The sequence below is a fragment of the Pseudomonas sp. B6001 genome (assembly GCF_013386015.1).
Classification (GTDB): Bacteria; Pseudomonadota; Gammaproteobacteria; order Pseudomonadales; family Pseudomonadaceae; genus Aquipseudomonas.
Genome location: NZ_JACAOX010000005.1, coordinates 1 through 112,129, shown reverse-complemented (window position 1 = coordinate 112,129; position 112,129 = coordinate 1). Strand labels below are relative to the sequence as shown.

The 112,129-nt window shown below is 61.7% G+C and carries 114 protein-coding genes (1 of these 114 cut by a window edge); 60 read left to right on the top strand and 54 right to left on the bottom strand.

All coding sequences use genetic code 11. The annotated features are described in order from the left end of the window. On the top strand, positions 1-936 hold the 3' portion of the coding sequence (locus HX821_RS08615; RefSeq protein WP_177035608.1) for a carbohydrate kinase. The gene continues 3 nt to the left of window position 1, outside the view; 936 of the gene's 939 nt are visible here — the last part of the coding sequence; its start codon lies beyond the left edge, outside the window; its stop codon occupies positions 934-936. Between the two features lie 158 nt (positions 937-1,094). Further along, positions 1,095-3,761 (top strand): autotransporter outer membrane beta-barrel domain-containing protein, encoded by a 2,667-nt coding sequence (locus tag HX821_RS08610; RefSeq protein ID WP_177035607.1) that lies wholly within the window; start codon positions 1,095-1,097, stop codon positions 3,759-3,761. Positions 3,762-3,763: 2 nt separating this feature from the next. Here HX821_RS08610 and aqpZ read toward each other — a convergent pair whose 3' ends face one another. Next, entirely contained in the window at positions 3,764-4,456 is a 693-nt protein-coding gene (aqpZ, locus tag HX821_RS08605; protein WP_177035606.1) for an aquaporin Z, read from the bottom strand. Positions 4,457-4,734: 278 nt separating this feature from the next. Between aqpZ and HX821_RS08600 the strand changes: the two genes are divergently transcribed. Then, complete coding sequence (locus tag HX821_RS08600) at positions 4,735-4,995, top strand: DUF2790 domain-containing protein (RefSeq protein ID WP_177035605.1); 261 nt, start codon at positions 4,735-4,737, stop codon at positions 4,993-4,995. A 162-nt stretch (positions 4,996-5,157) separates the two neighbouring features. Here HX821_RS08600 and HX821_RS08595 read toward each other — a convergent pair whose 3' ends face one another. Together HX821_RS08595 and ilvA are read right to left on the bottom strand one after the other, a co-directional pair. Next, a complete protein-coding gene (locus HX821_RS08595) occupies positions 5,158-5,433 on the bottom strand; it encodes a DUF1652 domain-containing protein (protein WP_003215295.1) in 276 nt (91 codons plus the stop codon). 505 nt (positions 5,434-5,938) lie between these two features. Beyond that, positions 5,939-6,958 (bottom strand): threonine ammonia-lyase, biosynthetic, encoded by a 1,020-nt coding sequence (gene ilvA / locus HX821_RS08590; protein WP_177035604.1) that lies wholly within the window; start codon positions 6,956-6,958, stop codon positions 5,939-5,941. Positions 6,959-7,216: 258 nt separating this feature from the next. On the opposite strand from ilvA, the gene HX821_RS08585 reads away from it, so the two are divergent. Further along, positions 7,217-7,420, top strand: coding sequence for a ParD-like family protein (locus HX821_RS08585; protein WP_003215288.1), 204 nt, complete (start codon positions 7,217-7,219; stop codon positions 7,418-7,420). Continuing rightward, a complete protein-coding gene (map, locus tag HX821_RS08580) occupies positions 7,417-8,172 on the top strand; it encodes a type I methionyl aminopeptidase (RefSeq protein ID WP_177035603.1) in 756 nt (251 codons plus the stop codon). The genes HX821_RS08585 and map overlap by 4 nt, the downstream gene beginning before the upstream one ends. Before the next feature lie 135 nt (positions 8,173-8,307). Here the strand turns inward: map and HX821_RS08575 are convergent, their stop codons facing one another. Both HX821_RS08575 and HX821_RS08570 read right to left on the bottom strand, forming a co-directional pair. Continuing rightward, positions 8,308-9,249: a magnesium transporter CorA family protein gene (locus HX821_RS08575; protein WP_177035602.1), complete on the bottom strand. Its 942-nt coding sequence runs from the start codon at positions 9,247-9,249 to the stop codon at positions 8,308-8,310. 6 nt (positions 9,250-9,255) lie between these two features. Continuing rightward, positions 9,256-10,842, bottom strand: coding sequence for a RimK family protein (locus HX821_RS08570; protein ID WP_218168033.1), 1,587 nt, complete (start codon positions 10,840-10,842; stop codon positions 9,256-9,258). A gap of 94 nt (positions 10,843-10,936) precedes the next feature. Between HX821_RS08570 and HX821_RS08565 the strand changes: the two genes are divergently transcribed. Continuing rightward, a complete protein-coding gene (locus HX821_RS08565) occupies positions 10,937-12,037 on the top strand; it encodes a GNAT family N-acetyltransferase/peptidase C39 family protein (RefSeq protein WP_003215276.1) in 1,101 nt (366 codons plus the stop codon). Here HX821_RS08565 and sfnG read toward each other — a convergent pair. Beyond that, a complete protein-coding gene (gene sfnG, locus HX821_RS08560; protein ID WP_087692696.1) occupies positions 12,021-13,112 on the bottom strand; it encodes a dimethylsulfone monooxygenase SfnG in 1,092 nt (363 codons plus the stop codon). The two genes, HX821_RS08565 and sfnG, sit on opposite strands and share 17 nt — an antisense overlap. A 263-nt stretch (positions 13,113-13,375) precedes the next feature. Here sfnG and HX821_RS08555 point away from each other — a divergent pair, with 263 nt between their 5' ends. Then, complete coding sequence (locus tag HX821_RS08555; RefSeq protein WP_177035601.1) at positions 13,376-14,611, top strand: acyl-CoA dehydrogenase family protein; 1,236 nt, start codon at positions 13,376-13,378, stop codon at positions 14,609-14,611. On the opposite strand, the gene HX821_RS08550 is transcribed toward HX821_RS08555, so the two are convergent. After that, entirely contained in the window at positions 14,608-15,393 is a 786-nt protein-coding gene (locus tag HX821_RS08550) for a sulfite exporter TauE/SafE family protein (RefSeq protein ID WP_008430805.1), read from the bottom strand. The two genes, HX821_RS08555 and HX821_RS08550, sit on opposite strands and share 4 nt — an antisense overlap. Positions 15,394-15,475: 82 nt before the next feature. Further along, complete coding sequence (locus HX821_RS08545) at positions 15,476-16,255, bottom strand: class I SAM-dependent methyltransferase (RefSeq protein ID WP_087692698.1); 780 nt, start codon at positions 16,253-16,255, stop codon at positions 15,476-15,478. Positions 16,256-16,392: 137 nt separating this feature from the next. Here HX821_RS08545 and HX821_RS08540 point away from each other — a divergent pair, with 137 nt between their 5' ends. From HX821_RS08540 to HX821_RS08520, 5 genes are all read left to right on the top strand, one after another. After that, positions 16,393-16,914, top strand: a complete 522-nt coding sequence (locus HX821_RS08540; RefSeq protein WP_177035600.1) for a DUF3455 domain-containing protein — start codon at positions 16,393-16,395, stop codon at positions 16,912-16,914. Between the two features lie 70 nt (positions 16,915-16,984). After that, complete coding sequence (locus HX821_RS08535) at positions 16,985-17,512, top strand: sigma-70 family RNA polymerase sigma factor (protein ID WP_008430807.1); 528 nt, start codon at positions 16,985-16,987, stop codon at positions 17,510-17,512. Next, entirely contained in the window at positions 17,509-18,192 is a 684-nt protein-coding gene (locus tag HX821_RS08530) for an anti-sigma factor domain-containing protein (protein ID WP_177035599.1), read from the top strand. The genes HX821_RS08535 and HX821_RS08530 overlap by 4 nt, the downstream gene beginning before the upstream one ends. Positions 18,193-18,306: 114 nt before the next feature. After that, complete coding sequence (locus HX821_RS08525; protein WP_003215260.1) at positions 18,307-19,560, top strand: chloride channel protein; 1,254 nt, start codon at positions 18,307-18,309, stop codon at positions 19,558-19,560. 87 nt (positions 19,561-19,647) lie between these two features. Further along, a complete protein-coding gene (locus tag HX821_RS08520; RefSeq protein WP_134326713.1) occupies positions 19,648-20,202 on the top strand; it encodes a UPF0149 family protein in 555 nt (184 codons plus the stop codon). 69 nt (positions 20,203-20,271) lie between these two features. Here HX821_RS08520 and HX821_RS08515 read toward each other — a convergent pair whose 3' ends face one another. Both HX821_RS08515 and HX821_RS08510 read right to left on the bottom strand, forming a co-directional pair. Continuing rightward, entirely contained in the window at positions 20,272-20,901 is a 630-nt protein-coding gene (locus tag HX821_RS08515) for a lytic polysaccharide monooxygenase auxiliary activity family 9 protein (protein WP_177035598.1), read from the bottom strand. Between the two features lie 212 nt (positions 20,902-21,113). Then, positions 21,114-21,467 (bottom strand): DUF1428 domain-containing protein, encoded by a 354-nt coding sequence (locus HX821_RS08510; RefSeq protein ID WP_177035597.1) that lies wholly within the window; start codon positions 21,465-21,467, stop codon positions 21,114-21,116. A 174-nt stretch (positions 21,468-21,641) separates the two neighbouring features. Between HX821_RS08510 and HX821_RS08505 the strand changes: the two genes are divergently transcribed. The 3 genes from HX821_RS08505 to HX821_RS08495 all read left to right on the top strand — a co-directional run bounded on the left by HX821_RS08505 (position 21,642) and on the right by HX821_RS08495 (position 24,221). Then, a complete protein-coding gene (locus HX821_RS08505) occupies positions 21,642-22,442 on the top strand; it encodes an isocitrate lyase/phosphoenolpyruvate mutase family protein (RefSeq protein WP_177035596.1) in 801 nt (266 codons plus the stop codon). Positions 22,443-22,542: 100 nt separating this feature from the next. Further along, positions 22,543-23,799, top strand: coding sequence for a 3-phosphoshikimate 1-carboxyvinyltransferase (gene aroA, locus HX821_RS08500; protein ID WP_177035595.1), 1,257 nt, complete (start codon positions 22,543-22,545; stop codon positions 23,797-23,799). Between the two features lie 32 nt (positions 23,800-23,831). Next, complete coding sequence (locus HX821_RS08495) at positions 23,832-24,221, top strand: hypothetical protein (protein ID WP_177035594.1); 390 nt, start codon at positions 23,832-23,834, stop codon at positions 24,219-24,221. Between the two features lie 528 nt (positions 24,222-24,749). Here HX821_RS08495 and HX821_RS08490 read toward each other — a convergent pair. From HX821_RS08490 to HX821_RS08480, 3 genes are all read right to left on the bottom strand, one after another. Next, positions 24,750-24,968, bottom strand: coding sequence for a hypothetical protein (locus tag HX821_RS08490; protein WP_102605864.1), 219 nt, complete (start codon positions 24,966-24,968; stop codon positions 24,750-24,752). 153 nt (positions 24,969-25,121) lie between these two features. Then, positions 25,122-25,496: a tautomerase family protein gene (locus HX821_RS08485; RefSeq protein ID WP_008436392.1), complete on the bottom strand. Its 375-nt coding sequence runs from the start codon at positions 25,494-25,496 to the stop codon at positions 25,122-25,124. A gap of 4 nt (positions 25,497-25,500) precedes the next feature. Continuing rightward, on the bottom strand, positions 25,501-25,779 hold the full coding sequence (locus HX821_RS08480) for a carboxymuconolactone decarboxylase family protein (protein WP_087692706.1): 279 nt from the start codon (positions 25,777-25,779) through the stop codon (positions 25,501-25,503). 107 nt (positions 25,780-25,886) lie between these two features. On the opposite strand from HX821_RS08480, the gene HX821_RS08475 reads away from it, so the two are divergent. Further along, entirely contained in the window at positions 25,887-26,744 is an 858-nt protein-coding gene (locus tag HX821_RS08475) for a LysR substrate-binding domain-containing protein (protein WP_177009435.1), read from the top strand. Here the strand turns inward: HX821_RS08475 and HX821_RS08470 are convergent. Further along, the gene (locus HX821_RS08470; protein WP_177035593.1) at positions 26,741-27,346 is read right to left on the bottom strand and encodes an NAD(P)H-dependent oxidoreductase; all 606 of its coding nucleotides are present in this window, start codon (positions 27,344-27,346) and stop codon (positions 26,741-26,743) included. The genes HX821_RS08475 and HX821_RS08470 overlap by 4 nt on opposite strands. Before the next feature lie 92 nt (positions 27,347-27,438). On the opposite strand from HX821_RS08470, the gene HX821_RS08465 reads away from it, so the two are divergent. Further along, positions 27,439-28,041 (top strand): TetR/AcrR family transcriptional regulator, encoded by a 603-nt coding sequence (locus HX821_RS08465; protein WP_032899501.1) that lies wholly within the window; start codon positions 27,439-27,441, stop codon positions 28,039-28,041. Here HX821_RS08465 and HX821_RS08460 read toward each other — a convergent pair. After that, complete coding sequence (locus HX821_RS08460) at positions 28,038-28,712, bottom strand: GNAT family N-acetyltransferase (protein WP_177019813.1); 675 nt, start codon at positions 28,710-28,712, stop codon at positions 28,038-28,040. The two genes, HX821_RS08465 and HX821_RS08460, sit on opposite strands and share 4 nt — an antisense overlap. A 100-nt stretch (positions 28,713-28,812) precedes the next feature. After that, positions 28,813-29,703, bottom strand: coding sequence for a LysR family transcriptional regulator (locus tag HX821_RS08455; RefSeq protein ID WP_003215222.1), 891 nt, complete (start codon positions 29,701-29,703; stop codon positions 28,813-28,815). 111 nt (positions 29,704-29,814) lie between these two features. Between HX821_RS08455 and HX821_RS08450 the strand changes: the two genes are divergently transcribed. The 7 genes from HX821_RS08450 (at position 29,815) to HX821_RS08420 (ending at position 37,797) form a co-directional block, all read left to right on the top strand. Next, positions 29,815-31,041 (top strand): MFS transporter, encoded by a 1,227-nt coding sequence (locus tag HX821_RS08450; RefSeq protein ID WP_177035592.1) that lies wholly within the window; start codon positions 29,815-29,817, stop codon positions 31,039-31,041. Between the two features lie 46 nt (positions 31,042-31,087). Beyond that, entirely contained in the window at positions 31,088-31,798 is a 711-nt protein-coding gene (locus HX821_RS08445; RefSeq protein WP_008436372.1) for a FadR/GntR family transcriptional regulator, read from the top strand. Positions 31,799-31,904: 106 nt separating this feature from the next. Next, positions 31,905-33,098 (top strand): L-2-hydroxyglutarate oxidase, encoded by a 1,194-nt coding sequence (lhgO, locus tag HX821_RS08440; protein ID WP_177035591.1) that lies wholly within the window; start codon positions 31,905-31,907, stop codon positions 33,096-33,098. A gap of 58 nt (positions 33,099-33,156) precedes the next feature. Further along, positions 33,157-34,482 (top strand): MFS transporter, encoded by a 1,326-nt coding sequence (locus tag HX821_RS08435; protein ID WP_087695066.1) that lies wholly within the window; start codon positions 33,157-33,159, stop codon positions 34,480-34,482. An 81-nt stretch (positions 34,483-34,563) separates the two neighbouring features. Further along, positions 34,564-35,421 carry a CAP domain-containing protein gene (locus HX821_RS08430; protein ID WP_177035590.1) on the top strand — a complete coding sequence of 286 codons (858 nt, stop codon included), beginning with the start codon at positions 34,564-34,566 and terminating at the stop codon, positions 35,419-35,421. Between the two features lie 139 nt (positions 35,422-35,560). After that, a complete protein-coding gene (locus tag HX821_RS08425; protein ID WP_177029155.1) occupies positions 35,561-35,980 on the top strand; it encodes an organic hydroperoxide resistance protein in 420 nt (139 codons plus the stop codon). 140 nt (positions 35,981-36,120) lie between these two features. Further along, positions 36,121-37,797: an ATP-binding protein gene (locus HX821_RS08420; RefSeq protein ID WP_177009438.1), complete on the top strand. Its 1,677-nt coding sequence runs from the start codon at positions 36,121-36,123 to the stop codon at positions 37,795-37,797. 3 nt (positions 37,798-37,800) lie between these two features. Here HX821_RS08420 and HX821_RS08415 read toward each other — a convergent pair whose 3' ends face one another. After that, positions 37,801-38,928 carry a sensor domain-containing diguanylate cyclase gene (locus HX821_RS08415; RefSeq protein ID WP_177035589.1) on the bottom strand — a complete coding sequence of 376 codons (1,128 nt, stop codon included), beginning with the start codon at positions 38,926-38,928 and terminating at the stop codon, positions 37,801-37,803. 150 nt (positions 38,929-39,078) lie between these two features. On the opposite strand from HX821_RS08415, the gene HX821_RS08410 reads away from it, so the two are divergent. The 3 genes from HX821_RS08410 (at position 39,079) to HX821_RS08400 (ending at position 41,289) form a co-directional block, all read left to right on the top strand. Further along, positions 39,079-39,606: a GNAT family N-acetyltransferase gene (locus HX821_RS08410; RefSeq protein ID WP_177035588.1), complete on the top strand. Its 528-nt coding sequence runs from the start codon at positions 39,079-39,081 to the stop codon at positions 39,604-39,606. Between the two features lie 133 nt (positions 39,607-39,739). Beyond that, a complete protein-coding gene (locus HX821_RS08405; protein WP_003215199.1) occupies positions 39,740-40,780 on the top strand; it encodes an alpha/beta fold hydrolase in 1,041 nt (346 codons plus the stop codon). Further along, complete coding sequence (locus tag HX821_RS08400; RefSeq protein ID WP_177035587.1) at positions 40,780-41,289, top strand: cytochrome P460 family protein; 510 nt, start codon at positions 40,780-40,782, stop codon at positions 41,287-41,289. The genes HX821_RS08405 and HX821_RS08400 overlap by 1 nt, the downstream gene beginning before the upstream one ends. Here HX821_RS08400 and HX821_RS08395 read toward each other — a convergent pair. The 4 genes from HX821_RS08395 to HX821_RS08380 form a co-directional block, all read right to left on the bottom strand. Then, positions 41,270-41,503 carry a molybdopterin-binding protein gene (locus tag HX821_RS08395; RefSeq protein ID WP_008436351.1) on the bottom strand — a complete coding sequence of 78 codons (234 nt, stop codon included), beginning with the start codon at positions 41,501-41,503 and terminating at the stop codon, positions 41,270-41,272. The genes HX821_RS08400 and HX821_RS08395 overlap by 20 nt on opposite strands. Positions 41,504-41,667: 164 nt before the next feature. Further along, the gene (locus HX821_RS08390) at positions 41,668-43,077 is read right to left on the bottom strand and encodes an OprD family outer membrane porin (RefSeq protein WP_023658889.1); all 1,410 of its coding nucleotides are present in this window, start codon (positions 43,075-43,077) and stop codon (positions 41,668-41,670) included. 204 nt (positions 43,078-43,281) lie between these two features. Beyond that, entirely contained in the window at positions 43,282-44,691 is a 1,410-nt protein-coding gene (locus HX821_RS08385) for an amino acid permease (protein WP_177035586.1), read from the bottom strand. Between the two features lie 77 nt (positions 44,692-44,768). Next, positions 44,769-45,803, bottom strand: coding sequence for a histone deacetylase family protein (locus HX821_RS08380; protein WP_102369196.1), 1,035 nt, complete (start codon positions 45,801-45,803; stop codon positions 44,769-44,771). A gap of 118 nt (positions 45,804-45,921) precedes the next feature. Here HX821_RS08380 and HX821_RS08375 point away from each other — a divergent pair, with 118 nt between their 5' ends. Beyond that, positions 45,922-46,422 (top strand): Lrp/AsnC family transcriptional regulator, encoded by a 501-nt coding sequence (locus HX821_RS08375; protein ID WP_008436349.1) that lies wholly within the window; start codon positions 45,922-45,924, stop codon positions 46,420-46,422. A gap of 140 nt (positions 46,423-46,562) precedes the next feature. On the opposite strand, the gene HX821_RS08370 is transcribed toward HX821_RS08375, so the two are convergent. Further along, complete coding sequence (locus HX821_RS08370; RefSeq protein ID WP_177035585.1) at positions 46,563-47,600, bottom strand: alpha/beta fold hydrolase; 1,038 nt, start codon at positions 47,598-47,600, stop codon at positions 46,563-46,565. Positions 47,601-47,753: 153 nt separating this feature from the next. Here HX821_RS08370 and HX821_RS08365 point away from each other — a divergent pair, with 153 nt between their 5' ends. Then, a complete protein-coding gene (locus HX821_RS08365) occupies positions 47,754-49,385 on the top strand; it encodes a sensor domain-containing diguanylate cyclase (protein WP_177022587.1) in 1,632 nt (543 codons plus the stop codon). Between the two features lie 119 nt (positions 49,386-49,504). Here HX821_RS08365 and HX821_RS08360 read toward each other — a convergent pair whose 3' ends face one another. Beyond that, complete coding sequence (locus HX821_RS08360; RefSeq protein ID WP_158213553.1) at positions 49,505-49,702, bottom strand: hypothetical protein; 198 nt, start codon at positions 49,700-49,702, stop codon at positions 49,505-49,507. Here HX821_RS08360 and HX821_RS08355 point away from each other — a divergent pair. Next, positions 49,701-50,321: a LysE family translocator gene (locus HX821_RS08355; RefSeq protein ID WP_008436344.1), complete on the top strand. Its 621-nt coding sequence runs from the start codon at positions 49,701-49,703 to the stop codon at positions 50,319-50,321. The genes HX821_RS08360 and HX821_RS08355 overlap by 2 nt on opposite strands. A gap of 2 nt (positions 50,322-50,323) precedes the next feature. Here HX821_RS08355 and HX821_RS08350 read toward each other — a convergent pair whose 3' ends face one another. Next, positions 50,324-51,028, bottom strand: coding sequence for a CerR family C-terminal domain-containing protein (locus tag HX821_RS08350; protein ID WP_003215166.1), 705 nt, complete (start codon positions 51,026-51,028; stop codon positions 50,324-50,326). A gap of 99 nt (positions 51,029-51,127) precedes the next feature. On the opposite strand from HX821_RS08350, the gene HX821_RS08345 reads away from it, so the two are divergent. The 3 genes from HX821_RS08345 to HX821_RS08335 are packed head-to-tail and all read left to right on the top strand — an operon-like array spanning position 51,128 to position 55,231. Next, the gene (locus HX821_RS08345) at positions 51,128-52,240 is read left to right on the top strand and encodes an HlyD family secretion protein (protein WP_177035584.1); all 1,113 of its coding nucleotides are present in this window, start codon (positions 51,128-51,130) and stop codon (positions 52,238-52,240) included. After that, a complete protein-coding gene (locus HX821_RS08340; protein ID WP_177035583.1) occupies positions 52,233-53,813 on the top strand; it encodes a DHA2 family efflux MFS transporter permease subunit in 1,581 nt (526 codons plus the stop codon). Before HX821_RS08345 ends, HX821_RS08340 begins: the two co-directional genes overlap by 8 nt. Next, positions 53,810-55,231, top strand: coding sequence for an efflux transporter outer membrane subunit (locus HX821_RS08335; RefSeq protein WP_008436338.1), 1,422 nt, complete (start codon positions 53,810-53,812; stop codon positions 55,229-55,231). Before HX821_RS08340 ends, HX821_RS08335 begins: the two co-directional genes overlap by 4 nt. Positions 55,232-55,386: 155 nt before the next feature. Here the strand turns inward: HX821_RS08335 and HX821_RS08330 are convergent, their stop codons facing one another. Further along, a complete protein-coding gene (locus HX821_RS08330) occupies positions 55,387-57,582 on the bottom strand; it encodes an OsmC domain/YcaO domain-containing protein (RefSeq protein WP_087695051.1) in 2,196 nt (731 codons plus the stop codon). 101 nt (positions 57,583-57,683) lie between these two features. Next, positions 57,684-58,490, bottom strand: coding sequence for an alpha/beta fold hydrolase (locus HX821_RS08325; RefSeq protein ID WP_177035582.1), 807 nt, complete (start codon positions 58,488-58,490; stop codon positions 57,684-57,686). Positions 58,491-58,675: 185 nt separating this feature from the next. Between HX821_RS08325 and HX821_RS08320 the strand changes: the two genes are divergently transcribed. Beyond that, entirely contained in the window at positions 58,676-59,311 is a 636-nt protein-coding gene (locus HX821_RS08320) for an HAD family phosphatase (RefSeq protein ID WP_177035581.1), read from the top strand. Positions 59,312-59,372: 61 nt separating this feature from the next. On the opposite strand, the gene HX821_RS08315 is transcribed toward HX821_RS08320, so the two are convergent. Beyond that, positions 59,373-60,257 (bottom strand): LysR family transcriptional regulator, encoded by an 885-nt coding sequence (locus HX821_RS08315; RefSeq protein ID WP_087695047.1) that lies wholly within the window; start codon positions 60,255-60,257, stop codon positions 59,373-59,375. 112 nt (positions 60,258-60,369) lie between these two features. On the opposite strand from HX821_RS08315, the gene argC reads away from it, so the two are divergent. Beyond that, positions 60,370-61,302 carry an N-acetyl-gamma-glutamyl-phosphate reductase gene (gene argC / locus HX821_RS08310; protein WP_177035580.1) on the top strand — a complete coding sequence of 311 codons (933 nt, stop codon included), beginning with the start codon at positions 60,370-60,372 and terminating at the stop codon, positions 61,300-61,302. Here argC and HX821_RS08305 read toward each other — a convergent pair. Continuing rightward, positions 61,286-62,416, bottom strand: a complete 1,131-nt coding sequence (locus tag HX821_RS08305) for an epoxide hydrolase family protein (protein ID WP_177035579.1) — start codon at positions 62,414-62,416, stop codon at positions 61,286-61,288. The two genes, argC and HX821_RS08305, sit on opposite strands and share 17 nt — an antisense overlap. A gap of 122 nt (positions 62,417-62,538) precedes the next feature. Here HX821_RS08305 and HX821_RS08300 point away from each other — a divergent pair, with 122 nt between their 5' ends. Further along, the gene (locus HX821_RS08300) at positions 62,539-63,420 is read left to right on the top strand and encodes a LysR family transcriptional regulator (protein WP_003215146.1); all 882 of its coding nucleotides are present in this window, start codon (positions 62,539-62,541) and stop codon (positions 63,418-63,420) included. Positions 63,421-63,436: 16 nt separating this feature from the next. Here HX821_RS08300 and HX821_RS08295 read toward each other — a convergent pair whose 3' ends face one another. Next, positions 63,437-63,805 carry a hypothetical protein gene (locus HX821_RS08295; protein ID WP_008436319.1) on the bottom strand — a complete coding sequence of 123 codons (369 nt, stop codon included), beginning with the start codon at positions 63,803-63,805 and terminating at the stop codon, positions 63,437-63,439. A 121-nt stretch (positions 63,806-63,926) separates the two neighbouring features. On the opposite strand from HX821_RS08295, the gene HX821_RS08290 reads away from it, so the two are divergent. After that, the gene (locus HX821_RS08290; protein ID WP_003215142.1) at positions 63,927-64,463 is read left to right on the top strand and encodes an ATPase AAA; all 537 of its coding nucleotides are present in this window, start codon (positions 63,927-63,929) and stop codon (positions 64,461-64,463) included. Positions 64,464-64,622: 159 nt separating this feature from the next. On the opposite strand, the gene HX821_RS08285 is transcribed toward HX821_RS08290, so the two are convergent. Next, positions 64,623-65,186, bottom strand: a complete 564-nt coding sequence (locus tag HX821_RS08285; protein WP_177019791.1) for a recombinase family protein — start codon at positions 65,184-65,186, stop codon at positions 64,623-64,625. Between the two features lie 315 nt (positions 65,187-65,501). Between HX821_RS08285 and HX821_RS08280 the strand changes: the two genes are divergently transcribed. Together HX821_RS08280 and HX821_RS08275 are read left to right on the top strand one after the other, a co-directional pair. Next, positions 65,502-66,569, top strand: coding sequence for a fatty acid desaturase (locus HX821_RS08280; protein ID WP_177035578.1), 1,068 nt, complete (start codon positions 65,502-65,504; stop codon positions 66,567-66,569). Positions 66,570-66,640: 71 nt separating this feature from the next. Further along, positions 66,641-67,786, top strand: coding sequence for a serine hydrolase domain-containing protein (locus HX821_RS08275; protein WP_177035577.1), 1,146 nt, complete (start codon positions 66,641-66,643; stop codon positions 67,784-67,786). A 175-nt stretch (positions 67,787-67,961) separates the two neighbouring features. Here the strand turns inward: HX821_RS08275 and HX821_RS08270 are convergent, their stop codons facing one another. Continuing rightward, the gene (locus tag HX821_RS08270) at positions 67,962-68,528 is read right to left on the bottom strand and encodes a hypothetical protein (protein WP_177035576.1); all 567 of its coding nucleotides are present in this window, start codon (positions 68,526-68,528) and stop codon (positions 67,962-67,964) included. Between the two features lie 240 nt (positions 68,529-68,768). On the opposite strand from HX821_RS08270, the gene HX821_RS08265 reads away from it, so the two are divergent. Then, entirely contained in the window at positions 68,769-69,389 is a 621-nt protein-coding gene (locus HX821_RS08265; protein WP_177009454.1) for a LysE family translocator, read from the top strand. Positions 69,390-69,459: 70 nt separating this feature from the next. Next, positions 69,460-70,623 carry a GGDEF domain-containing protein gene (locus HX821_RS08260; RefSeq protein ID WP_008436297.1) on the top strand — a complete coding sequence of 388 codons (1,164 nt, stop codon included), beginning with the start codon at positions 69,460-69,462 and terminating at the stop codon, positions 70,621-70,623. A gap of 13 nt (positions 70,624-70,636) precedes the next feature. On the opposite strand, the gene HX821_RS08255 is transcribed toward HX821_RS08260, so the two are convergent. After that, positions 70,637-71,116 (bottom strand): VOC family protein, encoded by a 480-nt coding sequence (locus HX821_RS08255; protein ID WP_087695027.1) that lies wholly within the window; start codon positions 71,114-71,116, stop codon positions 70,637-70,639. Between the two features lie 96 nt (positions 71,117-71,212). Here HX821_RS08255 and HX821_RS08250 point away from each other — a divergent pair, with 96 nt between their 5' ends. Then, on the top strand, positions 71,213-72,181 hold the full coding sequence (locus tag HX821_RS08250) for an alpha/beta hydrolase (protein WP_177035575.1): 969 nt from the start codon (positions 71,213-71,215) through the stop codon (positions 72,179-72,181). A 292-nt stretch (positions 72,182-72,473) separates the two neighbouring features. Beyond that, positions 72,474-73,337 (top strand): 4-hydroxy-tetrahydrodipicolinate synthase, encoded by an 864-nt coding sequence (gene dapA, locus HX821_RS08245; RefSeq protein ID WP_177022605.1) that lies wholly within the window; start codon positions 72,474-72,476, stop codon positions 73,335-73,337. Positions 73,338-73,502: 165 nt separating this feature from the next. Here the strand turns inward: dapA and HX821_RS08240 are convergent, their stop codons facing one another. Together HX821_RS08240 and atzF are read right to left on the bottom strand one after the other, a co-directional pair. After that, complete coding sequence (locus tag HX821_RS08240) at positions 73,503-74,189, bottom strand: GntR family transcriptional regulator (protein WP_087695021.1); 687 nt, start codon at positions 74,187-74,189, stop codon at positions 73,503-73,505. 2 nt (positions 74,190-74,191) lie between these two features. After that, on the bottom strand, positions 74,192-75,991 hold the full coding sequence (atzF, locus tag HX821_RS08235; RefSeq protein ID WP_177035574.1) for an allophanate hydrolase: 1,800 nt from the start codon (positions 75,989-75,991) through the stop codon (positions 74,192-74,194). 265 nt (positions 75,992-76,256) lie between these two features. Between atzF and HX821_RS08230 the strand changes: the two genes are divergently transcribed. Both HX821_RS08230 and HX821_RS08225 read left to right on the top strand, forming a co-directional pair. Further along, complete coding sequence (locus HX821_RS08230) at positions 76,257-77,633, top strand: cystathionine beta-synthase (protein WP_003215116.1); 1,377 nt, start codon at positions 76,257-76,259, stop codon at positions 77,631-77,633. Continuing rightward, positions 77,630-78,796: a cystathionine gamma-synthase gene (locus HX821_RS08225; protein ID WP_008436288.1), complete on the top strand. Its 1,167-nt coding sequence runs from the start codon at positions 77,630-77,632 to the stop codon at positions 78,794-78,796. Before HX821_RS08230 ends, HX821_RS08225 begins: the two co-directional genes overlap by 4 nt. A 42-nt stretch (positions 78,797-78,838) precedes the next feature. On the opposite strand, the gene iolG is transcribed toward HX821_RS08225, so the two are convergent. Then, positions 78,839-79,843 carry an inositol 2-dehydrogenase gene (gene iolG / locus HX821_RS08220; protein ID WP_177035573.1) on the bottom strand — a complete coding sequence of 335 codons (1,005 nt, stop codon included), beginning with the start codon at positions 79,841-79,843 and terminating at the stop codon, positions 78,839-78,841. Between the two features lie 36 nt (positions 79,844-79,879). Further along, a complete protein-coding gene (locus HX821_RS08215) occupies positions 79,880-80,905 on the bottom strand; it encodes a LacI family DNA-binding transcriptional regulator (protein WP_003215111.1) in 1,026 nt (341 codons plus the stop codon). Positions 80,906-81,028: 123 nt separating this feature from the next. Here HX821_RS08215 and HX821_RS08210 point away from each other — a divergent pair, with 123 nt between their 5' ends. Genes HX821_RS08210 through HX821_RS08200 form a run of 3 tightly spaced genes read left to right on the top strand, consistent with a single transcriptional unit; the run spans position 81,029 to position 83,988 of the window. Then, the gene (locus HX821_RS08210; RefSeq protein ID WP_063029668.1) at positions 81,029-81,874 is read left to right on the top strand and encodes an SDR family oxidoreductase; all 846 of its coding nucleotides are present in this window, start codon (positions 81,029-81,031) and stop codon (positions 81,872-81,874) included. Beyond that, entirely contained in the window at positions 81,874-83,016 is a 1,143-nt protein-coding gene (locus HX821_RS08205; protein WP_003215107.1) for a phytanoyl-CoA dioxygenase family protein, read from the top strand. Before HX821_RS08210 ends, HX821_RS08205 begins: the two co-directional genes overlap by 1 nt. A 48-nt stretch (positions 83,017-83,064) precedes the next feature. Beyond that, positions 83,065-83,988 (top strand): sugar ABC transporter substrate-binding protein, encoded by a 924-nt coding sequence (locus HX821_RS08200; protein ID WP_008436286.1) that lies wholly within the window; start codon positions 83,065-83,067, stop codon positions 83,986-83,988. On the opposite strand, the gene HX821_RS08195 is transcribed toward HX821_RS08200, so the two are convergent. Both HX821_RS08195 and HX821_RS08190 read right to left on the bottom strand, forming a co-directional pair. After that, positions 83,978-84,400, bottom strand: coding sequence for an MAPEG family protein (locus HX821_RS08195; protein WP_102369213.1), 423 nt, complete (start codon positions 84,398-84,400; stop codon positions 83,978-83,980). The two genes, HX821_RS08200 and HX821_RS08195, sit on opposite strands and share 11 nt — an antisense overlap. Continuing rightward, the gene (locus HX821_RS08190; RefSeq protein ID WP_003215101.1) at positions 84,400-84,717 is read right to left on the bottom strand and encodes a DUF2834 domain-containing protein; all 318 of its coding nucleotides are present in this window, start codon (positions 84,715-84,717) and stop codon (positions 84,400-84,402) included. Before HX821_RS08190 ends, HX821_RS08195 begins: the two co-directional genes overlap by 1 nt. Before the next feature lie 116 nt (positions 84,718-84,833). On the opposite strand from HX821_RS08190, the gene HX821_RS08185 reads away from it, so the two are divergent. Next, entirely contained in the window at positions 84,834-85,643 is an 810-nt protein-coding gene (locus tag HX821_RS08185; RefSeq protein WP_174717786.1) for a helix-turn-helix domain-containing protein, read from the top strand. An 18-nt stretch (positions 85,644-85,661) separates the two neighbouring features. On the opposite strand, the gene HX821_RS08180 is transcribed toward HX821_RS08185, so the two are convergent. Next, positions 85,662-86,078: a hypothetical protein gene (locus HX821_RS08180; RefSeq protein ID WP_008436284.1), complete on the bottom strand. Its 417-nt coding sequence runs from the start codon at positions 86,076-86,078 to the stop codon at positions 85,662-85,664. 288 nt (positions 86,079-86,366) lie between these two features. Here HX821_RS08180 and HX821_RS08175 point away from each other — a divergent pair, with 288 nt between their 5' ends. After that, complete coding sequence (locus tag HX821_RS08175) at positions 86,367-86,732, top strand: hypothetical protein (protein WP_003215095.1); 366 nt, start codon at positions 86,367-86,369, stop codon at positions 86,730-86,732. Positions 86,733-86,738: 6 nt separating this feature from the next. On the opposite strand, the gene HX821_RS08170 is transcribed toward HX821_RS08175, so the two are convergent. Together HX821_RS08170 and HX821_RS08165 are read right to left on the bottom strand one after the other, a co-directional pair. Beyond that, positions 86,739-87,473, bottom strand: a complete 735-nt coding sequence (locus HX821_RS08170; protein ID WP_177035572.1) for a CPBP family intramembrane glutamic endopeptidase — start codon at positions 87,471-87,473, stop codon at positions 86,739-86,741. A 6-nt stretch (positions 87,474-87,479) separates the two neighbouring features. Beyond that, entirely contained in the window at positions 87,480-87,950 is a 471-nt protein-coding gene (locus tag HX821_RS08165) for a RidA family protein (RefSeq protein ID WP_003215091.1), read from the bottom strand. A 255-nt stretch (positions 87,951-88,205) separates the two neighbouring features. Between HX821_RS08165 and HX821_RS08160 the strand changes: the two genes are divergently transcribed. Further along, on the top strand, positions 88,206-88,637 hold the full coding sequence (locus HX821_RS08160) for a nuclear transport factor 2 family protein (RefSeq protein WP_003215089.1): 432 nt from the start codon (positions 88,206-88,208) through the stop codon (positions 88,635-88,637). Positions 88,638-88,769: 132 nt separating this feature from the next. Here HX821_RS08160 and HX821_RS08155 read toward each other — a convergent pair whose 3' ends face one another. Then, on the bottom strand, positions 88,770-90,098 hold the full coding sequence (locus HX821_RS08155; RefSeq protein ID WP_177035633.1) for a PLP-dependent aminotransferase family protein: 1,329 nt from the start codon (positions 90,096-90,098) through the stop codon (positions 88,770-88,772). A gap of 91 nt (positions 90,099-90,189) precedes the next feature. On the opposite strand from HX821_RS08155, the gene HX821_RS08150 reads away from it, so the two are divergent. After that, on the top strand, positions 90,190-91,080 hold the full coding sequence (locus HX821_RS08150; RefSeq protein ID WP_177035571.1) for a DMT family transporter: 891 nt from the start codon (positions 90,190-90,192) through the stop codon (positions 91,078-91,080). Between the two features lie 3 nt (positions 91,081-91,083). Here the strand turns inward: HX821_RS08150 and HX821_RS08145 are convergent, their stop codons facing one another. Beyond that, positions 91,084-91,638, bottom strand: a complete 555-nt coding sequence (locus HX821_RS08145) for a YceI family protein (RefSeq protein WP_102369216.1) — start codon at positions 91,636-91,638, stop codon at positions 91,084-91,086. Positions 91,639-91,756: 118 nt separating this feature from the next. Between HX821_RS08145 and HX821_RS08140 the strand changes: the two genes are divergently transcribed. Then, the gene (locus tag HX821_RS08140) at positions 91,757-92,251 is read left to right on the top strand and encodes a PaaI family thioesterase (protein ID WP_102604954.1); all 495 of its coding nucleotides are present in this window, start codon (positions 91,757-91,759) and stop codon (positions 92,249-92,251) included. A gap of 44 nt (positions 92,252-92,295) precedes the next feature. After that, on the top strand, positions 92,296-93,183 hold the full coding sequence (gene yghX, locus HX821_RS08135; protein ID WP_063029644.1) for a YghX family hydrolase: 888 nt from the start codon (positions 92,296-92,298) through the stop codon (positions 93,181-93,183). A gap of 140 nt (positions 93,184-93,323) precedes the next feature. Here the strand turns inward: yghX and HX821_RS08130 are convergent, their stop codons facing one another. Further along, positions 93,324-94,508: a DUF2252 family protein gene (locus tag HX821_RS08130; protein ID WP_102369218.1), complete on the bottom strand. Its 1,185-nt coding sequence runs from the start codon at positions 94,506-94,508 to the stop codon at positions 93,324-93,326. 224 nt (positions 94,509-94,732) lie between these two features. Here HX821_RS08130 and HX821_RS08125 point away from each other — a divergent pair, with 224 nt between their 5' ends. The 3 genes from HX821_RS08125 (at position 94,733) to HX821_RS08115 (ending at position 98,142) form a co-directional block, all read left to right on the top strand. Further along, positions 94,733-95,995, top strand: a complete 1,263-nt coding sequence (locus HX821_RS08125) for an aspartate aminotransferase family protein (RefSeq protein WP_177035570.1) — start codon at positions 94,733-94,735, stop codon at positions 95,993-95,995. Next, on the top strand, positions 95,992-97,494 hold the full coding sequence (locus HX821_RS08120) for an APC family permease (protein ID WP_177035569.1): 1,503 nt from the start codon (positions 95,992-95,994) through the stop codon (positions 97,492-97,494). Before HX821_RS08125 ends, HX821_RS08120 begins: the two co-directional genes overlap by 4 nt. A gap of 72 nt (positions 97,495-97,566) precedes the next feature. Continuing rightward, entirely contained in the window at positions 97,567-98,142 is a 576-nt protein-coding gene (locus HX821_RS08115; protein WP_102369219.1) for a DUF1349 domain-containing protein, read from the top strand. Here HX821_RS08115 and HX821_RS08110 read toward each other — a convergent pair whose 3' ends face one another. Further along, a complete protein-coding gene (locus HX821_RS08110) occupies positions 98,143-99,036 on the bottom strand; it encodes a LysR family transcriptional regulator (RefSeq protein ID WP_177035568.1) in 894 nt (297 codons plus the stop codon). A 191-nt stretch (positions 99,037-99,227) separates the two neighbouring features. After that, positions 99,228-100,103 carry a LysR family transcriptional regulator gene (locus HX821_RS08105; RefSeq protein ID WP_177009468.1) on the bottom strand — a complete coding sequence of 292 codons (876 nt, stop codon included), beginning with the start codon at positions 100,101-100,103 and terminating at the stop codon, positions 99,228-99,230. 133 nt (positions 100,104-100,236) lie between these two features. Between HX821_RS08105 and ampC the strand changes: the two genes are divergently transcribed. Then, complete coding sequence (gene ampC / locus HX821_RS08100) at positions 100,237-101,391, top strand: class C beta-lactamase (RefSeq protein WP_177035567.1); 1,155 nt, start codon at positions 100,237-100,239, stop codon at positions 101,389-101,391. Between the two features lie 136 nt (positions 101,392-101,527). On the opposite strand, the gene dctM is transcribed toward ampC, so the two are convergent. The 8 genes from dctM to HX821_RS08060 form a co-directional block, all read right to left on the bottom strand. Next, positions 101,528-102,808, bottom strand: coding sequence for a C4-dicarboxylate TRAP transporter large permease protein DctM (dctM, locus tag HX821_RS08095; RefSeq protein ID WP_003215062.1), 1,281 nt, complete (start codon positions 102,806-102,808; stop codon positions 101,528-101,530). Next, complete coding sequence (locus tag HX821_RS08090) at positions 102,808-103,440, bottom strand: TRAP transporter small permease (RefSeq protein WP_003215060.1); 633 nt, start codon at positions 103,438-103,440, stop codon at positions 102,808-102,810. Before HX821_RS08090 ends, dctM begins: the two co-directional genes overlap by 1 nt. A gap of 175 nt (positions 103,441-103,615) precedes the next feature. Continuing rightward, positions 103,616-104,599: a C4-dicarboxylate TRAP substrate-binding protein DctP gene (gene dctP / locus HX821_RS08085; protein ID WP_177035566.1), complete on the bottom strand. Its 984-nt coding sequence runs from the start codon at positions 104,597-104,599 to the stop codon at positions 103,616-103,618. 222 nt (positions 104,600-104,821) lie between these two features. Then, positions 104,822-105,637 (bottom strand): CoA ester lyase, encoded by an 816-nt coding sequence (locus HX821_RS08080; RefSeq protein ID WP_003215055.1) that lies wholly within the window; start codon positions 105,635-105,637, stop codon positions 104,822-104,824. Positions 105,638-105,651: 14 nt separating this feature from the next. After that, complete coding sequence (locus HX821_RS08075) at positions 105,652-106,848, bottom strand: CaiB/BaiF CoA-transferase family protein (RefSeq protein ID WP_177035565.1); 1,197 nt, start codon at positions 106,846-106,848, stop codon at positions 105,652-105,654. Positions 106,849-106,857: 9 nt separating this feature from the next. Beyond that, positions 106,858-108,207, bottom strand: coding sequence for an MmgE/PrpD family protein (locus HX821_RS08070; protein ID WP_177035564.1), 1,350 nt, complete (start codon positions 108,205-108,207; stop codon positions 106,858-106,860). A gap of 10 nt (positions 108,208-108,217) precedes the next feature. Then, the gene (locus HX821_RS08065) at positions 108,218-109,381 is read right to left on the bottom strand and encodes an acyl-CoA dehydrogenase family protein (RefSeq protein ID WP_003215048.1); all 1,164 of its coding nucleotides are present in this window, start codon (positions 109,379-109,381) and stop codon (positions 108,218-108,220) included. Positions 109,382-109,412: 31 nt separating this feature from the next. Further along, positions 109,413-110,231 carry a MaoC family dehydratase N-terminal domain-containing protein gene (locus HX821_RS08060; RefSeq protein ID WP_134326763.1) on the bottom strand — a complete coding sequence of 273 codons (819 nt, stop codon included), beginning with the start codon at positions 110,229-110,231 and terminating at the stop codon, positions 109,413-109,415. A 263-nt stretch (positions 110,232-110,494) separates the two neighbouring features. On the opposite strand from HX821_RS08060, the gene HX821_RS08055 reads away from it, so the two are divergent. Next, entirely contained in the window at positions 110,495-111,406 is a 912-nt protein-coding gene (locus HX821_RS08055; protein ID WP_177029124.1) for a LysR family transcriptional regulator, read from the top strand. Between the two features lie 34 nt (positions 111,407-111,440). Further along, positions 111,441-111,926, top strand: a complete 486-nt coding sequence (locus HX821_RS08050) for a GFA family protein (protein ID WP_177035563.1) — start codon at positions 111,441-111,443, stop codon at positions 111,924-111,926. The last annotated feature ends 203 nt before the right edge of the window (positions 111,927-112,129 follow it).

Here is a 112,129-nt window from a genome sequence, read left to right as displayed (position 1 = left end):
TATTTGGTATGTGGCGAAGCGCTGTTTGATTTTTTCAGCGAGGACGATGCCAGCGGCAAGGCATCCAGGGTCAATTACAAGGCGATTGCCGGCGGCTCGCCGTTCAACGTCGCGGTAGGCTTGCGTCGACTGGGAATCGACGCGGGCTTTTTCGCCGGGATCTCCGACGACTACCTGGGCCGACGCCTGTTGCAGGTGCTCAAGGACGAAGGCGTGGGCGAGGATTACCTCGTGGAATTCTCAGCGCCCACCACCCTGGCAATGGTCGCCGTGGGCGCCAATGGCTCACCGCAATACAGCTTTCGCGGTGAAGGTTGCGCCGACCGCCAGTTGCAACTTGAGCATCTACCGGCGTTGGGCGACGAAGTGCGTGGCGTACACATCGGCTCGTTCTCACTGGTGGTGCAGCCGATTGCCGACACGTTGCTGGCCCTGGTACGCCGGGAAAGCGGCAAGCGCCTGATCAGCCTCGACCCCAACGTACGCCTGAACCCGGAGCCGAACATCGAGCTGTGGCGCGCCCGCGTGGCCGAGCTGGTCAAGCATGCCGACCTGATCAAGGTCAGTGACGAAGACCTGCACCTGCTCTACCCCGGCCAAACACCGGAAAGCGTCCTGCAGGGCTGGTTGCAGCACCGTTGCCAACTGGTGTTCCTGACCCGCGGCGGCGACGGCGCGACGGTGTTCAGCCGCCAGCACGGTAGCTGGTCGGCCCCGGCGGTCAAGGTGGTCATGGCGGACACGGTTGGGGCTGGCGATACCTTCCAGGCCGCGTTGATTGCCTGGCTGACCGAGCAGCAACTGGACTCGATGGAGGGCCTGCAACAGCTGACCCGGGAGCAGATCAGCAGCATGCTCACCTTCGCTATCCGCGCCGCGGCACTCACCTGCAGCAAGACCGGTCCGGACCTGCCCTATCGTCGTCAGTTGGACTGACAAATACGTGGCAAAAAAATCAATATGCCACTATGTAAGCCACGTATCACGTGGCTTACAGCCCTGCGGTTATCTGTCCGAAAATCCTGCATTGTGTAAAAAACTGTACTAGACCCAAGAAACATGTGCAGTTTTTATAACAAAAACAGGGCAGATCCATGCGCAATAAACGGACTTTTCAGCCTCGCGCTGTGTTGGCTGTCGGCATCCTCTCACTGCATTACCTGGCCCCCCAACAAGCCCTGGCGGCTTGCGTGCTCACCCCGGGTCCTGGCAACGATGCCTACACCTGCGACAGCGGGAGCAGTCCGACTGGGCTTACGGACCTTGCCGGCAATAACACCCTGACCCTGCCCGCAGGCGGCACGGGCACCATCAACGGCAATATCACTTTCGGCGCCGGCACTGATTTTGTCGACATCAATTCCGGGCGCATTGTCGGGAGTATCACCCAGGGCGACGGTGCCGATCGCTTCCAGATCAGCGCCGGCACCGTGACCGGTGCGGTTTCCCAGGGCAACGGCATCGATGATTTCGTGATGAGCGGCGGGCAGATCCAGTCCCTGGCCCAGGGCGATGGCCGCGACACGTTCCTGATGACCGGCGGCACCATCGTCGGCGCCTTCGAGGATGGCGACGTGGCCCGGCAAACCGCAGGCACCATCGGCCGGGTCGACATGAAGCTCGACAACAACATCTACGACATGTCCGGCGGGTCGATCCTCGGCAACCTGGTGACCGGTTTCGGCACGGATACCATCATCGTCTCCGGCGGCAGCATCGGCGGCAATATCAGCACCAGTGGCGGCAACGACAGCATTACCGTCAGTGGCGGCGTGATCAACGGCGAGATCCGCGCCAGTGTCGGCAACGACACACTCAACTGGCTCAATGGCGGCCAGATCAGGTCCGCGGTGCTGATGGGCGATGGCGACGACACCGCACTGCTCAGCGGCCTCGACGAAAACCTGCTCGGCACGACGCCTTCGATTGACGGCGGCCTGGGCAACGACCAACTGACCTTCGACAACACCACTTCCAGCACAGCCGCCCGCTATATCGGCTGGGAAACGGTCAACCTCAACAACAACTCGCGTTTCGACCTGGCCGGCGACTTTTTCCTCGGCGACAGTGCCAGCAATACCGGCACCTTCAACATCGATGGCAGCAGCACCCTGGGCGTGACGCAAGGCAGTATCCGCCCCTACACCGCAGGCGCACTGGCCACCCTGAATAATGCCGGCACCATCGACATGACCAGCCGCAGCAACAGCGCCACCGATACGTTGACGGTGTACGGCAACTACGTCGGCAACAATGGGCAGCTTTGGTTGCAAACCGTGCTGGGCGACGAGAACTCGGCCACCGACAAACTGGTAGTGTCTGACGGGACCATCAGCGGGCACACACAAATGACCGTGAGCAATCTCGGCGGCCTGGGCGGTCTCACGCAAAACAGCGGGATCGAAGTGGTGCAAGCCCTCAACGGCGCCACCAGCAGCACCGATGCGTTTGCCCTGAAAGGCTCGGTATCCGCCGGAGCTTATGAGTATCTGCTGTTCAAAGGGGGTGTCACCGCCGGCACGGAAAATAACTGGTACTTGCGTTCGTCGGTGGTCGCCGTGCAGCCACCGGTGGTGCCACCTGTCCCGCCGACGCCACCGGTGGCGGTTCCCGTGCCGCCGATCCCGCCGGTGCCCCCCGTGGTCGCGCCGGATGAACCACCCGTGGAGCCACCGACCTCGCAACCCGTCGCCCCGGTCGAGCCCCCTGCTCCACCGCCCAGCCAGGTCGCGGCTGCCACCTCGCCGGAGTCGGCAGCGAGCAACCCGGTGTTGCCTGCCGCCATCGCCGGGGCCGAGCCGATTCCGTTGTATCGCCTGGAGGTGCCGGTGTACTCAGTGGTCGTCCCGGCCGCGCAGTTGATGACCCTGCAAGCCCTGGGCACCTTCCACGACCGCCAGGGCGAACAAAGCCTGCTCAGCGAGACCGGACCGGTTCCGGCGGGCTGGGGCCGTGCCTATGGCAGTGACTTCAACAAGAGCTGGTCGGGTACGGTATCGCCGAGCTTCGACGGTTCCATCAAGGGCTATCAAGTGGGCCATGACCTCTACGCCTCCGAGACCAGCGGCGGACAGCTCCAGCGTTTCGGCCTGTTCATCGGCCAAAGCCGCCTGCAAGGTGACATCAAGGGCTTTTCAATGGGCTTCCAGGACAACCGCTCCGGGCGGGTCAAGCTGGATGGCGATAACTTCGGCGCCTACTGGACCCTCACCGATCCCAAGGGCTGGTACGTTGACCTGGTGGCCATGGGCACGCGCTTCGACGGTGACAGCAAGTCCGACCGTGACGTGAAGATCGACAACAAGGGCCACGCCCTGGCCCTCTCGGCGGAAGCCGGCTACCCGATTACCGTCTCCGAACACTGGGTGGTGGAACCCCAGGTGCAGGTGATCAACCAGCAGATTGACATGGACCACCAGAATGACGGCATCTCCAAGGTTTCATTCGACTCCCAGGACTACTGGACCGGCCGCCTCGGCGCACGCCTGAAGGGGCGTTACCTGGTGCAGAACACCCCGATCGAACCGTATGTGCGAGCCAACGCCTGGCGCACCTTCGGTGGCAGTGACACGGTGACCTACGACGACGTGGACCGGATTAAAACCGATCACAAGTCATCCACTGCCGACCTCGGTGTGGGCGTTGTCGCCAAGTTGTCGTCCACCGTCAGCGTGTACCTGGCGGCGGACTACAACACCCAACTGGACAGCAACACGCTGGAGGGTTTCAGCGGTAACGCCGGGGTACGCATGAGCTGGTAGGCTTACGCCTCCCGGGGGCAGGTAACCGCGCGGGCAACGATGGCGCCCACCACCGCACCCGCTATCGGTGCCGCCCAGAATAGCCACAACTGCATCAGGTATTCCCCGCCGGCAAACAATGCCGGCCCGGTGCTGCGCGCCGGGTTGACCGAGGTGTTGGTGACGGGGATGGCCACCAGGTGGATCAGCGTCAGGGTCAGGCCAATGGCAATCGGCGCAAACCCGACCGCCGCACCCGGGCCGGTGACACGCATGATGATGAACACAAAAAAGAACGTCGCCACCGCCTCTACCACCAACGCGGCCAGCAGGCTGTACTGCCCGGGGCTCAACTGGCCATAGCCGTTGGCGGCGAAAGCACCCACTTCAAACCCCGGGCGGCCACTGGCGATCAGCGCCAACACGGCGGCGGCGACAATCGCACCAGCCACCTGGGCAATGATGTACGGCACCACGTCCCCCCCCGGCATCCGGCGTCCCACCCACAAGCCGATAGTCACCGCCGGGTTGAAGTGCGCACCGGAAATACCGCCCACCGCGTACGCCATAGTCAGCACCGTCAAGCCAAAGGCCAGGGCGACACCGGCAAAGCCGATCCCAAGCTCCGGAAACGCCGCGGCCAGTATCGCGCTGCCGCACCCGCCGAAGGTCAACCAGAACGTCCCAAGAAATTCTGCTGCGATTTTCTTTTGCAAACCAACTCCACCCAATGCCAACGCCATCCGATTGATGGACCCGGCGGCGACGGTAGCAAGCGGGGTTAACCGGCTCGTATCAGACTTTTCCGGTTAAAGCGCGCGAGATATCGACGGTGCTGAAGATGAAGCTTTTGTCAGTAAAGCCTCACTTAATCGATGGTTAATCCCACGGGACGACAGTTGAATCGACCGCACTCGCACGGCTCCAGCCGTTGCCCAGGGCGGCCGCGGCTCATCACGTTGTTGAGCCTGCGAACGACTTGCGGAGAAACACCATGAAACTGCGTACGTTAATGCTCGGCGCTGCACTGGCCCTGACGACTGTAACGGGGATGGCGCAGGCTGACACCGCACCCGTCATCACGCCTTACCACTACGGCGAGAAGATGGATGTGCAGAAGGTACTTGCCATGCACGAACCCGACACCAATGTCTGCAAAGTGATCAATGCCGATATCAAGTTCGTGGACAGCCAAGGGAAAGTCCAGGACGTGGGTTATCGCAAAATGTCCGAGGCGTGTGATTTCCAGAACTGATGTGATTGCAGCGCCGTTGCAGGGGTGAGCGAGCTCGCTCCTGCGGTCGCCAGGCGTTCCCCTTGCCGGCCGCTTCACGGCCAAAAGGATCACGGAAACGGCGTTGGGCCTGGCATTTATCCAGGCCCGCAAGTCTTCACTGACTGAAGCTCAACCGTCCGTTTAATAGAAAGGACGCGCGCCGGCTCGTTTGAGGGCCGGGGCCTGGGTGTGGGTATGCTTGAGGTCTTCACGCAACTCGGTAATCAAGTTGCAGATCGCCCGACTGCTGTCGAGCTTGTTGGCGCAAATGCCGGTGACCACCAGGTCGACCCGGTCATGATCGATCTCGTGATAGACCTTGACCGTCAGCGAGGCGTCCGACGCCTTGGTGACTTCACAGCGCTTGGGCAGAAAACTTCCTTCAATGATGCCGCGTAGTTCCAGATCCGAAAGCATGGCCGACCTCTCCTTTTATGAGATTGCCAATCGATTGTTATCAATATTCTTATTGCTGGCGACCGTGATGAGACGTTCACCTTTTTGCGCCTTGCCAGCCCTGGCAGACGGCTTCACGTACCCAGCCTACTAGGCCGTTCAGAGTTGCGTTGGATCCTTTCCTCATAAGCGACAACGTTACTTATATAAGTTACGTGGCAGACCGCCATTAACCCGTTCGTTTGGGGGATCAGCAGCGGTATTTGTTGCTCATTCAGAGTTGTAACAGGATCTTATGAAGCATTAAACATGCCGTCGGGCATGGCCTGCCAAGGCCCAGGAAAATCGGCATATTCGAACGAAATACCGGCCACCGACTCATGCATCCTGCAATAAGCACCGGTTGGCGTCATGCAAATTGAAAGACTGTAAAAACAAGCGCCTTCCCGAAACTATTTACAGCGAAAATAAACACCCTCCAAACGGGTGGTTGCGACTAACATTAAATTTTCATTAGATTAAACGTTTAATCTGCTTGAGCCGCCACTCGTTCGGCAACATGTCGCAAACTATCAAAGTTAATATTGGCCCCCGAGTTGATCGCCACCCATGTTTGTCCCTGGATCCCGGTCTTCGCGACATGCTTGCGGATACCCGCCACCGCCAGCGCCCCCGAAGGTTCGGTAATTGATCGCGTATCGTCGTAGATCAGCTTGATGGCGCTGCACAGTTCGTCATTGCTGACGGTGATCACCTCATCCACGTGGTGTCGGCAGATTTCAAAACCATGGGCGCCTATCTGGGCCACGGCAGTCCCGTCGGCAAAGCTGTCGACACTTGGCAGCACCACCCGGCTCCCTGCGCGCAAGGCTGCCAGCAGGCAACTGGAGCCTTCGGGCTCGACGCCGACGATGCGCACTTCGGGGCGCAGGTATTTGACGTAGGCCGCGATACCGGCGATCAATCCGCCGCCGCCCACGGGGACAAAGATCGCGTCCAGCGGGCCCTGCTGTTGGCGCAGCACTTCCATGCCCACGGTGCCCTGCCCGGCAATCACGTCCGGGTCGTCGAATGGCGAGACAAAGGTGCTGCCGGTAGCCTCGGCCAGTTGCAACGCGTGGGCCAGGGCAAACGGAAAGCTGGCCCCATGCAACACCGCCTCGCCGCCTCGGGAGCGCACGCCCAACACCTTTAGCTCCGGGGTGCTGCACGGCATGACAATCGTCGCCTTGATCCCCAACTCCCGCGCCGCCAATGCCACGCCCTGGGCATGATTACCCGCAGAAGCAGTGATCACGCCCCGCGCCTTTTGCTCGGCACTGAGCTGCATCAGTTTGTTGTAGGCGCCTCGAATCTTGAAGGAAAAGGTCGGTTGCAGGTCTTCGCGCTTGAGCAGGATCTGATTGCCCAGCAATGCCGACAGCGCCGGCGCCACCTGCAACGGCGTACGCACCGCCAGGTCGTAGACCGGGGCGGCCAGGATCTTCTTCACGTAGTGCTCAAGCAATCCCGAATCCTGGGGCTGGCTCGCGGGGCGGGTACTCATGGATGTCTCCTGGGTGTTTGCAGGGCCCTGGAGACGGAAAAACAAAACCCGCCTCTAGGGCGGGTTTGGGTACAGCCGAGCGCTATCCCGCCAAATGAGGAATGGCGGTAATAATGCTTGGCTGGCAACGAAAGGTTTGAAATGTCATGAATCAAAATTAACCGGCGCCACCGGGCAAGTCAATGGCGAAACGCCAGGCTTTACGTAGAGCATACGAAACGTATACGATTTGTATATCAACTCTGCACAGTGAAGCTCATGGGCATCGTCAAGATCACCGACCAATTGCACGAACAACTCCGTCTGGCCAGCGCCACCATGGACCGTTCCATCAACGCCCAGGCCGAGTTCTGGATCAAGATCGGCCTGCTCGCCGAACTCAATCCCCACCTGGCCTATAACGATCTGATCAACAAACTGTTGCTGGACAAGCCCGACCTGATCCGGGGGCGCAGCGAATGATCAAGACCACCGAACAACTTGCCGTGATGCGCGAATCCGGCCGTCTGTTGGCCCAGGTGTTTACCATGCTCGACGGTTTTGTCGCCGCCGGCCAGTCGACCCTGGAGATCGACAGCGCGGTGGAAGCCTTCATCCGCAATGACCTGCAATCACGACCGGCGAGCCTGGGCCAGTACGACTACCCCTTCTGCATCAATACCTCGATCAACGAGGTGGTGTGCCATGGCATGCCAAGCGCCAAGGCCGTGCTCAAGGACGGCGACATCGTCAACATCGACATCACCCTGGAGAAAGGCGGCTATATCGCCGACTCCAGCAAGATGTACATGATCGGCAATGTCTCGCCCAAGGCCCGGCGCCTGGTGGAAATGACCTTTGAAGCGATGTGGGCCGGCATCCGCCAGGTCAAGCCCGGCGCACGCCTGGGGGATATCGGCTACGCCATCCAGAACCATGCCCAGAGCAACGGCTACAGCGTGGTGCGTGAATATTGCGGGCATGGCATTGGCAGCGAGATGCACGAGGACCCGCAGGTCCTGCACTTCGGCCGCCCCGGTACCGGGCTCGAACTGCGTGAAGGCATGGTGTTTACCATTGAGCCGATGCTCAACCAGGGCAGCGCCAAGGTGCGCAGCTTGAAGGATGGCTGGACGGTGGTGACGCGGGACAACAGCTTGTCGGCGCAGTGGGAACATACGGTGGCGGTGACGCGGGATGGGTTTGAGGTGCTGACGTTGCAGCCGGACGTCTGAATGGCGCACATCCCCTGTGGGAGCGGGCTTGCTCGCGAAAGCGGTGTGACAGTCGCCATCTACAGTGACTGATCCACCGCTTTCGCGAGCAAGCCCGCTCCCACATTTAGACCTCAGTGATATTCAGGATTTTAGTCATACTGCCTTGTCACCACTCCCCGCAATCCGCTTCAACCCCAGCACCATCAACCCCGCCCCGAGTCCCATCGCGGCCATGAACAACGGGTACGAAATCCACCACGGCGTGCCCGCCGTCATCATGCTGAACTCCGACATCCCGCCCACGCTGGCGATCAGGTTCAACGGCAGGAACACCACGTTGATCAGCGTCAGCTTGCGCAGCAGGTTGTTCATGCTGTTGTTCATCAGGTTGCCCCGGGCGTCGATCAGCCCGGAGAACACGTTGGAGTAAATCTCCGCCTGCTTGTAGCACTGGTTGTTCTCGATAATCAGGTCATCGATCAGGCCCAGTGTTTCAGCGCTGAAATGTTCCTTTTCCCCATGGTTGCGCAGGCGCGTCAGCACCGCGCCGTTGCTGTGCAGGGCGTTGATGTAATAGATCAGGCTTTCGCTGAGGTTGAACATCTGCATCAGGTGGCGATTGCTCATCGATGCATTGAACTGCTGCTGCAGTTCCCGGGCGACCATCTTGATCACCTTGAGGTGGCCCAGGTAGTGATGGATGTTGTTGAGCAACAAGTCCAGCAACACATCCAGCGGCGTGCGCAATGGCCGGCGCGCACCCAGCCCGGAGAGCTGGCTGTCGTCGGTGGCGATCACCAGGAGTTGTTCCCCGGAAAACAGCAGGCCGCAGGACGATACTTCAAACACCAGGTTGCCGCCGCCCGAATAGTTCTCCGGGCGCTTCCAGATCAGGAACAGGTTATCGGGGTGGAACTCGATGCGCGACACTTCGTCCGGGTCCAGCGCCGAAGCCAGGGCATGTTCATCGAGCTTGTAGCAGTCGCGCAGGTACTTGCGCTCGTGGGGGTCAGGATTGCTGAACAGCAAGACATCCCCGCCGTCCCCCAGGCTGTTGTACAACTTGCCATCGGTTAATTCAAAGCGCTGGATCATCGCGCGTCACCACACCTGGCCTTGACGCTTCAACTCCAGGCGTCGCACGAACTCTTCCAGTACCAGGGAATACAAGTCGTCTTGCAGGTAGGCATCTTCGATGCCGGCGTCCATGTTGGGGTTGTCGTTGACCTCGATCACCACCACCTTGTCGCCGGACTGCTTGAGGTCGACGCCGTACAGGCCGTCGCCGATCAGGTTGGCGGTTTTTACCGCCAGTTCCACCACCGCCTTGGGGGCTTCGTGAACCGCCAGGGTGCGGCACTCGCCGTTGATGTCCTGGCCGATGGCCTTGTGGTTGTAGATCTGCCAATGCCCCTTGGACATGAAGTACTGGCAGGCAAAGATCGGTTTGCGGTTGAGGACGCCGATGCGCCAGTCGTACTCGGTGTAGAAAAATTCCTGGGCCAGCAGCAACACGGAATGCTCGAACAGTTCGGCGGTGGCGGTCAGCAGCGCTTGCTGGCTTTCGACCTTGATCACGCCGCGGGAGAAACACCCGTCGGGGATCTTCAGCACCAGCGGGAAGCCGAGGCGCTCACCCACCCTTTCGAAATCTTCGGGTCGCTCCTTGTAGAGAATTTCGGTGGCGGGCATGCCCAGCTGATGGCTTTTCAGCAGGTCCGTGAGGTAGACCTTGTTGGTACAGCGCAGGATCGAGGCCGGGTCGTCCATCACCACCAACCCTTCGCTTTCGGCCTTTTTCGCGAAGCGGTAGGTGTGGTTGTCGACACTGGTGGTCTCGCGGATCAGCAGGGCGTCGTATTCGGCCAGGCGCGCGTAGTCCTTGCGTTCGATCAGTTCCACGTCGATGCCGAGCCCCTTGCCGACCCGGACGAAATTTTCCAGGGCGCGGGCGTTGGACGGCGGCAGTTGTTCCTGCGGGTCGTGCAGGATCGCCAGGTCATAGCGGGCCAGACGGCGGGAGCGCGGTTGACGCCAGATCTTGCGGCTGAAGTTGTCCAGGGCATTCGCGAATTGGTCTTCCTGGTCATCACGCAACTTGTGCAATACGCCAGACTTGATGCCTTCGATGTGCCAGCCGTTATTCTTGCGAAACTCAACTAACAGGATCGGGCAGGGAAACGCTTCAAACAATTGGCGGGCCAGATCCTGCAAGGGTTCAATATTGGTCCGGCCAAAGTAAAGTGTCAGGGTAAAGCCTTCGGTGTTGCTGTAGAGATGATGAGTCAAGGCTTTATCGAGGGTTTTATCGAGGTCATCCAGGGCCAGGCCGTACAGCGACTTTTTCGTCAGTTCGCTGATGGTGCGCACCGACGGAATCACCTTGTGCCCCCGCGCCTCGGCCAGCAGCGAGCAGTAATAGCCGTGCCCCAGGTACTTGTAGCTGCGGCACAGGTTGATCACCTGCACGCGCTTGCCCGTCTCGTTTTCCCGGGTTTGCTCAAGGTATTCCTGGGCGGTGACGATGTCTTCGCTGGGGAAGTACGAGGCCCAGTCTTCCTTGCGCTCGACAATGATCACGACTTGACTTGCACTCTTGGGAGGGCTGGAAAAATAACCGTTGGAAGTTATTGTCGCCGCCACTGTTTGCTCGGATACTTCACGCCAATGACCTTGTACCGCTGACATATTGATTGATCCGCTTTAGAGAACTAGACCTTTTCTATTAAGCACGATCTTTTAGAGAAGTCCCGTTTCGTTACGCAACTTTTACGGCGGTCACATGGCTCTTTCCTTTCGCGTTGCAACACCCGATGACGTGCCTGCATTGGTGGCATTGGAACAGCACTGTTTCACCACGGACCGGCTCTCCACCCGCAGCTTCCAGTGGATGGTCAGTCGCGCCCACGGGCAACTGCTGGTGGCAGAAAAACACGGCGAATTGCTGGGCTACGCCCTGGTGTTGTTCCACCGTGGCACCTCGCTGGCGCGCCTGTACTCCATCGCCATCGCCGAGTCTTCCCGGGGCCTGGGCCTGGGCAAACAACTGCTGACGCGCATCGAAGCCTGTGCGGTGGAGCATGACTGCGCCTACCTGCGCCTGGAAGTGCGTACCGACAACCCCGGCGCCATCGCCCTGTATGAGCGCAACGGCTACCGGCGCTTTGCCCTGGTCAACGACTACTACGAAGACCACGCCCCGGCCCTGCGCCTGGAGAAACGCATCCTCCAGCACCAGGACGCGCGCGCCTTGAGCGTGCCCTACTACCAGCAAACCACCGACTTCACCTGCGGCGCCGCCAGCCTGCTGATGGCCATGGGTGCCCTGGAACCTGCGCGGGTGGCCCAGCGCCGGGAAGAACTGCAGATCTGGCGCGAGGCAACCACCGTGTTCATGACCGCCGGCCATGGCGGCTGCAGCCCCCAGGGTTTGGCGCTGGCCGCCTGGCGCCGGGGCTTTCGGGTGCGCATGCAGGTCAATGTCAGCGGGCCGTTGTTTCTCGACGGGGTACGTGATCAGCATAAAAAAGACGTCATGCGTTTGGTGCATGACGCCTTCGAGGAAGAGTTGGCCTTGAGCGACGTTGAGCAAGTGCTCGGCGGCCCGCTGGATTTACCCCAGGTGCTGCGCGAAGGCGGCCAGCCGCTGGTGTTGATCAGCAGCTACCGCCTGACCCGCTCCAAGTCGCCCCACTGGGTAATCGTCACCGACTGCGACGAAGACTTCGTGTACCTGCACGACCCGGACGTGGATCACAGCCAGCACCGCCAGCCCATGGACTGCCAGCATCTGCCGGTCAGCCATGGGGAGTTCGAGCGAATGTGCCGGTTCGGCAATAACAAATTGCGGGCAGCGGTGGTGGTGTTCAGGCGACTTGCTTGATCCCGGCCTTGGCTTCCAGTTCGCGCACCAGCGGTAATACACGCTTGCCGAAGTATTCCACTTCTTCCTGAAAGTGCAGGAAGCCGGCCAGTACCAGGTCCACGCCGACCGCCTTCAAGGCGACGATGCGCTCGGCAATCTGCTGCGGGGTGCCGATCAGGTTGGTCTTGAAGCCGTCGTTGTATTGCACCAGATCCTCGAAGGTCGACTTGGCCCAGTTGCCCTCACCTTCCGGTGACGCCTTGCCCGCCTGTTTCGCCGCATCGCCAAACGCGTTGACGGCTTCCGGGTCGGCCTGTTCGATGATTTGCGCGAGCACCGCGCGGGCTTCTTCCTCGGTGTCGCGAGCGATCACAAACGCATTCACACCGACTTTCACCGAATGGTTATTGGCCGCCGCCTTGGCGCGAATGTCATCGACCTGGGCCTTGATGCCTTCCGGGGTATTGCCGTTGGTGAAGTACCAGTCCGATACCCGTGCCGCCATGTCCCGCGCGGCCCGCGAACTGCCACCCTGGAAGATTTCCGGGTGGGGCTCGCCCAGTGGCTTGGGCTTGAGGCTGTAGTTGTCGAAGCGGTAGAAATCACCCCGGAAGGTGAAGTTGTCCTGGGTCCAGATGCCTTTCAGGGCGCGAATGAATTCCTCGGAACGGCGATAACGCTCGTCATGCTCCAGCCAGTGTTCGCCGATGGCCTGGAACTCGCCCTTGAACCAGCCGCTGACGATATTGACGGCAACGCGGCCGTTGGTGAGTTGGTCGATGGTTGCCAGTTGCTTGGCCGCCAGCGCAGGTTGCCAGGGGCCTGGCAGGATTGCCGCGATCACCTTGAGCTTGGTGGTGGCCGCCAGCAACGCGTGGCTGAACGCGACCGACTCATGCTGGTATTCGGCGCCATAACCGGCGGTGAAACGAATCTGTGTCAGGGCGTATTCAAAGCCGGCTTCTTCAGCCAACTGCGCCAGCTTGCGGTTGTAGTCGATGCCCCAGTGGGTGCGCTGTTCGATCTTGCTGACCACCAGCCCCCCGCTGACGTTGGGCACCCAGTAGGCAAATTTGACGGCTTGCTGACTCATTGGACTGTACCTCGCGGATTGGCATGTACGAGGTGTGGAGCAGCAACTGTGCCAGTGGGCGTGAGAAGCCCGCACTACCGGCCTTCGAGCGCGGAAACAGGCGAAAAGCAGCCTGTTCCGAGATGTCATGGATTGCAGCGGTTTGTCGTTTTGCTGTTGCAGGAACAACAGTTGAATCGTCACCCGTCCCGTAAATACGTGCCTTCGCGCCCGGCATGGACCGTGCAATAGCTCACCTATCTCACTGCCCAGGAACCGTCCCCATGACCGAACATCACGTGATCAATCCACTGTCCACCGGCGTCGATTATCACGCCCTGGCCGAACGCTTCCGGCCGATTTTCCAGCGCATCGCCGAGGGTGCCGTAGAGCGCGAACAAACCCGCGCCCTGCCCTACGAGCCGATCCAATGGCTCAAGCAAGCCGGCTTTGGCGCCGTGCGCGTCCCGGTGGAATACGGCGGTGGCGGCGCCTCCCTGCCCCAGCTATTCGAACTGCTGATCGAACTGGCCGAAGCCGACTCCAACGTGCCCCAGGCCCTGCGCGGGCACTTCGCGTTTGCCGAAGACCGCCTGAATGCCGCCCCCGGCGCGGCGCGAGACCTCTGGTTCAAACGCTTTGTCGACGGTGACATCGTGGGCTGCGCCTGGACCGAAATCGGCAGCGTGGCCATCGGCAATGTCGTCACTAAAGTCAGCCCCGACGGCGACAAATGGAAACTCAACGGTGAAAAGTTCTACAGCACCGGCAGCCTGTTTTCCGACTGGATCGACGTCTACGCCCAACGCAGCGACACCGGCGGCGATGTGATTGCCGCCACCCGCACCCGCCAGCCCGGCGTGGTGCAAAGCGATGACTGGGACGGCTTTGGCCAACGCACCACCGGCAGCGGCACCTCGCGTTTTACCGATGCGGTGGTGGAGGCGGAAAACGTCATCGACTTTGCCACGCGCTTCAAATATCAGACTGCGTTCTATCAGTTGGTGCTGCTCGCCACCCTCGCCGGCATCGGCCGCGCGGCCCTCAAGGATGTGGCGCATCAGGTGCGCAGCCGCAAACGGATCTACAGCCATGGCAATGCCGCCCATGTGAGCCAGGACTCGCAGATTCAGCAGGTGGTGGGTGAAGTTGCAGCACTGGTATACGCCGCCGAAGCCAGCGCATTGAAAGCCGCAGTTCCAGCGCAGCGGGCTTATGTGGCGCGGTTCGGTGGGGACGATGCCGTGGAGCACGAAGCCAATGTGGCCGCCGAAATCGAATCAGCCACGGCGCAGGTGGTGGTCTCGGAACTGATCCAGCGCGCCACCACTGAACTGTTCAACGCACTGGGGGCTTCGGATGTGCGCCAGGGCAAAGCCCTCGACCGGCACTGGCGCAACGCCCGCACCGTGTCGTCCCACAACCCGGTGATCTACAAGGCGCGGATTGTCGGCGACTGGGTGATCAACCGCACCGAGCCGCCGTTCGTGTGGCAGATCGGCAATGGGCCGGCGCGTTAAAACGCCAGCTTGAAGCCGATCATCACCAGCATGAACGCCAGGCAAGGACGCAATATCCCGTCCGGGACCTTGCCGGCCATGTGGCTGCCGACATAAATCCCCGGCAGCGAGCCCAGCAACAGGAAGCCCAGCAGGGTCCAGTCCATGTTGCCCATGCTGGCGTGGCCGAGGCCGGCGACCAGGGTCAGCGGCACGGCGTGGGCGATTTCGGTACCCACCAGGCGCTTGGTGGCCAGGAACGGGTACAGGATAAACAGCGCCACCGTGCCCAGGGCACCGGCGCCGATGGAGGTCAGGGCCACCATGGTGCCGAGGACAGCGCCGGTGATGATGGTCAGCGCATTGAGGTTGCGCGGCGCCATCTTGTAGTCGTCGCCGGCATGCCGCTGGGCAAAGGCCAACAGCTTGTTCTTGAACAGGATCGCCGTGGCCGTCAGCAGCAAGACCACGCCCAGAGACTGCTTGATCACCGCGTTCAAGGCGGCGGGGTCGGTGTCCAGGCTCTTGAGAAACCACAAGGTCAGCAACACGGCGGGCACGCTGCCCAGGGTCAGCCAGCCGGTGATGGTCCAGTCGATGTTGCGATTCTTGCTGTGGACCAGCACCCCGCCGGACTTGGTGATGGCGGCGTACAACAGGTCGGTGCCCACGGCGGTGGCCGGGTTGATGCCGAACCAGAGCAGGATCGGCGTCATCAACGAGCCCCCGCCTACACCGGTCATTCCCACGATAAATCCAACAATCAGGCCAGCAATCGAGAAACCAAAATTACCTACATCCATTACCACTACCTGCGGCCTTATAAAATTCTGGCCGCAGCATAGCGATTTTTCTTATAACTACTTATATCAAAACGATCTGACTTTATGCCTTTCTGGTCAGCCGCTGGCTGCGATAAGCCTGGGTCTGGTACGGAAACGCAACCGTCTCACGGCCGCGCAAGGCCGGATGCGTGTTGATCAGCGACTGCAACTGCTCAGTGACCTGCGCCTTTTCTGCCGGTGGCAATGCGGCGATAAAGCTCACGGAAAGGAAGCGGTCCATGATCACTTCCTGGGGGCTGCCGACATGGCTGTAGGGGAAGCAGGTCATTTCGGGGGCGGAAAAATACTCGCCGGTAAAGGCCTCGCGCCAACGTCCGGTATGAAAGCGCGGTGTGTCGCCCTCGTAGGGCGTGATGATTTCGGTGATGGCCGCGACCCAGTCCACCGACTCATCCCGCACATTCCAGATCAACCCAAGGCGACCGTCCGGCTTGAGCACCCGGTGAATTTCCGCCAGGGCCGCTTCCGTGGAAAACCAATGGAACGCCTGGGCACACACCAGGGCATCAGCGGTGGCCGCCTCCAGGGGGATGGCTTCAGCGGTGCCCGACAGCAGGCGCACCTGGGGCAGCAGTTTGTGCAACTGCGCCCCCATTGCCTCCACCGGCTCCACTGCGATCAACGTCGGCGCCACGGTGCTGAGCAAGCGGGTGAACTTGCCGGTGCCGGCGCCCAGGTCGATGACCGTGGAGTGGGGATTGATCTGCAGGGCGTCGGTGAGCCAACCCGTGAGTTGCCGTGGATAGTCCGGCCGGCCTTGGGCGTAAGTGACGGCCTGAGTAGAGAAACCCTGTTGAGCAGACTTGTGAACACCGGTCATCGTCAATCTCTCCTCTGGTAGTGCGGGGGCCCACAGTGTGCGCCCTTGAAGATTTATTTTCTAATCGCTGCATCCGTTTGCGCGTGCCGTGGGTAGTACAGGTAGCAGCGCCTTGCTGCCCTTATGGAGAGACACCGATGAACGCCAAAGCCCTGTTCTGCGTGACCTGCCTGTTCGCCGCTGCACCGACTGCCTTTGCCCAGACCGGTTTACCCGACAGCATCAAGGTGCCGGACGGCCACAAGGTGACCATGGAAACCACCGGAGTCGGCGAAATCACCTACGAATGCCGGGACAAGGCCAATGCTGCCGGCCAGACCGAATGGTTTTTCGTCGGGCCCAAGGCGGTGCTCAATGACCGCAGCGGCCAGCAGGTCGGTATCTACTTCGGCCCGCCGGCCACCTGGCAGGCCAAGGATGGTTCGAAAGTCACCGGCACCCAGTTGGCCGTGGCGCCGTCCAGCCCTGGCAACCTGCCTTATCAACTGGTCAAGGCCAACCCCGCCGAAGGCAAGGGCGCGATGAGTGGCGTCGCGTATATCCAGCGGGTGGCCCTCAAGGGCGGCGTGGCGCCAGGCACGGAATGCACGGCGGCCAACAAGGGCAAGCAGGAAGTGGTCAAATACCAGGCCGACTACATCTTCTGGGCGGCCAACTGACCAGATTCGTCTACGCTGCTGCGAAAGCGCCCCGGGCTCACCGCCGGGGCCTCCACCTGGAAACCTGTCTTTGCCTGAAGCCGATTTTGACTATCAAGCCTGCCTGCTGGCCTGCGCCCGTGGCGAACAACCGGCCTTGCGCCGGCTGTATCAACAGGAAAGCAGCCGGCTGCTGGGGGTCGCGTTGCGCATCGTGCGTGACAAGGCGGTGGCCGAAGATATCGTGCATGACGCCTTCATCAAGATCTGGAACGGCGCGGCCAGTTTTGACCCGCACAGAGGCTCGGCCCGCGGCTGGGTATACAGCGTGACCCGGCACCTGGCGCTAAATGCCGTGCGCAGCAATGGACGCGAAGTGCCCCTCAGCGAAGAGCATGAAAGCGCAGAGCGCGCTGATACCTTCGACTATCAGGCGCACTCGGGGCGGATCTACAGCTGCCTCGAACAACTCGACCCGGCCCGCCGCAACTGCATCCTGCATGCGTATGTAGACGGTTATTCCCACAGCGAAATCGCGCACAAACTCGGCACCCCGCTGGGTACCGTGAAAGCGTGGATCAAACGCAGCCTCGCGGCATTGCGTGAGTGCATGGCATGAACAGCATCGACGAACTGGCCAGCGAATATGTGCTGGGCACCTTGCCCACCGAGCAACGCACCGAGGTGGAACAGCGCCTGGCCACCGATGCCGACTTGCGTGCGGCAGTGGACGCCTGGGAACAGCGCCTGCTGCCACTGACTGGACAGGCCGCCCCGGCAACGCCTTCGGTGTATTTATGGCGACGCATCGAGCGCAGCCTGGGGCATTCAGCCACCCGGGACTCGCCGGTCTCATGGTGGAACAGGCTGGCGTTGTGGCGCGGACTGGCCGGCGCCGGCATCGCGGCGAGCCTGGTATTGGCGACACTGCTGTTGACCCGTACGGCCGCCATCAACCCGACCGAGTATGTGGTGGTGCTGGTAGCCCCGCAAAACCAGGCGCCGGGCTGGGTGATCCAGGCGAGCAATACCCAGGAAATCCAGCTGATTCCCCTGGGCATCATGGAAGTACCGGCAGACAAGACGCTGCAGTTCTGGACCAAGGGCGAAGACTGGCAAGGCCCGGTGTCACTGGGCTTGGTCAAGCCTGGACAGACGTTATCTGTGCCCCTGGACAAACTCCCGCCACTGGCGCCGAACCAGCTGTTTGAACTGACCCTGGAAAATCCCGGCGGGTCGAAAACCGGCAAGCCGACAGGTCCGATTCAGGCAATTGGCCGGGCCGTTAAAGTAATCTGAACGTAATGCAATGTTGTGGAAGGCCAGTTCGCGCATGTGCATTACATCTCGGGGCTATGGCGTCACCATTGCTCTATAGAATCGGGCTCGGAAACCCGGCTCCCTGGACCCTTCATGCCCTCAAAAACCCGTTCGCTGCTGATTCTCGCACTTGTCGTCATCTTCACCGGCATCGGCGCCGGCCTGGGCGGCATGCTCCTCGCCTTGCTGCTGCACGGCATCCAGCATCTGGCCTACGGCTACAGCCTCGACAGCCTGATCAGCCATGAAACCTTTTTGCTCGGCGTCACCGCCGCCGCGCCCGAACGCCGGGTGCTGGTGCTGATCACCTGTGGCCTGGTGGCCGGTGTGGGTTGGTGGTTGATCTACCGCTATGGCCGCCCGTTGGTGAGCATCAAGCAAGCGGTCTCCGCCCAGGCACCGATCATGCCGCCCAAGACCACCCTCGCCCACGCCGTGCTGCAAATCATCACTGTGGCCCTCGGCTCGCCATTGGGCCGTGAAGTGGCGCCACGGGAAGTCGGCGCGCTGGCCGCCACCTGGTTGTCACAACGGGCGCGACTGGCGCCGGACATGCACCGGCTGATCGTCGCCTGCGGTGCGGGCGCCGGGCTGGCGGCGGTGTACAACGTGCCGTTGGGCGGCGCGGTGTTTGTGCTCGAAGTGTTGGTGGGTGTGTTCAGTTGGCCGGCGGCAGTGATTGCGTTGGCCACCTCGGCCATCGGCGCGTCGGTGGCCTGGATTGGCTTGGGCGCAGAGGCGCAATACGTGGTGCCGCACTTTGTGCTCAGCCCTGGCTTGATCGCCTGGGCGCTGGCCTGCGGGCCGGTGTTTGGCCTGGCCGCCTACGGATTCACCCGGCTGACCGGCGCGGCCCGCAGCAACGCCGCCCGTGGCTGGCGGTTGCCGGTACTGTCGTTGATCAACTTCACGATCATCGGGGGCCTGGCGATTTTCCTGCCGCAGATCCTCGGCAACGGCAAGGGCCCGGCGCAACTGGGCTTTGACAATGAGCTGACCATCGGCCTCGCCGCGGTGCTGCTGGTGGTCAAGGTACTGATCACTGCGAGCAGCCTGCGCGCCGGTGCCGAAGGCGGTTTGCTGACCCCGGCGCTGGCCAACGGCGCCCTGCTCGCGATCATCCTCGGCGGCGCCTGGAGCCTGCTGTGGCCCGGCGTGCCGCTGGGGGCTTTCGCGATCATCGGTGCGGCGGCGTTCCTGGCATCGAGCATGAGCATGCCGTTGACGGCAATCGTGCTGGTGGCGGAATTCACCCGCATCGACCATGACTTCCTGGTGCCGATCATTCTCGCGGTTGCAGGTTCGATGTGCATGAGCAAGCTGTGCGTCCTGTGGGAAAAGCGTTGAAGAAGCTGGATTAAAACCCCGACACGCGCCATCCTCCGCGCTTTAAGCCGCCCCATCAGCGGCGTTCCACGCACAAAGGATATGCCCATGCACGACCACCCCCTCGCCCCCGCCGATTTCGAGTTCATCGACGACACCCTGCTCAAGTACGGCGACGACCATTCGGTGCTGAACCTGGCCGAGCTCGACGGTTACTTCACCGCCCTGGTTTCAAGCCCCGCGCAGGTGGAGGTTGCCGAATGGTTCCCCGGTATCTTTGGTGGGCAGAACCCGGATTGGGAAAGCCCGGAAGAAGCTGGCCAGTTCCTTGAACTGTGCGTGCGCCATATGAACGCCATTGCCACGCAACTGGCGACCGACGCCCAGGGTTTCAAGGCACGTTTCGAGGAAACCGAGCATCAGGACCAGCCACTGACCCTGGCGGAAGAATGGTGCTTTGGTTATATCCGTGGCGCCGCTATCGGCAACTGGCCAGAGCTGCCTGCCGAACAGGCCGGGCAACTGGAAAAGATTTCCTGGTGCGCCGAGCAGGACAACTTTGAACTGCCGGCAGACCTGGATGTAAATGCCCATCAGCAACGGGTAGCCGCTATCGAACCGGCCGCCCGTGCGTTGCACGACTACTGGTTGGCCCAGCGCTGAACGCAACACCTGTGGCGAGGGAGCTTGCTCCCTCGCCACATTTTGTTTTGCCTCCGGGTTCAGTTGCCGCTAGTTGAAATCGACGTCAAACGCCTGATAGAACGCATTGCCGGTGTTGGCCACGATCCACATCAACACCAGCACATGCCGGCCCTTCTTGCCCTTGGGCAATGTCACCTGATGTTCAACCTTGGCCTTCAGTTCAGCCGAGTGCTGGTAATACGGCACCTGGGTATAGAAGTCCTCGAAGAACGGTTTGGGCTCCAGTTGAGCGCGGCTGATGCGCTGCCTGGGGTCCCAACCGTCCTTGGTGATCAACCAGCGATAGCCACGGGTCACGTGCGCGGCGGTGTAAGCCCACTGCACCTTGAATACCTGGCCGGCTTCAACATTCAACAACGGCCAGTTAAACGGAGTGTTGAGCTTTTTAGCCATTTCTTCGTCGGTGAAGTTCACACAGTCGCGGGCATCGGTCTTGCCGCCGCTGAGGATGTGCCCGTCGGCGGGCGGGGTGACGCTTTGATCGTCGGTTTCATAAGGCGCCGGAAACGGCCCGGCGTTGAGGGCCGGGAAGTTCTTGCCGCCTTCCATTTCGTTGACTTGCCAGTTTTCCAGCAGGCCACGCTCTACCGCCACCGAGCCACGACTGGCGGGTGTCACGACGCGACCATGCCTGAGTTGAGTCTGGGGTTTGTTCATTTCAGTCACTCCTTGATTGAAGACTTCCCCTCATGGGAAGCGCCTTGAACTTATCCCACCTCGCCGGGTTGTCTACCCGACGTTTCTGTCAGACAAATCGCGTCAAGTCCTTGTTTTGCAGAATTTTCGCACTGGTCTTGCACCAGAGTTATCGTCGGTCCTACCCTGCGACAGGCGATCGGACTACAGCCGCCGTCCATGAACGCCTGGCCTCAGGTGTTGAGGATCATCTCAAATCCGCCATAGATCATCCGTTGCCCATCAAACGGCATCGGATTGACGTCTGCCTTCAGGCGCGGGTCTTCCATCACCTTGCTCATCCCGGCGTCACGCACCTGCCGCGACGGCCAGACGATCCAGGAAAACACCACGGTTTCATCCTCCTTGAGCTTGACCGCCATGGGAAACGAGGTCACCTGCCCCTGGGGCACGTCATCGCCCCAGCACTCGATGATATTCAGCGCACCATGTTCCTTGAACACCACGGCGGCGGCCTTGGCATGCCGGGTGAATTGTTCGCGGTTTGCGGTGGGCACTGCGATCACACAGCCATCTACGTAAGACATGATCACTCTCCTGATTCGACGGGTTGTTCTGCCTGTAGTCGATCAATCAGGCGCTCAATCGACATCAACGTGGGAAATGTCGACCAGTGGTGTGTTATCGATTGCGATGCCGGGCCGATTCTTGATATGACAGGCGCCTTCAACAACAAAGCCCACTCAAAGGATTGACCCGCCATGACCGCCCACGCCACCGCCTTCCACGCCCTGCACCACGCCCAATTGCTGATCCTGCCCAACGTTGCCGATGCCGGCGGTGCGCGCCTGGTGGCACAACTGGGCAGCCAGGCCGTCGCCACCAGCAGCGCCGCAGTCGCCTGGACCCATGGCTACAAGGACGGCAATCAACTGCCTCTGCCGTTGCTGGTGAGCACCGTGCAGTCCATCGCCCGCGTCATCGATGTGCCGCTGAGCGTGGACATCGAGGCCGGTTATTCCGACGACCCAGAGCACGTGGGCCGGGTGATCAAGGCGGTGATCGACGCCGGTGCCGTCGGGATTAACATCGAGGACGGTGCCGGCACGCCTGAACTGCTGGCCCGCAAGATCGAAGTCGCCCGTCGTGTGGCGGACAACTGTGGCGTGAAGCTGTTTATCAATGCCCGCAGCGACGTGTATTTGAAAGGATTGGCCCCGGAGCCACAGCGCCTTGAAGAACTCCTCAAGCGCGCCGCGTTGTACCAGGGCGCAGGCGCCAACGGGCTGTTTGCCGCCGGCATCCATCTGGAACACGAAATCCGTCAGCTCTGCCAGGCGACCAACTTGCCGGTCAACGTGCTGGCCTGGGCCGGCCTGCCTGCGCCCGAGACACTGCAAGCCTTGGGCGTACGCCGCCTCACGGCCGGCTCGAGCATCGCCGAATTCCTGTATGGCGCCATGCACAGCCTGGCCGAAGGTTTCCTGCGTAGCGGGCAACTGGATACGCACGCGCTCAAGGCGTTCACCTATGGCGACATGAATGGCCGCATGGCGCCATAACCCGCGACTCTCAACGATCCCCGCTCGACAACGGTAGCGTGTTTGGCCGATTATTCGTGTCCGCCAAACGCCACCCGCCTTGAAGCAGGAGCCTTGTACCTTGAGTTCGCAGAAAACCGTGACCGTTACACCGCCCAACTTTCCATTGAACGGCAAGGTAGCGCCCCCCGGCTCCAAATCCATTACCAACCGTGCCTTGCTGCTGGCGGCCCTGGCCAAGGGCACCAGTCGCTTGAGCGGCGCGCTGAAAAGCGATGACACTCGCCACATGTCGGTGGCCCTGCGGCAGATGGGCGTGGTGATCGATGAACCGGACGACACCACGTTCGTCGTCACCAGCCTGGGCAAGCTGCAATTGCCGGCGCAGCCGTTGTTTCTCGGCAACGCCGGCACGGCGATGCGCTTCCTCACCGCTGCCGTGGCCACTGTACAAGGCACCGTGGTGCTGGACGGCGACGCCTACATGCAAAAACGCCCGATCGGCCCGCTGCTGGCGACCCTCGGCCAGAATGGCATCCAGGTCGACAGCCCTACCGGTTGCCCCCCCGTGACCGTCCATGGCACTGGCCGCGTGCAAGCCAAGCGTTTCGAGATCGACGGCGGCCTGTCGAGCCAGTACGTGTCGGCGCTGCTGATGCTGGCGGCGTGCGGCGAAGCGCCGATTGAAGTAGCGCTGACCGGCAAGGACATCGGCGCCCGTGGCTATGTCGACCTGACCCTGGACTGCATGCGCGCCTTCGGTGCCCAGGTGGACATCGTCGATGAAAGCACCTGGCGCGTGGCCCCGACCGGCTACACCGCACACGACTACCTGATCGAGCCTGACGCTTCCGCCGCCACCTATCTGTGGGCTGCCGAAGTGCTGACCGGTGGCCGCATCGACCTCGGTGTCGCCCCACAGGATTTCACCCAGCCCGACGCCAAGGCCCAGGCAGTGATCGCGCAATTTCCGCAGATGCAGCCGGTGGTCATTGGCTCGCAGATGCAGGATGCCATTCCAACCCTCGCCGTACTGGCCGCGTTCAACAACACGCCGGTACGCTTCACCGAACTGGCCAACCTGCGGGTCAAGGAATGTGACCGGGTGCAGGCCCTGCATGACGGTCTGAATGAAATCCGCCCAGGCCTGGCGACCATTGAAGGTGATGATTTGCTGGTGGCCAGCGATCCGGCCCTGGCGGGCACCACGTGCAACGCGCTGATCGACACCCACGCCGACCACCGCATCGCGATGTGCTTTGCCTTGGCGGGCTTGAAGGTCTCGGGGATCAGGATTCAGGACCCGGACTGCGTCGCCAAGACCTATCCCGAGTACTGGAAAGAGCTGGAAAGCCTTGGGGTCCATCTGACCTGGTAAGCCGCCGGCGCCGGTAACGGGAGGGAGACTGCATGACGATTCGCCAACCCTGCCCACCCGGCGTCTGCGACTGCAATCGTGAGCAACTGCTCGACCTTCCCGGCGCCGATGCACGCATCCTGCACCTGACGCGCCAGGAAGAAAAACGCCTGCTCGAACGCCTCGAAAACCTGCAAAGCCTGCCCGACCTTGAGCGCATGCAACAGCTGATGTACCAGCAACTGGGCATTCGCGTGCATATCGCGCCGGGTCATACGGAAGTGAAGACGATGCGCGGGATTCAGATCGTTATCGATGACTTGCCGGGGTTGTGTCGCAAGACCCGGCAGTCGATTCCGGCGGCGATTCGCAAGGGCATGGAGAAGCGGCCGGAGATTGCGTATCGGTTGCTGGATGCTCATGACTTGTTTCGCGAGGGCTGAGGGCCGCCTTCCATTTGCGGCGATTTTCTCGCTTGAGCCTGCGGGCCGTTTTGTATTCGAGGCGAGCCTGGGCCATCTCCTGAGTACGCGGGGGCCGAAAGCCGGCTTTGTAGCGCTTGCGTTCATGACGAAGCAGGACGAGTTCTGCGCGCATTTGGCGGTGGCGGTGGGTATTGAGCAGGTAGAGGCTTAGCAGCGGGAACAGCAGCCCCGTTGTGTAGATAAAAGGATGGGGCTGATAGCTGTAGGTGAACAGCACAATGAAAAAGCTCATCACACAACTGCCTGCCAGTATCCAGACGCCCCAGTCGCGACCTCGGAGGATAAGAAAGTTGCCCGCTGACAAGATAATGGAAGCGATGCCCACATCCAGCCCCGTGTAACTACGATAAGCAGGCACGCCTCGCATGTAGGTACTACCCATCGACGACCCCGCTACCGCAAGAGCAAAAAGCGCAAACATAAAAGCACAGACGAAAACCGGAAAATAGTGAGCCATAAAAGCTCTAGGGGAATTTCTCAGTTCCATTATTCAAACTCTTCATATAGGCCGATGGCCAGTGTCCGGATATTCCCGGAGACGCCGCTGCCTATGACACTCATGGTTGCACCCACTCCTGCCCCCGCAATCGCCGAGTCAGCATCGATCGCGGCAAACAACCGGCCGAGGTCGATACTGCCTTCGATCCGTTCGCGGGTGGTGCGATAGGCAGCTGGAAAACCGTCCTTCAAGACGCTGGAAGTCATTCCTTTACTCCTGGATTCCACGAGAGCGCAAAGAGTAAGACTGAGCCGCCTGAAAGGTTGTCAGAAAGGTCCTCCTTTCCAGACTGACATTTCCCGATCACCTCTCCATACCTTGTGGGCAATCATTCCAATTGGAAAAGTACGCCCGTGCTACTAATTCCCTCTTCCCCCCGCAAACGACCACTCATCCGCCGCCGTCGTCGTAATCACTACCATCACATCCTCAGGGCTCAGCCCAATCGCAGCCTCCAGCCGCTCCACCAACACCTGGTAAAACCGCCGTTTGGTCTCGGTATCACGAGGTTTACCGCCCGTGATCGCGATAAGTACATAGTCGTGGCTGCGCGGGCCGCCCAAATAGTTGGGGTCGATGATCATCTCGCCAATTTCGTGCTGGTGGATCACGTGGAAGCGATCCGCGTCAGGAATCTTGAAGCTCTCAACCAGGGCGTCATGCAATCCCTGTGAAAGCGCTTGCAGATATTCAGGGGATTTCCCGCGGTGCAGGGAGATTCGAGCGTAAGGCATGGGGTTACTCCGCAAGACGGATGGCTGCCAACAGGTTCAGCGCCGACGCCGCTGTCGGCCAGCCGGAGTAAAACGCCAGGTGAGTGATGACTTCACCCAGTTCCTCGACGCTCAAGCCATTGCCAACCGCCCGCTGCAAGTGAAACGGTAATTGCTCCAGACGGTACATCGCCACCAGTGCCGCCACGGTGATCAGGCTGCGCTCCCTGGGCGACAGGCCCTCGCGCTCCCAGATATCGGCGAACAGCACGTCGCGGGTCAGCTCGGTAAATTTGTTGCTCATGGACGCTCGCTCCGACAATTCAGTTGACGGGCAAAAACTAGCAAGCCAGGATCATTCCGAATATCAGATTTAATAGCATCCACCATCCCGTTTTAATGGACCATTCAATGCGCCGCCCCACCTTCGACCTTGATGTACTGCGCACCTTCGTCACCGGCGTCGAGCTGAACAGCTTTGCCAAGGCGGCGGATCGCCTGGGCCGTTCGACTTCAGCCGTCAGCGCGCAATTAAAGAAACTCGAAGAACAGGTCGGCACGCCGGTGCTGAGCAAATCCGGGCGCGGGCTGGTGCTGACGCCGGTGGGTGAAGCGCTGCTCGGCCACGCCAGGCGGTTGCTGGACCTCAATGACACTGTCTTCAGCAGCCTTAACGAAACCCAAACCGCAGGCACTTTGCGCCTCGGTTTACAGGAGGATTTCGGCGAGCATGTGCTCAGTGACATCCTGCGGCGCTTCGCCAGGCTTTATCCGATGATCAGCCTTGAAGTGCGGATAGGCCGCAATGCCGAGCTGTTGACCCTGATCGACAGCGCGAGCCTGGACCTGGCGCTGACCTGGGAAACCGGTCAGACATCGTCCTGCCGCACCCGCCTGGGGCAAACCCCCATGCACTGGATCGGGCCCCGGGACAAACCCCAACTACCGCGCGCCGAGGACGCACCGCTGCCGCTGGTGATGTTCGAGGCACCCTGCGTATTGCGCAGCGCCGCGACCGAAGCCCTGGACCGCGCCGGCATTGCCTGGCGCATTGCCTTGACCAGCCCCAGCGTGGGTGGGATCTGGGCGGCGGTCGATGCCGGGTTGGGTGTGACCTTGCGCACCCGTATCGGTTTGCCTGCGCACCTGCGTGTACTCGACGGTCTGCCGCCGGTGCCGTCCCTTGGCTATGAATTGCATTGCAGCCATCCAGCGCCAGGCGCTGCGGTCGCACAGCTGGCAGCGCTCATACAGAGCAGCCTGGTTTAGGCGGTTTCGCAGGGTTGCAGGGTGACGAACAGTTGTCGCCCCAACTTCGCCGCCGTCTCCAGATGCTGTTCGGCAGCGCCGCTTTCCGAGTCCAGCAGCAGCTCGGATGTCAGCACTTTCGCACCGCAGTAATCAAAGATCCCATGGTCGATTTGCGTGCGCATGGCGTCAGCATAGCCGTGGCGTTCAAACACCCCTTCGTCCGCCCCGCCAACGCCCAGTAAGTGCACCTGCAAGTGGCCGAGTTTTTTCACCACCTTCGTCTCAAGGCTGTAGTCGATCGCCCACCCGTTGACGAATACCCGGTCGATCCAGCCCTTGAGCAAGGCCGGCATCGACCACCAGAAGATCGGGAACACCAGCACCAAGGCATCGGCGCGGTCGAGTCGGGCCTGTTCGGCCAGTACGTCGGCCGGCGGCGTGGCGCGGGTGCGGTGCACTTTATGGTCGGCGGCGTTGTAGCGTGGGTCGAAACCTTCGGCGGCGAGGTCGGCGATCTCGAAGGTGTGCCCTGCGTCTGTGATGCCGGCAGCGGCCTGTTTGGCGAGGCTGTGGGTGAGGGATTGTGGGTCGTGATGGGCAGCGACGATCAGCGCGTGCATGGCAATGACTCCTTCGGGGGGTGGCGATGAGCAGGCAAATTGAGTAGGCTTGAGCTAAGTTACCGTTGGTAAGTTACTTTTGGTATATAAGCATGTCAAGCGATCAATCCCCTGCCCCTCGCCGTCGCCTGTCCCGGGATGACCGGTTGCGCCAGTTGCTCGACGTGGCCTGGCAACTGGTGCGCGAAGAAGGCACCGACGCGCTGACCCTCGGGCATCTGGCCGAGTTGGCCGGCGTTACAAAGCCGGTTGTGTATGATCATTTCGGCGATCGCGCGGGGCTGCTGGCCGCGCTGTATGAAGATTTCGACGCGCGGCAGAACCAGGTATTTGCCGCTGCAATCGAGGCCAGCGAACCCACCCTGGATGATCGCGCCCGGGTGATTGCCTCGTGCTATGTCGACTGTGTGTTGTTGCAGGGGCGGGAAATTCCGGGAGTGATTGCGGCCCTGGCCGGCAGCCCGGAACTGGAAACCATCAAACGCGAGTACGACGTGATTTTCCTTGGCAAGTGTCGCGATGCCCTCGCCCCCTTTGCCGTGGACGGTGTGATTGGCCAGCCCGGTTTACGCGCAATGCTGGGCGCGGCGGACGCCTTGTCCCATGCTGCGGCCAGCGGGGAGATCAGCCCGCTGGAGGCGCAAGAGGAGCTGTTTGCGAGCATCAAGTCGATGGTGAGTCGAGGAGCGCGTTAGCCCAGCCTTGCATGCACGAACATCCGAGCCTTGTGGGTCATCTGGTCGAAGTGACGATCACGCTGTTTTTCGGCATCGACCATCGCCCGCTTGCCGTGCTTTTGCAGGAGGTAGGTGTGGATCTGCCGCACCTCCAGCGAGCTGTAGATCGACGCCACATCCAGCAACCCCATCAAGCCGTCAGTGCTGTAGTCGCGGGTGTTCATCAACACCTGGGTACCGCGCACACCGCGCAGTTGAAAGCCCATGGACTCGAACGCCGGGACCTTCTCCACTGCGCAGGTCAGTTCGGCATGGGGGTAGCGGGCCAGCATGTCCTGCATCATCGCCCGCGCCACGCCTTTGCGCCGATGGCTGGCGTGCACCGCCATGTAAGCCACGCCGCACGCCTCGGGATCGTCCTTCACCGGCAGGTACAGCAGGAAGCCGATCACCTGCTCCTGCGCGTCCAGCGCGACGATCAATTCCACCGCAATGCCCTTGGACCCGTCCAGCGCTTCCAGGTACAGGTGCACCTCGTAGCCGATGGCGTACTGGTAGACGTTGTACAGCAGGTTGCTTGGCGGGATGGCGACCATGCTGATGTCCGTCAGGTAGTCGACCACCATCTGCAGGATCTGCGCGTTGATCGGCTCGGGGCATGGGGTTTCGTAATGGGTAAGGCTGAACATTTGAATTCCTGGTGTTTCATTTCAAGGCCCGGCGGATTGTACCTGCTGAAGGGCCGCCGTGGACCCGCAAGAACCCATTGTGGCGAGGGAGCTGCTCGGCTCATTGCGCACATACCTCCCGCAGGCAACCGCGCAGCCAGCGATGGGCCAGGTCGGCGTCCAGGCGCGGGTGCCAGAGCATCGATACGGTGAAGTCCGGGAACACGAACGGCAGCGCAAAGCGGTAGAGGTCGCTGTGCAGGTTGGCGGTATGCCGCTCCGGCACGCTGGCGATCAGGTCGGTGCTGCGGGCCAGGGCCAGGGCGGTCGAGAAGCCGGCGACGATGGTCACCACGTCCCGGGTCAGCCCGAGCGCTTCAAGGGCTTGATGGATCTGGCCTTGATCACGGCCACGCCGGGACACGTAGATGTGCTGGCCTTCGGCGAAGCGCTGCGGCGTGACTTCGCCCTGGCTGAGCGGATGGCCCTTGCGCACCACGCCGATAAACCGGTCGCGGAACAGCGCCTGGGTCAGCACCTCGGGGCTGGCGCTGCTGTCGACCACGCCGGTTTCCAGGTCGACACTGCCATCGCGCAGCGGCGTGCTGCCTTTGTCCGGCTTGTGCACGAAGCGCAACCGCACGCCAGGCGCTTCCCGGGCGATCCGCGTCAACAGCGCCGGGCCGAAGTTTTCAACAAATCCGTCGCTGGTGCGCAAGGTGAAGGTGCGTACCAGTTGGCTCACATCCAGCGTCGCAGCGGGTCGCAACACCGCTTCGGCGTCCTGCACCAACTGGCTGACCTGTTCGCGCAACGCCAGAGCGCGCGGCGTGGGTACCAGGCCGCGGCCGGCACGGACCAATAACGGATCGCCGGTGGTTTCCCGCAGTCGCGCCAGCGCCCGGCTCATCGCCGACGGGCTCAGGCGCAAGCGTTGAGCGGCACGGGCGACGCTGCCTTCGGCGAGCAACACATCCAGGGTGACCAGCAGATTGAAATCAGGTGTCGACACGGCAAACCTCATAGGGCGTTTGGCGCACGTATAAAATGCAAATGCTGCGCCTTCCGCCATGTTAGGTGACGGCGTAGATTTCTGACAGCGGTCAAACCCAGGAGCCTCTTGATGAAATCACCTGCACCCCGTGGCGCTCTCGTCGCCCTGTCACTGTCCATGTTGCTGGCGTCCTTGGGCACCAGCATCGCCAACGTCGGCCTGCCGAGCCTGGTGCAGGCGTTTGATGCATCGTTCCAGGCGGCGCAGTGGGTGGTGCTCGCCTACTTGCTGGCGATTACTGCGGTGATCGTCAGCGTCGGGCGACTGGGCGACCTGATGGGCCGCAGCCGCCTGCTCTTGGCCGGGTTATTGCTCTTCACCGTTGCCTCGGCCCTGTGCGGCATGGCTCCGTCCCTCGGGCTGTTGATTGCGGCCCGCGCCCTGCAAGGCCTGGGCGCGGCGATCATGATGGCGATGACCATGGCGCTGGTGGGCGGCACCGTGACCAAGGAACGCACCGGCCGCGCCATGGGGTTGCTGGGCACGATGTCGGCCATGGGTACCGCGCTGGGGCCAAGCCTTGGCGGGGTGTTGATCGCGGGGTTTGGCTGGCGCGCGCTGTTTTTCATCACCGTGCCGCTGGGTTTGCTGACATTTGCCCTCGCCCGGCGCTATCTGCGCGTCGACCGCCATGGGCTACAGCCCGCGCAATCCGGGTTCAGTTTCTTGTCGACTTTACGGGATTCAACGCTAAGCGCTGGCCTGGCCATGAGCGCGCTGGTATCGGCGGTGATGATGGCGACCTTGGTGGTCGGGCCCTTCTACCTGACCCACGGTGCAGGCCTCGACCCTGCCTGGATGGGCCTGACAATGGCAGTCGGGCCCTGCGTTTCGGCATTGACGGGCATCCCTGCGGGACGCTTGACCGACCGTTTCGGCTGCGGCCCGATGACCATCGCCGGGCTGATGGCGATGCTGGCGGGCTGCCTGCTGCTCTCCCTGGCGCCGCTGAACCTTGGGGTTGCCGGGTACATCGCCCCGCTGATCATCCTCACCCTCGGCTACGCCCAGTTTCAGGCCGCCAACAACACCGCCGTGATGAGCGACGTACTGGCAGACCGCCGTGGCGTGATCGCCGGCTTGCTTAATCTGTCGCGCAATCTGGGCCTGATCGCCGGGGCTTCGGCCTTGGGCGCAGTGTTTTCGCAGGTTTCAGGTGACCTCGCCACAGCCACTCCCGCCGACGTGGGAAGTGGGATGCAAGCCACGTTCGGCGTGGCATTGGCACTGATTGGTGCAGGTCTTTTCCTGGCCCTGCGCACCCGCCTCGGCACCACACCTGTCTTGACAAGATAAAATCGTAACGACTATTGTCTGACAACCTGATTACCAAGGTTTTCCCATGCTTGAGCTCCAGCGCCCTGATTCGCTCGTTATGCGCGTTGTCAGCGCCATTCGTGCAGAAATCGATTCCGGCCAACTGGCGCCCGAAGCGCGCCTGCCCACCGAACAGCAACTGGCTGAACAACTCAATGTCAGCCGTTCGGTGGTGCGCGAAGCGATTGCCCAGCTCAAGGCCGACGGCGTACTGACTGCGCGGCGTGGCCTGGGCTCATTTATCTCGCAAACCCCGGCCGGCACCGTGTTCCGCTTCCCGGAAAAAAACGGTCGCCGCCCGGACCTGGCGCAAATGTTCGAAGTACGCCTGTGGATCGAAACCCAGGCCGCCTCGATTGCTGCCCAACGCCGCGACGCCGCGGACCTGCAGCGCATGAAGACCGCCCTGCAGGAAATGCACGACAAACGCGCCGACTTCGACGCCGCCGCCCTGGCCGATGTGGAATTCCACCGCGCCATCGCCGAGGCCAGCAAGAACGACTATTTCGTGGCCTTCCATGACTTCCTCAGAAGCCAACTGGCCAGCGCCCGCAAGACCGCCTGGGAAAACTCCGCCACCCGCTTTGTCAGCGGCTCGGCCGATGCCACCCAGGAACACACCGCGCTCTACCAGGCCATCGTCGACGGTGATGCCCAAGGTGCTGCCGCCTGTGCCGAGGCTCACTTGCGCGCCGCAGCAAGGCGCCTGCATCTGGAACTGCCCGCTATCAATTGACCGATCCGAACCCGTTTAAAGCGTGCCGATGGCGCGCTGTTTTTTTAACAAAACCATTAGTCTGACAACCTGATAAGCAGACTGAAATGCGTAGGTACCCAAAACAATGATTTACGACTTTTGCATCATCGGCGGCGGCATCGTCGGTTTGGCCACCGCGATGGAGTTGCTCAAGCGCCAGCCCACCGCCTCGCTGGTGATCCTGGAGAAGGAAAGCCTGCTGGCCAAGCACCAGACCGGCCATAACAGCGGCGTGATCCATGCCGGCATCTACTACGCGCCGGGCAGCCTCAAGGCCGACTTGTGCAAACGCGGCGCCGAAGCCACGAAGCAGTTCTGCACCGAGCACGGGATCAAGTTCGAGGTGTGCGGCAAGTTGCTGGTGGCCTCGACTGATCTGGAAGTACAACGGATGGAAGCGCTGTACGCCCGCTCGCAGCTCAACGGCATGAAAGTCGAACGCCTGGACGCCGACCAGTTGCGCCAGCGCGAACCGAACATCGTCGGGCTGGGCGGGCTGTTTCTCGACGCCACCGGCATTGTCGATTACCGCGAAGTCTGCGAAACCATGGCCCGGGTGATTCGTCGCGCCGGCGGGGAAATCTGCCTGGAACGCACCGTCACTGCGATCGTCGAGGACACCGACAAAGTCACCGTCAGCACCCGGGGCGAAAGCTGGCAGGCCAGGCATCTGGTGGTGTGTGCAGGTTTGCAATCGGACCGCCTGGCCGTGATGGCCGGCGTCAAGATCGACCACCAGATCATCCCGTTCCGTGGCGAATACTTCCGCTTGCCGGAATCGAAGAACACCATCGTCAACCACCTGATCTACCCGATTCCCGACCCGGAGCTGCCCTTCCTCGGCGTGCACCTGACCCGCATGATCGACGGCAGCGTCACCGTTGGCCCGAATGCAGTACTCGGCCTGGGTCGCGAGAACTACCGCAAATTCTCGGTGAACTGGCGCGACGTGGCGCAGTACGCGAGCTTCCCGGGCTTCTGGAAAACCATCTGGCAGAACCTCGGTTCGGGCAGCGTCGAGATGAAGAACTCGCTGTTCAAGTCCGGCTACCTGGAGCAGTGCCGCAAGTACTGCCCATCGCTCAACATCGAAGACCTGCTGCCTTATGAAGCCGGCATCCGCGCCCAGGCCGTGATGCGCGACGGCACCCTGGTGCACGACTTCCTGTTCGCCCAGACCCCGCGAATGCTCCACGTGTGCAATGCGCCCTCACCCGCTGCCACCTCCGCGATTCCTATCGGCGCAATGATCGCCGACCGCATGTTCAAGCCCCACTGACGCACCGCACCACGCCTCACTTTGACAATAAATATAATGACTCATAAGGAAGTACAGAATGACGGCTACAGCCCGCACCCCGGACGTTGAAACCCCCGAGCAAACCAGGAAACGCCTGCGCAAAGTCGCGGCCGCGACGATCTTCGGTTCGATGCTGGAGTGGTATGATTTTTACCTGTACGCCACCATGGCGGCGATTGTGTTCTCGAAGATTTTCTTCGATAACAGCGACCCGAAAGCCGCTACGCTGATGGCGTTTTCCACCTTTGCCATCGGCTTCATCGCGCGCCCGTTCGGCGGCATTCTGTTTGGCTACCTGGGCGACAAGTTCGGGCGTAAACAAGTGCTGGTGCTGACCTTCTGCATGATGGGCGTGTGCACCACGTTGATCGGGCTGATCCCCAGCTACGCCTCCATCGGCATCTGGGCGCCGATCGTGCTGGTGTTTATCCGCATTATCCAGGGCCTGGGGGCCGGTGCCGAATTGTCCGGCGCGGCGGTCACCTCCTACGAGCACGCCTCGCAAGGCAAGCGCGGCAGCCAGGGTGCATGGCCGGCGCTCGGGCTGAACCTGGGCTTGCTGCTGTCTTCGCTGACCGTGTACCTGCTGACCATCAACGGCAATGAATTCCTGCTGGCCGGCGGCTGGCGAATTCCGTTCATTTGCAGCATCGCGCTGGTGGGTGTGGGCCTGTGGGTGCGCAACAGCATCCCGGAAACCCCGGAATTCAAGGAACTGAGCAAGGAAACCGCAAAGGCCAAGGCGTCGCCGCTCAAGGCGCTGTTCAAGAACGACCTCAAGGGCCTGGCCGTGGTGTTCTTCGTGGCGATTGGCTACAACGCGTTGAGCTACATCTTCAAGACCTTTTCCCTGGCTTACCTCACCCAGTTCAAGGGTGTCGATGTGCACGTCACGTCGCTGTCGGTGACCATTGCCAGCCTGATCGCCATCGTCGCCGTGCCATGCTTCGGCTGGTTGTGCGACAAGTGGAGCAGCAAGACCGTGCTGATGCTCGGCGGCCTGCTGTCGCTGCTGTTTGCCTACCCGTTCCTTGCGCTGCTCAATACCGGTGAAAGCCTGATGATCTACGTCGCCATTGGCGTGGGCACCGGCATCCTCGCGCCGATGATGTTTGCGCCGCAGGGTTCGTTCCTGAGCCGCCAGTTCCCGACCCAGACCCGCTCCTCGGGCTTTGGCACCGGGCGGGAAATCGGCACCGCGATCGCAGGTGGCCTGGCGCCATTAGGGGCGTTGTCGATGGTGGCGGCGTCGGCCACTCACTCCACTGATGGCGTTGTGATAATCCTCGCGATCTCGTCCCTGCTGGTGGTGGTGTTCGCCTTGTGCGATCAGGGCCGTAAACACTCGGCATTCAAGAACTGAGGCAAAAAGTTCGGACCAACGGGTGCATGGATGCCCCTTCATCGCGCATCATGGGCACTTTCAAGCTCAAGGGAAACGTCCATGCGCGTTCTGTCATTGATGATGGGTCTTACGACGCTGGCCGCCAGTCTGGTGTTTACCGCCCAGGCGCAGGCGGGTGAAGAAAGCCTGTTGGTCGACTCGATCAATCAATACCGCAGCCAGGTCCAGCGCTGCGGCAACCAGGGTTCCCAGGAATTGCCACCGCTGGCCAGCGACACGCGGCTGGTGTTGCCGGTCAACAGTGTCGGCGACTTGCAGCAGGCGCTGGCGCGGGCGGCGTACCCGATGGTCAACGTCCAGGCCATCAGCCTGTCCGGGCCCAGGAACGCCGAAGCCGCGATGAAAGCCGTGCGCGAAAGTTTTTGCCGGGTGGTGCTCGACCCGCAGTTCATTGATATCGGCGTGAGCAACCGCGGCCAGGACTGGCGCATCGTGCTGGCCCGCCCGCTGCTGACCAGCGGCCTGGGCGAGACCCAGACCGAAGGCAAGAAGGTGCTCGACCTGATCAACACCGCCCGCCAGCAACCACGCCAATGTGGCGGCCAGGCCTTTGCCGCCACCACACCCCTGAGCTGGAACGAAGCACTCGCCAACGCCGCCGCCGGCCACGCGCGCAACATGGCCAACGGCAACTTCTTCGATCACCTGGACCACGATGGCCGCACCCCGGGTGACCGGGCTGAACTGGCAGGCTACATCGGCCAGCAGATCGGCGAGAACATCGCCGCCGGCATGGACACCCCACGCAAGGTGGTCGACGGCTGGCTGGCCAGCCCCGGGCACTGTGCCAACCTGATGAACCCGCAGTTCCGCGAAATGGGCGCCGCCTACGCCATGGACCCGAAAAGTGATGCCGGCATCTACTGGACCGGTTTGTTTGGCGTGCAGCAGCAATAACGGTTTGTATCCCAACGTATCTTCCCGGCGAGGCGACACACTGCGAGGTGCAGGGCCCCGGCGATGACACATTGCGGATACGCCGGCGCGGTTTCCTGTGCACACCGGCCCACCCCGGGCCACTTGCGAGGAAACCGTCATGTCCCAGAACAGCACCGTGCTCTACACCGGCAGAACCCACACCACCGGCGGGCGTGAAGGCGCGTCCCACAGCGATGACCTGCACCTGGACATCAAGCTGTCGCCGCCCGGCTCCAAGGCGCCCGGCACCAACCCCGAGCAACTGTTTGGTGCCGGCTGGTCCGCCTGCTTTATCGGCGCAATGGGCAAAGCCGCACAAACCCTTCACATCCGCCTGCCCGCCGACACGGCAGTGAGTGCCGAAGTGGACCTGGTGAACAGCCCGGAAGAAGGCTATTACCTGCAAGCGCGCCTGCGGGTCAGCCTGCCGGGTATCGAACACTCGGCGGCGCAGGCACTGGTGGACCGTGCCCACCAGACGTGCCCGTATTCCAAGGCCACCCGCGGCAATATCGCGGTAACGATTACGGTGGCCTGAAGGGAGCTCAGCGAAGCATTATCCGGCCGAGACACTAAAGTGCCATCTAGTGGATAATCCCGCTGAACTGGCTGAGTCCCGGGATGTCTGTAGCTTGGCATCCCTACCTCAGCGAACCGTGGCAAGAAGGCGTTCACCGAATGACAAACTGGCTGCAAGGCGGCGGCGAAATGGCCGAACGGGTCCGGCATCACAACTGGGCCAATACGCCATTGGGGCCTTTGGAACACTGGCCGGACGTACTGAAGACCACCGTCGCCCTGTGCCTTGCCTCCAGTTTCCCCCAGGCGATCGTCTGGGGGCCTGCGCTGATCACGCTTTACAACGACGGGTTTATCCCGATTCTCGGCGACAAGCCTGATGCCCTCGGGCGGCCATTCAACGAGATCTGGCAGGAAGCCTGGCCCCAGATCAGTCCGATCGCGGATGCCGCCTTCGCAGGTGAAGCCACCTTTATCGAAAACTTCCCGCTGACGATCGAACGCGGCGGCGCGCCGGAGCAGGCGTACTTCACCTTCTGCTACAGCCCGATCCGCGACGTACAGGGCAAGGTGGTCGGCATGCTCGACACCGTGACCGAAACCACCGCCACCGTGGTTTTGTCCCAGCGCCTGGCCGAGCTGAATGCAAGTCTGGAGCAGCGCGTCACCGAAAGGACCACCCTGCTGACCCAGACCGAAGCCGCCTTGCGTCAATCGCAAAAGCTCGAAGCCATCGGCCAGTTGACCGGTGGCGTGGCCCACGACTTCAACAACCTGCTGACCATCATTCGCTCATCCGTCGACTTCCTGCGGATGCCGAGCCTGTCCGAAGAGCGTCGCCAGCGCTACATGAGCGCGGTCACCGACACCGTGGACCGGGCCGGCAAATTGACCAGCCAGTTGCTCGCATTTGCCCGGCGCCAGCCGCTGAACCCGGAAGTGTTCGATGCAGGCCTGCGGGTGAAAAACATCGGCGAGATGCTTGAGACGGTGACTGGCGCGCGGATTCATGTGCACGTCGAACTGCCCGGGCAGCCGTGCTACATCCGCGCCGACTCCAGCCAGTTTGAAACCGCCCTGATCAACATCGCCCTCAACGCCCGGGACGCGATGAACGGCCAGGGCAGCTTGACCCTGCGATTGGACGCCGATCAAGCACTGCCGAGCATCCGTGGTGACGCCGGTTCACGCCAGGCGTTCATCGCCATTTCACTCACCGACACCGGCAGCGGGATTCCCGGGGAGACGTTCGAGCGCATCTTCGAACCCTTCTTCACCACCAAGGAAGTCGGCAAGGGCACCGGCCTGGGACTGTCCCAGGTGTTCGGCTTCGCCAAGCAATCGGGCGGCAACGTCGATGTGGCCAGCCAGGTCGGCCAGGGCACGGTGTTTACCCTGTACTTGCCGCAAGTGGTACCTGAAGAGAGCTTCCAACGTGACACCCCGGACACCTGCGGGCTGATCACCGAATGCGCCCAGCGCCATATCCTGGTGGTGGAAGACAACCTGGAAGTGGGCCGCTTTGCCAATCAGATCCTCCAGGACCTCGGCTACCAGACCACCTGGGCAACCAATGCCGAACAGGCGCTGGAACTGGCCGGCGCAGACGCGTTGGGGTTCGATGCGGTGTTTTCCGATGTGGTGATGCCCGGCATCACCGGGGTGGCCCTGGCCAGGGAACTGCGACGGCGCCGGCCCGGCCTGCCGGTGGTACTGACCTCGGGCTACAGCGAGGAGCTGGCGGAAAGCGGCTATGAAGGCCTGGTGTTCCTGCCCAAGCCCTACTCGGCCGACCAGGTGTCACAGGTGCTGGCCAAGGCGCTGCTCAAGGGCTGAGGCCTATTCCGCGACGGCCACCTGGTTACGCCCGAGGGCCTTGGCGCGGTACAGCGCCTTGTCTGCGGTGTTCATCAGGCCGTGCAGGTCCTGGTCCACCGCGCGGGCCCAGGCCACGCCGAGGCTGGCGGTCAACCCCTTGACCGGCTCGCTGGTCAGCCCGGCAATGGCCTTGATCAACTGCTCGGCGATGTCCCGCCCGGTCTCCAGCGACGTATCCGGCAGCAACACCGCAAACTCCTCGCCCCCCAGCCGCCCGTACACATCGGCCTGGCGAAACGACGCGCTGATCACCCCGCCGATCTGGCGCAGCACCTGGTCCCCGGCCTGGTGCCCGTAGGTGTCATTGATGTCCTTGAAGTGGTCCATGTCCATCATCAGCGCGCACAACGGCTGCTGGTTATGCCGGCACTGTTCGTAGAGCAACTGTGCATGCTCGAAAAACGCCCGGCGGTTCATCAGGCCGGTGAGTTCGTCGGTTTGCGCGGCGCGGGCGGAGATGTTGTGGGCTCGTTCCATTTGCCGGGTCAGGCGAAAGGCTTTTTCCAGGGCATCCGACAGCTTGCGCGTGGCGCCACCGACAAACGAAGAGAACACCAGCACCGCCAGGGCCATGCCGACTTGCATCGACGACGGTTGAAACAGCAGCCACAGGGTGCACGGCAGCAGTACCAGGCCCATGGAGACCAGGGTCATGTAGCGATAGGCCGAATAACACGAGACTGCGCTGACCGACATGCCCACGGTGAACAACATCACCAGGGCCTGGGACAGGCGGTCGTCGGTGGGCATCAGGACGAATGCGCCGATGCCCCAGACCCCGGCCGACAACATCAACGTTACCCAATAGCGCCGCTCCCAGCGCGCGGGGGTGCGTTCACTGTTGGGGCAGCGAAACCAGTCCATGAACATCCACACCCGCAGCAACGACGTCCCCGCCAATACCACCAGCCAGACCAGCATTACCCGGTGATCAAAACGTTCCCAGCACAGCCAGCACAGCATGGCGGCCGCCATATAACTGCCGAACACTGCAGAGAATGACTGGCGAAACAGCTGGTGCAATCGATCTGTTCGTACCTGCTCCTCGATGAAGCAATCCTGATCCTGCCCACGCCCAAGGCCATTCATTTGGTCCGCCTGATCTTACTGCCGCGACAAAGTGCCATTGTGGCATCCTGCCAGTAGCCCTAACAACTGAATCAAGCGTGCTAGAGCGCCGAAAGCAGGATAAATATAGGTGAACACCTTCTCGCTCGCTCCAAGGATCAGAGTCCACCCATGAATACCCACCCGATAACCACCGAACGCCTGATTCTCAGGCCCGCAGCGGCCGACGATGTGGCCAGTGTATTTGCCATTTATGGCGATCCCGAGACCAACCGCTACAACCCGGCAGGCCCCTTTACCGATCTGGGCCAAGCCGAGGCCGCCCTGGCTCGCTGGCTGCTGCACTGGACAGAACATGGTTTTGGCCAATGGGCGATTGCCACACAAGAGGCGCCGGACTGCGTGATCGGCTTTGGTGGCATCACCTTGTACCCCTACAACGACGTTGAGCGGATCAACCTGGGCTACCGCTTTGCGGTCAGCGCCTGGGGCCAGGGCTTTGCAACCGAGATTGCCAGGGCGGCGTTGCAGTTTGCCTTTGTCGAGCTGGACCAGCCGCAGGTGTACGGCGTGGTGCGTCCGGCGCATACAGCATCGATCAAGGTGCTGGAGAAAATCGGCATGCAGTACATCGATGAGCTGGACGATGTACCCGGTCAGGCGCCGAGCCTGGTGTATGTGGCCCGGCGGGCCCTCTGACCTTTGTATCGCAGTGTGTCCAAACACCGCTGCGATACAAAACCTTTAACCCAACCGCTTTCTCGAAACAGACGGGATACACAACTACGTTCAACTGTGAGCCAGGCACACCACCCGCCGCCGGAGACTCACCATGCACACACAGTTGAACACCCCACCCCGCCGCCTGATGGGCGCGTCGCTGCTGGCCTTTGCGCTGTTGCAGTTCGGTGCCCTCGGCGTCGCCAGTGCACAGGACGCGCAAGCACCGGCGGCTGCCAGCGCAACTGCCCACAGCGCGCTCGGCCCGTTGAAGCATGTGAAAGCCGGCTTGCTGGATGTGGCCTACGCCGAAGTCGGCCCGGCCGATGGCCCGGTGGTGATCCTGCTGCATGGCTGGCCCTACGACATTGACAGCTACTCCGAGGTAGCGCCGCTGCTGGCTGCCCAGGGCTACCGGGTGCTGGTGCCTTACGCCCGCGGCTATGGCGATACCCATTTCCTGTCGGCAAAGACCCTGCGCAACGGCCAGCCGGCCGCCCTCGCCGTCGACCTGATCGACTTCATGGACGCGCTGAAGATCAAGCAGGCCGTGCTCGGCGGCTATGACTGGGGGGCGCGCACCGCCGACATCGTCTCGGCGTTGTGGCCTGAGCGGGTCAAGGCGCTGGTATCGGTCAGCGGCTACCTGATCGGCAACCAGGCCGCGGGCAAGAACCCATTGCCGCCCAAGGCCGAGTTGCAATGGTGGTACCAGTTCTACTTCGCCACCGATCGCGGCGCCGCCGGCTATGCGAAAAACACCCACGACTTCGCCAAGTTGATCTGGCAGATCGCCTCGCCAAAATGGGCATTCGACGACGCCACCTTCGACCGCAGCGCCAAAGGCCTGGACAACCCCGACCACGTCGCCGTATCGATCTTCAACTATCGCTGGCGCCTGGGGCTGGTGCAGGGAGAGAAAAAATACGCTGCGCTGGAGCAGAAACTCGCCACCGCCCCGTCCATCAACGTGCCCACCATCACCATGGAAGGCGACGCCAACGGCGCGCCGCACCCGGCCGCAGAGGACTATGCCAAACGCTTTACCGGCAAGTACGAATACCGGCTGATCAGCGGCGGCATCGGCCACAACCTGCCGCAAGAAGCACCGCAAGCCTTTGCCAAGGCTGTGATCGATGCGGACCACCTGTGATGAAGCGCCTGCATCTTGCTGCACTCGCCGCTGCAACAGCTGCCGTGGTGGCCACCGCTACCGGGTTCGCCTTTGGCGGCCCGGCTACCAGCGAGCCTTCGCCGATCTACGGCGTGACCATTCCCGACGGCTACCGCCAATGGGAGCTGATCGCGCCGGCACAGGAAGCCGACCCGCTGAATGAACTGCGGGTGGTGCTGGGCAATAAAGTGGCGCTCAAGGCGTACCGCGAAGGCACGCTGCCCTTCCCCGACGGCACTGTGCTGGCGAAACTGGCCTGGAAGCACGTGCAATCGCCCGAGTTCAAGACCGCGTCGATTCCCGGCGCGGCGACCACAGTGCAGTTCATGGTCAAGGACTCGAAGAAATACGCAGCGACCGGAGGCTGGGGCTTTGGACGGTTCATCAATGGCAAGCCGGTGGACCAGGCGCAGCATGAGACGTGCTTTGCCTGCCATCAGGCGCTGGTGAAGAACCACGATTATGTGTTCACCCGGCTGGCGCCTTAGCGCAATAGCCCTTTTCAACAACAAACGCCGTGGCGCTCACGCCCGGCTTCAGGCCCAACTCGGCCACCGCGTCGCGGGTCACGATGGAAAACACCTTCGAACCGCCCGCCAACTGCTCGCCGCCGGGCAGGGTCAACACCACTTCGGCATTGACCGCGCCGTGCTGGACCTGGCTGACCTGGCCTTTGAATACGTTGCGTGCACTGACTTTCATGGAAACGGTTCTTGTCTTGACCTGTAGGTTGGGAATTGCCGCGCATGGTTAAACGTTGCGTTGTGTAAAAACAACTGTAGCGCCCTGCTCTGGCTGGAACCCCACGCCAATAAAGAAGGCCGCCCAATGGGCGGCCTTCATCTGGAGCAGTTACCGACGACTGATTAAAACAGCGCGTAGGTGTAGTTGAAGATCAGGCGAGTCTGATCCTGGTCGGCGGTGCCGGTGTTATGGCCGTGGTAGCTGCCGGTACGGAACGTAGTACCGAAGCCTTTCAGCGGGCCTTCCTGCACGACGTAATCAAGACGGAAATCGGTTTCGCGTTCCGACTGATCGCTGCCACCGGCAACCTTGGCCTTGATGTCGCTGCCGTTGAGGTAGGCAATCGAGGCTTTCAGGCCCGGCACCAGGGTTCTGAAGTCATACAGGTACTGACCGAAATTGACCTGCTCGCCCGCACGGGAGAACTGGCCAACCACCGCGTCGGTGAACAGGTAGAAGTCGGAGCCGGCCGCGCCTTGGGCGGTTGGATCGGCGATGCTGCCCTGGTTGACCCAGACGAAGCCACCGTCATCACTCACGCCGATATGGCCGAGCATCAACTGGCTGCCGCCCAACTGATAGGTGAAGGCAGCACTGTAGGTTTTGTTGTCGACTTCACCGGCGTGCTTGGCATAGCCGCCGTTGTTGTTGAACGCATAGCCGGCCGAACCGTTTTTGCCGTCGCTGGTGCTGTCGAAATAACGCAGGTCGGTCTTGAACGACTGGTCATTGCCCAACGGCAATACGTGGACCAGGCCGAAATAGTTCTGTTTGTAGAAGTCTTCCAGGTTGGCGTAGTAGTACTGCAACGTCAGGTTTTTAGCGATGACGTTGTCAGAAGAACCAAACGGCTGGTAGTCGACACCACCGAAACGGAAGCTGTCGCTGTCGCGAGTGGCACCGGCCACGCTCAAGCCCGTGGAGTTGCTCGATGCACGACCTTCAGCCTTGTTCAGCTCGCCGCCGGTGAAGGTGACGTTGGGAATGTCCTTGGAGGTCAGGATGCCGCCGTCAAAGGTCTGCGGCGCGGCACGGCTGTCGTTGGACACCAGGATCGGCAGGATCGGCGCCAAACCACCGCCCACGTGCAATTCAGTCTGGGAAATACGGAATTTAACGTTGCCGGCTGCGCGACCGAAGCTGTCAGCAGGCTCGGTGCCGTTGTTCTTCACCGGGAAGAAGCTGTTGCCGTTACCCGACAGGCCATTGCCCGCTGCGTGGCCATCGCCACCGTCCAGGCGCAACGCGCCGAAAGCCATCACGTCGAAACCTACGCCGACGGTGCCCTGGGTGTAACCGGATTTATAGTCGAAACGCAGTACTTGAGCCGCTTCCCGCAGGTCGTTCGCCGTGCCGGAGTGAACGTCGGCGTTGTAGTACATGGTGCGCGAACTGATCGAAGAATGACTGTCTTCGAGGAAGCCGCTATGGCCGTCACCCGTGCCAAGTGAGCCAAGACCAAAGCCGTCTGCGCTGGCGTGTTGTGCAAGGACAGCCGCCGTGATGGCCAACGCTAATGTAGAGAGTTTCATTTACTGCGCCCCTGTGAACATTATTTTTTTACTGTCCTTCGAGCGAATACCGTTGCGGCCCTGCAAACGCTGCGGATTGTGGCATGGGGCCGATGGCGCAGAATGTGAAATTTTTGTCATGTACCGATGAAAAAACCGTCATGAAAAGGCCGTACAAGCCGGCCTTTTTCGAGGGTTGAATGGCCTGCGGTTGTACGACAACCGCTACTGCACCGTGCGCTGATCAGGCAGGAGTCGGTGGCGAAAATGCGAGAAATGGTAGGCAACCGCCAGCCACATAAACCATGCAGGCATCACGCAAAGGGCCAGGCGGGTATCTGGGCGAAGTGCCAGCAGGCAAAGTACGAACGCCAGGAAGCCAAGTGAAACCCACGCCAACGGCACGCCACCGGGCATTTTGTAGAGGGATTTTTCATGTAGCTCAGGGCACTTTTTCCGATAGGCGATGTAGGACGCCAGGATGGTCGACCAGGTAAAGATCACCAGGATCGCCGAAACAGTGGAGACGATGGTAAAGGCCGTCATCACTTCCGGGACTATAAACAGCAGCAACAAGCCCAGCAGCATCAGGAAGGTGGTAAACGCCAGGCTGATAAACGGCACGCTGTTTTTCGACAGTCGTCGGAATATCCCGGGTGCGTCTCCCAGGTCCGCCAGGCCGAACAACATGCGACTCGCCGAAAACACCCCGCTGTTGGCCGAAGAAGCCGCTGAGGTCAGTACCACGAAATTCACAATCCCGGCGGCGGCGGGAAAGCCGGCTACCAGGAACAGCTCGACAAAGGGGCTCTTGCTGGGGGACACCTGCTCCCAGGATGTCACCGCAATGATGCAGGCCAAGGCCAGCACGTAGAACAGGATGATCCGCAGCGGAATCGAGTTGATTGCCTTGGGCAGTGTCTTCTCCGGCGAACGGGTTTCGGCCGCCGCCGTGCCGATCAACTCGGTACCGGCAAACGAGAAGATCGCCATCTGGAACCCGGCAAAGAAGCCGAACACGCCATTGGGAAACGCCGCCTGTTTATCCAGCAAATGATTCAGGGAAGCCGTGACGCCGGTGGGCGACACAAACGAGCTGGCAATCAACACCACGCTCACACTGATCAGGGTCACCACGGCGATGATCTTGATGATCGCAAACCAGAACTCCACCTCGCCGAACAGCCGCACCGTCAGCACATTCAAGGCAAACAGGGTCAGCAGCATTGCAATCGCCGGTATCCAAGCCGGCACGTGCGGGAACCAGTACTGGAAAAAGCCCCCGACCACCACCGCATCCCCCACCACCGCCACGCTCCAGCTCAGCCAGTACGACCAGCCAAGAAAAAACGCCGCACGCGGCCCCAGGTAGGCACCGGCAAAGTCGGCGAAGCTCTTGAAGTTCAGGTTGGACAGCAGCAGCTCACCCATGGCGCGCATCACGAAATACACAAACAGCCCGATGATCATGTAGATCAGGATGATCGAGGTGCCGGACAGCGCGATGATCTTGCCCGACCCCATGAACAGGCCGGTGCCGATCGCACCGCCCATGGCCATCAGTTGGATATGGCGGTTGTTGAGGGTGCGTTGCAAAGCGGGCTTTTCAATCAGCCCGGGCACGGTTGTTTTCATCACAAAACCTCTTGTTATGTTTTTGAGTTTTGGCAGAAAAAAGTCAGGCGTTGTTTATTGTTGGAATGGCATCGGGGTCAGGCGTGTTTGTTCTCGAAACCGTGCAGCACGTTGACCGCGTTGATGCCGATTTCATCGACCATGTAGCCGCCTTCCATCACAAACAGCGTGGGCACGCCGACGCTGGCGATGATCTCGCCGATGCCGAGGAAGTCGCGGCTTTCCAGCAGGAAATGACTGATGGGATCGTCCTTGAAGGTGTCGACGCCGAGGGAAATCACCAGCACTTGCGGCGAGAACGTTCTGAGTTGATTGCAGGCGTCGAGCAACGCTTCTTTGTAGGTGCTCCACCCAGTGTTTTTCGCCAGCGGGTAGTTCAGGTTGAACCCCTCGCCCGCCCCGGCACCGCGCTCGGCACTGAAGCCCGAATAGTAGGGATACGACACGGACGGATCGCCATGCAGCGAGACGAACATCACGTCATTGCGGTTGTAGAAGATGTTCTGCGTGCCGTTGCCGTGATGGAAATCCACGTCCAGCACCGCGACCCGTTTGGCGCCTTGGGTGATCGCCTGTTGCGCGGCAATGGCTGCGTTATTCAGGTAGCAATAACCGCCCATGTATTCCCGCGCCGCATGGTGGCCCGGTGGCCGGCACAGGGCGAAGGCGCTGTCGTGGCCTTCATCAATCAATGCCAGGCCGGTGAGTGCGATATCGGCGCTGGTCTTCACCGCTTCCCAGGTGGTGCTGGTGATCGGTGAACCGGCATCCATCGCGAAAAACCCGAGCTTGCCGTCGATGAATTCCGGCACCTGCTCATTGGCCAGGTCCCGCACCGGCCACACCAGCGGCAAGGCGTCATGGGCACGGCCAATCGCCGTCCATTCGGCCCAGGCGGTTTCCAGGAAGGACACGTAGCGTTCGCTGTGGGCATTGACGTAACAGGCCCGGTCGAACGTGCGCGGCACGATGATATCGCCCAGCCCAACGTGCTTGACCCGATCACGCACCGTGTCGGCGCGGCTGGGTTGTTCGAAGGACGGCTTGAGCACGCCATCCTTGAGTTCGGTGCCATGGTGCAAACGATGAGAGTCGCTGAAAACAGTCAACATGAAAGACATCCACCCGTGAAAGACAGGTGATTATTTTGTTCTGGCTGCGGTGGGCTTTCTTTGCTTTTACATGCGCCGATGCTAACGTAATCGGGAATTTTTACCCCAAATAGCCGCTATGAAGAAAAATAAAACCAGACAGGTCGCACTCGACGACACCGATCTCGCCATCCTCGCCTTGCTGCAGGAAGACGCGAGTATTTCCAACGCCGAACTCAGCGAGCGCCTGTCACTGAGCCTCACTCCATGCTGGCGACGGCGCAAGCGGCTGGAGGAAGAAGGCGTGATCAAGGACTACCAGGCCAACCTCGATCGCAAGATGCTGGGCCTGGAGATCATGGCGTTTGTGCATGTGCGGTTTGCCGTGCATTCCGACCATACGCCAGAGGACTTTGAGGCGGTGATCAAGGAGCTGCCACAGGTGCAGTCCTGCCACAAGATCACCGGGGATGCGGATTATCTGCTGCAGGTGCTGGCGGAGGATCTGGACGCCTACAGCGATTTTGTGGAGAGCGTGTTGCGGCGGCAGTTGGGGATTGCGTCGATTCAGTCGAGCCTGGCGTTGCGGGAGGTGAAGGCGACAAGTCGGGTGGCCATTCCGGGGCGGGTGGGGAAGTGATCCGATGCAAATACTATTGTGGCGAGGGAGCAAGCTCCCGTTGGACTGCGTAGCGGTCCTGTCGTTGGAGGCGCTTCGCACCCCCAGCGGGAGCAAGCTCCCTCGCCACAGGCTGTGTGTTGTCCGAAGACATCTGACGGCTAGTGCAGGGACTGCTGCAGGAACTCGCTGATCAGGCTGAGTACCTGCTGCTGGATCTGCGGCTTGGGACGAGCACCCTTGGCATCCAGGCAAATGAAGCCTTCGCCGGGGTCGCTCTGTTCAATCCGCTCCACCGCGCCCGGCTTGCAGATGGGCAGGAAGCTGAAGTGCGTGGCGTCGCTGATTTCCACGTAGCGCGAAGTCTTCTGCGGCAGGCGCTTGGCCAAGTCGGCCGACTCGAGTGCGGCGGGCAATTCCGGCGATGGCGTGCCCGCCGCAATCACCAACGTGGGGCGGTTCAGCACCGCGAGGCTGGCATCGCTGAAGCCGCGGGCGAATCCCAGGTCCAGGGAAACAATGGCCGCCACGCGCGGGTCGCTCAAGTCACCGGCCAGTCGCTGCCTCGCCTGCTCGGTACGACCAACCTCAAGTTGTTCGTAGGCCTTGCAAGGGGCAATTTCCGGATGCAACTTGCAGTCCTCGGTAAAGCGCTGCGGATCAAAGCGGGCACCGCCGACTTCGAGTGCGGTCCAGCCACCGAGGGAGTGCCCGACGACGGCGATCTTGCGCTGGGCCACCGCGCCGAAGCGTTTCGGCTGGGCAATCACGGCATCAATCACCCGATGGATATCGAGGGGCCGTTTCCACAGCTCGGAAGCGGCCGGCTGTGTGCGGTCCTTGCTGGTGGTGCCGGGGTGGTTGGGCGAGGCGACGATATAACCCTGCCCGGCCAACGCACTGGCGAGCCAGGACTGGTTGATCCAGTTGCCGAAGATGCCGTGGGAGATCACCACCAACGGATGCTCGCCGGCAGCCGGTGCGGCGTCCTTCAAGGCCGGCGCGCCGACAAACACCGGATTGTCAGCAATCAGTTCTGGTGTGCCGGAAGCATGGGTCGGGTACCACACCGCCACCTGCAACGGCCTGCCGTGCTCCGCGTCGGGAATCACTATTTCCTGGAAGCCGATCCGAACCTCATTGGCCTGGGCCAGACCGGTTACAACCGTCAACAACAGCGCAGCACACAGCGTTTTCATCCTTGAGTTCCCTAAGTGGCTAAGCGCCATATTCTGGCATGCCCGTAATGGGAAAGCAGGTGGGAAATCAATGCGCGTATAAATCATCAGGCTATGGCAACTATCCGAATGGTACGACTACCATGTAGTCACACTCCTTTCAGATAGCCCCCAATGATCAAAGCCAGCCTGCGTAGTCACCTGACCCTCTGGTTTGCCGGTTTGTCGCTGCTCACCCTGGTGAGCGTAGGGTTCTACGTTGGGCACATCGCTACCGAGCAACTGAAACTGGCCAGTGGCAATGCCTTGTTGAGCACTGCCCGCTCCACCGCCGCGCTATTGGCGGTGCAGCTGCGTGAACGCCAGCTCGAAGTGTCGCTGCTCAGCCGCGCACCGCTGTTCAGACGGGGCAACCTGGACGATCCGGACATACTGACCTCCATGGAACAACGCACCCAGTCCCGCGCCGAGTACGCGTGGATGGGCGTCGCCGACACCGACGGGCGTGTGCGCCAGGCGGTGAATGGGCTGCTGGTCGACCAATCCGTAACGGCACGGCCCTGGTTCCAGGCCGGTTTGCAGGGCAACTACACCGGCGATCCCCACGAGGCGGTACTGCTTGCCAAGCTGCTGCCGGGCTCCAACGGTGAGCCCTGGCGCTTCATCGACTTTGCCGCACCGATTCGCAATGCCGGGGGCCAGGTGATCGGCGTACTGGGGGCTCACGCCCATTGGACGTGGGTGACACAAATTGTCGAAGCGGCCAAAGGCAATACGCCGGACATCGAGGCGCTGATCATCGACAACGACGGCAAGGTGCTCTACCCGGAACAACTGGCCGGGCAGCAACTGCCCCAGGACCGCCTGGCCAATGACACCGGCTGGTCGGTCGACAACGGCTACGTGACCAGCGCCGTGGCGGTGCCCAGCCCGTCGAATTCCAGCCTGACCTGGTACATCGTGATGCGCCAGCCGCTGGAAATCGCCCTGCACCCTGCCCGCGTATTGCTCTACAAACTGCTGCTGTTGGGCGTCATTGCCGCGGTGATTTTCGGCTTCGTGGCGTATTACCTGGCGTCGTACCTCAGCCGGCCCATCGAAGAGCTCGCGCGTTCAGCCAAGCAGGTCCAAAACCAACAGCCTGGCGCGTATTTCCCTCAAGACCATTTCGTACTGGAAATCGCCCAGCTCGGGCGCTCCATCAAGGGCATGACCCAATCGCTGCTTGGCAAAGAGCGCGAACTGCAGGACACCAATGCGTCCCTGGAAGCCACCGTCGCCCAGCGTACTGCCGCCCTCACCCAGGCCAATGCCGAGCTGTTGAACCTGGCCAGCCATGACGCCCTGACCGGCGTCTACAACCGTCGGCGCTTCGATGAAAAACTGGCGGAGTACAGCCTGCTGTTCCAGCGCAGCGGGCGCGCATTTGCCTTGCTGCTGATCGACGTTGATCATTTCAAGCGGATCAACGATACCCATGGGCATGCCGTCGGGGACGATGTACTGCGCCAGCTCGCGCAGTTGATTCAGGACGCCACCCGCGCCACTGACTTCGTCGCCCGTTACGGCGGTGAAGAGTTTGCGGTGCTGTTGCCGGAAATCGAAGCGCCGGACAGCCCGGATGTGGTGGCCGAGAAGATTCGCGCGGCAATTGCCGGAGCGCATTTCGAGACCGTTGGGCAGGTCACGGTGAGTATTGGCGTCGGGCTCGTTGAAGCTTCGGACAGCGACACCACAGTGCTGATCAAGCGTGCGGATCAGCAGTTGTATCGGGCCAAGTCGTCGGGGCGTAATCGCGTGGCGTGACGGTGTAGTGCGTCATGAGCCTTTCCAGAAAGCCACAACGCTCTTGATTAAATATCGACAGCCGCGCGCCCATGACCGTAATCTGCCCCACGAACGATGAACACAACGTATGCAGGTCATCAATGGCTGAGGTGCTGGACCGTTTCGACCAATGGCTGGCTCGGTTCGGCAAGCGTTAGGTTCATCTGGACTCGGGAGATGACGATTTCCAGGGCTTTATCATCGATGCTGAACAGGTCGCGGCAACCATCGAGCTGGCGCGTGTCGCCGGTATCAACGCCAGTCTTGAGAGTTTCTGATTTCAGGTAAATATCCATGTCCATCACCGACAACCTGCTCGCCTTCACCTTCGCCGCCACGTTGCTCACGTTGACGCCCGGACTGGACACGGCCTTGGTATTGCGCACTGCAACGGTGGAGGGCAAGCAACAAGCCTTGCGCGCCACCCTGGGTATCAATGCCGGCTGCCTGCTGTGGGGTGCAGCGGTGGCCTTTGGGCTGGGCGCGTTGATTGCCGTGTCCGAGGTGGCCTTCAACGTATTGAAGTACTGCGGCGCGGCTTACCTGGCGTGGCTGGGCTTGAACATGCTGGTGCGTCCGCGCAGTTCGCTGGCGTCCGTCGAGGCCGATGGAAAGCCCGGCGCCAACTGGTTCCTGAAAGGCATGATGGGCAACGTGCTCAACCCCAAGATCGGGATTTTCTACGTGTCTTTCCTGCCGCAGTTCATTCCCCAGGGGCATCCGCTGGTGGCGTGGACGTTCGGGCTGGTGAGCATCCACGTGGTGATCAGCCTGGCCTGGGCACTGATACTGATCGGTGCCACGCAGCCATTGGCCGGTGTGCTGCGGCGTGAAAAGGTGATCAAGTGGATGGACCGCACCACCGGCATGATATTCGTGCTGTTCGCGGCCCGGCTGGCCTTCAGCAAGCGCTGAAGTCAGCGCCGGTCCCGATGCCGTACCAGGCCTTCCAGGGTAAACCGCGCCTGCATCAGCACCACATCCCGCACCAGTTCCATTTCCTTCTGGCTCACTTCGGTCCAGTTCAAGGCGGAGAGCAGCTTGGGTTTCTGCACCCGAAACGCCAGGCCCTGGGTGAACAGCGCCATCGAGTGGATCACCGTGCGTTCGTCATCAACGGCAAGGCCGGCAACGCGCGCGATCAGCAGGCGGATCACGTTGGCGATGCGCGCCTTGAAGCGTTCCTCGAACGCCATGGTCGCGCTTTCAGGGCAGAGCCCGGCTTGATGGCGATCAAGAAACGCCCGCCACGCGGTGGTCTGGGGACTGTCCTGGATCGTTGAAACCACCGCGCCGAGAATGCCCAGTGAGGCGTCGATCAACCTCTGATCGTCGACCCCGGGATCGGCCAGCGCACCTTCCGCGGCTTCAACGGTAGGCGCCATCTTCTGCCACAACAGCGCGATCAAGTGCTCGACGCATTCCAGGTACACGCCTTCCTTGCCATCGAAGTAGTACTGGATCGCGGGCGCATTGACGCCGGCAGCATTCGCGATGTCTCGCGTGGACGCGCCGTCGTAGCCACGCTCGCCAAATACCTCGACAGCCGCCTCGATAATGCGTGCGCGGGTTTCTTCACCCCGCTGATAACCCCCTTCGGCGGCCGGTTTGTGTCGTGCCATGTGCCACTCCATTTTTTTAACGTAACCAAAATATACCAGTTGACAAAAATTCGCGAAAAAACGAATTTATTCCAACTGATATAAAACTGGAGTGACTTGATGTCCGCTGCACCTCCCTCTCCTCAGGTCATTCCTGAAACCACCGTCAACGGCCAACGTGGCAAAGCCCGACGGATTCTACTGTCACTCGCCGGCGTGGCGCTGTTGGCCGGGCTGGCGTGGGGCGCCTGGTGGTGGCTCACCGGGCGCTTTATCGAGACCACCGACGACGCCTATCTGCAAGCCGACAGCATCAGCGTGGCGCCGAAAATCAACGGCTACGTCGCCGAGGTGCTGGTGGCCGACAACCAGAACGTGAAGCGTGGCGACGTGCTGGTGCGCCTGGATGCGCGCAAATACCAGGCAGTCAGTGACGAAGCCTCGGCGACGATTGCGGCCCGCGAGGCCGACTTTGCCAAGGCCCAGGCCGACCTCGTGCAACAGGACTCGACCATCGCCGAAGCCCGCGCCCAACTGCAAGGCGCCCAGGCCGACGCCCAGCACGCGCAAACCGAAGTCGCACGTTATGCGCCGCTGGCGCGTTCCGGGGCCGAGCCGGAAGAACGCCTGGCGCAGCTCAACAACCAACTCGCCCAGGCCCGCAGCACCGTGGCCGCCAAGCAGGCCGCGTTGCGCTCCAGCCAGACCCGCTACGGCACCCTCGAAGCCCAGCTCAAGCAAGCCCAGGCGCAACTCGGCGTGGCCAAGGCCAGCGAGGCCCAGAGCCAGCTGGATGTGGACGACGCGGTGATTCGCAGCCCGCTCGATGGCCGCGTCGCTGATCGCGGTGTACGCGTCGGCCAATACGTGCAGCCAGGCACACGCTTGTTGACCGTGGTGCCGGTGAGCGCGATCTACCTGACCGCCAACTACAAGGAAACCCAGATCGGCGAGATGCGCGCCGGGCAGACCGTCACCGTGCATGTGGACGCACTGCCAGGCCATGATATTCAGGGCCACATCGACAGCCTGTCCCCCGGCACCGGCGCCCAGTTCGCGTTGCTGCCGCCGTCCAACGCCACCGGCAACTTCACCAAGATCGTGCAGCGCGTACCGGTGCGGATTTCCCTGGATGTACCGGATGACAACGTGCGCCAGGCACTGGTGCCCGGCTTGTCCGCCACCGTGGAAGTCGACACCCGCACCCACAAGGCAGACGCCAACCATGGCTGAAGCCATCTTGACCGAAGTGCCCGCGGACAAACCGCGCAACGCTTCGCTGACCGACTGGATCGCAGTCGCCGCCGGCTCGCTGGGCGCGTTGCTGGCGACCCTGGACATCTCGATCACCAACTCGGCGCTGCCGCAGATCCAGGGCCAGATCGGCGCGACCGGTACCGAGGGCACGTGGATCGCCACCGGTTACCTGATGTCGGAAATCGTCATGATTCCCCTCGCCGCCTGGCTGACCCGGGTATTCGGCCTGCGCCGGTTCCTGATCGGCACCGCGTTGATGTTCACGTTTTTCTCGATGTTCTGCGGGCTCTCCTCAAGCCTCGGCGCGATGATCGCCGGGCGTATCGGCCAGGGTTTTGCCGGCGGCGCGATGATCCCGACCGCGCAGACCATCGTGCGCACCCGCCTGCCTGCCCATCAGTTGGCAATCGGCACCACGATGTTCGGCATGACGGTGATCCTCGGCCCGCTGCTGGGCCCGGTGATTGGCGGCTGGCTCACGGAAAATATCAACTGGCGCTGGTGCTTCTTCATCAACTTGCCCGTCAGCATTACCTTGATCACCTTGCTGATCACCGGCCTGCCCAGCGACCGCATGAACCTCCAGCAATTCATCAAGGCCGACTGGCTGGGCATCATTGGCCTGGCCATGGGCCTGAGTTCACTCACCGTGGTGCTGGAAGAAGGCCAGCGCGAACACTGGTTCGACTCGAAGTTGATCATCTGGTTGAGCATCACGATGGTGATCGGCTTCTTCCTGATTGCCGTCGGGCAAGTCCGCTCGAGTACGCCGATCCTGCGCCTGCAACTGGTGCTCAACCGCAGCTTTGGCAGCGTGCTTCTGATCGCCACGGCGGTCGGCGCCGGGCTCTATGGCACGGCGTACCTGGTGCCGCAGTTCCTCGGCATCCTGTCGGGCTATAACGCGCAACAGTCGGGTTCGATCATGTTGCTGTCGGGGATTCCGGCGTTCCTGCTGATGCCGATACTGCCGCGAATGCTTGGCCGCCTGGACCTGCGGATGATGGTCGGAGTGGGTTTGTTGATGTACTGGGCCAGCTGTTTTCTCGACACCCAGCTCACCGCCCAGAGTGTCGGCCATGATTTCTACGGGTCGCAGATCCTGCGGGGCTTCGGGCAGATCCTGGTGATGATGCCCCTCAGCCAACTGTCGATGCGCTCGGTGGAAACCCGCGATGCGGGTGACGCGGCCGGGCTCTACAACATGTCACGCAACCTCGGCGGCACCTTGGGGCTGGCGCTGCTCGGCGTACTGATGGACCGGCGCAGCCACTTCCACGACGACATGTTGCGCGAAGGCATCCAGGCCAACACCCAGTTGACCCAGGATCAAATGGCGAGCGATACCGCCAGCTACCTGGCGCAAACCGGCGACCCGTCCACCGCCTCGCTGCAGGCCCTCAGTCATCTGGCCAACGACATCGCCCAACAAGCGGCGGTGATGGCCTACAACGACGCGTTCTACGTGCTGGGACTCGCCATGCTGGCGTGCCTTCCCCTGATCTTCATCCTGAAAAAGCGCGCGGCGCAGGCAGGCCAACGAACATGATTTATCGCTCACTTCCCTTGCTCTTCACCGTCGGCCTGCTGACGGCGTGTACCGTGGGGCCGGACTACCAGGGCGCGCCGGATGCCGCGCCAAAGACCCTCGCGGCCGGGCGCTTGCCCCACGCCGACATAGGCCTGCCGCGCACACCCGCGGTCGCCCAGTGGTGGCAAGCCCTGGGCGATCCGCAGCTCAACCAATTGGTGGCCCAGGCCCTGCAAAACAGTCCGGACATGGCGACCGCCCAGGCGCGCCTCAAGCAATCGCGAGCCAGCCTGAGTGGCGCCAACGCCAACGCCCTGCCCAAGATCACCGGCGATGCAGCGATGCTGAAGCTGCGCTCCCCCGACACCTCGGCGCTGGGTGGCAGCAGTGGCGGTGGTCGCGGGCCATTGAGCCTTTACCTCGCCGGCTTTGATGCCAGTTGGGAGGCCGACCTGTTCGGCGGCACCCGGCGTGCAATCGAGGCGGCCCAGGCGGAAAACGACGCCTCGCAGGCGCAACTGGCCGATGCCCAGGTGCAACTGGCAGCCGAGGTGGTGCAGACCTATGCCGACGTGCGTGACCAGCAGGCGCGACTGGCACTGGTGGACGCCAGTGTCGAGATTGAGGAACAGGCGCTGGACCTGACCCAGCAGCGACGCAGCCGTGGCGTGGCCTCGCAGTTACAGCTGGAGCAGGTCCTGACACAGGCCGAAAACACCCGGGCCCAACGCCTGCCGCTGCAAGCGTCAATCGTCGAGGCGATTGACCAGTTGAACCTGCTCTGCGGCCTGGAACCGGGCGAGCTGGACGCGAGCCTCAACACTCCCCGCGCCCTGCCCGCTATCCCTAGCCAGGTACCCTTTGCCGACCCGGCGGCGATCCTGAAAGCACGCCCGGATATCCGGGTGGCCGAGCGCCAACTGGCTTCCAGCAACGCGCAGATCGGCGAGAAAACCGCCGACTGGTTTCCCAAGCTCAGCCTGATGGGCGACTTGTCGTTCTCGGCGGCCGATCCCGGGCACCTGGCGCGCAAGGACAGCGGCACCTGGCTGCTGTTGCCGCGGCTGACCTGGAACGCATTGGATTTCGGCCGGGTGGCGGCCAGTGTCAAAGGTGCGCAAGCCGGGCGCGACGAGGCCCTGGCCCATTACAAAAGCGTGGTGTTGAGTGCGTTGCGTGATGCGGATGTGGCCCTGGCGCGGTATGGCAACCAGCGGCAGAACGTGGTGCTGCTGCGTAACGTGGAATCTTCGGCAGTACGGGCTGCGGACCTGACGCGCCAGCGTTATAAGGCAGGTACGGCGAGCACGCTGGATTGGCTGGACGCGGAACGTACGCGGTACCAGGCGCAGGAAAGCCGGATTTCCGGGGATGCGCTGTTGCTCAAGGACTTTGCGTCATTGCACAAGGCGCTGGGGTTGGGATGGACGTTGTGACAAATAACCCGAGTGACCACTGACCTGTGGCGAGGGGGCTTGTCCCCCGTTGGGCTGCGCAGCGGCCCCAAAAAAGAGGGACTGCTACGCAGTCCAACGGGGGACAAGCCCCCTCGCCACAACAAGCCCTCTCACCACAGGTACGGTGTCAGCTTTTAATTGGCCGTATTGGCCCGCGCCGCGTGCAGCTTCTTGTAGCTGTCGATCAACCGCAGGTGCCGGTCCAGCCCTTCCAGCTTCATGCTCGTCGGCGTCAAACCATAGAACCGCACACTGCCATTCACCGACCCAATCGCCGCGTCCATCCGCTCGTTGCCAAACATCCGGCGGAAATTCACTTCGTAGTCCGCCAGTTCCAGGTCTTCGTCCAGCTCCATCTCCAGCACCGCATTCACAGCCTGATAGAACAAGCCGCGCTCGACGGTGTTGTCGTTGTACTGCTGGAACATCTCCACCAGTTCCTTGGCTTCTTCAAACTGCTGCAGGGCCAGATAAATCAGCAGCTTCAATTCCAGGATGGTCAGTTGACCCCACGCCGTATTGTCATCGAACTCGATGCCGATCAAGGTGGTGATGTCGGTGTAGTCGTCCAGTTCGCTTTCCACCAGGCGCTCAACCAACCCCTTCAATTCCGCTTCGTCGAGGCGATGCAGGTTCAGGATGTCCTCGCGGAAAAACAGCGCCTTGTTGGTGTTGTCCCAGATCAGGTCGTCGATCGGGTAGATCTCCGAATAGTCGGGCACCAGGATGCGGCAGGCGGTCGCGCCGATGTGCTCGTACACCGCCATGTAGACTTCCTTGCCCATGCCTTCGAGGATGCCGAACAAAGTGGCGGCTTCTTCGGCATTGGAGTTTTCACCCTGGCCGGAGAAGTCCCATTCGACGAACTCGTAATCCGACTTCGAGCTGAAGAAGCGCCACGACACCACGCCGCTGGAGTCGATGAAGTGCTCGACAAAGTTGTTCGGTTCGGTCACCGCATGGCCTTCAAACGTCGGCTGCGGCAGATCGTTCAGGCCTTCAAAGCTGCGGCCTTGCAGCAGTTCGGTGAGGCTGCGCTCCAACGCCACTTCCAGGCTGGGGTGCGCGCCGAACGAGGCGAATACGCCGCCGGTGCGTGGGTTCATCAACGTCACGCACATCACCGGGAATTCACCGCCCAGGGACGCATCCTTCACCAGTACCGGAAAGCCCTGGGCTTCCAGGCCCTGGATACCGGCCAGGATACCGGGGAATTTCGCCAGCACTTCCTGCGGTACATCCGGCAGCGCGAATTCACCTTCGATGATTTCGCGTTTTACCGCGCGTTCGAAGATTTCCGACAGGCACTGCACTTGCGCTTCAGCCAGGGTGTTACCGGCACTCATGCCGTTGCTGAGGTACAGGTTCTCGATCAGGTTGGACGGGAAATACACCACCTCGCCATCGGACTGGCGCACGAACGGCAGCGAAACAATGCCGCGTTCTTCGTTGCCGGAGTTGGTGTCATAGAGGTGTGAGCCGCGCAGCTCGCCGTCACGGTTGTAGATGTGCAGGCAATGCGCGTCGAGTATCTCCGGTGGCAGTTCGTCCTTGCGGCCCGGCTTGAACCAGCGCTCGTCCGGGTAATGCACAAACGCCGCGTTGGCGATGTCTTCACCCCAGAACTGGTCGTTGTAGAAGAAGTTGCAGTTCAGCCGCTCGATAAACTCGCCCAATGCCGACGCCAATGCGCCTTCCTTGGTCGCGCCCTTGCCGTTGGTGAAGCACATCGGCGAGTGCGCGTCGCGGATATGCAGCGACCACACGTTGGGCACGATATTGCGCCACGAAGCGATCTCGATCTTCATGCCCAGGCCCGCGAGAATGGCCGACATGTTGGCGATGGTTGTTTCCAGCGGCAGGTCCTTGCCCGCGATGTAGGTGCCCGCGTCGGACGCCGCGCTCGGCATCAGCAATGCCTGGGCATCGGCATCCAGGTTTTCCACTTCCTCGATGACAAACTCCGGCCCGGCCTGCACGACTTTTTTCACGGTGCAGCGGTCGATGGAACGCAGGATGCCCTGGCGGTCTTTATCGGAGATGTCCGCCGGCAATTCGACCTGGATCTTGAAGATCTGGTTGTAGCGGTTTTCCGGGTCGACAATGTTGTTCTGGGACAGGCGAATATTGTCGGTAGGGATGTTGCGGGTTTCGCAGTACAACTTCACAAAGTAAGCCGCACACAACGCCGACGACGCCAGGAAGTAATCGAACGGACCGGGGGCCGAGCCATCGCCCTTGTAGCGAATAGGCTGGTCGGCCACCACGGTGAAGTCGTCGAACTTGGCTTCAAGTCGAAGGTTGTCGAGAAAATTGACCTTGATTTCCATGCGGGATTACCAGAATAGCGAGCAAAATATGGCCGCCATTATCCGGGTTTCGAGGCGTAAGTCTTGTGCTTTCGGGCCTGGCCGATCGTTGGCGATGGGTATCAGCCGTGTTGAAAGTCCGCAATCTGCTGCCACATCGCGATCGGGTTGGAGTACATCGGGAAGTGCCCGCACCGGGCAATCGGCGCCAACCGCACGCCTTGCGCCTGGATATGCGCCAGGTACGACAAATGGGCATTCTGCTCGCCGTACATGAACATGCGCGGGCATTCCAGGCCGAGGAACTTGCCCATCAAGTCGGCGTTATCCGACAGTTCGACCATCGACTGGAAGATCCCCCGCACCGCCCCGGCACGCACCTTGTGCCGCAGGCTCGCCGAATACAGCGCGCTGGCGTAGGCCGGTGCCTGCCGGGTGCGCTCGATAAAGGCGCTGAAAAACGCCGCGGGATCGTCCGCGGGGTAGTCGACGATCTGCCGGCTGAGAAAGCAGTCTTCCGGGGCGATATTGCCTTCGATATCGACAAAGCTCAGCACCCGGCCCGGGAACTGGTGCGCCAACATCAGCGCGGTAAGCCCGCCCATGGAGTGGCCTACCAGATGGAAGCGCTCGATGTTGAAATGCTCCAGCACCTGCAAGGCGGTTTGCAGCAGGAACGAGATGGAGATCTTCGACAGGTCATCGCAATGGCTCTCACCGCAACCCGGGGCGTCATAAGCCAAAAATGGATGACCGTCGAAGGCAGGTTGCTGGACGATGTCGGCGTAGTCTTCCTTGGTCGAGCCAAAGCCATGCAGGAACACGATTGGCGCCAGGGTACCCGCGCGGTGGATCGCGGCGATGTTCAACGGTACATCGTCGACCGTCTGGAGAAGCCGTGTATGGGTGAACGGTTCGGGTGACGACATAGTGTTGATTCCTCGAAAGACGACCGCACTGGACGGATTAGCTGCCCAAAGCCGCCAATTTCAAGGATATTCATACCGGTGTAAATTCCCGATTCAAGAAGGCATTCATAGGCCAATCGTATGAATCATGGCATTGCAGCGTGGTATCTGCAGTACATACAACCACCACGGGGAAGAGCGGCACGATGATCCACGCGATAATGGTCGATGTAGACGGTGTACTGATTAACGGGCGGCCTGCAGATGGCAGGCCTTGGGCATCTGAGATTGAAGCGGATCTGGGCATCAGTAACGCCGATTTGAACCGCGAGTTTTTTGGCCCCTACTGGAGCGACATCATCGTCGGACACTCGGGGCTTGCCGAGCAACTGAAGCTGGCACTGGCGCGACTTACGCCGTCCGTTCCCCACGAAGACTTGATTGCCTATTGGTTTGCAAGTGACGCCAGGCTAAACCGGCCGTTGCTGGAAGCACTCGCCCAACTGCGCGAGAGAGGTACGAAGGTCTTCCTGGCGACCAACCAGGAGCACCTGCGGTCGGCCTACCTGATGGATCAACTTGGCCTCGGCCCGCACGTTGACGGCATCTATTATTCGGCGGCACTGGGCAGTCACAAGCCTGAACGGGACTTCTTTGAACAGACAGCCGCTCTCTCGGGCTTCGCTCCAGAGCAATTGCTGCTGATAGACGACACCCCTGCGAATGTCGTCGCGGCAAGGCAACTGGGCTGGAATGCGGTGCTATGGACAGCGGGCAGCTCCCTGTCTGCGGAACTGGTCAAGCTCCAGGCTGAGGGCGTGAACCTCGCACCGCCCTCATAGGCCTGTTGCGGCCTTACTCAATCACCGCCGATCAGCCACCCAGTTCACAGACAACGACGCCCTACCCCGCACTCAATCCCCACAACACGTCCAACACATGTTGCGTAGGCCGCTCAACCTCCCCGGCGCGATGGGCGATCCCCAGTTGCCGCCACAGCAACGGTTGCAACGGCCGCATCGCAATCCGGGTGTCGTGCAAGGGCGTGGACGCTTCATGGGGCAACAACGTGGCCCCGTAACCGGCGGCGACCAGGCTTTTGATTGCGTCGTTGTAATTCAGCTGAATACGCGCCGTCGGCTGGTAGCCGTCATTGGCAAACCACTCCGAGGTCAGGCGCGAAAGCCGGGTGGTGTTGTCATTCAGGATTAACGGCTGGGCAGCCAGCCAGGCGGGTGTTACCACCTCGGGGCATTCCCGGCGCGCCGGTAAAAATGCCATGACCGGGTCGCGCCGCCAGGGCTCGATCCGCAAGCCCTTCACCGGTGCCTGGGGCAGCGCCACCAGGCCGATCTCCAGGGCGCCCTCGGCCAGCTTCTTCAATGTGTCCTGCGACGTGAGCACCGCCACCTGCACATCAATGGCGGGATGATGTTGGCTCAAGGTTTCCAGGGCTTGCGGCAGCAACTGTGCGATGGCTCCGGTTGAGGCTCCCAGACGCACCCGCCCCGCCAGCCCCTGCACCTGTCGCTCCACGTCTTCAAGCGCCTGCTCGGCATCCGCCAACAAGCGGCGCGCGCGCTCCACCAGGGTTTCGCCAATCGCTGAAGGCTGCACCCGCCCACGGGTACGCGATAGCAGCTTGCCGCCCACTCGCGCCTCCAGGTCGGCGATGTGCAGGCTGACGGTGGGTGGCGCCAGGTTAAGCATGCGGGCGGCCTCGGCGAACGAACCGAGGTCGGCAATCGCCACCAACGTACGCAGGCGGTCCAGGCTGATTTCGCGCATGGGTCAATCCTCGTTCATAAAATCTGAACTTCATCGTTTGGAAATTCAACTTTTCCTATCCTAGCGGCTGGCCGAAGATTGGAACACCTGATTTCCTATCCGAGTGCATCCCATGGCAAATCCTCTTGTATTCATCGACGGCGACCAAGGCACCACCGGGCTACAGATCCATCAACGCCTGCGCGACCGCACCGATCTGCAACTGATCACCCTCAGCCCTGAACACCGCAAGGACCCGCAGCAGCGCGCCGAGATGATCAACGCCTGCGATATCGCGATTCTCTGCTTGCCCGACGACGCCGCACGGGACGCCGTCGCCAGCATCCACAATCCGGCCGTGCGGGTGATCGACGCGAGTTCGGCACACCGCACTCATCCCGACTGGACCTACGGTTTCGCCGAGATGAACCCGCAACAGGCGCAACGCATTGCCACGGCGCAGCGGGTGAGCAATCCCGGTTGCTATCCCACCGGCGCGATTGGTTTGTTGCGCCCGTTGCTTGAGGCCGGGCTGCTGCCCGGGGACTACCCGACGACCATTCATGCCGTCTCGGGCTATTCCGGCAAGGGCCGCGCCGGGGTGCAGGAGCATGAGGGCGCCGACGCCTCACAGGCGCCCGCGTTCCTGGTGTATGGGCTGGGACTGGCACACAAGCATGTGCCGGAGATTCAGCAGCAAAGCGGGCTGACGCAGCCGCCGCTGTTTGTGCCGGCCTACGGGGCGTTCCGCCAGGGCATCGTGCTGACCATCCCGCTGCAACTGCGGCTGTTGGCCCCGGGCGTGGACGCCGCGCGGTTGCATGCCTGCCTGACGCAGCACTACCGCGATACCCGTCACGTACAGGTGCTGTCGATGCAGGCTGCGAGGGAGTTGACCTACCTCGACCCTCAAGCGCTGAACGGCACGGACGATGTGCGTTTGATCGTGTGTGAGAACCACGAGACGGGCCAGGTCCTGCTGGCGGCGGTGTTCGACAACCTCGGCAAGGGCGCCGCAGGTGCCGCCGTGCAAAACCTGGACTTGATGATCAAGCCGAGACCGTAGCGATAAAGGCGCGCAGGTCCGCCAGCATCAACGCCGGCTGCTCCCAGGCCGCGAAGTGACCGCCGGCGGGCATCTCGCTCCAGTGCACGATGTTGAAGGTCTTTTCGGCAAATGAGCGCGGCGGCGGCACGAACACCGGGTCACGAAAGGCGGCAAATCCGGTCGGCACCTGGATGCGGGTGCCGGCCGGGAATTTTGACGATCCCTCAAGGCGCTTGCCGTGATACATCCATGTCGCGGTGACCATGGAAGACGGTGCGAGATACAACATGATGTTGGTCAGCAGTTGCTCCTCGGTAAAGGTGCCCCAGAGATCCGGACTGCCATGGGCGGCAGTGGGCAGATCGGCCCATGTGCCGATTTTTTCGAGGATCCATCCCGCGGCCCCCACCGGGCTGTCGGCCAGCGCGACACCCAGGGTCTGCGGGCGGGTTTCCTGCTGGTGGTTGTAGCCGGTTTCCCAGTCGATGAGCACGTCACGCCGGGCGATGAAAGCCTCCTCCTCCGGCGTGGTCGCAACGGTGCCCTGGGCCAGCAGGTCGGCCATGTTCAGGTGAATCCCCAGTAAGGCTTCGGGCCGATCATGGGCCATCCAACCGGCGATGCCCGAACCCCAGTCACCGCCCTGAACGATGAAGCGGGTTGGCCCGAACAGCCGGGCCATCAGCCCATGCATGAGTTCGCCCGCCCGACGTGGGCCAATCACTCCGGTGATCGGCCTGGAGAATGCAAACCCCGGAAGCGACGGCACGATCACATCGTGTCCGTCAGCCGCCAGCGGTTCCAGCAGCGCCTCGAATTCCAGGTACGAACCTGGCCAGCCATGGAGCAGCAGGATCGGCGGCCTGGAACCGTCGCCCCGCACATGGACGAAGTGCAGGTGCTCGCCCTCAATCTCGGTGATGAAGTTGGGCAATTGGTTGAGGTGTTTTTCGACCCGGCGCCAATCATAGGATTCCAGCCAGTAAGCGACCAGGCGCTGAAGGTCGCGCACGCCTACGCCCGACTTCCACCCTCCCAAATCGGGAAGCTGGGTCCAATCGTAGGCGGCGACTTTGTCGCGGATGGCCACGAGGCGTTCGTCGGGGATATTGATGGTGTAGGGCAAGATCATGGGATTCTCCTGGTGAGTTTCCGTATTACATTGCTTTACGCAATACTGAACCCGACAAAAACCGATGTGAACCCCATTACGCCGCTCAAGGCCTTTGCGAAAAACGCACAAGTGAGTTTCCCGTGGACATAACGGACGAATTGGAAATCTTTACCCTCGTGGCCGAGACCGCGAGTTTCTCGGCGGCCGCGCGTCGCTTGAACCTTGCCCCCTCCTCCATCGCGCGGGTGCTGGACCGCATGGAAGCCCGGCTGGGCGTACGCCTGTTGCTGCGAACCACGCGCTCACTGACCGTGACCCCGGAGGGCGCCGCCTACCTGTCGTGCGCCCGGCGGATCCTCACGGACCTGCGGGAAACCGAACAGCAGATTACCGACCAGAGTTCACCCCGCGGGCGCCTGCGGGTCAGCAGTTCGCTGCTGTATGGCAGGACCTTCGTGATCCCGTTGTTGGGCGAGTTCATTCAGCGTTACCCGGACATCCTGGTGGACATCAACCTGACCGACACCGTGGTCGACATCGCCGCCGGGCAAGCCGACGTCGCAGTGCGATTGGGCCCGCTGCCCGACAGCAGCCTGACGTCCCGCCGGCTGGGCGCCACCCACAAGGTCATCATTGCTGCGCCGAGCTATCTGGCACGACGCGGCACGCCGCAGGTGCCGGAAGACCTGCTGGATCACGACTGCATCGGTTTCAACTTCAAGCGTGCGGCGCCCACCTGGCCGTTTCGCAAGGATGGCCACGACTATTCACTGACGATCAAGGGCCATGTCGAAACCAATAACGGTGACACCCAGGGCCAATTGGCGGCCGAGGGCATCGGCATCGCGCGGGTCTGCGCCGAGACCGTGGCGGACGCCATTCAGGCGGGTCGGCTGGTGCCGCTGCTGGAGGCATTCAATCCAGGCGATGGCGAAGAGATCCATGCCGTGTTCCTCGGCGGTACCCACACGCCGGCGCGGGTCCGGTGTTTTGTCGACTACCTGGTTGAGCGGTTCCAGTAGGCGCGAAATTGCATGATTACTCGGCAACGAGTTCGACGTAGCTCGACTCCCCGCCTCCCGTCGCGCCCGACAACCAGCCCCAGACGAAGGCCAGGGTGGTACGCCCGGCGTCATCCACGCCTAGCGTGCCCCGGGACCAGCCGGCAAGAATCTCGCCCTCGGTGGTCAGGCACTGGTACAGCAACTCGATGGTATCGGGGCCTGTGGCGCGCCCGACTTGATTGCCCATGCGAATCCGGCCGCCCTGGTAGGTGCCCCATATGGCGTTTTCATCGACGTGGTAATGAAACACGGTGCCTGTACCGGACACACCATGGGTGTTGCCCGCGACGATAAACCGGCGGTTGTCCAGGCGTTCGCTGATTTGGCAAAAGGCATTTGGCATTGACAGGCGCTTCCTTGGTCGAGAGGGTTCATTCCGGGGCGCCCAACCTACCTCATATGGCTTTTGTCGGTCATGTAAAACCTGCACAATTGTGGGCTTTCCCGCGACAGGACGTCCCTTCATGCAACGCATCGTGATTCTCGGTAATGCGGGCAGCGGAAAATCCACCCTCGCCCGCGCCCTCGGACAACGCCTGGGCCTGCCCGTGGTGCACCTGGACACCCTGTTCTGGTCGCCCGGCTGGGTCGAGCCCGACGCCGAGCAGTTCCGTACCCGCGTGCGCGACGCCGTTGCCGCCGATGGCTGGGTGTGTGAAGGCAACTATGCGCGGCGCACGTTCGACCTGCGCCTGCCCCGTGCCGATTTGATCATCTGGCTCGACACGCCACGGCTCACCTGCTTTACCCGGGTGATCCTGCGCAGTGCGCTGAACCGCCCGCGCCCGGATATTCCCGCCGGCTGTACCGAGAAACTCGACCGGGAGTTCCTGACATTCCTGAAGTACGTGTGGACGTTTGATCGCGGCCACCGGCCAGGTATCGAGGCGGTGCGGTTGGCGGCAGGCCCGTCGGTGCCCGTGGTGCACTTGCGCGGTGGCCGGCAGATCGCCGAGTTTCTCGAGCGCTTGCCCGCAGCATCTGAAGGCTGCCTTGAATAGAGGGAGCAGGAGCGTTGGCCGCGATAGTGGGTCGTCTTGCCAGTGAAGAAATCATTGATGGCAAGACTTCCACCGCCCTCGGGCCATGCCGTCCTGACAGGTTTTTTCAACTGTAGGATCTTGTTGGCAGCCGCTCCCTCGTGCGACCTGAAGAAGCCCCTATCTGGACCTCAGGTACCGATAGAGCGTCTGCCGACTGATTTCAAAATCACGCGCCAATTTGGATCTACTTTCTCCTGCAGTGGCCCGGTCAATCAAGTTTACAACCTGATTGTCAGACAGCTTTTTCTTGCGACCTCTATAAGTCCCACGATTCTTTGCACTGGCAATTCCCGCCGCCTGTCTTTCCCTCATCGCAGCGCGCTCGAACTCTGCAATCAGCTCCATTACCGCAATGATCGACTCCACGACTTCAAGACAGTCATGCCGGAAAACCAGGTTTTCGTTCAAACACTCCAGCGTGACCTGCTTTTCAATCAACCGGCGAATGATGGCGCACAGCTGCTCCGTGCTTGAAGTCAGCGCTGCCATGCTGTCCACCACCACGGTATCCCCGCACTGCAGGTAGCGGAGTAGCCTTTCCAGGCCTGCAGGATTCGCGGCATTGTCTGCCGGCTCATCGCAAAACACGGCATCAAATACATCGTCGCTTGTTATTTTCTCTACGCCACCCTCGGGCTCTTTTAGAGCGCGCCGAAAATATTTGATGCGATGCAATCTCATGGTGCCTCCTTGGCAATACTTGTACAGCGTCATTTTATACTTGTACAAACTGTAACTAAATCATCAATTCCTTACACCGCACTTGTAACACTGAACCCACCCAAAATACACAGTTGCAAAGAGTTGAACTTCCCTTATCATTTTGAAGCATGGAATTCTAACAAGCTTTTCGCAAAAAAGTCGATTTCGTATTCCTTGAATGCCCCGTGCAATTCAAGCAACCCATATGAGTATCTACTGCTTTACAGCTCCAACAATTGACATGACCGGCTTGACGCGGCTGTTAATTTCTCGATGCAATCAGAGGATGAATGGATGAATGTCTTGGAAGGCGCCATCGAAATTGATCGCCCAACTACCGATCAGGAAAAGATTGATAAGGTAACCCGCAGTATTACCGATCATGGGAACTACCTGCGAAAGCGTTATCCGATCCTGCAGCACCAGGATGCTCTGGGCGCGAGTGTCATGGCGTTTTCCCTGATAGGGATGGTCATTACGGGAGGGCTCTATCTAAAGGGTTTTATCCCCGCATGGATGTGTATTCTGGTCAATGCGCTGCTGACTTCGTTCATTCATGAAATCGAACATGACCTGATTCATCGCCTTTATTTTAGAAAACAGCCGCTGGCCCATAATGCCATGATGCTCTTCTGCTGGCTGGCACGCCCGGGTATGCCCAGCCCGTGGCTAAGACGCAGTCTGCACTTTCATCACCATAAGGAGTCCGGAACTGATTCTGATGTTGAAGCCTGGATCACCACGAGCGGCAGTCCTTGGGGAATACTGCGATTACTGAAACTGGTGGACGGCTTTGTATTTGGTTTTCTAAATGCGGTGTTTGCCCCTGGATGGCGGCAAAAGGTAAAATTGTTAGGCAAGATCATTCGGCTCAATACACCATTCGGGCTTCTGTATTGGGGGTGCTGGCATGTGTTCCTCGGCTACCACCTGTATGTCTGGCTTGGGTCAATTACCGGGATGGAGGTTCACAGTTCAGCTACGACGCTGGAATTAATGGATATCGTCAATAGCGCAGTGGTTATTCTTATAGCGCCCAATATGATACGGCAGTTCTGCCTGTTCTTTATAAGTTCAAATATGCACTATTACGGCGATGTTGCCCCGCGTAACGCATTACAACAAACCCAGGTGATGAACCCTTGGTGGCTGTGGCCGTTCCAGTTGTTCTGTTTTAACTTTGGCAGCACTCACAGCATCCATCACTTCGTGGTGAGAGACCCGTTTTATCTGCGTCAGATGACGGCACCTCATGCTCATAAAGTCATGGCCCAGGCCGGTGTCAGGTTCAATGACTTCGGCACCTACAAACGAGCCAATCGCTTTTCCATGGAGCACTCCCAAACTCGGTCTCGTGGGTGAATTCCTCCACAACCATTATCCGTGTTCGGCAAGTATCAAGGGCCGCACTTCAAATACGAGGACGTTGAGGTATGAAAGCGCAAGGGATATGTGCGAAGCAGTTTGAAGCGGTCAAGCAGGCCTTCGAGGACATGTTCGATGATCCGCAGGAACGTGGGGCCGGCCTGTGCGTGCAGGTAGGCGCAGAGATCGTTGTCGACCTGTGGGCCGGCATGGCAGACCAGGCGGGCACGAAACCCTGGACCCGCGATACGCTGGCCAATACCTTCTGCGTAATAAAACCCTATGTCGCGGTGGCCGTCCTGATGTTGGTTGAGGCGGGCAAGCTGGAGCTGGATGCACCCGTGGCCCGTTACTGGCCCGAGTTCGCCCGGAGCGGGAAAGCAAAGGTCACCCTGCGCCAGGTGATGAACCATACCGCAGGCCTGCCGGCGCTGCGGGGGCCCGACCACAACCCCATGATGTATGACTGGGAGCATATGCTGCGACTGCTGGAGGCCGAGCCGCTGTGGTGGGAACCGGGAACGGACCTGGGCTACGGCACCACCACGTTTGGCTGGATCCTCGGCGAGTTGATTCGCCGGGTGGACGGACGAGATCCCTGTGTGTTTATCCACGAAGAGATTCTCGATCCCCATGAGTTGGACGTGCACCTTGGCGTGAGCGAAGAACACTTTCACCGTATCGCGCGTTTCGACAGTGCCACGGGACGAGTCGGTGACCCTTACTCGCAGGCGTTGCGAACCGTGGTGAAAAACGAGCCGTCGCATATCGCGACGCTCGCCTTCACCAACCCCGGAATGGTGCCCAGACGAACCAGTGACCCTCGCTGGTGGGCCTACCGGCAACCCGCCGTGTGTGGACACGGTTCGGCTCATGGCCTGGCCGGTTTCTACAGTGCATTGATGGCAGGAAACTTTATCGGTCCCGAGCTGCTTACTGAATTCCGCCGTGAGCACAGTCATGGCATGGATCGAGTATGGATGCGCCCCATGCGTTATGGATTGGGTTGCATGCTCGAGCAGCAACGCGACCCGACGGCTTCCCATGCAATGGGCCCGAACACCTTTGGCCATATCGGGCTTGGTGGCCCGATCAGTTTCGCTGATCCCGAAAAACAAGTGAGCTTCGGTTTTGTCACCACGACTTCGGGCAGCCATTCGATGATTGATCCACGCCCCCGCCGACTTTCATCCCTAGTCTATGCGGCGCTTTGAAGGCAAGGGGCGGATCTGTTCATCTGAGGCTTTCAAGGGGGCGCACTACTGCCGAATGCAACGCAGCAAGTTTGTGGCAAGACACAAGTTGCTGATGGCAAAACGAAACCTTCCCCTCCCGGCCAACAATGAGTCATTGGCTTATGAACGAAGGCTGGTACAACGACGACATGATTTATTTATAAATAAATTCATACGCCTCGATATAAGAACCTATATTGTTTGAATGAGCAGTCACCCACACTGCATTCATGCCTGTCTTTCTTTGATCGTTGAATTCCGACTGAGTGGTACAAAGCGCAACCCAGCGCTCAGTCTTTAAATCCTTAATCCGCAGACCCGCCTCACAACGACTGAACTTTCCAACGTAGGGCCCCGGAGTCACCAGCTCGTAAGGTGACGCATACTGAACAATGTCGCCGGGCAACAGGTACGTAATGACGTCATAACTGTGCAAGGACAAAATCAGACCCAGGCAAAAACCACCAAAAAAAGATTCTCCAACACGGTTCGGGTTTCTTACAGCCGGACGATAGTAGGTAGCCCTTGCAGCAAAAAAGAGTCCAACCAGACAACCAATGACTATATAGGTCGTCCACTCGGGAATCGATGGCATTAAAACCGTTCGCATTACAATGCGACCGGCCCAGAGCGTATAAGCAATCCATGTTCCAAATAACAGACACACCACCAACAACAAGGTTCTTTTTTTTGATTTGTTTTCAAATGAAGGATATTCCATTCCCTGCCTACTCTATTTTTAATTCCCGGGAAAAGCGCTTCGTGCTTCACGCCAACTTCCTTTACCCGATTGGCATGCCGGGCATATTAACGAATGAGCGTCATGGTGACCGATCTATTTACCCACGACTCACAGACATGGCCAGAGCGCCATCGGTTCTACCCATTAGCGCAAATTGTTCAACCGCCTCACATCCCTTATCCTCGTGGCCTTACCTGCCAGCGCCCGCCGGAGCCCCCCATGGACCTCGCCACCCTCACCCTCTTCCTCCCGGCCTGCTTCGCCCTGAACATGGCGCCAGGCCCGAACAACCTGCTGTCCGTGAGCAACTCCACCCGCTACGGCTACCGCACTTCGTGCCTGGCAGGCGTCGGGCGACTGCTGGCCTTTGCCGGGATGATCGCCCTCGCGTCCGCCGGGCTGGCGGTGGTGCTGCAAACCTCGGAGTTGTTGTTCTACGGGATCAAGATCCTGGGGGCGGCGTATCTATTTTATCTGGCGTATCAACTGTGGCGGTCCAATCCGCACGCGGAGGCTGAGTCGACGGCGCCCAAGGCGGGCTTGTGGGCCTTGGCGCGACAGGAGTTCCTGGTGGCCGCCGGCAATCCCAAGGCAATCCTGATTTTTACCGCCTTCCTGCCGCAATTCGTCGACCCGGCACGTCCGATCACGCCGCAATTTGCCCTGCTGGGAGCGATGTTCCTGGCGCTGGAATGGTTCGCCATCAGCGCCTACGCCTATATGGGTTTGCATATGCGCCGCTGGTTCGCGCAGCCTCGGGGCAAGCGGATTTTCAACCGCTGCTGTGCGGGGTTGTTGTCGGCCGCCGCGACGGTATTGCTGATGGCGCGCAGGGCCTGAGCACTGCGAAAAACCGGCGAAAACGCTTACAATCGCCGTCTCACCGCAACTCAGGCAGGCCAGTTCGCCCATGGCGCTCGACCCCATCACCATACTGGTCCTCACCATCGCACTGGCAGGCGCCGCCGCGCTGTACCTGGCCGTCGAGTGGCGCAATGTCCGCGAGCCATCGCTGCTGTACTGGACTGCCGGTTTCGCCATCATCAGCGTGGGCAGCACCCTGGCGCTGTTGCGGGCCAGCGGCCTGCTGTTGATCGGCATCTGGTTCGCCAACGGGTTGCTGATCACCGCCCACTGGCTGTTCCTGCTGGGCGTTGCGCGTTTCACCCAGGTGCGCCTGTCTCGCGCCTGGTACCTGATGTTCGTGGCCTGGTTTGCCATGCTGCTGTTGCCGGAAGGACAGTCGTGGTCCAGGGCCATGCTGCTGGCCAACTCGCTGCTGGTTGCCCTGCCGACCCTGCGGGCCAGTTTCCTGTTGCGCCCCCATGGCCGATCACTCAGCGTGGGCGCGGTGCAACTGCGCTATGTGCTGCTGGCCCACGGGCTGTTCTATCTGGCCAAGTCGCTGGTGGCGATCGTGCCGGGGACACTGATCGACCTGACGGCGTTTCGTGGCGAGATCATTCAGGTGTCGCTGGTGGAAGGCGCCATGGCGATCATGCTGATTGCATTGTCGATGACCGGCACCGAGCGCTACCGCCGTGAGGAACAGATTGCACGGTTGGCCGCCCGCGACCCGTTGACCGCGCTGTACAACCGCCGCGCCCTTGAAATGCGCGCGCCGAGCCTGCTGAGCGAGGTCTCGCAGGCCCGGCCGGGTGCCCTGCTGTTGATCGACATCGACAATTTCAAGCTGATCAACGACCTGTACGGCCATACCGCGGGCGACCGGCTGCTGGTGGCCCTGAGCGAGATGATTCGCGCGCAGTTGCCCGATGATTCGCTGGCGGCGCGGTTGGGTGGCGACGAGTTCGTGATCCTGCTTAATGACACCTCGAACGCGCGCATTGTCGCGCTGGGCAGCGCTCTGCGCGAACAGTTTCATCAGGCTGCCTCGCAGGCGTTCGCCACGCCCGAGGCGGTGACATTGAGCATCGGCGCCAGCCTGTTCGACACGCCGCCCGCCAGCCTCGCTGCCTTGATCGAGCAAGGCGACGCGGCGCTGTATGAATCCAAGCGCGGTGGACGCAACCGTATTCGTCTGGTGGACCGGACTGCGGTGGGCGCCGATTGACTCAATCGGTGCATCAACCTTTAAGCGCCGCTTCAATCCCCGCAATATCAATCCTGGTCATCCCCATCATCGCGTCAAACGCCCGCTTGGCCGCTGCCGGGTCGGGATGGGTGATCGCCGCGCTCAGTACACGCGGGGTAATCTGCCATCTCACACCCCATTTATCCTGGCACCAGCCGCAGACGTTTTCCTGGCCGCCATGGCTGACAATCGCGTGCCACAAGCGGTCGGTTTCCGCCTGGTCGTCGGTGGCCACCTGGAACGAAAACGCCTCGTTGTGCTGCACGCCGGAGCCTCCGTTCAGCCCCAGGCAAGGAATACCCATGACGGTGAATTCCACCGTCAATACATCGCCCTGTTTGCCCGCCGGATAATCCCCGGGGGCGTGATGGACCGCGGTCACTGCGCTGTCCGGGAAGGTCCTGGCGTAGAAGTTGGCAGCGTCCAGTGCACTGCCGTCGTACCAAAGGCACACCGTGTTTTTGCTGAGCATGAGTGTTCTCCAGCGTGGAGGTTCGGACTTGCAGTGTAGTACCGCTACCGACAAGAATGCGTTCGCGTCCTGACATGAACCCAAACGGTGCAGAGAATGAGTAATGGTGTAAGGATCGACCCGCGAATCATCCCGGTTCCGCGGTCCATCAGCCCCGAGGCCCAGGCGATGCTGCAACGCATGGTGAACGCCGATGGCGTGCCGCTGAACAGCCTGTACACCCTGCCCGCACCCGATGACCACGCTGGCTGGCGCCGCATGCAAGCCGCAGTTGCCCAACAGTACGCGGCGTCCCAGACGGGACAGACGGCAGACCACGTTGAGACATTCACCGTGGAAGACGCCACGGTGTACCGGGCGACGCCGGCATACGGGGCCGAGTTCGCCTATATCGACCTGCACGGCGGCGCCCTGGTGTTCGGCGGCGGCGAAAACGCCCGCCTCGCCGCCGGCAAGCACGCCGACCTGCACAACCTGACCTGCTACGGCGTGGACTACCGCATGCCGCCTGACCATCCGTACCCGGCGGCACTCGATGACTGTCTGGCCACCTACCGGCATGTGCTGAAGCACCACACCCCGGACAAGATCGTGATCGGCGGACGCTCGGCCGGAGGCAACCTCGCCGCTGCCATGGTGCTGCGCGCCCGCGACGAAGGCTTGCCGCTGCCGGCCGCGCTGGTATTGCTGTCACCTGAAGTGGACCTGACCGAATCGGGCGACAGCTTCCAGGTCAACCGCACCGTCGACGTGGTGTTGCCCAACCCGCTGATGAGCACCAACCTGCTGTACGCCGCTGGCGCGGATTTGTCTCACCCGTACCTGTCGCCGCTGTTCGGGGATTTCGCACCAGGCTTCCCGCCGACGTTCGTGCAAAGCGGCACCCGCGACCTGTTCCTGTCCAACGCCGTACGCCTGCACCGGGCGCTGCGCCGGGCCGAGGTACCGGTGGAACTGCACATCTTTGAAGCAATGCCCCACGGCGGCTTCATGGGCGCGCCGGAAGACGCAGAACTGTCGGCAGAGCAGGTGCGTTTCGTGCGCCACTGGTTGAACCGCGACTGATCGCCGTGAGTTGACACACCCTGTAATAATCCATAAAGATAAGCGCCTTCTTCAGGGTGTGTCCTCAATGTCTGCAACGACCTTCAACTTTTCCGTCATTGGCTTGATTGCCAAGGCGCAAGGTTGCGTTGCGCACGCCCTCAAATCGAAGAAACAGTCGCTCATGTGACCGGGGCGCGCTGTCCCGTCAGATGAGCTGACAGGACATTGAGCGCGAAGGCCCCCTCCTCTTGCTTACTTCCCTCTGCCCTTCTGACGGTGACGAAATCGGTCAACCATCAGGAGAAAGCGCATGTCATCGTTTCAAGGTATCTGGGTTCCCGTCGTTACACCGTTTCATAACGGCGTTATCGACTTCATCGGCTTGCGCCGCCTGGTCTGCCATCTGCTGGAACAAGGCGCGGCCGGGATCATGGTCTGTACCACCACCGGCGAAGCCGCAGCACTGAGCCGCCGTGAGCAGTTGGCGATGCTGGATGCCGTACTGGAACTGGTACCGCCGCAGCAGGTGGTAATGGGCCTGGCGGGGTATAACCAGATTGAGCTGCTGCAGTTCCAGAGTGAAATTCTGCAACGCGCGGTGGCCGGTTTGCTGGTACCGCCGCCGAGCTACATCCGCCCGTCCCAGGCGGGCCTTGAGGCGTTCTTCCGCACCGTGGCCGATGCGTCCAGTGTGCCGATCATTCTGTATGACATTCCCTACCGCACCGGTATCGCCTTCGAACAGGCGACGTTGCTGAACATCGTCGCCCATGAACGGATCGTCGCGATCAAGGATTGTGGCGGCAACCTGGCCAATACCCTGGCGCTGCTGGCCAGCGGGAATGTGGATGTGTTGTGTGGCGAGGATGTGCAGATATTCAACGCGCTGTGCCTGGGAGCGACCGGCGCGATTGCCGCGTCGGCGCATGTGCGTACCGCGGATTTTGTGGCGCTGCATCGACAGGTTCGCGACAACCGGTTGCTGGCGGCTCGCGAGACGTTTTTCGGGCTGCTGCCGTTGATTCACACAATGTTCGTGGAGCCCAATCCGGCGCCGGTGAAGGCCGCGCTGGCGATGGAGGGTTTGATCGGCAGTGAGTTGCGGGCGCCGATGTTGGGGGCGAGTGAGACGGTGACAAATCGGTTGCAGCAAGTATTAGGCGTGCGGCAATAACCCGTGGCGAGGGAGCTTGCTCCCGCTGGGCTGCGCAGCAGCCCCAATTCAGGCACCGCGTTTTCGCCAGGTAAAATGGGGTGACCGGTTTTGGGGGCGCTTCGCACCCCAGCGGGAGCAAGCTCCCTCGCCACAGGGGGCGGGCTGACTCGTCGATACGAGGGCTTATCCTCTCGCCACCGCCAACCGATGCAACGTGATCTTGCGCACCTCCTGCTTGCTCACCTCAATGTGAGTCTTGAGCAATTGCTGCGCCAGATCGCGGTGCCGTGCCGAGATCGCATCGAGGATGCTTGCGTGTTCCTCATAGGTCGCTGCGATACGTGATTGCTGAGTGAAATCCAGCCGCCGAATGATGCGGATTTTCTCGGTTATCTCGTAATGCATGCGCGCCATTTCAGCGTTGCCCGTGGCCTGCACCAACCCGCAGTGGAACTCCTCATCCAGCGCGCAGACGACCTGTGCGTCATCCAGACGCGCACTTTCGTCCACCCGCCAGATCGCTTCAAGCCGTTCAAGCCCCTGCTCCGCCATGCCACACAAGCGGCTGACGGCGGCCAACTCCAGCACGATTCTTACGTCGTAAAGCTCTTCGAAATAGTTGAAGTCGAACGGCCGCACCTGCCAGCCACTCCTGAAAAACACCTCCAGGTACCCTTCCCGCTCCAGCCGATACAGCGCCTGGCGCACCGGCGTGCGGCTGGCCTGCATGCGCTCGGCCACGTCACCTTCACTGAAGCGATCACCCGGCAGCAGGCGAAAGCCAAAAATGTCGTCCTTCAACTGCTGGTAGACCCGTTCCGCCAGGCTGTCCGGCCGTTCGCCGGGTTTTCTCGTGGTTGAGAGCTGCATGCCTAGTTCCTGCTCGCCATGTACGCGCGCCAGCCGCCGAATTCGGTGATGTCGGTGGCGCCTGCCAGGGCCCAGGGCTCGCAGATAAAACCCTTCACGCTGCGCCCGTCCGCCAGGGTGAGGTTGCCGATGCCCAGCGGCGCAGGGATCTCGGCGACGAACTCACCAAAGCGGGCGACAGGCATGTCCCACAGCTCGACGATGATCGAGCGGCCCGAGTCATCCCTGGCCAGCCCCGGCTTGGGCGGAACCGTGCCCGGCAGTGCATGCAGGCGGTAGTTGCTCGCTGTCAGGGTTTGCTCCACCAGCACGGCGTTGCGGCTGGTCAGCTGGAAGTTCAGCGGCATCCCGGTGAGATGCGCCCCAACCACCGCCACCCGCACGCTGCCGGGCGCCTGCCCCGCCGGTGCCGGTTGCGGCAGATTGCGTTGGGTAGCGCCCAGCGGAAGATCAAGGCCGGCCTGCCAACGCTTGCCCAGATGCGCCAGGGCGGCGTCGTGCCAGGCCGGCGCGATAAGGGTGATGCCGCACGGCAGGCCGTCGCTGCGCAGCCCGGCGGGCACGGCCAGTGCCGAGAGGTCGGCCAGGTTGGTGAAGTTGGTGTAGAAGCCAAACTGCGAGTTGTAGAGCACCGGCTCCACGGCCATTTCCGCCAAGGTGCGGATCGTCGGCGATGTCGGCACCAGCAAGGCGTCGAAACCGGCCAGGGTGTCGTTGATGCGGCGGCTCAGTTCGGCGCGCAGGTATTCGGCTTTATAGGCATCGCAGGCGCTGTACGTGTGGCCGTTTTCCACAATGCCACGCACCACCGGGTTGATCGCTTCGGCGTTGCTGGCGAGCATGCCTTCCAGTGCCACCGTGCGCTCCGCAACCCAGGAGCCGTAATAGAGCTGCTCGGCGAGTTGCTGAAACGGGCTGAAATCCACCGCCGTGATTTCGGCGCCGAGGGACTGGAACCTGAGCAGCGCCTGTTCAAATACGGCCTGGTTCTGCGCGTCGCCAAAAAACTCCAGGCTGGCCGGAACCGCCAGCTTGATTGTGTCGCCGACCGCTACGGGAGCAGTGTTGGGATTGACGCGTGAATAGGCGTCGCTGGCGTCGTAAGCAGCAGCGAGGCCCGCAACCGTCTCGGCATCTTCAACCGTCAGAGCAAACACCGAAATACAGTCCACGGTACGACAGGCCGGCACCAGTCCGGTGTTGGACAAGCGCCCCTTGGTCGGCTTCAACCCGACGATATTGTTGAAGCCCGCCGGCACCCGCCCGGAACCGGCGGTGTCGGTGCCCAGGGAAAATGCCACCAGCCCGCGGGCAACCACCGAGGCCGAACCCGAGCTGGAACCGCCGCTGACATAGTCCGGGTTAAAACTGTTGCCCACCGCGCCGTAGGGCGAGCGTGTACCCACCAGGCCGGTGGCGAACTGATCGAGGTTGGTCTTGCCCATCAGGATCGCCCCGGCCGCCCGCAACCGCGCCACCACCGAGGCATCCGCCGCGGCGGTATAGGCAAACTCAGGACACGCCGCCGTGGTTTCCCAACCCGCCGCATCGATGTTGTCCTTGATGGCAAACGGCACGCCATACAACGGCAACTGGTCGATATCGCCGTCGACCGCCGCAAGCCGCCCGGCCAACTGCGCCAACTGGTCACGCAATTGCTGCGGTTGCACCTGGCTGATCCAGGCGTTGTCCTCGGCGGGAAACGTGCTCGCCAGGGTCAACAGGATGTCGGGAGTCAGCGCCTGGCTGCGGTAGGCAGCTTGCCATTCACCCAGGGTCCAGCCGAGTTGTTCGTTGCGCATTGAGGATTCCATCTTGTATCCAAGTTTGGATTTCTTTTAGCAAACCCTGGGCCAATCAGCTGCAAGCCAATGAATACGTGAGGTTGACAGAAAACCCACCGATGGATCGCCTCCAGCCGTGCTCCGTCATGAAGCAGCAATGCGCCAAAAAAAGACATTCTGGCGGCCGCGCGGTTGCGAGCGGCCCGATACCGGCCTATGTTCGAAACCATGTTGTAAACGCTGCTGTCCATCCCATACGCCCTTTCCGTAGCCAGGTGACGACATGCCCACCGCTTCCCGCCCCGCCGTGCTCGAACTGATTGGCAATACCCCGCTGGTGCGGGTCAGCCGCTTCGATACCGGCCCGTGCACGCTGTTCCTCAAGCTTGAATCCCAGAACCCCGGCGGCTCCATCAAGGACCGCATTGGCCTGGCCATGATCGACGCCGCCGAGCGCGATGGCCGCCTGCGCCCCGGCGGCACCATCATCGAAGCCACCGCCGGCAATACCGGCCTCGGCCTGGCCCTGGTGGGACGCGCCAAAGGCTACCGGGTGGTGCTGGTGGTACCGGACAAGATGTCCACCGAGAAAGTCTTGCACCTGAAAGCCATGGGCGCCGAGGTGCACATCACCCGCTCGGATGTCGGCAAGGGCCACCCCGAGTATTACCAGGATGTGGCGGCGCGACTGGCCAAGGACATTCCCGATTCGTTCTTCGCCGACCAGTTCAACAACCCGGCCAACCCCCTGGCCCACGAGACCAGCACCGCCCCGGAAATCTGGGCCCAGACCCAACATGACCTGGATGCCATCGTGGTTGGCGTTGGCTCGGCCGGCACCCTCACCGGCCTGACGCGCTTCTTCAAGCGCGTGCAACCTGACCTGGCCATGGTGCTGGCCGACCCGGTGGGCTCGGTAATGGCCGAATACAGCCGCAGCGGCACCATGACCGAACCCGGCTCGTGGGCCGTGGAAGGTATCGGCGAAGACTTCATCCCCTCGATCGCCGACCTCTCCAGCGTGCGCCACGCCTATTCCATCAGCGACGAAGAAAGCTTCGACCACGCCCGCCAACTGCTGCGGGCCGAAGGCATTCTCGGTGGCTCCTCCACCGGCACCCTGCTGGCCGCCGCCCTGCGCTATTGCCGCGAGCAGACCGAGCCCAAGCGCGTAGTCACCTTCGTCTGCGACACCGGCACGCGCTACCTGTCGAAGGTCTACAACGACCAATGGATGAACGACGCCGGCCTGCTGCAATACAAACACTACGGCGACCTGCGCGACCTGATCGCCCGTCGTTTCGAGGACGGCCGGGTGATCAGCGTCGGCCCCGACGACAGCCTGCTCACCGCCTTCCAGCGCATGCGCCTGGCCGACGTCTCACAGCTGCCGGTGCTGGTGGACGGCAAGCAACTGGTGGGGGTGCTCGACGAGTCGGATGTATTGCTCGGCCTGCATCAGAACGCCGCGCACTTTTCCATGACCGTGGGCAGCGCCATGACCAACGCCCTTCACACCCTCGCACCCAGCGCCAGCCTTGCACAATTACAGGCCGAGCTGGATCGCGGGCTGGTGGCAATCATTGCCGACGCCTCGGGCTTTCACGGCCTGATCACCCGCGTCGACCTGCTCAATCACCTACGGAGATCCCTTGCATGACCCAGCACGATAAAAGCGCCTTCGCCACCCGCGTGATCCATGCCGGGCAATCCCCGGACCCGACCACCGGGGCGCTGATGCCGCCGATCTACGCCAACTCCACCTACCTGCAAGACAGCCCCGGCGTTCACAAAGGCTTTGACTACGGGCGCTCCCACAACCCGACGCGCTTCGCCCTGGAACGCTGCGTGGCCGACCTTGAAGGCGGCACCCAGGCGTTCGCGTTCGCCTCCGGGCTGGCGGCGATTTCCACCGTGCTGGAACTGCTCGACGCCGGTTCCCACGTGGTTTCCGGCAATGACTTGTACGGCGGCACCTTCCGCCTGTTCGACAAAGTGCGCCAGCGCAGCGCCGGGCATCGCTTCAGCTTCGTCGACCTGACCGACCTGTCGGCCTTCGAAGCCGCGCTGCAGGACGACACGCGGATGGTCTGGGTCGAAACCCCGAGCAACCCGCTGCTGAGCCTGACCGATCTCAGTGCCATCTCCCGCATCTGCAAGGCCCGGGGCATCATCTGCGTGGCCGACAACACCTTCGCCAGCCCCTGGATCCAGCGCCCGCTGGAGCTGGGTTTCGACATCGTGGTGCACTCCACCACCAAGTACCTCAACGGCCACTCCGATGTGATCGGCGGCATTGCGGTGGTGGGCCAGAACCCTGAACTGGCCGAGCGCCTGGGCTTCCTGCAAAACTCCGTGGGCGCGATTGCCGGGCCGTTCGACGCATTCCTGACCTTGCGCGGGGTGAAGACCCTGGCGCTGCGCATGGAGCGCCATTGCAGCAATGCGCTGGAACTGGCGACGTGGCTGGAGCAACAGCCGCAAGTGGCGCGGGTTTATTACCCAGGCCTGGCATCACACCCGCAGCATGAGCTGGCACGCCGGCAGATGCGCGGGTTTGGCGGGATGATTTCGGTGGACCTGAAAAGCGACCTGGCAGGAGCGACACGCTTCCTGGAAAACGTGAAGATCTTTGCGTTGGCTGAAAGCCTGGGGGGCGTTGAAAGCCTGATTGAGCACCCGGCGATCATGACCCATGCGAGCATCCCGGCAGCGACCCGGGCGCAGCTGGGGATTGGTGATGGGTTGGTGCGGTTGTCGGTGGGGGTTGAGGATGTGGAAGACCTGCGGGCGGATCTGGCGCAGGCGTTGGCAAAAATCTAACGCGCAATCTGCCGGAGCGAGCATGCCCGCTCCGGCAACACCTTAAATAGCGTAATTGACCTCAACCATTCGCCCGGTCTTGATGGACTCCAGCGCACAGTCCGCCAAGTGCAACGCATACAGCCCATCGCGCATGTTGGTGGGCAGCGCGCGCCCCGCGCTCAGTGCCTGGATAAACTGCCCCAACTCATTGCGGTAGGCCTCCGCATAACGTTCCAGGAAGAAACGCTGCAACGGCTCCAACGCCTCGGTGTGCTCGTGGTTCCAATGGCGCAAGGTGCTGGGGCGATGGTTATCCGTGAGCAACACCCCATTGGCCCCGGACACCTCAAGTCGCTGGTCATACCCGTAGACCGCCTCCCGACAGCAGTTGATATGGCACTGTTTCCCGGATGCGGTGCGCAGCAGCACCATCACGCTGTCGAAGTCGTCAATCTGCGCCAGGCTCGGGTCTACCAGCCGGCTGGCTATCGCGCTGACTTCGATGGGCTCTTCACCCAGCAGGTGCCGCGCCATGTCGAAGTCATGAATGGTCATGTCCCGCAGGATGCCGCCGGAATGTGCCAGGTAATCCCGTGGCGCCAACCCCGGGTCGCGGCTGGTGATGATCACCTGCCGCACAGCACCAATTTGCCCCGCGTCGATGGCCTGGCGCAGGCGCAGCGTGTCGGGATCGAAGCGGCGGTTGAAGCCCAGCATGACTTTGCCGCCCTCGCGCTCCACAGCTTGCGCCGCCGCCCGCGCCTTGGCGAAATTCAGGTCAATGGGCTTCTCGCACAGCACGGCCTTGCCCTGGGACACGGCCGCCAGCAGCAAATCGATATGAGTGTCGGTGGGTGTGCCAATCACCACCGCGTCGATATCGTCCCGACTTAGCACTGCTGCGCAGTCATAGGCCGCCTCGCAACCCAGCTGCGCAGCCAAGCCATCGACGCCCTCCCGCCAGGGGTCGGCGACCACCACCAGAGTGGCATCAGGATGGGCCGCGACATTGGCCGCGTGAATGTTGGCGATGCGCCCTGCACCAAGGACAGCGATACGTAGCATGGTCGAACTCCTGGGATTGTTATTGGGTGTGGAGATTCAGTCCGGCAGGTTGAACGGTGTGACGATCTGTACCTGTGACGGCGCAATCGGCCCAGCCTTCCACAGCCGATGAAATTGCAGGATGTGCAGGAACACATGGCGCGCATCGATCTGCAGGTTGTGATCGATAATCGCGGCGACTTTTTCTTCAGCCAACAGCTGGCGATTCTCTTCGTCGAGGTCGTGAGCAATAAACACGTCCAACGGGCGATCCAGAGCCGCGAAGGCGTCGACAATTGCGCGGTTGCCACCGCCGACGCTGTACACCGCCTTCAGTTCGGGATGCTGCTTCAACGCATCGGTGACCCGGGCAAATGTTCGGTCATACACGCCGTACCCACCGCTGATATCCAGTACCCGCAGGTGCGTCGCACGGCCGCGCAGCCACATGCGAAAGCCCATTTCGCGTTCTTCCTCGCCCCGGAACAATTCGCTGCCAATCACCACCGCCACTTCCTGGGGTTGGGGTGACAGCCAGCGGGACAGGAGGTACGCGGCGGTTTGTCCAGCGGTGCGGTTATCCATGCCTACGTAGCCGATGCGCTCGCTGTGGGGCAGATCGGTGACCAGGGTCACCACCGGAATACCTGCGGCCGCCAGGTGCTTGACCGCCAGATTCACCGCCGGCTCGTCCGCGGCCTTGAGCACCACACCCTGGCTGCCGGTCTCGAGGCAGCGCAGCAATTGGTCGTGCATCGCCTGAGGCTCGATCTCTTCGAACACATGAAACCGCGGGGCGATACGAAAAGGTGCCAGGCTGCCCAGTTGGGCGGTGATGGCGGCCTGCACCGCCGCACTGAAGCGCTTGGGCGTGTGCATGATCACATCGACATGAAAGGTACGGCCTACTGCCAGGCCATTTTTTTCCTGGGATTCCAGCTCATCCAGAGCCTGTTCGATACGCCGCCGGGTTTGGGCGTGCACGCTGCCGCGCTCATGCAAGACGCGATCGACTGTCGCCTTGCTGACGCCCGCCTGGGTGGCCAGTTGCTTGATGGAAAAGTGTTTAGCGCGTTCGAGCATGCTGTTGGACCTGAGGTCTTTTTGAGGTCTTTTTGAGACTCGTTGAGGTGACCGCAATGCTAGTCTCAGTTTTGCCCGGCGTCGAGCCCGGCCTTCAAAACAACAAAAACCCAGGAGACCCCGATGCCTTCAACCGACCTCAGCCATACCTTCAAAGGCCAATACTTTGTCGTCACCGGCAGCACCCAGGGATTGGGGGCTGCCGTCGCCCATACCCTGGCGCGGCGCGGTGCTGCCGGCCTGATCATCTGCGGACGCCGCCCGGACCAGGGCCAGGAGCAAGTACGGCAGTTGGCAGCGCTCGATTGCCGCGCGGTGTTTGTCCAGGCGGACCTGGAACAGATTGGCGACTGCCGCGCCGTGATCGAGGCGGCCCGTGCCCACTTCGGCACCCTCCACGGGCTGATCAACTGCGCCGGGATGTCGGATCGCGGCACCATTCTCGACACCTCCCCCGAACTGTTTGATCGACTGTTTGCGGTCAATGTGAGGGCGCCGTTTTTCCTGATGCAGGAAGCCTTGAAGCTGATGATCAGCCAGAGGGTTGAAGGTGCAGTGGTCAATATCCAGAGTGTCACCGGCCACGGCGGGCAATCGTTCTTGAGTGCCTACGCGGCGTCCAAGGGCGCTCTCGCGATTCTGACCAAAAACGTGGCGTTCAGCGCCCTGCGCAACCGGATTCGGGTCAACGGCTTGAACATCGGCTGGATGGACACACCTCACGAGGATGAAATCCAGCGGCACTACCACGGTGCCGGGGATGGCTGGTTGGAGGCCGCCGAAGCCGCGCAGCCCTTCGGCCGCCTGCTCAAACCTGAAGAGGTGGCCCAGAGCGTGGCATTTCTATTGTCACGCGAGTCGGGAATGATGACCGGCACGGTGATCGACCTGGAGCAAGGCGTCATCGGCTGTGGCGACGGCGGCACCCCACGCCCCGATCAGGCCCTGAGCCTGGTGGAGGGTGCGTGATGCCTGCCTTTGTCAGCGCCGACGCAGTGCAACTGGAAGATTTTCACTCGATCTGTGCCCAGCAGGCGGCTGCCGAGGACTACCCGCACTGCGCCGAAGTGTGCAGCAACATCCCGATCTATCAGGCCCAGGCACTGCGCAACGGCGATCGTCACGCCGTGCTGGACGAACTGCATCGCCTGTTCAGCCAGGGGCCGGGAGTGATGGTGGTGCGCCAGGGCTACGCCGACCTGGACGTGGTCGACCGTCACAGCCAGGTATTCGAAGCGATCTTTGCCCAAGAGGCTGCGCAAGGTGTGGCCGCCGACCACTTCGCCAAGGCCGGCAGTAACGGACGTATCTGGAACTCATTACAGAAGGCCGCACTGCAGTCGCCGGCATCCTTTGTCGAATATTACGCCAACCCACTGCTGGGGTTGATCGCACAAGCCTGGCTCGGCCCGGGCTACCAAGTCACGGCCCAGGTCAACGTGGTGCACCCCGGTGGCCAAGCCCAGCAACCGCACCGTGATTATCACCTCGGGTTCCAGACCATCGACGTGGTGGAGCGCTTTCCGTTGCCCCTGCACACGCTGTCCCAATACCTCACGCTGCAAGGGGCCGTGGCCCACAGCGACATGCCCCTGGAAACCGGCCCGACCCAACTGCTGCCGTTTTCCCAGCAATACCCACTGGGCTACCTGGCCTGGAGGCGCACTGAATTCATCGAGTACTTCCAGCAGCATGCCGTGCAATTGCCGCTGAACAAAGGTGACCTGCTGTTCTTCAACCCGGCCCTGTTTCACGCCGCTGGCACCAATCGCACACCGGACCGCCAGCGCATGGCCAACCTGCTGCAAATCTCCTCGGCGTTCGGCAAAACGATGGAGGCTGTGGACCGCGACCGGATGATGCTGGCGCTGTACCCCTGCCTGTTGGAGCGCCTGGCGGACAACGTCATGGATGGCGAGGCGCTGCACGCGGTGATCGCCTGCACCGCCGATGGCTATTCCTTTCCCACCAACCTGGATACCGACCCACCCTTACAGGGCCTGGCTCCGCAAACCGGGCAGCAACTGATGTTGCAGGCACTGAACGAACGCTGGCCCTGCGAGACCTTTGCCGAACGCGTTGCGCAACTACACGCCAAACGCCAAGGCTGAGGAATGTTTTCAACGTCTTTCAAAACAACAAAAAAACGGACTGACACCATGAAAAAACAGCTGCTGACCTTGCTCCTGACCCTCATCGTTACCCCGCTAGCCCTCGCCGAGACACGCATCGGCGTCAGCATCGCCCAGGTGGACGACGTGTTCCTCGCCCAGATGCGTGACTACATGGCGGCCCACGCCAGGGACCTCACCGACGTGACCCTGCAATTCGAAGACGCCCAAGGCGATGTGGTGCGCCAACTGAACCAGGTGCAGAGCTTTTCTGCCCAAGGCATGGACGCGATTATCGTCAACGCGGTCGACACCGCCGCTACCCAGAAAATGACTGTGAATGCCCAGCAGGCGGGTATCCCGCTGGTGTACGTCAACCGTCGCCCGGACATCCCCGGCTTACCGGCCGGGGTGGGTTATGTCGGCTCGGACGAGATCAAAGCGGGCGAGATTCAGATGCGCTACCTCGCGGAAAAAATGAACGGCAAGGGCAACCTCGCAATCATGCTCGGCTTGCTCTCTAACAACGCCACCCACAACCGCACACAGGGCGTGAAAAACGTACTGAAGGATTACCCCAACATCCATATCGTCGAAGAACAAAGCGCCGACTGGCAGCGCAGCAAGGCCATGGACCTGATGAACAACTGGATCGTCTCGGGCAAGAAAATCGACGCCGTGGCGGCCAATGCCGATGAAATGGCTATCGGTGCCGCGATGGCGATTACCCAGGCCGGTATGCACCCTGGCAAGGACATCCTGGTGGGCGGCAGCGACGGCGGACCCGCCGGCCTGGATGCGATCAAAAAAGATCTATTGGTAGTCACGGCCTATCAGGACAACAAGGGCCAGGCCGTCGGCTCGATTGACCTGGCGCTGAAGATGATCAGGAAGCAGCCCTACACGGCGGAGCTGACCATTCCCTATCAACAGATCACCAAGGACAACTATCAGGCCTTTCTCACCCCTTGATTGTTATCAGCCCAGCGCCAAGCAGACCGGCCAGCCCCGACAAACAGAGCACTCCCACTCCATAAGCGAGGGTGCGCCAGGGCTGGCGGCCGCTCAGATACATCACCGTATGCATCACACGGGCAGCGGTGAACAGACAGAACAACCCCGCGGTAGCGGTGCCTGGCGTTTCCATCGCCAGGCACAGGCCACCCAAAATGAAGAACAACGGAATATTTTCCAGATCATTGGCCCAAGCCTTTTCGGCCCGGGAGACTTGCGGTAACTCCTCTGGATTCGCATCGCGATGGAAGAAAGCTGCATCCTCGTGGTTAGTGAATGCACGGAATCTGAGTCGAAAGAAACCCTGGTAACAGGAGATCGCCAGCATCTTCAAGAACAGCACCAGTACGCACAACGCATAAACCTCCATCACCGGCCCCCTGAAGGTTCGCGGAACCCGTTGACCACGATATACAGCAGCGGACCGATGGATACGAAAACCGCCGTTACCAGTAAATAGGGCAACACCGACGCCAGGGATTTGCCCCTGGCCCGCGCATCCCGGTACATCCATACGCCCGCCAAGGCCGCCATCAGATACAAATCAATCACCACCTGGGCAGTATCCGGCCTCGATATCAATTCACGTCCGAACGCCATGAGCGATTGTTCGGCGATCAGCATCGTGATCAATGTGTACAGGGCAAAAGCCAACAGCCCGGCCAGGGCAATCCAGGGTCTGCGCATGTTCTCCTCCTTGGAGACAACGGTTCGGGAAGCTGCACATTAGTGATAACGTCGTTCCCCTCTCAATGACCTCGAAGGTCATCGACACCACCGACCCGCACGGCCAGAGTCAACCCATGAGCAGCCAACCTTTCCCCCGCGCCAACCCCGACACTACCGCCGGCACGCAACTGCGCGTGCTGCGTCGGCACGCCAGATTGAGCCAACTGGAACTGGCGCTGATCACCGGGGTTTCCCAACGCCACCTGAGCTGCATCGAGACCGGGCGCGCCAAGCCGAGCCCGGGCACCTTGCATAATTTGCTGATGGCGCTGGAGGTTCCGCTGGAGCAATGCAACAGCGTGTTCCTCGCTGCCGGCTTCGCCCCGCGCTATGAGGCAACCCCGCTCTCCTCGCCCTCCATGGAGGCTATTCGCGAGGCAATCAGCCATGTGCTCCACGCGAACAATCCTGCACCGGCGATCGTGCTGGGCAGCCACTGGGAAGTGCTCGCCGCCAACGCCAGTACCCAGGTGCTGTTCGAGCTGGTGGGGATCAAACCGGAGGCGGCTGATGGGCTGAATTTGCTGGTCACCCTGCTACAGCCTGGCGGCCTGGGTGATCATTTGATCAACGCTGACGAAATCCGCACCATCGCCTGGCAACGGGCGACGCGCGAGGCGTTGGGCAACTCCGAACTTGCCAGGCTTCTGGACAGCCTGCCGGCCCCGCAAAGTACCGAAGCCTTGGTCAATGAACCGCCGCCACTGGTGCTGACACGCGTCAACTCCCGTGAAGGTGAGCTGAACTTCATGTCGACCTTCACCACCTTCGGCATGCCTCAGGACATCACGGTAACGTCGTTGCGCATCGAGCATTTGATTCCGGCGGATGCGCAGACGTGGCAGGTGATGACCGCGGCGTATGAGCGGTCATTGGTGAGGTAGAAAGCCGCGGCGGGGCCATTAGTTATTTGTCGTATTTTGCCCGCCATAGCTATTGGCGCGGCTCTTGGAGGAGGAGCCGTTGCTGTATTGGGTGTCTTGCCCGCCGTAGCTATTGGAGCGGCTCTTGGCTGAGGTGCCGTCGCTGTATTGAGTGTCTTGCCCACCATAGCTGTTGGAACGGGTCTTGGCCGAGGTGCCGTCGCCGTATTGGATATCCTGCCCGCCATAACTATTGGAGCGGCTCTTGGAGGAAGTACCATCGCTGTATTGGGTGTCTTGCCCACCGTAGCTATTGGCGCGACTCTTGGAAGAGGTGCCATTGTCGTATTCGCAATCGGACCCACCATAACTGTTCGCCCTGCACGTCTCGGCAACCGCTTGGTAAAGCGGCGCAGCCAACAAAACCATGCCCAGCAAAACGACCTTAAGCTTCATGTTAATTCCTTGTAGAGATGGCGATACGCTATTACAGACTGGAGATTCTGAACTTAGTTTCCAACGTTCTGAAATGCGCTCGCGCGAGCCGACGTGGCAACCCTTTGCCAGCCCCGGCAACTCCTGGCCTGCGCCCTGCCCCGGCAATACCACCCAGCCCGCGCCGCACAAGGCATGCAGCACATGGCCCGGGTTTTGCTCTGTTGCTGCTACCAATAAGGGAGCGGCACCATGATAGGAAGCACGACAAGTCTGTTAGCGCTGGGACAGAAGACTTTTACACAATCCATGGAAAACGGCACCCTGCGGGCCGGGAGGATTGAAGTCACCAACGCCACGCCCGAGATCAAGACCAAGCTGGAAGCCAGCTATCAGGAGCAAGTGCGCTCGACCGCGCAAACCGTTGCCACCGCCAGGGCCAACCCTTCATGGGCGACCTTCGACGATAAAGGCAACGCCGTCGAACTGCCCGATGTTCAGTCACTCAGCAAAAGCGACGCCACCCATGTGGCCAACGGTCTTCAGTACCTGCTCGATATCGGGCGCCTGGACGGCAAGACTGTCACCGCGAAAAATGGCGACCAGTCGACCGATAACATCGCGGTCTACAAAGACTGGCTCCAGGCCCACATCGGCGTTGATGTACAGGCCTGAGACGGTTCACACCATCGGCACGGCAATCAGCAAGATCGCCGTGCCATGGGTGGCCGTCGCCGCCACCACACCGTAGCGCATCCGCACCAGCCCGCAGGCCACGCCTTCAATCAGGGTAAAGGCCAACACTGGCCAGCCCAGTTGCGTCACGCTCAACGCCAGAAATGAATGGCACGCGGCGAACGCCAACCCGCTGAGCAACGCCGCACGCAGCGGCGTAACGTGCTGTTCGAGATAACCCTGCAAGAAGCCGCGAAACAATACCTCTTCCAGCGCATTGGCGCAGTAGGCAAGCACTAGCATGCCCATCATCCAGGTCCAGTAAGCCGGGATCGCCGCCGGTTCGATGCCTTGATACAGGCGCAATGGCAAGCCAATCACACAGCCGGCCACCAGCGCCACTGCCAGGCCCACAGCACGATTGCCCTTGAACAGCACCGTCAGTTGCCACAACTCCGGTGCCAGGCGCGCGAGCAGGGCAATCAGCCCAAGGGATAACCCGCCCAGCGCGGCCAGCACCCACGGGTTGGCCGTGAATTCGATCTGCACCTCGCGGCTCAGCGACCACATGCCCAGTGGCGTCATCGCATCGCGCATCAGCACAAAGGCCAGCAGCAGGATAACGATGCGCAAGCCCGGCAATGCTTTTGGCGTGAGACCGAACCACAGGCCAAACAGGATCAGTCCTGGGAGCAGGTAGATTCCATAGTGGACCAGTACCGCAAACGCCTCGGCGATCACCCGGTTTCAGTCCCGTGCCACGGCGATCATGTCGATTTCCACGGCCGCGCCCTTGGGCAATTGCAGCACGCCCACCGAGGTGCGCGTATGGGATCCTGCGGCCCCCAGGATCTCGTTCAACAGGTCCGACGCACCGTTGGCCACTTCGCTTTGCTGGTCGAAGTCATCCGCGCTGCGCACGTACACATTGATCTTGAGGATCGCCTTGACCTGGTCCAGCGAACCCAGTGCCTGCTTGAGCAAGCCCAGGCAACGCAGTGCGCTGACGCCCGCGGCAATCTGTGCGTCGGCCAGGCTGAGGCTTTCGCCGACCTTGCCGGGCAACACGATGGCGTCACCCACCCGCGGAATCTGGCCACTGATGTAGACGTGATTGCCGTCCCTCAGCAGCGGCGTGTAGTTGCCGCCGATCTTGAACTCGTTGAGTTGGTAACCCAGGCGCACCATAGCCGCCGCGTATTTTTGATCCGGTGTCATTTTTTTGTTTTCCTCAGTCGTTGCGAATCCACGCCATGAAGTCGCCGGCCACAGCATAGCCATGTGCCATTTCCACGGGAAGTGCCGACCGCTATTTCGCAAGTGATACGACAACCAATACTGGCAAACAGCGCTTATCTTCTAGCCAAGAACAAATTTCACTTTCCTTGATCCCGGTAAATACGGCATGGTTGTACGACGACTTAAAAACACAGCCCGAGTCGTCCCGGTACCCACAACAACAAGGAAACACCCATGCAAAACGTCAAGGTTCTGATTGGTTTTCTGTGCCTGTTCAGCGGTTACGCGGCCGCCGCGCCTGCCGCAAGTGACAAGGATGTAGCCGCTGCGGTCGATCATCTGACCCAGGCCATGCTGCACAAGGACATCCCGCAACTGCAGGCCCTCACCGCGAACAACCTCACCTACGGCCATTCCAGCGGCAAGGTCCAGAACAAGCAGGAATTTATCGCCGACATTGAAACCGGCAGAAGTGGTTTCAAGACCCTGGAAATGCAGAAACAGACCATCACCCTCAATGGCGACACCGCCCTGGTGCGCAACCACTTTTCCGCGCAGGCGGTGAACAGTGGCGTCGAGGTGCCCACCGAAATTGAAAACTTCCAGGTCTGGCAGAAGCAGAAAGGCAAATGGCTGCTGATCGGGCGCCAGGCGTACAAATTCTGACAGCAGACCGACGCTTCCCCTGTGGCGAGGGAGCTTGCTCCCGCTGGGCTGCGTAGCGGCCCCAACATCTTTGGGAGCGCTGCGCACTCCAGCGGGAGCAAGCTCCCTCGCCACAGTAGTCTCAAGCGCGATCTAGCACGCCTCCACCGCCCAGCGCACTTTCACCAACGCCTCGCGCAGCACCTCCCGGTCCACCGACCCCAGCGCCACACGCAAGGCATGGGGCACGTGGGCCGAGACGGCAAACGGCTCGGCCGTGGACACCGAGATATTTTCCCGTGCCAGCGCCATGGTGATCTGATCGGCGCGGGCATCTTCCGGCAACGGCAACCACAAGAAATACGAAGACGGATGGCGGATAACATTCAAGCCCGCCAACACCTCATCGGCCACCGCCTGGCGCGCCTGGGCGTCCTTACGTTTTTGCGCTTCAAGCTGCAGCACCGTGCCGTCGTCGATCCACGCGGCAGCCACCGCAGTCATCACCCCCGGGGTGTTCCAGGTGGTGGCCATGACCGTACGTTCCAGCGCCGCCATCCACTGCTGCGGAGCGGCGACAAAACCCACCCGCAGCCCGGTGGCGACGCTCTTGGACAGCCCCGACACATAAACCGTGCGCTCCGGCGCCAGTTCGGCCACGGGCGGTGGCGCGTCCTCGGCCAAAAACGCGTAGGCAGCATCCTCGATCAGGATCAGGTCATGCCCACGGGCAATCGCCACCAGGTGCTCGCGCTGCGCCATGCTCATCACCCAGCCCAACGGGTTATGCAGGGTCGGCATGCTGTACACGGCGCGTACCGGGCGCCGGGCGCAGAGTTGTTCAAGAAAGGCCAAGTCGGGGCCCGTCGCGGTCACCGGGATCGCGACGATTTCCAGGTGCAGCGTCTCGGCCAGTACCTTGAACCCGGAATAGGTCAGCGCATCCACCGCCACCACATCGCCGGGCTTGAGCAGCGACATCATGGTCACCGCCAGCCCATGCTGGGCACCGCTGACGATCAGCACCTGCTCGGCCTGCACCGTCAACCCACGACTCAGCAGATGACGCGCCACCGCTGCCCGCTCATGCAGCCGACCGGCGTGAGGCTGATAGCGCAGCAGCGCCGCCAGGTCGCCGGACAACGCCAACTGGCGCAATGCGGTGCGCAGCAGGTCGGTCTGGCCGGGCAGCGACGGGTAGTTGAAGTTGAGATCGATCATGCCCGCCGCCACCGCGATCTGGCCGACGCCCTGCCCCGGCGACAACGCGATTTCCCGCACAAAGGTTCCGCGCCCGGTTTCACCACTGACCAGGCCCATGGCCTCCAGCTCGGTGTATACCCGGCTGGCCGTGACCAGCGCCAGGCCATGGCTGGCGGCCAACTGGCGGTGCGTCGGCAACCGGGTGCCCGCCGCCAGCGTGCCCGAACGGATATCCCGGGCGAAGGTGTCCACCAATGTCTTGTAGCGGGCGCGGGCCATAGGCGATGTATCCATGACAATTTTTTGATTGTCTTGATAGTGAATCATAGGATGCGCAGGACGCAACTTATCCCTATCGAGCCCTACACCCATGGAACGAACCACCCACCTCAACACCCGGGAAAACAACGCCAGCGGCTGGATCAACGGTTTGATCGGCGTGGTGATCTTCAGCGGCTCGCTGCCGGCCACGCGCCTGGCGGTGCTGGAGTTCGATCCGGTATTCCTGACCGTCGCCCGCGCCACCATCGCCGCCCTGCTCGGCCTGTGCCTGCTGTGGCTGTTCAAGGAAAAAACCCCGGCCCGCAGTCAGTTGCTGTCCCTGGCAATCGTCGCGCTGGGCGTGGTGATCGGCTTTCCTTTGCTCACCGCACTGGCCTTGCAGTACGTCACCAGTGCCCATTCCATCGTATTTGTCGGCCTGCTGCCTTTAGCCACTGCGGTCTTCGGCGTATGGCGCGGCGGCGAGCGGCCCAAGTTGGTGTTCTGGCTGTTTTCGATCCTGGGCAGCCTGCTGGTGGTGGGCTACGCGGTTGCCCAGGGCCTGAGCGCTGCGCCCGCCGGGGATTTGCTGATGCTGTTGGCAATCCTGGTGTGCGGCCTCGGTTATGCCGAAGGGGCCAGGCTCTCACGCACCCTGGGTGGCTGGCAGGTGATCTGCTGGGCGCTGGTGATCGCGCTGCCGATTGTGGCCCCGCTGACGGCGATCCTCGCCCCGGGCACTTTCGTGAGCATCAGCCTGCCGGCCTGGCTGAGCCTGGCCTATGTGTCGCTGTTCAGCATGCTGATCGGGTTTGTGTTCTGGTACCGCGGGCTGGCTCAGGGCGGCATTGCCGCCGTCGGGCAATTGCAGTTGCTGCAACCGTTTTTCGGCCTGGCACTGGCGGCCACGCTGCTGCATGAGCAGGTGAGCCTGGGCATGCTGGGGGTGACCGTCGCGGTGATTGCGTGTGTGGCGGGGGCCAAGAAGTTCGCCCGCTGACCATCAGCGTTCAGGCGCAACCATCTTGAACTTGATGACAATCGCATTGGACACCACGCTGTCCGCCCACTCCCCCGCGCCGATCCTGAAGTCATCGCGCTTGAGCACGAATTCGCCGTCGAACACGCCAATGCCGCTCTGCTCCTTGAGGGCCACCTTGACCTCCACCGGCCGGGTCTGGCCCTTGAGGGTCAGGTTGCCGCTGAACAGGTAACGGTTGTCGCCCAGGTCAGTGATGTGGGTCGAGGTGAAGGTGCCCACCGGGTAGGTCGTCATGTCGAACCAACCGGGCTTGGGCAGTTCGGTGTTGGCGTCGTCGCTGCCGGCATTGATGCTCGGCAGCTGGATGGTCAGTACGGTGCTGGCGGCAGCCGGGTTTTGCGTGTCGAAATTCAGGGTCGCCGAATAGGTGCCAAACGTGCCGTACACCTCTTGGCCCATCTGGTCATAGGTGAAGCTGATGGTGCTGGCCGTCGGATTCACGTCGGTGTATTCCACGGCGTACGCGTTAGACAAGGTGGCGAAGGCAAGGAAGACCGCTGGCAATCGAGATTTCATGGGATTCTCAACCGGGAATGAACACGCTGTGCACTGCTAACAGCGTAGGCGCTGGATTTATTCACGCGCCTGGCATTAGGCTCGTGCCTCGACGGAACCCAAACAACAAGGAGCCACGATGCCCGCGCTTTCCCTGCAAGACACCACCGCCCCCGAAGGCGTCTGTTATGGCTGCGGCAGCAGCAACCCCCACGGCCTGCACATCAAGAGCCGCTGGGACGCCGACGGCATCCACGTGATCGCCGAGCACCAGCCCGACGCCCGATACAGCGGCTGGCCAGACCTGGTCTATGGCGGTCTGATCGCGATGCTGGTGGACTGCCACTCGAACTGGACCGCCATGGCCTACCACTACCGGGCCGAGCAACGCGAACCCGGCAGCCTGCCGCGTATCGACTGCGTCACCGGCAACCTGGGAATCAAATTCATCAAGCCGACACCCATGGGCGTGCCGCTGACCTTGCGCGCAAGAGTCGAAGGTGACGTGGGGCGCAAAAGCCGCGTGGTGTGCGAGGTGTACGCCGATGGCGTGCTGACGGCGATTGGCGATTCGGTCTTCGTGCGGGTCGACACCGGGCAACTGGCCGCCGCGGCCCATGGCCGGGAAGCCTGATACTGGTCTACATTCAGTCCCACCGCTAATCGAGGACGCTACCGATGACTCGTCTGACCGCCAAAGACTTCGCCCCTGAACTGCTGGAGCTTTACGACGGCTACGCCCACGGCAAGATCAACCGCCGGGAATTTCTCGACCGCGCAGCACTGTTCACCTTCGGCGGGCTGACGGCCTCCGCCCTGCTCGCCGCCCTGAGCCCCAACTACGCCCTGGCCGAGCAGGTGAAATTCACCGACCCGGATATCGTCGCCGACTACATCACCTACCCGTCACCCAAGGGCAACGGCACGGTGCGCGGCTACCTGGTGCGCCCGGCCAAGGCCAGCGGCAAGGTGCCGGCGGTGGTGGTGGTGCATGAGAACCGGGGGTTGAACCCGTATATCGAAGACGTCGCCCGTCGGTTGGCCAAGGCCGGATTCATTGCCCTGGCGCCGGATGGCCTGACCTCGGTGGGTGGCTATCCCGGCAATGATGAGAAAGGTGTGGAGTTGCAACAGAAAGTCGATCCCGAGAAGCTGATGAACGACTTTTTCGCGGCCATCGAATGGTTGATGCACCACGATGCGAGCACCGGCAAGGTGGGCATTACCGGGTTCTGTTATGGCGGCGGCGTGACGAATGCGGCGGCGGTGGCTTATCCGGAACTGGGTGCGGCGGTGTCGTTTTATGGGCGCCAGCCGGAAGCCAAGGATGTGCCACGGATCAAGGCACCGATCATGTTGCATTACGGTGAGCTGGATACGCGGATCAATGAGGGCTGGCCGGCGTATGAGAAAGCGTTGAAGGCGGCCGGCACGACCTATGAGGCGTTTATCTACAAGGGCGCCAATCACGGCTTCCACAACGATTCGACGCCGAGGTATGACGAGGCGGCGGCGAATCTGGCGTGGGAGCGGACGTTGGGCTGGTTCAAGAAATACCTGGTGTAACCCGCCCTCCAAAACACCACCCAACTCATGTGGGAGCGGGCTTGCTCGCGAACGCGGTGTGTCAGTCAGCAGATGTTTGACTGATCCACCGCTTTCGCGAGCAAGCCCGCTCCCACAGGGGACTTTCAGCGTTCTTGAGGTCAGTGCTCCAGCGCATACCGCCGGCAATGATTCAAATACCCTTCCTCATGGCTCCCCACCAACTGCACCACACTGGTCCACAGCCACGAAGGCGCATCCAGTTGCCTGGAGCGGTTCTCTTGCAACTGCGCCATCCAGTCCTTGCGCGTATCCCGGTCCATCTGCCGCGCATGGGCCACGCCGACCACCCGCGCCAGGTACCCGGCCGCGTGCATCGCATCGATCTCGCTCAGCTCATCCAGCTCCAGCTTCATGTCCTGGGGCAGCAGTTCGCGGATGAAAAACCCGTGATCCAGAAACCGCGTGGCCAACATCCGCTCCCCCAACGCCGGTGACAGGTGCCGCGCGCCCTCCACCACCCGCCGGCCGTTATCCCGAGGCATTTTTGCCCGGGCCGCACGCGGCGCCGCAGCGCCTACCGCTTCCTTGATGTCGAGCAGGCAGTATTCCTGATCAGACTTGTCCCCTACTCCCAGCAACACCGCATAACGCAGCAACCCAAGGGAGCTGCAACCCTTGACCCAATAGGCCGAGTCCAGCAGCTCAACCTCGGCGTCGTTGGAGCGGCCTTTGAGCGAAGTCACCAGCCGGTGGATTTCATCCGACGCGCACAACGTTTCAAGGGCTGATTTTTCCGCCCGCGACAACGACCAGAAATGCTTGCCCAGCGGAATCGTCGGCCGGGTGTTTTCAATACGTTCGCGAGCCAGATTCTTCCAGGTGCGCTCCACCGCACTGCGCATCCCGGCCTTGACCTGGGACGGGCGCGGCGGTGCCTCGTCGGGCTTGTCTTTAAACGCCTGCGCGTAGCCCACCATCATCTCTTCAAGCATGCGCGCGGTGGTCACCCCCGGCAGGTCCGAACCCCGCGCAGCGGTGGCCAGGGACAAGGCCAGGCGCACCAGGTCATGGGCCGGATTGCCGATCACCGCCTGGTCAAGGTCACGGATATGCATGTCGATCCGGCCCTTGGTATCGCCCGTGGGCCCAAGGTTACCGGCGTGGCAGTCGCCGCAGATCCAGATCGCCGGCCCGTGGGGCAAGCGCCGGCCGCGCTGGCTGTGCAGCCACTCGTAAAACTGCACCGTACTGCCCCGCACATAGGCGTGGGCGGAGCGCGCCATCTTCAGGTTGCGCAGTTGCGTGAGGTGGGGCATTCGCGAAGAGGGACGCGGAATTTTCATAGAAGTACTCGTCGTGGAGATACGGTAGAGGCTGGCCCGCGACAAATGTTTCATTTTGTTTCAGAGGATTCTATTAATAAGCCACGCCAATCAATCCCACTGCAATCGGTCTTTCTATTCCTCCCGTCCCCGGGACTAGCATCGGGTCAACTCGATGCAGCGAGTCACAACCCTAACTGCACACATCCCCAAACACTGCCGCCCTAACAAAAGAGATAACGCAGATGAATGAAGTGATGAACACCGCACCCGCCAAGATCAACCTGGTCAAGGCCCGAGGCTCGCTGGTATGGGACGATCAGGGCAAGGAATACATCGACTGTACCGCCCAGGCCTGGTCGAACAATTTGGGGGCCAATGACCCCCGGGTGGTGGAAGCCGCCGTCGCGCAATTGCGCGAAATGACTCACATCCGCCCCAACTTTGGCTCACCGGCCCACACCCGGCTGGTGAAGAAGCTGCGGGAAGTCTCCCCGGGCGCCCTCAACCAGATGGGCTTTGCCCTGCATGGCAGCCTCGCCGGTGAAATGGCGATGAAACTGGCTTTCAAGAACCGCCCCGGCGCACAGAACCTGCTGGTGCTGCATGACGGCTACCACGGCCGCTCCCTGGCCACCCTCGGCGCCAGTTGGCCGCACCCGAACAATCCGTTCCTGGCGATCCAGCCACGTTTCACCCGCGTCCCCCACCCCAACCCGTACCGCACGCGCCTGGGCATGGACCCGGAAACCGAGTCGCAGCTGTGCCTTGGCCTGCTGGAAGAAACCATCCTCAAGGGCGTCGACGGTGGCGTGGCAGCAGTGATGATGGAACCGATCCAGGGCAATGGCGGGCATATCGAGTTCCCCCGCTCCTACTACAAAGGCGTGCGCGAGATCTGCGACCGCCTCGGCGTGCTGCTGATTTTTGATGAAGTGCAGACCGGCTTCGGGCGCATGGGGACGATGTTCGCTGCGGACTATTACGACGTGCTGCCCGACATCATCGTGTTCGGCAAAGGCGTCGGCGGCGGCTTCCCGCTGGCCGGGATCCTCGCCGATGACAAGCTCAAGTGGTTCGACGAAGGTGAAGAAGCCCTGACCTTCGGCCACTTCCCGGTCTCGCTGGCCGCCGGCTACGCCACGGTGGAAGCGATCGTCGCCGACAACCTCTGCGAAAAGGCCCGCGACTCCGGCGACTACATCACCGCACGCCTCAAGGACATGCAAACCCGCCACCCGCTGATCGGCGACGTGCGCTGCCCCGGGCTGATGGCGTCCATCGAGCTGGTCAAGGACCGCACCACCAAGGAACCGGCCTGCCGGGAATCCCAGGAGGTGTATCGCCTTGGGGTGGAGCGCGGCGTATTGTTTGGCGAAAGCCGCTACGCCGGGCTGGGTAACCTGATCAAGGTCAAGCCTCCGCTGGATATCGAACGCCCGTTGCTGGCCAAGGCCCTCGATGTGCTGGACGAGGTGATCGGCATCATCGAGGAGCAACGGCCATGAGCACATTCGTTGAAAACACCGTGACCGCCCCGCCGAATGCCCAGGCCCCGCTGTCCAGCGACGACGCCGACCTGGCCAGCCTCGGCTACGAGCAAAAGATGCACCGCACCATGAGTTCGTTCACCTCGTTTGCCCTGGCCTTTTCCATGGTCTCGATCAACACCGGGGTGGTCACGCTGTTCGCCGACCCGTTCAACCGCGTCGGCGGTATCGGCATCCTTTTGTGGCTGCTGGTGATCCCGCTGGTGTGCTGCATCGTCATGGTCTACTGCCACCTGGCCGGGCGCATTCCGCTTACCGGCTACGCCTACCAATGGTCCAGCCGGTTGGCGGGCAATCACTTCGGCTGGTTTACCGGCTGGGTCGCGTTCACCTCGTTTGTCGCCGGTACAGCCGCCACCTCGGCGGCCATCGGCACGGTGTTCGCGCCGGAGATCTGGGCCAACCCGACACAGGGCCAGATCCAGGGCCTGAGCATCGGTGCCACGCTGGTGGTAGGCCTGCTGAACATCTGCGGGATTCGCCTGGCCACGCGGATCAACGACATCGGCGCAATCATCGAAATCATCGGCACGGTGCTGCTGGCGATTGCGTTGTTCTTCGGGGTGTTTTTCTTCTTCGAGCACACCCAGGGCGTGGCGATCCTGACCTCGGCACAACCGGTCAGCGGCGGCACCCTCAGCTTCACCACCCTCGCCCTCGCCACCTTGCTGCCGGTCTCGGTGCTGCTGGGCTGGGAGGGCGCCGCCGACCTGTCCGAGGAAACCAAGGACCCACGCCGCGCCGCGCCCCGGGCGATGATTCGTGCGGTGCTGGTGTCCAGTGTATTGGGCTTCGTGGTGTTCGCCTTGCTGAGCATTGCGATCCCGGGGTCGGTCAGCGAGCTGCTCAGCCACAGCGAAAACCCGGTGATCAATATCGTGCGCCTGCAACTGGGCAACGCCGCCGGCGTGGGCATGATCGTGATCGCCTTCGCCTCGATCCTCGCCTGCCTGATCGCCAACATGGCGGTGGCCACGCGCATGACCTTCGCCCTGTCCCGGGACAACATGCTGCCGGGCTCCAATGTGCTGGCGAAGATCAACCCGCACTTCGGTACGCCGGTCGCCGCCATCGTGCTGATCACCGCCATCGCCGTGCTGCTGAACCTGGCGAGCGGCGGGTTTGTCACGGCGATCTACTCGATGGTCGGCCTGACCTACTACTGCACCTACCTGCTGACGCTGATTGCCGCGTACCTGGCCTATAAAAATGGCCGGATGCCGGGGGCGCCTGCGGGTGTGTTCAGCCTGGGCAAGTGGTTGTTGCCGATGATCGTCCTCGGCGGCCTGTGGGCCATCGCGGTGATCCTGACCCTGAGCGTGCCCGAAGAAAGCCACACCGGCGCCATCACCACCGGGGTTACACTCGGGGTCGGCGTGCTGTGGTGGTTGTTTTCGCTGCGCACGCGCCTTAACAATGGCACCGCCGGGCCGAGCGGCAAATTGCTCGACCACTAGCCGCTGATTGCAGCCAAACAACAAAACCCCGGGCGCCGGGGTTTTGTCTTGTCACCTTCAAGGAGCTTCCCGATGTTTGAACAGGCCAGTTGGCTCAATCAACCCCAGCAATGGAGCCAAGAAGGCGAGCGCCTCAAGGTGCGCACCGATGCCAGCACCGATTTCTGGCGCGAAACCCACTATGGTTTTGTGCGCGACAACGGGCATTTCCTGTTCGTCGAAACCGACGGTGACTTTACCGCCCAGGTCAAGATCCACAGCGCGTTTACCCACCTGTATGACCAGGCCGGGTTGATGGTGCGGGTGGATGAAGCCCATTGGGTGAAGATCGGTGCAGAGCTGTCCGACGGTGTGACGCTGTTGAGCAGCGTATTGACCGATGGTGTGTCGGACTGGGCCACCGGTGTGTTCCCGGGTGATCCCGAGGCGTTCTGGATTCGCGCCACCGTGGCCAAGGGCGTGCTGCGCGTGCAGGTGTCGGTGGATGGCGTGAGCTGGCCATTGGTGCGCCTGGCGCCGTTCCCCGTGGCTGCGTCGTATCAGGTGGGACCTTATTGCTGCACGCCGGAACGTGGCGGGCTGGAGGTGGAGTTTTCCGAACTTCAGGTAAGTGCGCCCAACGGCAAATCCCTGCACGACCTGTCCTGACTAACCCCGGCTGCTCGCCACTTCCATCGCCAACTCGGCAAAGTTGCGCGCCGCCACACTCGGTTGTGGCGGCAAGGCGACCGCCACTTCACACATCGGCATATCGCTGATCACCGGGAAGGCCAGGCCGGGCCGTGCATAAAAACGTGCGGTGGACAGCGCGGTGATACTGATCCCGCGCTCCGACGCCACCGCCTGCAACTCGGTCTCCACCGTCGAAGCTTCATGGACGATCCGCGCCGGCTGGCCATCGCGGTACGCGTCGGCGGTCCAGAAACTGCGCCACACGCCCACTCCCGGTGCAGCAATGATCGGCTCATCCAGCACATCGTAGATGCTCACGCTGCTCTCCCCGGCCAACCGGTGGCTGGACGCCAGGCACGCCACGCAGGGTTCGGTCACCAGGGTGTGCAACTCGATGTCCGGCAGGCCCAGTGGCGGGCGCAGCACCGACACGTCCATGCCCTCGTCGATCCCGGCATGGGGCGAGCCGAAGTCATACTCGCGCACCACCAGTTCGATCTCCGGGTAGCGCTTGGCGAACACGCTGAGGATTTGCGGCATCAAGTCCACACCCGCGCCGATCAGGAAGCCGATATTCAATGAGCCGCGTACGCCGCGTGCATGTTCTTGGGCGCTGCGTACCAGGCGGCTTACGCCATTGACGATTTCCCGCGCCTCTACCAGCAAGGCCAGGCCGGCTTCGGTCAGTGCTACGTTGCGGGTGTTGCGTTGGAACAGTTGTACGTCCAGCAGCGCCTCAAACTGGCGGATGGTCTGGGACAGCGCCGGTTGCGAAACATGCAGGCGGGTCGCGGCGCGCACGAAGCTGAGCTCCTCGGCCACCACCACGAAGGCCTTGAGTTGACGGATGTCTACGCCGGAAGTTTGCATTGCAGCCTCTTATGATCAATGGGCAGACCGAGTGGGAGAATAACCTGTGGCGAGGGAGCTTGCTCCCGCTGGGTTGCGCAGCGACCCTGAAACCATCCGCCGCGTTCTTGCTGAACTAACACCGTCGCTTCTTTGGGGCCGCTACGCAGCCCAGCGGGAGCAAGCTCCCTCGCCACAGCGTCGACCCAACCTCAGTGCATGACCACTTCACGCAACCACGTCTTGAACGCCAGCATCGCCGGCGTCTCGGCCCGTGACTGCAAGCGCGTCAGCCAATAACTGCCGGTGGTGATGCCGATCTCGAACGGCTGGCGAATCACGTCCGTCGCCAACTGCCGGCTGAACATCATCGCCGGCGCCAGGGCCACCCCCGCCCCTTGCAGCGCCGCCTCCATCATCGCCAGGGACGAGTCGAAAACGATACTGCGCGGCACCAGCGTGTCGGCTGGCAATCCCGCGGCCTGGAACCATTGCGTCCACTCATCCGCACGATATGAGCGCAGCAGCGTGTGCTTCAACAGGTCCGCCGGAGTCTGCAATTGCCGAGCAAGTTGCGGCACGCACAGCACCGTCAGCGGTGCCTCCAGCAATTGGCACGCCTCGGTGCCGTGCCACGCGCCGGAACCAAACCGGATTGCGTAATCCAGGCCTTCGGCCGCCACGTCGACGCGGTTGTTGTTGGTGGACAGGCGCAAGTCGATAAACGGGTAGCGCGCCTGGAAATCCGCAAGCCGCGGCAACAGCCAGCCCACTGCAAAGGTGCCCACCGCGCCTACCGTCAATACTTCGCGATAATGCCCACCTTCAAACTGGCCTAAGGTTTGAGCTATCCGGTCGAAGGATTCGCGCAACACCGGCAGCAGGGTCTCGCCCTCGCTGGTGAGCATCAGGCCCCGGGGCAGGCGTTTGAACAGCGTGACATTGAGCTGCGCCTCCAGGCTTTTCACCTGGTGACTGACCGCCGCCTGGGTGACGCACAGTTCAATCGCCGCCCGGGTAAAACTCAAATGCCGCGCAGACGCCTCGAAGGCTCGCAGCGCGTTGAGTGGCAAATGGGAACGGAGCATGGCTTGACCCTAATTTTTCTAATGGCTGTTGCGAGATATCATCGTTTGCCGCGGGATCACAAACTGCCTAGATTTGCGGCGCCTGCGCAGGCAACGGTATTCACCCGATCACCTTCATGGAAGTCACGTCATCATGTACACATCCCTTTTTCCAACCGTGCGCAACACCGCGATATTCGCCTTATTGCTCGGCGCAGGCAACTGCATGGCGGCTACCGACATGCGCCAGGTCGTGGACAGTACGGTCCAGCCCCTGATGCAGCAACAGGACATCGCCGGCCTGTCGGTGGCGATCGTACAGAACGGCAAGGCGCAATACTTTAACTACGGCGTTGCCAGCAAGGAGAGCAAGCAGCCCGTCACCGAAAACACCCTGTTTGAAATCGGCTCGGTGAGCAAGACCTTCACCGCCACCCTCGCCGGCTATGCCCTGGCCAACGGCAAGCTGAAGCTGTCGGACCCGGCCAGCCAATACCTGCCGGCATTGCGCGGCGCCACGTTTGACCACATCAGCCTGCTCAACCTCGGCACCTACACCGCAGGTGGCTTGCCCCTGCAATTCCCCGATGAGTCCGATAACGCCGGCAAGATGATCAGCTACTACCAGCACTGGAAACCGGACTTCGCTCCCGGCACCCAACGCCTGTATTCCAACCCGAGCATCGGCCTGTTCGGCCACCTGGCAGCGCAAAGCCTGGGCCAGCCGTTTGACCGGTTGATGGCGCAGACCCTGCTGCCGAAACTCGGCCTCAAGCACACCTTTATCAGCGTACCCAAGTCACAAATGAACCTGTACGCCCAGGGTTACGACAAGGCCGGCAAACCGGTGCGTGTAGGGCCTGGCGCCCTGGACGCCGAGGCCTACGGCATCAAGACCAGCACCTCGGACCTGATTCAGTACGTTGAAGTGAACATGCACCCGGCGAAGCTGGAGAAGCCGCTGCAACAGGCGGTTGCCGCAACTCACACCGGCTACTACACGGTGGATGGCATGACCCAGGGCCTCGGCTGGGAGATGTACCCCTACCCGATCACGCTGGATGCATTGACGGAAGGCAACTCGGCACAAATGGCCTTTCAGCCCCACAAGGTCAACTGGCTGACACCACCGCAAGCGCCCCATGCCGACACGCTGGTGAACAAGACTGGCGCCACCGGTGGTTTTGGCGCCTACGTGGCGTACGTGCCGAGCAAAGGCCTGGGGGTGGTGATCCTGGCGAACAAGAACTACCCGAATGCCGAACGGGTAAAAGTGGCCCATGCGATCTTGAGTGCGATGGATAAATAAATCCCTGCACACCTCAAATGTGGGAGCGGGCTTGCCCGCGATGGCGGTGTATCAGTCGGCACATGTGCTGGCTGACACGCCCTCATCGCGGGCAAGCCCGCTCCCACATTGTTTTGTGGCGTGATTCAAGTTGGGTTTACATCCCCAGCCAATGCGGCAAGGCCAGCGATATGAACGGCAGGTAAGTCACCATGATCAGGAACACCAGCAGGATCATCAGCCACGGCAACGCCGCGCGGATGGTCTGCCCCAGCGTCAGCCCGGTCACTGCCGAGGTCACAAACAGGTTCAACCCCACCGGCGGATGCACCAGGCCAATCTCCATGTTGACCACCATCACAATTCCCAGGTGAATCGGGTCGATCCCCAGCTTCATCGCGATCGGGAAGAAGATCGGCGCCAGGATCAGCACGATCGCCGACGGCTCCATAAAGCTGCCCGCCACCAGCAACACCACGTTGACCATGATCAGGAAACCAATCGGCGTCAGGCCCTCGGAGATCACCCACGCGGTGATTTCCTGGGGAATCTGCTCCGTGGTCAGCACGTGAGCGAAGAGCATGGCGTTGGCGATGATAAACATCAGCATGATCGCCAGGCGCCCGGACTCCAGCAGCACCTTGGGGCAATCCCTGATCTTCATGTCCTTGTAGATGAACAGCGCGACAAACGCCGAGTACACCGCCGCCACCGCCGCCGCTTCGGTCGGGGTGAACATGCCGCTGTAGATCCCGCCCAGGATGATCACCAGCAGCAACAGGCCCCAGAATGCCCGGCGGGCGCAGGTCAGCCACTCGCGAAAGGTCGCCCGCGGCTGGGCCGGCAGTTTCTTGATGCGCGCGACGATGTAGATCGCGACCATCAACATCAAGCCCAGCAGCAGGCCCGGAATCACCCCGGCCATGAACAGCTTGCCCACCGAGGTTTCCGTGGCGGCCGAGTACACCACCATCACGATCGACGGCGGAATCAGGATGCCCAGGGTACCGGCGTTGCAGATGATCCCGGCGCCGAATTCCTTCGGGTAGCCCGAGCGCACCATGCCCGCCACGGCAATCGAACCCACCGCCGCCACTGTCGCGGGCGAGGAGCCCGACAGTGCGGCAAACAGCATGCATGCCAGCACCGCCGCAATCGCCAGCCCGCCGCGGATATGCCCGACGCAGGCGTTGGCAAAGTCGATCAGCCGCTGCGCCACGCCACCGGTGGTCATGAACGCACCCGACAACAGGAAGAACGGAATCGCCAGGAAGGTATAGGCGTCCGAGGTTTCAAACAGCTTGATTGCCAGGGAACTCACCGAGTCCGGGCTGAACATCAGGATCGACACCGCGCCCGACAACCCCAGGGAAATCGCGATGGGCACACCGAGGAACATGAACACGAACAGCAGCAAAAACAGACACAGAACGGCCATCAGTGACGCTCCTCATGGCTGCCGGCCAACTTGCTGGCTTCACCGGCTTCGTCGGCCAGGCCCAGCCCGGTTTGGCGGTGGGTGAAGATGCGGTAGAAAATTTCCAGATAGCGGATGAACACCAGGGCAAAGCCGATGGGCACGATCACCACGATGTCGTCGACGTCGATGCCGAACTTGTCGAGGTCTTCGGCGCCGATGTGCGCGGTGGTGACCGCACTCAGCCATTTGTAGCTGGCAACCATGAACAACCCGGCGTAGGCCAGGCAGCACAGGCAAGCCAGCATGCCCAGCAGGCGCTGCACCCGGCGCGGCGTCAGCTTGACCAGCGCGTCCACCCCCAGGTGGCCGGCGGTGCGTACGCCGTAGGAGATGCCAAAGAAAATCAACCAACCGAACATGGCCTTGGTCAGCGCCACGCTCCAGGTCATGTCCTGGGCCCAGCCCATGGTGTGGTCACCCAGGGCATTGAAGAAACCGCTGCTCCACGCCCACTTGTCGGCAAGGGCAAAGAACAGGGTGTAGATGTTGTTGAGCATGACGTAGACAAAAGTCACCAGGGTCATGGCGGCCAGCAGGATGGCGATAAAGCCTTCCTCCAGGTGCTCCCAGACGCGCCTTAGCGTTTGCATGGCAAAACCTCGCGAAGCGGAGATAGGTGTGTGCAAGGCTTGGAGGCGGGAACCGGATCAACATGTGGGAGCGGGCTTGCTCGCGAATGCAGTCTTTCAGTTGATGCATTCGGTGACTGATACACCGCATTCGCGAGCAAGCCCGCTCCCACATTTGATCTCGGTGCTCTCCAAATTACTGGTTCGACGCGTCGGCCGCCTTGATCAGGTCAGCGCCGATTTCACCTTCGAACTTCTGCCACACCGGGCGCATGGCTTCGCGCCAGAGCTGGCGTTGCTCCGGTGTCAGTTCGATGATTTCGCTGGTCTTGGCGTCGATGATCTTCTGCTTGGCCGACTGGTTCAGCGCCTCGGCCTGCTTGTTCACCTCGACGGTGACTTCAACCATGACCTGGTCCAGGGTGGTGCGCACATCCGGCGGCAGGCCGTTCCAGAACTTGGCGTTGGTGATCACCATGTAGTCGATCAGGCCATGGTTGGATTCGGTGAAGTACTTCTGCACTTCGTTGACCTTCTGGCTTTCATAGTTCGACCAGGTGTTCTCGGTGCCGTTGACGGTGCCGGTCTGCAAGCCCTGGTACACCTCGGCAAAACTCATCTTGCGCGGGTTGGCGCGGATCGCCTTGAACTGCTCCTCCAGGACGCTGGAGGCCTGCACGCGGAACTTCAGGCCACGGGCATCCTTGGGCTCACGCAATGCCTTGTTCGCCGACAGTTGCTTGAGGCCGTTGTGCCAATAGGCCAGGCCGAGGATGTTCTTGTCTTGCATCGAGGTCAGCAACGCCTTGCCCTGGACCGCCTGGAAACGGTCGACCGCCGCCAGGTCGTTGAACAGGAACGGCAGGTCGTAGATCTGTACTTGCTTGGTGTACTGCTCAAACTTGGCCAGGGACGGCGCCAGCATCTGCACGTCGCCCAGCAGCAGCGCTTCCATTTCCTTGCCGTCGCCGAACAGCGAGGAGTTGGGGTACACCTCGACTTTCACCCGGCCGGGCAGGCGTTCTTCAGCGAGCTTCTTGAACAGCAAGGCGCCCTGGCCTTTGGGGGTGTTTTCCGCGACGACGTGGGCGAACTTGATCACGATGGGGTCGGCCGCCTGGGCCAGGCCCGCGGCAAACAAGGTGGCGGCGCAGAACAGCGCCCGAGAAAGCTTGAGCATGGAAAATCACCTTCTTATTGTTGTGTTATAGGGCAAGGTGCCTGATGTCACGCGTATAGAGAATTTCGAATTTTAGATACCTGCGTTCGGCGTGGACGAACGCCTATTTTGCAAACGACAGAGATCCAATGTGGGAGCGGGCTTGCTCGCGAAAGCGGTGTGCCAGTCACCGGATGCACTGGCTGACCCGCCGCTTTCGCGAGCAAGCCCGCTCCCACATTTCTACGGTTGCGCGGCTAATAATCGTTGGGCCCGCAGCAACACCGGTGCATCCACCATCTGCCCATCCAGCTGATACGCCCCGGCCCCATGGGCACCAGCGTCCACCACCCGTTTGGCCCAGGCCAGATCCTCGGCACTGGGGGCCAACGCCTGGTGAATCACCGCCACCTGCTTGGGATGGATACACAGCGCGCCGGCAAAGCCCATTTCATAGGCATGCCGAATCGAACGGCGCAGGCCTTCGGGGTCGTCGATGGCCGGGTGCACGCCGTCCAGCGGCGCCACCAGCCCGGCGGCGCGGGAATGCACGATCAAGGCAAGGCGAGCCTGGTCGAGGGCAAATTGCGCGGCCGGGGAGCCGCTGCTCAGGTTCAAGTCCAGCGCCAGGTCCAGGCCACCAAACGACAGGCGCTCCACCAGCGGCGCATGGGCGATTTCCGCCACCGCCAGCAAACCCCGCGCACTCTCGATAATCGGCCAGATAGCCTTGCCCGTTGCAGCCACCACGGCCACCTGGGCCGCACTTTCGACCTTGGGCAGCAACACCCCCGCGACCCCGGCGTGGGCCTGACAGAACGCCACATCGGCAAAATGCTCGGGATGCTCCGGCGCGTTGATCCGCACCCACACCCGCGCCGCCGGCGTCGCCTGCAAAAACACCCCGAGGTTGTCCCGGGCCTGACGCTTGAGCGGCTCTTCCACCGCGTCTTCAAAATCCACAATCACCGCATCGGCGCCACTGGCCAGGGCCTTGGCAAAACGTTCCGGTCGGCTGCCCGGTACAAACAGCGCAGAGCGCACAAGAGAGGTTGGCATCGTTCGATTCCTTGTCAGATAACGCCGCGTGCACGCAGGCTGTCGATGGCTTCAGCGGAGTAACCCAGCTGGTCGAGAATCCCTTGGCTGTGCTGTCCCAGCCCCGGCACTGCATCCATCCGCGGAATGAACGCGGCATTGCGCGCCGGTGGCAGCAACGACGGCAACTTGCCCGCCGGGCTGTCGACTTCCCGCCAACTGTCCCGAGCCTTGAGCTGCGGGTGGTCCCACACGCCTTGCATGTCGTTGACTCGTGCACTGGCGATTTGCGCGTCTTCCAGGCGCTGGATCACGCCCTCGGCGCTCATCTGCGCAAAACGGTCGACGATGATCTGGCGCAGCACGTCGCGGTTTTCCGAACGCTTGAAGTTGGCCGAGAAACGCTCGTCGGTGGCCAATTCCGGGGTGAGCAGCACCTTGTCGCAGAACGCCGCCCACTCCCGCTCATTCTGCAACCCGAGCATCACCGTGCCGCCGTCGCCGGTGGGAAACGGCCCGTAGGGGTAGATCGTCGAATGCGCCGCACCCGCGCGCGGTGGCTGGGGCGCGCCGTCGAACGCGTAATACATCGGGTAGCCCATCCACTCCACCAGGCTTTCCAGCATGCTGACGTCGATGCGACTGCCCTGCCCGGTCTTGCCCCGCAGCAGCAGCGCCGAGAGGATGCCGCTGTAGGCGTACATCCCGGCGGAGATATCGGCGATGGAGCAGCCGGCCTTGGCCATCTGGTCTTCACCCGGGCCACCGGTGACCGAGAGAAAGCCGCCTTCGCTCTGGATCAGCAGGTCGTAGGCCTTTTTCTTTTCATACGGGCCACCCTCGCCATAGCCGGAGATGTCGCAGACGATCAGCCGCGGGAAGCGCTCATGCAGCGCCTCGAATGACAATCCCATGCGCGCGGCCGCGCCCGGTGCGAGGTTCTGCACCAGCACATCGGCATCGGCCAGCAGGGTTTCCAGGATGTCCCCGGCATCGTCGTGCTTGAGGTCCAGGGTCAGGCTTTCCTTGGAACGGTTGGTCCACACGAAATGCGAGGCCAGGCCGCGCACGCGCTCGTCATAGCCCCGGGCAAAGTCGCCCGCCCCGGGACGTTCGATCTTGATCACCCGCGCGCCCAGGTCGGCCAACTGGCGGGTGCAGAACGGTGCGGCAATCGCGTGTTCCAGGCTGACAACGGTGATGCCGTCCAGCGGTCGTTGATTAGCGGTCATGACAGTTCCTTAAAGCCAGTGAGCCAGGGACGCGGCGTTGCGCAGGTCCCAGACCTTTTCGATCAGCCCGGTGGTTTGCGCGGGTGTGCGGGCACCGCTGAATTGAGTCAGGCGCTGGAACTTGTCGGCCAGCTCCGAGCGGTTCAGGGTGTTGCCCGGGTCGCCCTTGGGTTCGTCGATGGCGCCGTGCAGGGTGCGACCATCGGCGGTGGTCACGATCACCCGGCCCAGCCAGCGCTGCGGATAGGCACCGTCGACTTCGGCGTCGAGGGTCATGGAGACCTTGTCGCGAAACGCCGCCACGTCCCCGTCACTCAGCGCCAGCTCGTGAAACTCGGTCAGCCCGGCCTTGCCATGCACGGCAATCAACCCCAGCACGGTGCCCATGGAGAACTTGGCCTGGTGCACGGTCTGCGGCAGCGTCACCCGGCCCAACACGTCGATGGCGCCCTGGTGAACGCGGGTTTCCACATGAGTAATCTGCTCATGGCCCAGCCCTTCGCGCTGCATCAGATCCAGCAGCGCATCCGCGGCCGGATGGGTATGCCGGCACGAGGCATGGAACTTGAACGACGTTTCCAGCAGCGCCCAGCGGCTGCCGAGGCGATCCGACAATTTGCCTGGGTCGGCGTCGGTGGACATGCCCGCGGCCATACCCTGATCGCCTTCCAGAATATTGCGCGCACCGGTCAGCCCGTCCGCCGTCAGGTAAGCCGCCAGCAAACCATCGGCAGCGGCCTTGGCAGTGTGCAGTTGCTTGGAGTCGGCGGCATCCCGCAGGAACTCCCACAGCCCGGCCGCCTGAGTGCCGGCACTGCCCAGCAGATTGATGAATTGCTCTTGGTTGAAGTCGAGCAATTTGCCCACGGCCACCGCCGCTGCGAGGGTGCCGACGGTGGCCGTGGTGTGGAAGATCCGGTAGTGGGAGCGGCCCATGAATTCGCCGATGCGAATCCCGGCTTCGTAACCGGCCACCGAGGCCAGCAGCAGCTCGCGACCGGACTTGCCGAGGTCTTGCGCCGCCGCCAATGCCGCCGGAAACACCACGGTCGCCGGGTGCAATACCGAGCTGTTGTGCAGGTCATCCTGCTCCACCAGGTGCGACGACGCGCCATTCACCAGCGCGGCGAAATAGGCACTGCTGCTGCCGCCGTTGACGATGATCTGCGCCGGGCCATCAGCCGGGCCCATCCTGCGGGCATAGCGTTCGAACAGCGGGATCGGATGCGCGCCCTTGCTGGCCAGCGCCGAGGCGAGCCAGTCGAGGAACAGGTCTTCGGTGCGGGCGAGTACGGCGTCCGGCAATTGTGCGTAATTCAACTCGGCGAGGAACCGACACAGCGCTTGGGTATGGCTCATGGTCGGGCCCTCAGAAACTGCGTGGCAGTTCGAGCAGATGCTCGGCCACGTAGGACAGGATCAGGTTGGTGGAGATCGGCGCAACCTGGTACAGGCGGGTTTCGCGGAACTTGCGCTCCACGTCGTATTCGCAGGCAAACCCGAAGCCGCCGTGGGTTTGCAGGCAGGCGTTGGCCGCCTCCCAGGAAGCCTTGGCCGCGAGGTACTTGGCCATGTTCGCGCTGGCCCCGGCATTGGCGCCGCTGTCGTATTCCTCACAGGCACGCCAGCGCATCAAGTCGGCCGCTTCGATCTCGATATGGGCTTCGGCAATCGGGAACTGCACGCCCTGGTTCTGTCCGATGGGCCGACCAAATACCACGCGGTCGCGGGCATAGGCGCTGGCTTTCTCGATAAACCAGCGGCCATCGCCGATGCACTCGGCGGCAATCAGCGTCCGCTCGGCATTCAAGCCGTCGAGGATGTAGCGGAAGCCCTTGCCCTCCTCGCCAATCAGGCTGTCCAGCGGCAACTCCAGGTTATCGAAGAACAGTTCGTTGGTCTCGTGGTTGACCATGTTGGCGATGGGCTGCACGGTCAGGCCATTGCCGATGGCTTCCCGCAAGTCCACCAGGAAGATCGACATGCCTTCGGATTTTTTCTTCACCTCGGCCAACGGCGTGGTGCGGGCCAGCAGGATCATCAGGTCGGAATGCTGCACCCGCGAGATCCAGACTTTCTGGCCATTGATCACGTACTTGTCGCCACGCTTGACTGCGGTGGTCTTGATTTTGGTGGTGTCAGTGCCGGTGGTGGGCTCGGTCACGGCCATCGACTGCAGGCGCAATTCGCCGCTGGCGAGCTTGGGCAGGTAGAAGCTTTTCTGTGCTTCGCTGCCGTGACGCAGCAAGGTGAACATGTTGTACATCTGGCCGTGGACGGTGCCGGAGTTGCCACCGCAGCGGTTCACTTCCTCCAGTATCACCGAGGCTTCCGCCAGCCCCAGGCCGGAGCCACCGTATTCTTCGGGGATCATTGCCGACAGCCAGCCGGCGTCGGTCAAGGCCTTGACGAAGGCTTCCGGGAAGCCCTTTTCTTCATCGACCTTGCGCCAGTAGGCGGCGTCGAATTCGGCGCAGAGTGCGCGCACGCCTTCGCGGATGGCATTCAGTTCTTCGTTGTCATTCGGGTTCATTAACGGCTCTCCGCCTGTTGTTCTTGGAGGTTTATTCGAAATGCAGTTCGGCGCGCTGGGCCAGGCCGTCGGCGTTGCCCGCCCACAGTTCCGCGACGCCCGGCGCGGTGACGTGCCCGCCCACTTCAAAGGCTTGCGGGGCAATCAACGGGCGCACGCCGCGATACGAGAAACGGCGCAACGTGGCCGCGGGGTTGGCGCGGCAAAATGCGCGCAGGCTCAAGGTGGCGATCAGCGGCCCGTGCACCACCAGCCCCGAATAACCTTCGGTGCCGGTGACATAGGGGTAGTCGTAGTGAATGCGGTGGCCGTTGAAGGTCACGGCGCTGTAGCGGAACAACAGGGTTGGCGTCGGGTCGACCGCTTCACGCCAGGCGCCTTCGGGGAGCGCGTCACCACTGCCCTGCTTGGGCGGCGTGGGTTCGCGGTAGACGATGTCCTGTTCTTCGCGCAGGGCCAGGCGGCCGTCCTGGGAATAGTCGTGGCGCACGGTGACGAACAACAACGAGCCGGTGCGACCGGTTTTTTCTTCCACCCGGGTGATGGTCGAAACGCGGGTGGCGGCCTCACCGGCACGCAATGCATGGAAGAACTCGATGCGCCCGCCGGCCCACATGCGGTTGCGATTATCGGCCGGCGGCAGGAAGCCGCCACGGGCCGGATGACCGTCACCGCCCAGGGCGGACTCGGGCAGCGGGTCCTGGAAGAAGCACCATTGCCACAAGGGCGGAACCGGCTCGCCATCTGCCGGTGCCGCTTCGCCAAAGGTGGCGGCGATGCGTTTGAGCAGGTTGTGGCTCAAGTGGTCGTGGGCTGTTTCGCTACGGCCGATCCAGTCTGTGGCGCTCATCAGGTGCATGTCCTCGGGCAGGGAATCTGAACCGGATCATGCTGGGCCCTGGCCGTTCTGAGAATTTGCATTTCAATAAAGCAGCGTTCGGCTATGCTGAACGCCATCGCCCATAAAAAGATCTCAAGAACCCGGATGATCAATTTGGGAGCTGGCTTGCCTGCGACAGCGCCCTGTCAGTCAACACTGCTTTGGTTGGCCCACCGCTATCGCAGGCAAGCCAGCTCCCACATGGGTTCTTCGTCGCTGCCCCGGAGCCTTGCATGCACTTTGATCTGGCTGACTTACGCCTGTTTATCCATATCGCCGAATCCCCCAGCCTGACCCAGGGCGCCAAGCGCGCGTTCCTTTCGCCGGCCGCCGCCAGTGCGCGGATCAAGGCCCTGGAGGGCCAGCTCGACACCCGCCTGTTGTACCGCGACAGCCGTGGCGTGGAGATCACCCCGGCGGGCGAACGGCTGCTGCACCATGCGCGGCTGATCATGCGCCAGGTGGATTACCTGAAAAGCGAGTTCACCCAATACGGCATCGACTCGGCCGGGCATATCCGCATTTTTGCCAACACCACCGCCGTGACCGAATTTCTCCCGGAGGTGCTGGCCGGCTTCCTGTCCCAGCGCCCCGGCGTGACGGTGGACCTGCAGGAGCGGCTGTCGCGGGATATCGTGCGGGGCGTGCTGGATGGCACCAGCGACATGGGCATCATCGCCGGGCCTGTGGAAGCGTCGGGTTTGCAGGTGTTGCACTTCAGCACCGACCACCTGGTGCTGACGGTACCGGTGGGGCATCCGCTGGCGAGCCTGCCTTCGGTGACGCTGGAGCAAACCCTGGCTTATCAACATATCGGCTTGCATGACGGCAGCACGTTGCTGAGTTTCCTGCGTGAGCATGTGGAGCGGCTGGGCAAGCACTTGTCGTTGCGCATTCAAATGTCGAGCTTCGAGGCGATCTGCCGGATGGTTGAGGCGGGCGTGGGGATCGGCATCATTCCCGAGTCGGCCGCCGTGCGGCACAGCCGGACCATGCAACTGGTGACGGTGAAGCTGGATGAAGTTTGGGCAGTGCGCGAGCGCAGTATTCTGGTGCGGGAGCTGGAGGCGTTGCCGGGGACGATTCGGGCGTTGATCGCGACCTTGATGCCCGAGATGGAACCGCCACGGTTGCCGGGCGCCTAAGCTAACGTTGCCCTTTTGCGAAGGAGATCTGGTCATGCAGCTTGAAGGTTCCTGCCATTGCGGCGCGGTTTCGTTCAGTCTTGAGAGTGCGCATCCCTACCCTTATCAGCGGTGTTATTGCTCGATTTGTCGCAAGACCCAGGGGGGTGGCGGGTATGCGATCAACCTTGGGGGGGATGCCAGGAGCCTCAAGGTGCGGGGGCGCAAGTTGATTTCGATTTATCACGCGCGGATGAAAGGGCCGGGGGATAGCCGGGCGCATGCGAGTACGGCTGAGCGGCATTTTTGTTCGCAGTGTGGGTCGGGGTTGTGGTTGTTCAGTCCGCAGTGGCCGGAGTTGATTCATCCGTTTGCTTCGGCGATTGATACGCCGTTGCCGGTGCCGCCGGAGCATACGCATTTGATGCTGGGGTCGAAGGCGCCGTGGGTTGAGGTGAGTGTTCGCGCGGGGGACCTGGAGTTTGAGGAGTATCCAAAGGAGTCGATTGCCGAGTGGCATGAGCGGTTGGGGCTCGGCTGATGGGTGTATATCCGTTATTTAGGTAAAGGCCGCCTATGGTTCCGCTCTTACAGCGGCTCACTTTTGAAAAGCGCAAAAGTAAGCAAAACGCTCTTGCCCCACCACTCGGTGCCTCGCTTAGGCTCGGTGTGCCTAAGATCAAAATCAAAAGCTAAAGCGGGCACGGTTCAAATGTGGGAGCTGGCTTGTCGGGTCGCCGCATC

Coding starts and splice junctions, on each gene's coding strand:
- HX821_RS08610 (WP_177035607.1), top strand. CDS start 1,095: ATGCGCAATAAACGGACTTTTCAGCCTCGCGCTGTGTTGGCTGTCGGC.
- HX821_RS08600 (WP_177035605.1), top strand. CDS start 4,735: ATGAAACTGCGTACGTTAATGCTCGGCGCTGCACTGGCCCTGACGACT.
- HX821_RS08595 (WP_003215295.1), bottom strand. CDS start 5,433: ATGCTTTCGGATCTGGAACTACGCGGCATCATTGAAGGAAGTTTTCTG.
- ilvA (WP_177035604.1), bottom strand. CDS start 6,958: ATGAGTACCCGCCCCGCGAGCCAGCCCCAGGATTCGGGATTGCTTGAG.
- HX821_RS08585 (WP_003215288.1), top strand. CDS start 7,217: ATGGGCATCGTCAAGATCACCGACCAATTGCACGAACAACTCCGTCTG.
- map (WP_177035603.1), top strand. CDS start 7,417: ATGATCAAGACCACCGAACAACTTGCCGTGATGCGCGAATCCGGCCGT.
- HX821_RS08575 (WP_177035602.1), bottom strand. CDS start 9,249: ATGATCCAGCGCTTTGAATTAACCGATGGCAAGTTGTACAACAGCCTG.
- HX821_RS08570 (WP_218168033.1), bottom strand. CDS start 10,842: ATGTCAGCGGTACAAGGTCATTGGCGTGAAGTATCCGAGCAAACAGTG.
- HX821_RS08565 (WP_003215276.1), top strand. CDS start 10,937: ATGGCTCTTTCCTTTCGCGTTGCAACACCCGATGACGTGCCTGCATTG.
- sfnG (WP_087692696.1), bottom strand. CDS start 13,112: ATGAGTCAGCAAGCCGTCAAATTTGCCTACTGGGTGCCCAACGTCAGC.
- HX821_RS08555 (WP_177035601.1), top strand. CDS start 13,376: ATGACCGAACATCACGTGATCAATCCACTGTCCACCGGCGTCGATTAT.
- HX821_RS08550 (WP_008430805.1), bottom strand. CDS start 15,393: ATGGATGTAGGTAATTTTGGTTTCTCGATTGCTGGCCTGATTGTTGGA.
- HX821_RS08545 (WP_087692698.1), bottom strand. CDS start 16,255: ATGACCGGTGTTCACAAGTCTGCTCAACAGGGTTTCTCTACTCAGGCC.
- HX821_RS08540 (WP_177035600.1), top strand. CDS start 16,393: ATGAACGCCAAAGCCCTGTTCTGCGTGACCTGCCTGTTCGCCGCTGCA.
- HX821_RS08530 (WP_177035599.1), top strand. CDS start 17,509: ATGAACAGCATCGACGAACTGGCCAGCGAATATGTGCTGGGCACCTTG.
- HX821_RS08525 (WP_003215260.1), top strand. CDS start 18,307: ATGCCCTCAAAAACCCGTTCGCTGCTGATTCTCGCACTTGTCGTCATC.
- HX821_RS08520 (WP_134326713.1), top strand. CDS start 19,648: ATGCACGACCACCCCCTCGCCCCCGCCGATTTCGAGTTCATCGACGAC.
- HX821_RS08515 (WP_177035598.1), bottom strand. CDS start 20,901: ATGAACAAACCCCAGACTCAACTCAGGCATGGTCGCGTCGTGACACCC.
- HX821_RS08510 (WP_177035597.1), bottom strand. CDS start 21,467: ATGTCTTACGTAGATGGCTGTGTGATCGCAGTGCCCACCGCAAACCGC.
- HX821_RS08505 (WP_177035596.1), top strand. CDS start 21,642: ATGACCGCCCACGCCACCGCCTTCCACGCCCTGCACCACGCCCAATTG.
- HX821_RS08495 (WP_177035594.1), top strand. CDS start 23,832: ATGACGATTCGCCAACCCTGCCCACCCGGCGTCTGCGACTGCAATCGT.
- HX821_RS08490 (WP_102605864.1), bottom strand. CDS start 24,968: ATGACTTCCAGCGTCTTGAAGGACGGTTTTCCAGCTGCCTATCGCACC.
- HX821_RS08485 (WP_008436392.1), bottom strand. CDS start 25,496: ATGCCTTACGCTCGAATCTCCCTGCACCGCGGGAAATCCCCTGAATAT.
- HX821_RS08480 (WP_087692706.1), bottom strand. CDS start 25,779: ATGAGCAACAAATTTACCGAGCTGACCCGCGACGTGCTGTTCGCCGAT.
- HX821_RS08475 (WP_177009435.1), top strand. CDS start 25,887: ATGCGCCGCCCCACCTTCGACCTTGATGTACTGCGCACCTTCGTCACC.
- HX821_RS08470 (WP_177035593.1), bottom strand. CDS start 27,346: ATGCACGCGCTGATCGTCGCTGCCCATCACGACCCACAATCCCTCACC.
- HX821_RS08465 (WP_032899501.1), top strand. CDS start 27,439: ATGTCAAGCGATCAATCCCCTGCCCCTCGCCGTCGCCTGTCCCGGGAT.
- HX821_RS08460 (WP_177019813.1), bottom strand. CDS start 28,712: ATGTTCAGCCTTACCCATTACGAAACCCCATGCCCCGAGCCGATCAAC.
- HX821_RS08450 (WP_177035592.1), top strand. CDS start 29,815: ATGAAATCACCTGCACCCCGTGGCGCTCTCGTCGCCCTGTCACTGTCC.
- HX821_RS08445 (WP_008436372.1), top strand. CDS start 31,088: ATGCTTGAGCTCCAGCGCCCTGATTCGCTCGTTATGCGCGTTGTCAGC.
- lhgO (WP_177035591.1), top strand. CDS start 31,905: ATGATTTACGACTTTTGCATCATCGGCGGCGGCATCGTCGGTTTGGCC.
- HX821_RS08435 (WP_087695066.1), top strand. CDS start 33,157: ATGACGGCTACAGCCCGCACCCCGGACGTTGAAACCCCCGAGCAAACC.
- HX821_RS08430 (WP_177035590.1), top strand. CDS start 34,564: ATGCGCGTTCTGTCATTGATGATGGGTCTTACGACGCTGGCCGCCAGT.
- HX821_RS08425 (WP_177029155.1), top strand. CDS start 35,561: ATGTCCCAGAACAGCACCGTGCTCTACACCGGCAGAACCCACACCACC.
- HX821_RS08420 (WP_177009438.1), top strand. CDS start 36,121: ATGACAAACTGGCTGCAAGGCGGCGGCGAAATGGCCGAACGGGTCCGG.
- HX821_RS08415 (WP_177035589.1), bottom strand. CDS start 38,928: ATGAATGGCCTTGGGCGTGGGCAGGATCAGGATTGCTTCATCGAGGAG.
- HX821_RS08410 (WP_177035588.1), top strand. CDS start 39,079: ATGAATACCCACCCGATAACCACCGAACGCCTGATTCTCAGGCCCGCA.
- HX821_RS08405 (WP_003215199.1), top strand. CDS start 39,740: ATGCACACACAGTTGAACACCCCACCCCGCCGCCTGATGGGCGCGTCG.
- HX821_RS08400 (WP_177035587.1), top strand. CDS start 40,780: ATGAAGCGCCTGCATCTTGCTGCACTCGCCGCTGCAACAGCTGCCGTG.
- HX821_RS08395 (WP_008436351.1), bottom strand. CDS start 41,503: ATGAAAGTCAGTGCACGCAACGTATTCAAAGGCCAGGTCAGCCAGGTC.
- HX821_RS08390 (WP_023658889.1), bottom strand. CDS start 43,077: ATGAAACTCTCTACATTAGCGTTGGCCATCACGGCGGCTGTCCTTGCA.
- HX821_RS08385 (WP_177035586.1), bottom strand. CDS start 44,691: ATGAAAACAACCGTGCCCGGGCTGATTGAAAAGCCCGCTTTGCAACGC.
- HX821_RS08380 (WP_102369196.1), bottom strand. CDS start 45,803: ATGTTGACTGTTTTCAGCGACTCTCATCGTTTGCACCATGGCACCGAA.
- HX821_RS08375 (WP_008436349.1), top strand. CDS start 45,922: ATGAAGAAAAATAAAACCAGACAGGTCGCACTCGACGACACCGATCTC.
- HX821_RS08370 (WP_177035585.1), bottom strand. CDS start 47,600: ATGAAAACGCTGTGTGCTGCGCTGTTGTTGACGGTTGTAACCGGTCTG.
- HX821_RS08365 (WP_177022587.1), top strand. CDS start 47,754: ATGATCAAAGCCAGCCTGCGTAGTCACCTGACCCTCTGGTTTGCCGGT.
- HX821_RS08355 (WP_008436344.1), top strand. CDS start 49,701: ATGTCCATCACCGACAACCTGCTCGCCTTCACCTTCGCCGCCACGTTG.
- HX821_RS08360 (WP_158213553.1), bottom strand. CDS start 49,702: ATGGATATTTACCTGAAATCAGAAACTCTCAAGACTGGCGTTGATACC.
- HX821_RS08350 (WP_003215166.1), bottom strand. CDS start 51,028: ATGGCACGACACAAACCGGCCGCCGAAGGGGGTTATCAGCGGGGTGAA.
- HX821_RS08345 (WP_177035584.1), top strand. CDS start 51,128: ATGTCCGCTGCACCTCCCTCTCCTCAGGTCATTCCTGAAACCACCGTC.
- HX821_RS08340 (WP_177035583.1), top strand. CDS start 52,233: ATGGCTGAAGCCATCTTGACCGAAGTGCCCGCGGACAAACCGCGCAAC.
- HX821_RS08335 (WP_008436338.1), top strand. CDS start 53,810: ATGATTTATCGCTCACTTCCCTTGCTCTTCACCGTCGGCCTGCTGACG.
- HX821_RS08330 (WP_087695051.1), bottom strand. CDS start 57,582: ATGGAAATCAAGGTCAATTTTCTCGACAACCTTCGACTTGAAGCCAAG.
- HX821_RS08325 (WP_177035582.1), bottom strand. CDS start 58,490: ATGTCGTCACCCGAACCGTTCACCCATACACGGCTTCTCCAGACGGTC.
- HX821_RS08320 (WP_177035581.1), top strand. CDS start 58,676: ATGATCCACGCGATAATGGTCGATGTAGACGGTGTACTGATTAACGGG.
- HX821_RS08315 (WP_087695047.1), bottom strand. CDS start 60,257: ATGCGCGAAATCAGCCTGGACCGCCTGCGTACGTTGGTGGCGATTGCC.
- argC (WP_177035580.1), top strand. CDS start 60,370: ATGGCAAATCCTCTTGTATTCATCGACGGCGACCAAGGCACCACCGGG.
- HX821_RS08305 (WP_177035579.1), bottom strand. CDS start 62,416: ATGATCTTGCCCTACACCATCAATATCCCCGACGAACGCCTCGTGGCC.
- HX821_RS08295 (WP_008436319.1), bottom strand. CDS start 63,805: ATGCCAAATGCCTTTTGCCAAATCAGCGAACGCCTGGACAACCGCCGG.
- HX821_RS08290 (WP_003215142.1), top strand. CDS start 63,927: ATGCAACGCATCGTGATTCTCGGTAATGCGGGCAGCGGAAAATCCACC.
- HX821_RS08285 (WP_177019791.1), bottom strand. CDS start 65,186: ATGAGATTGCATCGCATCAAATATTTTCGGCGCGCTCTAAAAGAGCCC.
- HX821_RS08280 (WP_177035578.1), top strand. CDS start 65,502: ATGAATGTCTTGGAAGGCGCCATCGAAATTGATCGCCCAACTACCGAT.
- HX821_RS08275 (WP_177035577.1), top strand. CDS start 66,641: ATGAAAGCGCAAGGGATATGTGCGAAGCAGTTTGAAGCGGTCAAGCAG.
- HX821_RS08270 (WP_177035576.1), bottom strand. CDS start 68,528: ATGGAATATCCTTCATTTGAAAACAAATCAAAAAAAAGAACCTTGTTG.
- HX821_RS08265 (WP_177009454.1), top strand. CDS start 68,769: ATGGACCTCGCCACCCTCACCCTCTTCCTCCCGGCCTGCTTCGCCCTG.
- HX821_RS08260 (WP_008436297.1), top strand. CDS start 69,460: ATGGCGCTCGACCCCATCACCATACTGGTCCTCACCATCGCACTGGCA.
- HX821_RS08255 (WP_087695027.1), bottom strand. CDS start 71,116: ATGCTCAGCAAAAACACGGTGTGCCTTTGGTACGACGGCAGTGCACTG.
- HX821_RS08250 (WP_177035575.1), top strand. CDS start 71,213: ATGAGTAATGGTGTAAGGATCGACCCGCGAATCATCCCGGTTCCGCGG.
- dapA (WP_177022605.1), top strand. CDS start 72,474: ATGTCATCGTTTCAAGGTATCTGGGTTCCCGTCGTTACACCGTTTCAT.
- HX821_RS08240 (WP_087695021.1), bottom strand. CDS start 74,189: ATGCAGCTCTCAACCACGAGAAAACCCGGCGAACGGCCGGACAGCCTG.
- atzF (WP_177035574.1), bottom strand. CDS start 75,991: ATGCGCAACGAACAACTCGGCTGGACCCTGGGTGAATGGCAAGCTGCC.
- HX821_RS08230 (WP_003215116.1), top strand. CDS start 76,257: ATGCCCACCGCTTCCCGCCCCGCCGTGCTCGAACTGATTGGCAATACC.
- HX821_RS08225 (WP_008436288.1), top strand. CDS start 77,630: ATGACCCAGCACGATAAAAGCGCCTTCGCCACCCGCGTGATCCATGCC.
- iolG (WP_177035573.1), bottom strand. CDS start 79,843: ATGCTACGTATCGCTGTCCTTGGTGCAGGGCGCATCGCCAACATTCAC.
- HX821_RS08215 (WP_003215111.1), bottom strand. CDS start 80,905: ATGCTCGAACGCGCTAAACACTTTTCCATCAAGCAACTGGCCACCCAG.
- HX821_RS08210 (WP_063029668.1), top strand. CDS start 81,029: ATGCCTTCAACCGACCTCAGCCATACCTTCAAAGGCCAATACTTTGTC.
- HX821_RS08205 (WP_003215107.1), top strand. CDS start 81,874: ATGCCTGCCTTTGTCAGCGCCGACGCAGTGCAACTGGAAGATTTTCAC.
- HX821_RS08200 (WP_008436286.1), top strand. CDS start 83,065: ATGAAAAAACAGCTGCTGACCTTGCTCCTGACCCTCATCGTTACCCCG.
- HX821_RS08195 (WP_102369213.1), bottom strand. CDS start 84,400: ATGGAGGTTTATGCGTTGTGCGTACTGGTGCTGTTCTTGAAGATGCTG.
- HX821_RS08190 (WP_003215101.1), bottom strand. CDS start 84,717: ATGCGCAGACCCTGGATTGCCCTGGCCGGGCTGTTGGCTTTTGCCCTG.
- HX821_RS08185 (WP_174717786.1), top strand. CDS start 84,834: ATGAGCAGCCAACCTTTCCCCCGCGCCAACCCCGACACTACCGCCGGC.
- HX821_RS08180 (WP_008436284.1), bottom strand. CDS start 86,078: ATGAAGCTTAAGGTCGTTTTGCTGGGCATGGTTTTGTTGGCTGCGCCG.
- HX821_RS08175 (WP_003215095.1), top strand. CDS start 86,367: ATGGAAAACGGCACCCTGCGGGCCGGGAGGATTGAAGTCACCAACGCC.
- HX821_RS08165 (WP_003215091.1), bottom strand. CDS start 87,950: ATGACACCGGATCAAAAATACGCGGCGGCTATGGTGCGCCTGGGTTAC.
- HX821_RS08160 (WP_003215089.1), top strand. CDS start 88,206: ATGCAAAACGTCAAGGTTCTGATTGGTTTTCTGTGCCTGTTCAGCGGT.
- HX821_RS08155 (WP_177035633.1), bottom strand. CDS start 90,098: ATGGCCCGCGCCCGCTACAAGACATTGGTGGACACCTTCGCCCGGGAT.
- HX821_RS08150 (WP_177035571.1), top strand. CDS start 90,190: ATGGAACGAACCACCCACCTCAACACCCGGGAAAACAACGCCAGCGGC.
- HX821_RS08145 (WP_102369216.1), bottom strand. CDS start 91,638: ATGAAATCTCGATTGCCAGCGGTCTTCCTTGCCTTCGCCACCTTGTCT.
- HX821_RS08140 (WP_102604954.1), top strand. CDS start 91,757: ATGCCCGCGCTTTCCCTGCAAGACACCACCGCCCCCGAAGGCGTCTGT.
- yghX (WP_063029644.1), top strand. CDS start 92,296: ATGACTCGTCTGACCGCCAAAGACTTCGCCCCTGAACTGCTGGAGCTT.
- HX821_RS08130 (WP_102369218.1), bottom strand. CDS start 94,508: ATGAAAATTCCGCGTCCCTCTTCGCGAATGCCCCACCTCACGCAACTG.
- HX821_RS08125 (WP_177035570.1), top strand. CDS start 94,733: ATGAATGAAGTGATGAACACCGCACCCGCCAAGATCAACCTGGTCAAG.
- HX821_RS08120 (WP_177035569.1), top strand. CDS start 95,992: ATGAGCACATTCGTTGAAAACACCGTGACCGCCCCGCCGAATGCCCAG.
- HX821_RS08115 (WP_102369219.1), top strand. CDS start 97,567: ATGTTTGAACAGGCCAGTTGGCTCAATCAACCCCAGCAATGGAGCCAA.
- HX821_RS08110 (WP_177035568.1), bottom strand. CDS start 99,036: ATGCAAACTTCCGGCGTAGACATCCGTCAACTCAAGGCCTTCGTGGTG.
- HX821_RS08105 (WP_177009468.1), bottom strand. CDS start 100,103: ATGCTCCGTTCCCATTTGCCACTCAACGCGCTGCGAGCCTTCGAGGCG.
- ampC (WP_177035567.1), top strand. CDS start 100,237: ATGTACACATCCCTTTTTCCAACCGTGCGCAACACCGCGATATTCGCC.
- dctM (WP_003215062.1), bottom strand. CDS start 102,808: ATGGCCGTTCTGTGTCTGTTTTTGCTGCTGTTCGTGTTCATGTTCCTC.
- HX821_RS08090 (WP_003215060.1), bottom strand. CDS start 103,440: ATGCAAACGCTAAGGCGCGTCTGGGAGCACCTGGAGGAAGGCTTTATC.
- dctP (WP_177035566.1), bottom strand. CDS start 104,599: ATGCTCAAGCTTTCTCGGGCGCTGTTCTGCGCCGCCACCTTGTTTGCC.
- HX821_RS08080 (WP_003215055.1), bottom strand. CDS start 105,637: ATGCCAACCTCTCTTGTGCGCTCTGCGCTGTTTGTACCGGGCAGCCGA.
- HX821_RS08075 (WP_177035565.1), bottom strand. CDS start 106,848: ATGACCGCTAATCAACGACCGCTGGACGGCATCACCGTTGTCAGCCTG.
- HX821_RS08070 (WP_177035564.1), bottom strand. CDS start 108,207: ATGAGCCATACCCAAGCGCTGTGTCGGTTCCTCGCCGAGTTGAATTAC.
- HX821_RS08065 (WP_003215048.1), bottom strand. CDS start 109,381: ATGAACCCGAATGACAACGAAGAACTGAATGCCATCCGCGAAGGCGTG.
- HX821_RS08060 (WP_134326763.1), bottom strand. CDS start 110,231: ATGAGCGCCACAGACTGGATCGGCCGTAGCGAAACAGCCCACGACCAC.
- HX821_RS08055 (WP_177029124.1), top strand. CDS start 110,495: ATGCACTTTGATCTGGCTGACTTACGCCTGTTTATCCATATCGCCGAA.
- HX821_RS08050 (WP_177035563.1), top strand. CDS start 111,441: ATGCAGCTTGAAGGTTCCTGCCATTGCGGCGCGGTTTCGTTCAGTCTT.